The 96,491-nt window shown below is 32.2% G+C and carries 84 protein-coding genes; 35 read left to right on the top strand and 49 right to left on the bottom strand.

The window, feature by feature from the left end; translation table 11 throughout:
• From ACFQ0S_RS12175 to ACFQ0S_RS12150, 6 genes are all read left to right on the top strand, one after another.
• A partial coding sequence (locus tag ACFQ0S_RS12175; RefSeq protein ID WP_379819107.1) for a gliding motility-associated C-terminal domain-containing protein occupies positions 1 to 3,434 on the top strand: 3,434 nt, incomplete at its 5' end.
• Positions 3,435 to 3,445: 11 nt separating this feature from the next.
• Positions 3,446 to 4,393 (top strand): PorP/SprF family type IX secretion system membrane protein, encoded by a 948-nt coding sequence (locus ACFQ0S_RS12170; RefSeq protein WP_379758866.1) that lies wholly within the window; start codon positions 3,446 to 3,448, stop codon positions 4,391 to 4,393.
• A gap of 11 nt (positions 4,394 to 4,404) precedes the next feature.
• On the top strand, positions 4,405 to 6,288 hold the full coding sequence (locus tag ACFQ0S_RS12165; protein ID WP_379758863.1) for an OmpA family protein: 1,884 nt from the start codon (positions 4,405 to 4,407) through the stop codon (positions 6,286 to 6,288).
• A 139-nt stretch (positions 6,289 to 6,427) separates the two neighbouring features.
• Entirely contained in the window at positions 6,428 to 8,038 is a 1,611-nt protein-coding gene (gene pafA, locus ACFQ0S_RS12160) for an alkaline phosphatase PafA (RefSeq protein WP_379758860.1), read from the top strand.
• Positions 8,039 to 8,058: 20 nt separating this feature from the next.
• A complete protein-coding gene (locus ACFQ0S_RS12155; protein WP_379758857.1) occupies positions 8,059 to 9,297 on the top strand; it encodes a T9SS type A sorting domain-containing protein in 1,239 nt (412 codons plus the stop codon).
• 12 nt (positions 9,298 to 9,309) lie between these two features.
• Complete coding sequence (locus ACFQ0S_RS12150) at positions 9,310 to 9,915, top strand: porin family protein (RefSeq protein ID WP_379758854.1); 606 nt, start codon at positions 9,310 to 9,312, stop codon at positions 9,913 to 9,915.
• Positions 9,916 to 10,101: 186 nt separating this feature from the next.
• On the opposite strand, the gene lysA is transcribed toward ACFQ0S_RS12150, so the two are convergent.
• Positions 10,102 to 11,322: a diaminopimelate decarboxylase gene (gene lysA / locus ACFQ0S_RS12145; RefSeq protein WP_379758851.1), complete on the bottom strand. Its 1,221-nt coding sequence runs from the start codon at positions 11,320 to 11,322 to the stop codon at positions 10,102 to 10,104.
• Between the two features lie 563 nt (positions 11,323 to 11,885).
• Between lysA and ACFQ0S_RS12140 the strand changes: the two genes are divergently transcribed.
• Both ACFQ0S_RS12140 and ACFQ0S_RS12135 read left to right on the top strand, forming a co-directional pair.
• Positions 11,886 to 15,425, top strand: coding sequence for a PAS domain-containing hybrid sensor histidine kinase/response regulator (locus tag ACFQ0S_RS12140; protein WP_379758848.1), 3,540 nt, complete (start codon positions 11,886 to 11,888; stop codon positions 15,423 to 15,425).
• 279 nt (positions 15,426 to 15,704) lie between these two features.
• Positions 15,705 to 15,833, top strand: coding sequence for a hypothetical protein (locus ACFQ0S_RS12135; RefSeq protein WP_379758845.1), 129 nt, complete (start codon positions 15,705 to 15,707; stop codon positions 15,831 to 15,833).
• 74 nt (positions 15,834 to 15,907) lie between these two features.
• Here the strand turns inward: ACFQ0S_RS12135 and ACFQ0S_RS12130 are convergent, their stop codons facing one another.
• Both ACFQ0S_RS12130 and gltB read right to left on the bottom strand, forming a co-directional pair.
• Positions 15,908 to 17,362, bottom strand: coding sequence for a glutamate synthase subunit beta (locus ACFQ0S_RS12130; RefSeq protein ID WP_379758842.1), 1,455 nt, complete (start codon positions 17,360 to 17,362; stop codon positions 15,908 to 15,910).
• Between the two features lie 2 nt (positions 17,363 to 17,364).
• Positions 17,365 to 21,882 (bottom strand): glutamate synthase large subunit, encoded by a 4,518-nt coding sequence (gene gltB, locus ACFQ0S_RS12125; protein ID WP_379758839.1) that lies wholly within the window; start codon positions 21,880 to 21,882, stop codon positions 17,365 to 17,367.
• 366 nt (positions 21,883 to 22,248) lie between these two features.
• Between gltB and sucC the strand changes: the two genes are divergently transcribed.
• From sucC to ACFQ0S_RS12110, 3 genes are all read left to right on the top strand, one after another.
• Positions 22,249 to 23,445, top strand: coding sequence for an ADP-forming succinate--CoA ligase subunit beta (gene sucC, locus ACFQ0S_RS12120; RefSeq protein WP_379758837.1), 1,197 nt, complete (start codon positions 22,249 to 22,251; stop codon positions 23,443 to 23,445).
• Between the two features lie 131 nt (positions 23,446 to 23,576).
• Positions 23,577 to 24,932, top strand: a complete 1,356-nt coding sequence (locus tag ACFQ0S_RS12115) for a hypothetical protein (protein ID WP_379758834.1) — start codon at positions 23,577 to 23,579, stop codon at positions 24,930 to 24,932.
• 182 nt (positions 24,933 to 25,114) lie between these two features.
• Positions 25,115 to 25,849 (top strand): class I SAM-dependent methyltransferase, encoded by a 735-nt coding sequence (locus ACFQ0S_RS12110; RefSeq protein WP_379758831.1) that lies wholly within the window; start codon positions 25,115 to 25,117, stop codon positions 25,847 to 25,849.
• 12 nt (positions 25,850 to 25,861) lie between these two features.
• Here ACFQ0S_RS12110 and ACFQ0S_RS12105 read toward each other — a convergent pair whose 3' ends face one another.
• From ACFQ0S_RS12105 to ACFQ0S_RS12095, 3 genes are read right to left on the bottom strand one after another with little or no spacing between them, the layout of a single operon-like run.
• On the bottom strand, positions 25,862 to 26,527 hold the full coding sequence (locus tag ACFQ0S_RS12105; protein WP_379758828.1) for an NAD(P)H-binding protein: 666 nt from the start codon (positions 26,525 to 26,527) through the stop codon (positions 25,862 to 25,864).
• Positions 26,528 to 26,529: 2 nt separating this feature from the next.
• On the bottom strand, positions 26,530 to 26,976 hold the full coding sequence (locus ACFQ0S_RS12100) for a DUF1456 family protein (protein WP_379758825.1): 447 nt from the start codon (positions 26,974 to 26,976) through the stop codon (positions 26,530 to 26,532).
• A 54-nt stretch (positions 26,977 to 27,030) separates the two neighbouring features.
• A complete protein-coding gene (locus ACFQ0S_RS12095; RefSeq protein WP_379758823.1) occupies positions 27,031 to 27,849 on the bottom strand; it encodes an alpha/beta hydrolase in 819 nt (272 codons plus the stop codon).
• 56 nt (positions 27,850 to 27,905) lie between these two features.
• On the opposite strand from ACFQ0S_RS12095, the gene ACFQ0S_RS12090 reads away from it, so the two are divergent.
• Complete coding sequence (locus ACFQ0S_RS12090; RefSeq protein ID WP_379758820.1) at positions 27,906 to 28,307, top strand: excinuclease ABC subunit B; 402 nt, start codon at positions 27,906 to 27,908, stop codon at positions 28,305 to 28,307.
• On the opposite strand, the gene uvrB is transcribed toward ACFQ0S_RS12090, so the two are convergent.
• From uvrB to nudK, 3 genes are all read right to left on the bottom strand, one after another.
• Positions 28,304 to 30,298, bottom strand: a complete 1,995-nt coding sequence (uvrB, locus tag ACFQ0S_RS12085; RefSeq protein WP_379758817.1) for an excinuclease ABC subunit UvrB — start codon at positions 30,296 to 30,298, stop codon at positions 28,304 to 28,306. The genes ACFQ0S_RS12090 and uvrB overlap by 4 nt on opposite strands.
• Positions 30,299 to 30,437: 139 nt before the next feature.
• The gene (gene rlmF, locus ACFQ0S_RS12080; RefSeq protein ID WP_379758814.1) at positions 30,438 to 31,394 is read right to left on the bottom strand and encodes a 23S rRNA (adenine(1618)-N(6))-methyltransferase RlmF; all 957 of its coding nucleotides are present in this window, start codon (positions 31,392 to 31,394) and stop codon (positions 30,438 to 30,440) included.
• A 33-nt stretch (positions 31,395 to 31,427) separates the two neighbouring features.
• A complete protein-coding gene (gene nudK / locus ACFQ0S_RS12075; RefSeq protein WP_379758811.1) occupies positions 31,428 to 32,012 on the bottom strand; it encodes a GDP-mannose pyrophosphatase NudK in 585 nt (194 codons plus the stop codon).
• Positions 32,013 to 32,162: 150 nt separating this feature from the next.
• On the opposite strand from nudK, the gene ACFQ0S_RS12070 reads away from it, so the two are divergent.
• Positions 32,163 to 32,834 carry a hypothetical protein gene (locus ACFQ0S_RS12070; protein ID WP_379758808.1) on the top strand — a complete coding sequence of 224 codons (672 nt, stop codon included), beginning with the start codon at positions 32,163 to 32,165 and terminating at the stop codon, positions 32,832 to 32,834.
• Positions 32,835 to 32,928: 94 nt separating this feature from the next.
• Here ACFQ0S_RS12070 and ACFQ0S_RS12065 read toward each other — a convergent pair whose 3' ends face one another.
• From ACFQ0S_RS12065 to trmD, 6 genes are all read right to left on the bottom strand, one after another.
• Entirely contained in the window at positions 32,929 to 33,591 is a 663-nt protein-coding gene (locus ACFQ0S_RS12065) for a thiamine diphosphokinase (protein WP_379758805.1), read from the bottom strand.
• 71 nt (positions 33,592 to 33,662) lie between these two features.
• Entirely contained in the window at positions 33,663 to 34,484 is an 822-nt protein-coding gene (locus ACFQ0S_RS12060; protein ID WP_379758802.1) for a DUF4249 domain-containing protein, read from the bottom strand.
• A gap of 5 nt (positions 34,485 to 34,489) precedes the next feature.
• Positions 34,490 to 36,847 carry a TonB-dependent receptor gene (locus tag ACFQ0S_RS12055; RefSeq protein ID WP_379758872.1) on the bottom strand — a complete coding sequence of 786 codons (2,358 nt, stop codon included), beginning with the start codon at positions 36,845 to 36,847 and terminating at the stop codon, positions 34,490 to 34,492.
• 197 nt (positions 36,848 to 37,044) lie between these two features.
• Complete coding sequence (locus ACFQ0S_RS12050; protein WP_379758799.1) at positions 37,045 to 39,267, bottom strand: NADP-dependent isocitrate dehydrogenase; 2,223 nt, start codon at positions 39,265 to 39,267, stop codon at positions 37,045 to 37,047.
• A gap of 250 nt (positions 39,268 to 39,517) precedes the next feature.
• A complete protein-coding gene (gene rplS / locus ACFQ0S_RS12045) occupies positions 39,518 to 39,868 on the bottom strand; it encodes a 50S ribosomal protein L19 (protein ID WP_379758796.1) in 351 nt (116 codons plus the stop codon).
• Between the two features lie 159 nt (positions 39,869 to 40,027).
• Positions 40,028 to 40,708, bottom strand: a complete 681-nt coding sequence (trmD, locus tag ACFQ0S_RS12040; protein WP_379758793.1) for a tRNA (guanosine(37)-N1)-methyltransferase TrmD — start codon at positions 40,706 to 40,708, stop codon at positions 40,028 to 40,030.
• A 126-nt stretch (positions 40,709 to 40,834) separates the two neighbouring features.
• Here trmD and ACFQ0S_RS12035 point away from each other — a divergent pair, with 126 nt between their 5' ends.
• Together ACFQ0S_RS12035 and ACFQ0S_RS12030 are read left to right on the top strand one after the other, a co-directional pair.
• Positions 40,835 to 41,767 carry a peptidylprolyl isomerase gene (locus ACFQ0S_RS12035; protein WP_379758790.1) on the top strand — a complete coding sequence of 311 codons (933 nt, stop codon included), beginning with the start codon at positions 40,835 to 40,837 and terminating at the stop codon, positions 41,765 to 41,767.
• Positions 41,768 to 41,860: 93 nt separating this feature from the next.
• Complete coding sequence (locus ACFQ0S_RS12030; protein WP_379758787.1) at positions 41,861 to 42,157, top strand: cytochrome c; 297 nt, start codon at positions 41,861 to 41,863, stop codon at positions 42,155 to 42,157.
• A gap of 72 nt (positions 42,158 to 42,229) precedes the next feature.
• Here ACFQ0S_RS12030 and ACFQ0S_RS12025 read toward each other — a convergent pair whose 3' ends face one another.
• Complete coding sequence (locus ACFQ0S_RS12025) at positions 42,230 to 43,501, bottom strand: glucose-1-phosphate adenylyltransferase (protein ID WP_379758783.1); 1,272 nt, start codon at positions 43,499 to 43,501, stop codon at positions 42,230 to 42,232.
• A gap of 3 nt (positions 43,502 to 43,504) precedes the next feature.
• Positions 43,505 to 44,920 (bottom strand): glycogen synthase, encoded by a 1,416-nt coding sequence (locus ACFQ0S_RS12020; RefSeq protein ID WP_379758780.1) that lies wholly within the window; start codon positions 44,918 to 44,920, stop codon positions 43,505 to 43,507.
• A gap of 250 nt (positions 44,921 to 45,170) precedes the next feature.
• On the opposite strand from ACFQ0S_RS12020, the gene ACFQ0S_RS12015 reads away from it, so the two are divergent.
• From ACFQ0S_RS12015 to ACFQ0S_RS12005, 3 genes are read left to right on the top strand one after another with little or no spacing between them, the layout of a single operon-like run.
• Complete coding sequence (locus ACFQ0S_RS12015; RefSeq protein WP_379758777.1) at positions 45,171 to 45,425, top strand: hypothetical protein; 255 nt, start codon at positions 45,171 to 45,173, stop codon at positions 45,423 to 45,425.
• A gap of 10 nt (positions 45,426 to 45,435) precedes the next feature.
• The gene (locus ACFQ0S_RS12010; RefSeq protein ID WP_379758774.1) at positions 45,436 to 46,083 is read left to right on the top strand and encodes an IS110 family transposase; all 648 of its coding nucleotides are present in this window, start codon (positions 45,436 to 45,438) and stop codon (positions 46,081 to 46,083) included.
• Positions 46,080 to 46,280 carry a hypothetical protein gene (locus ACFQ0S_RS12005; RefSeq protein ID WP_379758771.1) on the top strand — a complete coding sequence of 67 codons (201 nt, stop codon included), beginning with the start codon at positions 46,080 to 46,082 and terminating at the stop codon, positions 46,278 to 46,280. Before ACFQ0S_RS12010 ends, ACFQ0S_RS12005 begins: the two co-directional genes overlap by 4 nt.
• Before the next feature lie 165 nt (positions 46,281 to 46,445).
• Here the strand turns inward: ACFQ0S_RS12005 and ACFQ0S_RS12000 are convergent, their stop codons facing one another.
• From ACFQ0S_RS12000 to ACFQ0S_RS11970, 7 genes are all read right to left on the bottom strand, one after another.
• On the bottom strand, positions 46,446 to 46,751 hold the full coding sequence (locus ACFQ0S_RS12000; protein WP_379758768.1) for a helix-turn-helix domain-containing protein: 306 nt from the start codon (positions 46,749 to 46,751) through the stop codon (positions 46,446 to 46,448).
• Positions 46,732 to 47,082 (bottom strand): type II toxin-antitoxin system RelE/ParE family toxin, encoded by a 351-nt coding sequence (locus ACFQ0S_RS11995; protein WP_379758765.1) that lies wholly within the window; start codon positions 47,080 to 47,082, stop codon positions 46,732 to 46,734. Before ACFQ0S_RS11995 ends, ACFQ0S_RS12000 begins: the two co-directional genes overlap by 20 nt.
• Positions 47,083 to 47,258: 176 nt before the next feature.
• Positions 47,259 to 48,794 carry an IS1182 family transposase gene (locus tag ACFQ0S_RS11990; RefSeq protein ID WP_379758762.1) on the bottom strand — a complete coding sequence of 512 codons (1,536 nt, stop codon included), beginning with the start codon at positions 48,792 to 48,794 and terminating at the stop codon, positions 47,259 to 47,261.
• Positions 48,795 to 49,056: 262 nt separating this feature from the next.
• Positions 49,057 to 50,145 carry a type I restriction enzyme HsdR N-terminal domain-containing protein gene (locus ACFQ0S_RS11985; protein WP_379758759.1) on the bottom strand — a complete coding sequence of 363 codons (1,089 nt, stop codon included), beginning with the start codon at positions 50,143 to 50,145 and terminating at the stop codon, positions 49,057 to 49,059.
• 173 nt (positions 50,146 to 50,318) lie between these two features.
• Positions 50,319 to 50,900: a hypothetical protein gene (locus ACFQ0S_RS11980; protein WP_379758756.1), complete on the bottom strand. Its 582-nt coding sequence runs from the start codon at positions 50,898 to 50,900 to the stop codon at positions 50,319 to 50,321.
• A gap of 178 nt (positions 50,901 to 51,078) precedes the next feature.
• Entirely contained in the window at positions 51,079 to 51,561 is a 483-nt protein-coding gene (locus ACFQ0S_RS11975) for a hypothetical protein (protein WP_379758753.1), read from the bottom strand.
• Between the two features lie 335 nt (positions 51,562 to 51,896).
• Positions 51,897 to 52,388 (bottom strand): thermonuclease family protein, encoded by a 492-nt coding sequence (locus tag ACFQ0S_RS11970; RefSeq protein WP_379758750.1) that lies wholly within the window; start codon positions 52,386 to 52,388, stop codon positions 51,897 to 51,899.
• Positions 52,389 to 52,485: 97 nt separating this feature from the next.
• Between ACFQ0S_RS11970 and ACFQ0S_RS11965 the strand changes: the two genes are divergently transcribed.
• The 5 genes from ACFQ0S_RS11965 (at position 52,486) to ACFQ0S_RS11945 (ending at position 54,519) form a co-directional block, all read left to right on the top strand.
• Positions 52,486 to 53,289, top strand: coding sequence for a hypothetical protein (locus tag ACFQ0S_RS11965; RefSeq protein WP_379758747.1), 804 nt, complete (start codon positions 52,486 to 52,488; stop codon positions 53,287 to 53,289).
• Between the two features lie 68 nt (positions 53,290 to 53,357).
• Entirely contained in the window at positions 53,358 to 53,810 is a 453-nt protein-coding gene (locus ACFQ0S_RS11960; RefSeq protein ID WP_379758744.1) for a DUF5675 family protein, read from the top strand.
• Between the two features lie 12 nt (positions 53,811 to 53,822).
• Positions 53,823 to 54,086, top strand: a complete 264-nt coding sequence (locus ACFQ0S_RS11955; protein WP_151108207.1) for a hypothetical protein — start codon at positions 53,823 to 53,825, stop codon at positions 54,084 to 54,086.
• A gap of 4 nt (positions 54,087 to 54,090) precedes the next feature.
• A complete protein-coding gene (locus tag ACFQ0S_RS11950) occupies positions 54,091 to 54,318 on the top strand; it encodes a hypothetical protein (protein ID WP_379819106.1) in 228 nt (75 codons plus the stop codon).
• Between the two features lie 78 nt (positions 54,319 to 54,396).
• Positions 54,397 to 54,519, top strand: a complete 123-nt coding sequence (locus ACFQ0S_RS11945; protein ID WP_379758739.1) for a hypothetical protein — start codon at positions 54,397 to 54,399, stop codon at positions 54,517 to 54,519.
• On the opposite strand, the gene ACFQ0S_RS11940 is transcribed toward ACFQ0S_RS11945, so the two are convergent.
• The 3 genes from ACFQ0S_RS11940 to ACFQ0S_RS11930 all read right to left on the bottom strand — a co-directional run bounded on the left by ACFQ0S_RS11940 (position 54,504) and on the right by ACFQ0S_RS11930 (position 58,542).
• On the bottom strand, positions 54,504 to 54,926 hold the full coding sequence (locus ACFQ0S_RS11940) for a DUF6943 family protein (RefSeq protein ID WP_379758736.1): 423 nt from the start codon (positions 54,924 to 54,926) through the stop codon (positions 54,504 to 54,506). The genes ACFQ0S_RS11945 and ACFQ0S_RS11940 overlap by 16 nt on opposite strands.
• Positions 54,927 to 56,179: 1,253 nt before the next feature.
• The gene (locus ACFQ0S_RS11935; RefSeq protein WP_379758733.1) at positions 56,180 to 57,385 is read right to left on the bottom strand and encodes a phage integrase SAM-like domain-containing protein; all 1,206 of its coding nucleotides are present in this window, start codon (positions 57,383 to 57,385) and stop codon (positions 56,180 to 56,182) included.
• Positions 57,386 to 57,471: 86 nt separating this feature from the next.
• A complete protein-coding gene (locus tag ACFQ0S_RS11930) occupies positions 57,472 to 58,542 on the bottom strand; it encodes a hypothetical protein (RefSeq protein ID WP_379758730.1) in 1,071 nt (356 codons plus the stop codon).
• 278 nt (positions 58,543 to 58,820) lie between these two features.
• On the opposite strand from ACFQ0S_RS11930, the gene ACFQ0S_RS11925 reads away from it, so the two are divergent.
• Genes ACFQ0S_RS11925 through ACFQ0S_RS11900 form a run of 6 tightly spaced genes read left to right on the top strand, consistent with a single transcriptional unit; the run spans position 58,821 to position 65,154 of the window.
• A complete protein-coding gene (locus ACFQ0S_RS11925) occupies positions 58,821 to 59,060 on the top strand; it encodes a helix-turn-helix domain-containing protein (RefSeq protein ID WP_379758727.1) in 240 nt (79 codons plus the stop codon).
• A gap of 11 nt (positions 59,061 to 59,071) precedes the next feature.
• Positions 59,072 to 61,306 (top strand): DEAD/DEAH box helicase family protein, encoded by a 2,235-nt coding sequence (locus ACFQ0S_RS11920; RefSeq protein ID WP_379758724.1) that lies wholly within the window; start codon positions 59,072 to 59,074, stop codon positions 61,304 to 61,306.
• Position 61,307: 1 nt separating this feature from the next.
• On the top strand, positions 61,308 to 61,517 hold the full coding sequence (locus ACFQ0S_RS11915; protein WP_379758721.1) for a hypothetical protein: 210 nt from the start codon (positions 61,308 to 61,310) through the stop codon (positions 61,515 to 61,517).
• A gap of 2 nt (positions 61,518 to 61,519) precedes the next feature.
• Complete coding sequence (locus ACFQ0S_RS11910) at positions 61,520 to 63,703, top strand: AAA family ATPase (protein WP_379758717.1); 2,184 nt, start codon at positions 61,520 to 61,522, stop codon at positions 63,701 to 63,703.
• Positions 63,703 to 64,191, top strand: a complete 489-nt coding sequence (locus ACFQ0S_RS11905; RefSeq protein WP_379758715.1) for a hypothetical protein — start codon at positions 63,703 to 63,705, stop codon at positions 64,189 to 64,191. The genes ACFQ0S_RS11910 and ACFQ0S_RS11905 overlap by 1 nt, the downstream gene beginning before the upstream one ends.
• 6 nt (positions 64,192 to 64,197) lie before the next feature.
• Entirely contained in the window at positions 64,198 to 65,154 is a 957-nt protein-coding gene (locus tag ACFQ0S_RS11900) for a hypothetical protein (protein ID WP_379758713.1), read from the top strand.
• A gap of 5 nt (positions 65,155 to 65,159) precedes the next feature.
• On the opposite strand, the gene ACFQ0S_RS11895 is transcribed toward ACFQ0S_RS11900, so the two are convergent.
• The 16 genes from ACFQ0S_RS11895 to ACFQ0S_RS11820 all read right to left on the bottom strand — a co-directional run bounded on the left by ACFQ0S_RS11895 (position 65,160) and on the right by ACFQ0S_RS11820 (position 83,029).
• The gene (locus ACFQ0S_RS11895) at positions 65,160 to 66,494 is read right to left on the bottom strand and encodes a DGQHR domain-containing protein (protein WP_379758710.1); all 1,335 of its coding nucleotides are present in this window, start codon (positions 66,492 to 66,494) and stop codon (positions 65,160 to 65,162) included.
• Positions 66,494 to 67,063, bottom strand: a complete 570-nt coding sequence (locus ACFQ0S_RS11890; RefSeq protein ID WP_379758706.1) for a hypothetical protein — start codon at positions 67,061 to 67,063, stop codon at positions 66,494 to 66,496. The genes ACFQ0S_RS11895 and ACFQ0S_RS11890 overlap by 1 nt, the downstream gene beginning before the upstream one ends.
• Before the next feature lie 44 nt (positions 67,064 to 67,107).
• Positions 67,108 to 67,497 carry a DndE family protein gene (locus ACFQ0S_RS11885; protein ID WP_379758703.1) on the bottom strand — a complete coding sequence of 130 codons (390 nt, stop codon included), beginning with the start codon at positions 67,495 to 67,497 and terminating at the stop codon, positions 67,108 to 67,110.
• Entirely contained in the window at positions 67,481 to 69,580 is a 2,100-nt protein-coding gene (locus tag ACFQ0S_RS11880; RefSeq protein WP_379758700.1) for a hypothetical protein, read from the bottom strand. The genes ACFQ0S_RS11885 and ACFQ0S_RS11880 overlap by 17 nt, the downstream gene beginning before the upstream one ends.
• Positions 69,577 to 70,941: a DNA phosphorothioation system sulfurtransferase DndC gene (gene dndC / locus ACFQ0S_RS11875; protein WP_379758697.1), complete on the bottom strand. Its 1,365-nt coding sequence runs from the start codon at positions 70,939 to 70,941 to the stop codon at positions 69,577 to 69,579. The genes ACFQ0S_RS11880 and dndC overlap by 4 nt, the downstream gene beginning before the upstream one ends.
• A 105-nt stretch (positions 70,942 to 71,046) precedes the next feature.
• Positions 71,047 to 72,063 carry a PDDEXK nuclease domain-containing protein gene (locus ACFQ0S_RS11870; protein WP_379758694.1) on the bottom strand — a complete coding sequence of 339 codons (1,017 nt, stop codon included), beginning with the start codon at positions 72,061 to 72,063 and terminating at the stop codon, positions 71,047 to 71,049.
• Positions 72,035 to 72,181 (bottom strand): hypothetical protein, encoded by a 147-nt coding sequence (locus ACFQ0S_RS11865; protein WP_379758691.1) that lies wholly within the window; start codon positions 72,179 to 72,181, stop codon positions 72,035 to 72,037. Before ACFQ0S_RS11865 ends, ACFQ0S_RS11870 begins: the two co-directional genes overlap by 29 nt.
• A 231-nt stretch (positions 72,182 to 72,412) precedes the next feature.
• A complete protein-coding gene (locus tag ACFQ0S_RS11860; protein ID WP_379758688.1) occupies positions 72,413 to 74,509 on the bottom strand; it encodes a VapE domain-containing protein in 2,097 nt (698 codons plus the stop codon).
• A 141-nt stretch (positions 74,510 to 74,650) separates the two neighbouring features.
• On the bottom strand, positions 74,651 to 74,932 hold the full coding sequence (locus tag ACFQ0S_RS11855) for a helix-turn-helix domain-containing protein (protein ID WP_379758685.1): 282 nt from the start codon (positions 74,930 to 74,932) through the stop codon (positions 74,651 to 74,653).
• A gap of 89 nt (positions 74,933 to 75,021) precedes the next feature.
• Entirely contained in the window at positions 75,022 to 75,930 is a 909-nt protein-coding gene (locus tag ACFQ0S_RS11850) for a hypothetical protein (RefSeq protein WP_379758682.1), read from the bottom strand.
• Positions 75,931 to 76,245: 315 nt separating this feature from the next.
• Positions 76,246 to 77,463 carry a tyrosine-type recombinase/integrase gene (locus tag ACFQ0S_RS11845; protein WP_379758679.1) on the bottom strand — a complete coding sequence of 406 codons (1,218 nt, stop codon included), beginning with the start codon at positions 77,461 to 77,463 and terminating at the stop codon, positions 76,246 to 76,248.
• 288 nt (positions 77,464 to 77,751) lie between these two features.
• Positions 77,752 to 77,907: a hypothetical protein gene (locus ACFQ0S_RS11840; RefSeq protein ID WP_379758676.1), complete on the bottom strand. Its 156-nt coding sequence runs from the start codon at positions 77,905 to 77,907 to the stop codon at positions 77,752 to 77,754.
• Between the two features lie 59 nt (positions 77,908 to 77,966).
• Positions 77,967 to 80,285, bottom strand: coding sequence for a DEAD/DEAH box helicase (locus ACFQ0S_RS11835; protein ID WP_379758673.1), 2,319 nt, complete (start codon positions 80,283 to 80,285; stop codon positions 77,967 to 77,969).
• 6 nt (positions 80,286 to 80,291) lie between these two features.
• Positions 80,292 to 82,076, bottom strand: coding sequence for a site-specific DNA-methyltransferase (locus ACFQ0S_RS11830; protein WP_379758670.1), 1,785 nt, complete (start codon positions 82,074 to 82,076; stop codon positions 80,292 to 80,294).
• A 182-nt stretch (positions 82,077 to 82,258) separates the two neighbouring features.
• On the bottom strand, positions 82,259 to 82,408 hold the full coding sequence (locus ACFQ0S_RS11825) for a hypothetical protein (protein ID WP_379819105.1): 150 nt from the start codon (positions 82,406 to 82,408) through the stop codon (positions 82,259 to 82,261).
• Positions 82,409 to 82,492: 84 nt separating this feature from the next.
• A complete protein-coding gene (locus ACFQ0S_RS11820; protein WP_379758667.1) occupies positions 82,493 to 83,029 on the bottom strand; it encodes a YfiT family bacillithiol transferase in 537 nt (178 codons plus the stop codon).
• 103 nt (positions 83,030 to 83,132) lie between these two features.
• On the opposite strand from ACFQ0S_RS11820, the gene ACFQ0S_RS11815 reads away from it, so the two are divergent.
• The gene (locus tag ACFQ0S_RS11815; RefSeq protein ID WP_379758664.1) at positions 83,133 to 83,447 is read left to right on the top strand and encodes a hypothetical protein; all 315 of its coding nucleotides are present in this window, start codon (positions 83,133 to 83,135) and stop codon (positions 83,445 to 83,447) included.
• Between the two features lie 103 nt (positions 83,448 to 83,550).
• Here the strand turns inward: ACFQ0S_RS11815 and ACFQ0S_RS11810 are convergent, their stop codons facing one another.
• The 5 genes from ACFQ0S_RS11810 to ACFQ0S_RS11790 form a co-directional block, all read right to left on the bottom strand.
• A complete protein-coding gene (locus ACFQ0S_RS11810) occupies positions 83,551 to 84,594 on the bottom strand; it encodes a tyrosine-type recombinase/integrase (RefSeq protein ID WP_379758661.1) in 1,044 nt (347 codons plus the stop codon).
• 329 nt (positions 84,595 to 84,923) lie between these two features.
• Positions 84,924 to 85,748, bottom strand: a complete 825-nt coding sequence (locus ACFQ0S_RS11805; RefSeq protein WP_379758658.1) for a thymidylate synthase — start codon at positions 85,746 to 85,748, stop codon at positions 84,924 to 84,926.
• Between the two features lie 103 nt (positions 85,749 to 85,851).
• Complete coding sequence (locus tag ACFQ0S_RS11800) at positions 85,852 to 86,481, bottom strand: bifunctional nuclease domain-containing protein (RefSeq protein ID WP_379758655.1); 630 nt, start codon at positions 86,479 to 86,481, stop codon at positions 85,852 to 85,854.
• A gap of 119 nt (positions 86,482 to 86,600) precedes the next feature.
• Positions 86,601 to 87,569 (bottom strand): electron transfer flavoprotein subunit alpha/FixB family protein, encoded by a 969-nt coding sequence (locus tag ACFQ0S_RS11795; protein WP_379758652.1) that lies wholly within the window; start codon positions 87,567 to 87,569, stop codon positions 86,601 to 86,603.
• Positions 87,570 to 87,650: 81 nt separating this feature from the next.
• Positions 87,651 to 88,397: an electron transfer flavoprotein subunit beta/FixA family protein gene (locus ACFQ0S_RS11790; protein WP_379758649.1), complete on the bottom strand. Its 747-nt coding sequence runs from the start codon at positions 88,395 to 88,397 to the stop codon at positions 87,651 to 87,653.
• Positions 88,398 to 88,691: 294 nt separating this feature from the next.
• On the opposite strand from ACFQ0S_RS11790, the gene ACFQ0S_RS11785 reads away from it, so the two are divergent.
• Positions 88,692 to 90,788 carry a M1 family metallopeptidase gene (locus ACFQ0S_RS11785; protein ID WP_379758646.1) on the top strand — a complete coding sequence of 699 codons (2,097 nt, stop codon included), beginning with the start codon at positions 88,692 to 88,694 and terminating at the stop codon, positions 90,786 to 90,788.
• A gap of 2 nt (positions 90,789 to 90,790) precedes the next feature.
• On the top strand, positions 90,791 to 91,696 hold the full coding sequence (locus tag ACFQ0S_RS11780) for a patatin-like phospholipase family protein (protein ID WP_379758644.1): 906 nt from the start codon (positions 90,791 to 90,793) through the stop codon (positions 91,694 to 91,696).
• Here the strand turns inward: ACFQ0S_RS11780 and ACFQ0S_RS11775 are convergent.
• Positions 91,691 to 92,212, bottom strand: a complete 522-nt coding sequence (locus ACFQ0S_RS11775; protein ID WP_379758642.1) for a DUF7935 family protein — start codon at positions 92,210 to 92,212, stop codon at positions 91,691 to 91,693. The genes ACFQ0S_RS11780 and ACFQ0S_RS11775 overlap by 6 nt on opposite strands.
• Before the next feature lie 103 nt (positions 92,213 to 92,315).
• Here ACFQ0S_RS11775 and ACFQ0S_RS11770 point away from each other — a divergent pair, with 103 nt between their 5' ends.
• From ACFQ0S_RS11770 to ACFQ0S_RS11760, 3 genes are all read left to right on the top strand, one after another.
• Complete coding sequence (locus tag ACFQ0S_RS11770; RefSeq protein WP_379758639.1) at positions 92,316 to 93,089, top strand: sulfite exporter TauE/SafE family protein; 774 nt, start codon at positions 92,316 to 92,318, stop codon at positions 93,087 to 93,089.
• 225 nt (positions 93,090 to 93,314) lie between these two features.
• Positions 93,315 to 95,648: an ATP-dependent helicase gene (locus tag ACFQ0S_RS11765; RefSeq protein WP_379758636.1), complete on the top strand. Its 2,334-nt coding sequence runs from the start codon at positions 93,315 to 93,317 to the stop codon at positions 95,646 to 95,648.
• Between the two features lie 35 nt (positions 95,649 to 95,683).
• Positions 95,684 to 96,304, top strand: a complete 621-nt coding sequence (locus ACFQ0S_RS11760; RefSeq protein ID WP_379758633.1) for an L-threonylcarbamoyladenylate synthase — start codon at positions 95,684 to 95,686, stop codon at positions 96,302 to 96,304.
• The last annotated feature ends 187 nt before the right edge of the window (positions 96,305 to 96,491 follow it).

Here is a 96,491-nt window from a genome sequence, read left to right as displayed (position 1 = left end):
CTGCAACAATCTCTACCAAAACACCAACAGTTTGTTCTGGGAATTCGGCACGTATTGATTTTGAAGGAACCCCATTAGCATTAATATCCTATACACTTGACGGTGTAACGAATACGATTCCATTAGACTCTGATGGCGAAGCTTCATTACTTGCCAATCAAAATAGTACTTATACATTAGTAAGTGTTGCTTCTAGTGAAGCTGGTAGTTGTACAAAACTTTTAACTGATTCAGTAACAATATCTATTAATCCAACGCCAACAGTAATTATTTCTTCAAGCGGAACGGCTTGTTCGGGTAATGCAATTAATGTAACATTCACAGGAACTCCAAATACAATTGTTACTTTCAGAATAAACGGTGGTGCTATCCAAAATATAAATATTGGATCTACTGGTATAGCATTATTAAATATCATTTTATCAGCTACTTCTACATTTAAATTAGAAAGCATTACTTTAACAAATCCTCCAAATTGTTCACAATCATTATCAGAGGAAACCATAATAAATGTAAATCAGCCACCGGTTGCAGGAAGTAATGCTAATTTATCAATATGTAGTGATGCAATTCCTCAAGATTTATTTTTGTTTTTGGGTCCAAATGCGCAATCTGGAGGCACTTGGTCTCCAGCTCTCACAAGTGGAACTGGATTTTTTGATCCTAAAGTTGATTTAGAGGGATCTTATATTTATACTGTTGCAGGAACACCTCCATGTGTGAATGATACTGCTCTAGTAACAGTTACTATTATTCCTGCTGCAAATGCAGGAAGTAACGGAGTTGCTAATATATGTTCAAATTCTGATACGGTAGATTTAAAAGCTTTCCTTGTTGGTTCGCCACAAACAGGTGGGACTTGGTCACCTCCGTTAACGAGTGGTAATGGAATTTTTGATCCTTCAACAGATTTAGCAGGAGTTTATACTTATACTGTTCTAGGGGCAACATCGTGTACAAATGCCCAGGCAACTGTGACTATTTCAATAACACCTGGTCCAAATGCAGGAGTTTCAGGAAATACCACTTTTTGTGAAGGAAGTCCATCAAAAGATTTGTTTTTAAGTTTAGGTGGAACTCCTCAAATAGGAGGCACTTGGTCGCCAACTCTTGCAAGTGGTAGTGGGATTTTTAATCCGGCACTAGATAAAGCAGGAGTTTATACTTATTCATTTTCAGGTAGTCAACCTTGTGATAATGATACAGCTACGGTAAACGTTACTTTAAATCCATCACCAGATGCAGGAGAAGATAGTACAGCATCTATTTGCTCAAATGTAGACGGAAAAGATTTATTTACTTTTCTTAAAGGAACTCCACAGTTAGGAGGAACTTGGACACCAACTTTAGCAAGCGGAACAGGTTTCTTTGATCCTGCGGTTGATGTAGCTGGAGAGTATACCTATACAGTAGGAAATCCTTTTTGTACTCCAGATGAATCGAAAATTTTAGTCACAATTATTCCTGGTCCAGATGCAGGATTGCCAGGAAGTGTAACTTTTTGCGCTTCTAGTTTACCACAAAATTTATTTTCAAGTCTAAAAGGTACTCCACAAGTAGGCGGAACATGGACTTCTCCAAATTCAACTACTAGTACAGGTATTTTTGACCCTAAAGTTGATTTGCCAGGAGTTTATACCTATACATTTGAAGGGAATCAGCCTTGCGATGATGATACGGCTACAGTAACTGTAACAGTTGATCCAATTGTAAATGCAGGAACTTTTGTTGGCATACAAAATGTTTGTACATCAGTTGGTACATTTGATTTATCCTCACTGTTAAAAGATAATTTAACAGGTGGAACATGGTCTGATAGTAACAATCAAAATGTTACTAGTCCAATTGATGTTTCAAAACTTACTCCTAATACCTATAGTTATACATACAAGGTAACCAATTCATGTGGAACAGATAATGAAGTAGTTCAATTTGTTATACTACCTAATCCGGTTTTAGCGTCCAAAAACATAGCAATTTCTTCCCCAAATTGTAAAGGGAATAATGTAGCAGTTACCTTATCAAATATGGAAAATGGTGTTTATATAATAAATTACAATTTATCTATAAGTAATGTATTAACAAATCAAAATGCAAATGTAACTATAGTTAATGGTACAGGAACTTTTAATATCAATGCTGCTAACATACCAAATTTAGGAACCACAAGAGTTACTTTTTTAACCATAACAAATGCTTCAACGAATTGTACTACTACTATTAATCCAAATGTAAGTGCCGATTTTATTTTGCGTCCGAGTTCAAATATTGAGGATGTAAATCTAGCCATTGCAGATGTTTGTGAAGGTAGTAATGTTATCGTAACTATTTCTGGAGCTTCAACAGGATTAGCTGATGGGAATTATCAATTTATTTATACTATTCCTGATGCAGTTCCAAGTTCAGGAACAAGCGGAACTATAGCTATCACAAGTGGAACAGGTCAATTCAGTATACCTGCTTCTTATTTTGTAAAAGCGGCAAGTTATTCCCTAACTATCTCATCTATTACGAATCTTTCCTCAGGATGTAATAATTCAACAGAAGATGCGAAAACTTCTTTTCAAGTATTTCCATTGCCTGACGCTAGTGGTGCAATACTCAGTTCAGCTTCAGCGTGCTTAAATTCCTCTAATGAAGTTTCCCTCTCAGGAGCTAATGCTATAAGTGACGGATTATACGATATCATTTATGAAATATCTGGGGTTAGCACCAATTCTACATCAGTAAATGTAGAGTTTGAAGGAGGTAAAACAAATTTTGTTATACCTGCTTCAGTATTAAATACTGTCGGGAATGTCACTGTCACAATAGATAAAATTATTTCAGGTGTAAGTCAATGTGATACATCTGGAAGTGTAATTTTACCAATATCTTTTAATGTTATTGAGCTAGATACTCCAATGCTAACTGATAAAGGAAACGAATTTTGTGAGAACGACAATCCAACTATAGCTAATTTATCAGTTAATGTTACTGGATCAGAACCATTAGTTTGGTATGATGCTGCGACTGGTGGAAACGTTTTAAATAGCACCGATTTACTAGAAGACGGCAGCTCTTATTTCGCTACATTAAAATCTGCATCAGGTTGCGAAAGTACTGTACGATTAGAAGTAATTGTCGATTTAACAAAATGCAAAGACATCTTAATTCCTGACGGATTTTCTCCAAATGGCGACACAGTAAATGACGAATTTGTGATTAAAAATATAGAAAGTGCTTTTCCAAATTTCACATTAGAAATTTATAATAGATATGGAAATATTCTATACAAAGGAAATAGAAATACTCCAAATTGGGATGGTACAGCCACTCAAGGCGGAATTAAAATTGGAGAAACTACACTTCCAGTAGGAGTTTATTTTTATATTTTAGAGTATAATGATGGAATTAATAAACCAAAACAAGGCAGACTCTATTTAAGTAGATAAAAGAAAAAAAGATGAAAAAAAGAAGTATTATATTTTTAGTTCTTATAAGCACTTTTCTAGTTTCTACTCTAGCAAATGCGCAACAAGATCCACAGTTTACTCATTATATGTATAACATGAATGTGATAAACCCTGCATACGCAACAGCTAATGAAGGCGTAGTAAATTTAGGAGGATTGTATAGAACACAATGGGTAGGCGCAGTTGGGGCACCTAAAACAGCAACCTTGTTTGCACGTGCACCAATTGCTAAAAAAGTAGAAATGGGAATATCATTTATTAATGATGCTATTGGCGATGTCGTTAATCAAAATAATATTTATGTCGATTTTGCTTACGTAGTACCAGTTTCTGATAAAAGTAAATTATCATTTGGTTTAAAAGGTGGAATGACACTTTTTGACACTAATTTTAATGGATTTAAATTTACAGATGTAAATCCCGATAAGGCTTTTCAGGATAATATCAGTAGGATTTTTCCCAATGTTGGAGTTGGAACTTTCTATTTTACAGACACATACTATTTAGGATTATCAGTACCTAATTTGTTAACTACACAACACATAGAAAACAAAGATGGAATTAGGTATTCTGGAGTAGAAGACATTCATTATTTTCTTACTGGTGGTTATGTGTTTAATTTGAATCCCAATTTAAAATTCAAACCAGCCTTTATGGCTAAAGGGGTTTCAGGGGCACCTTTATCTTTAGATATGACTGCTAATTTTTTGATGAATAATAAAATAGAATTAGGAGCAGGGTATCGTTTTGATGATTCAGTTAGTGGATTAGTTAATTTTAAAATTACGCCACAATTGCGAATAGGATACTCTTACGATTATACATTGTCTAATCTGGGTCAGTTTAATTCAGGAAGTCACGAAATATTTTTATTGTTTGATTTAGATACATCAAGTCTATCTTCAAAAGGATATGAAAAGTCACCAAGATTCTTCTAATAACGAAAAAAATGAAAAAATACTTTTATATACTTTTTATATTTTGTTTTAGCCTCACTCTTTTGGGTCAAAAAGGAAGCGAAAAGAAGGCAAATACATTATTTGAGAAAAAATCTTTTGTCAAAGCTGCTGAAATGTATGAGCAGGTAAAGGAGAATCAAAACGTATTGCAAAACTTAGGGGATTGTTACTACAACAATTCTCAAGTAAATGATGCGGCTCGAGTGTATGGAAAACTTTTTTTAACATATAAAGAGAACATTCAGCCTGAATATTATTTTAAATATGCTCAATCTTTGCTTGGAATTGCCGATTATGAAAAGGCAGATAAGATTATGAGCGAATATTTAAAATTTGAAGTAAGTACTCCTAAGTTTATAACTAATTTACTAACCAATGTACCTTTTAATTATGTTATTCAGCCCATGTCAAAGAATGGCACAAATGGCGATTTTGGGATATCCTTTTATGGCGATAAAGTAGCATTTGCCTCAGCAAGAAATACAGCAGCTAAATCTTTTGGTTGGAACGAAAAAGCCTATCTTGATTTGTTTAGCGCTGATGTAAATGATAAAGGTTTACTCTTAAATGTAGAACCATTCCCGAAAGAAATAAATACCGATACTCACGAAAGTTCAGCTACTTTTAGTAAAGATGGGCGCATTATGTATTTCAATAGAACCAATGGTAATAAAGTAAAAGTTGGAGATGAAAAAGTAGCGGTTATTAAAATTTTTAAAGCTGAATTTATTGATGGCAAATGGACTAATATAAAAGAGTTGCCATTTACAAGTGATACTTATTCTACCGAGCATCCTATTTTAAGTAAAGACGGAAAAAAATTATATTTCTCAAGTGACATGCCAGGCACTATAGGATCATTTGATATTTTTGTGGTAGATGTCAATGAAGACGGAACTTTTGGTACTCCGCAAAATTTAGGCAAAGCAATAAATACTATTCACAGAGAACAGTTTCCGTCAATATCTGATAATGGAACTATTTTATATTTTTCTTCAGATGGACACCAAGGAATGGGTGGTTTAGATATATTTATGAGTACTAGTTTTCAAGGCGTTTTTGCAAAACCTTTAAATTTAGGTCAAACAATAAATAGTAATCTGGATGATTTTGGATATGTAGTCGATGAGAAAAAAAATGCAGGTTATTTATCTTCAAATCGAAAGGGAGGTGACGATAATCTATATAGTTTTACAAGAATTGAAAATCAAGAACGCTATGTTGTTGAGGGAGAAGTAAAAGATAAAAATACTCAAAGTCCATTACCAGGAACTTTAGTTTCCTTATACGATGAAAATGATATACTAATTGGGCAAATGGTGGTAGGGGCAGAGGCTGATTATGTTTTTAATACAGAACCCAACAAGAAATATAGAATTGAAGCCGTAAGAGATTTTTATATTCCGCATAGTGAAGAATTTACAACAAATGCCGATGGAAAATTACGATATACCATAGAATTATTTGTTGAATGTTACGATGATGCCGAGGAAATTATTACCAAACGTCAAGACGGAAAAGTGCAAATTGTTCTCGAAAATATCTATTTCGATTTAAATAAATGGGATATCAAATCAGAGGCTGCTCGAATCTTAAATGTACTGGTAGATTTATTAAATAAATACCCTGAAATGGAAATCGAGATTGATGCCCACACCGATTCTAGAGCTTCAGTTATGTATAATCTAATATTATCTAACCGAAGAGCCGCTTCTAGTTTAGAATATTTAGTGCAATCCGGAATTAAAAGAAAACGCCTTCGTTCTAGAGGTTTTGGAGAATCTGTTCCATTAATTCAGTGTGATACAACAAGAGTCTGCACTGAACAAGAACATTCTATTAACAGACGATGCGAGTTCATCATCTTAAAATAAAGAGAAAGCCACTTTTTGAGTGGCTTTTTTAATGATTGCTTTTCGCTAAAACATTCAATTTCCCTTAATTATAATTCTGAGGGATACGCATGAATTACTTCATATTAAAATCCTATTTTTGTATAAATTATATTGTATTATGAAAAAAATCATTTTATTTTTTGCATGCGTGTTTTTTGTAAATGTTGAAGCGCAGCAACGACCTAAATTAGTAGTTGGTATTGTAGTCGATCAAATGAAAATGGAATACCTCTATCGGTTTTCAGATGATTTTTCAGACAATGGGTTCAAACGACTCATGAACAATGGTTATACTTATCATAACATGCAATACAATTATATGCCAACCTATACGGGGCCTGGTCATGCTTCTATTTATACAGGAACTACACCAAGTATGCACGGAATTGTAGGCAATGAATGGTTTAGTAGAACTTTAGGCACCGAAATGTATTGTACAGATGATAGTTCTGTAAAAACAATAGGAGAAGGTGGCGATAAAGAAGGGCAAATGTCACCAAAAAACCTTCAAACAACTACTATAACTGACGAATTACGTTTGGCCACCAACTTCAAAGGAAAAGTAATTGGAATTAGTTTTAAAGACCGTGGCGCTATTTTACCCGCAGGGCATTTTGCTAATTGGGCCTTTTGGTATAGTAAAACAGGAGCTTTCATTTCAAGTACATTTTATGGTGCAGCTTTGCCAGATTGGGTAACTCAATTCAATCAAGAAAAAAGATATATGACATATATTACTAAAGGTTGGGACCTATTAAAACCGTTGTCAACTTATAATGAAAGTCTTCCCGATGCGAATCCGTATGAAGGAAAACTGAATGGCGCTAATCCCATTTTTCCTTATAATTTAAAGGAAATGTATGATAAAAAAGACGCAGGGATTTTAAGAGCTACACCTTTCGGCAATAATTTTCTAGTAGATTTTGCTATGAAGGCTATAGAAAAGGAAGAACTAGGCAAAGACGACATTACTGATTTTTTAGCGCTAAGTTTTTCCTCAACCGATTATATTGGTCATGACATAGGTCCACGTTCTATAGAATTGCAAGATACTTATTTGCGATTGGATCAAACCATTGCAGAGTTTCTACTATATTTAGACAAAACGGTGGGTAAAGACAATTATGTACTTTTTTTAACTGCCGATCATGCAGGAGCTGAAAATGCAAAATTTTTGAATGACAATAAATATGAAGTAACCAATGTTGAACCAAAAGAAATAGGTAAAGCCTTAAAGAAATTTTCGACAGATACTTATGGCGTAGATTTGATATTAAATTATTCCAGTTTTAATGTCTTTTTTAATAAAGAGATAATAAAAAATAAGGAGTTAGATTTAGGGAAAGTAAAACAGAGTTTTGCTGCTTTTTTAATGACCCAGCAACATGTAAAAAGGGTATATACTGAAGAAGAAGTGCTTGCCAATTCAGGAAGTGATTATTTTTTAAATTGTATTGCAAAAGGGTATGATGTAACACAATCAGGAGATTTAGTCATTTTAGACAAGCCTGGATTTATAGAATATAAGCAAACAGGAACTTCTCACGGAACGCCTTACAGTTATGACACCCACGTGCCATTAATTTTTTATGGGTGGAATATCAAAAAAGGAGAATCCCACAAAAGAAAAGAAATTACTGAAATTGCACCAACACTGTCTCAGCTTCTAAAAATTCCTTTTACAAATGGTACAGAAGCCAATGTTTTGTTTGAAATTTTAGATAAATAATTTTTAATTTCTGTAAATAAATGAAAAAAATTAGTCTTCTTATCTGCCTTTTTCAACTTCATGTTGGATACACTCAAACTTGGCCTTCAGAAACTTGGCAAGCAGCTACTAACTTAACAAATGTTATGGATGTTTCTGGAGTTACTGATTTGAGTGGTTTGCATTGGAATCCGACAAACAATAGGTTGTACGGTATACAAAACAAAGGAAAATTCAGGGTTTTAGAGCTCAATACTGCTAACAATACTTTCAATCAAATAGCCAATAAATCTATTTCTGGAGGTCCCGAAGGTATTACTCAAGCAAATCTTTATGCCAATGAGTTTTATACTATTGATGAGGATAATTATGAAATAAGAAGATACACGTATACTTCAAACTTTTCAAGCATTACTTTACACAAGCATTGGAATATTTTACTTTCTCCCTCCACAATGACCGATACCGGAAATACAGGTCCTGAAGGAATTGTTTTCATTCCAGATAATATTTTAACAGCTGCAGGATTCATTAGCCAACAAACAGGTAAAGCCTATATTTCTGTAAAAGGTTTGGGTGGATTGATTTTTGTTGCTCATCAAGATAAAGGTTATTTGTGGGTTTTTGATATAAATCCGAACTCGAATGATGATTTTGCTTTTGTTGGAAAATACAAAACCAGTAGAACCGAAAGTTGCGATTTATCTTTAGATAGAAGCACAGGGCTATTGTATATTTTGCATAATATTTCAGGAAAAAATAAATTAGAAGTAACGGATTTATCAACTGTTTTGATAAATGGCAGTGAAAGAGAATTTGTTGTAAAAAGTGAATATACAATGCCAATTACAGGAGATTCTAATGATAATATCGAAGGATTTGCCATAACTTCTAAATGCCCTGAATCAGGAACAAAAAGTGCTTGGCTTTGTAGAGATGTAAGTACATCCGAAAATGATGCTATTCAACAAGATGCACTTCGTTGGTTTTATCCTTTTACTGCTGATGGAACTTGTAATCAGCTAGCCAATTCTAATTTTGAATCAAATTCTATTACAATTTATCCTAATCCTTCTAAGAATAGAATTACAGTTTCTTCTACAGATAAGAGCATACAATCTATTCAAATTAGCAACTCTTTAGGACAGATTGTTCAGAAAATAAGAAAGATTAATAACACGTCAACGGTTGTTGATGTTTCTCAATTACAAGCTGGGATTTATTTAGTTGAAATCACTCAAGCAGGTAAAATATTAAGAAGAAAATTAATTAAAGATTAATATCTAATAATAATGAGAAATATTTTAACTTTTGTAATTGTCTTAATCACATCTTTATCATTTTCACAAAATAAATTTGGAGTTTTTACAGGGGCAAATTACTCTTATTTTACTGATGGATTTGCTGGGCAAGTATTAGGTAAAGATTCAATTGGATTACAAATTGGAGCGCTTTATGAAATTAGTTTAAATGATAAAATTTCATTTAGACCAAAAATTATTTTTTCACAACAAGGTGATAGAACGAAAACAGAGTATAAATACGGCAGTATTGATTTAAGTAATATTGATTACAAGCTCAATTATTTAAATTTCCCAATGGATTTTAAATTTTGGAACAAAATTTATTTTATTGCTGGGCCACAAATCGGATTTTTAATAACTGAAAAGTATGAAGAAGTATTTATAGGAAAAGTGGAGTCTAATATTGAATTAGGTTTAAATTTAGGAACAGGATTTAAAATAAATAAAGTTTTTTTTGAATTTGGAATTTATCAAGGTGTATCAACTGTTTTAAATTATAAATATCAATCAACTGCAAAAATTGTTGATGTAAGAAATGGATTGACAAAATTTACTGTGGGATATAATTTTATACCAATAACATTTGTAAAATAGTCCAATAGTTTATGGTGTAATGCCGATATAGTATGAAAATAGTCCATCTTTTATGGACTATATTGAATACATAATCGGTATTAAATAGAAAAATTGACTTTAAAACTAAACTGAAAGTATTACATTAAAATAAAAATCCCGAAGCTTTTGTACTTCGAGATTTTTTTGTTTGTGTTGTTTTTGGGTTTATGCAGTAGCTACTTCAAAAGGTAGCATAATCTGATTCTTTAATAAATCTTCAAAGGTTTCACGCTCTCTAATTAAGATGCCTTCACCGTCTTTCCATAAAACCTCGGCTGGTTTGTATCTTGAGTTGTAGTTTGATGACATCGAGAAGCAATAGGCTCCTGCATTTCTAAAACACAAAAGATCACCCTCATTAATTTCGGCAATTCGGCGGTTATTGGCAAACGTATCGGTTTCGCAAATGTAGCCTACTACGGTATAAAAACGCTCTTTCCCTTTTGGATTTGAAATGTTATCGATGTGATGTTGCGAACCGTATAACATTGGTCGAATTAAATGATTAAAACCACTGTCAATTCCAGCAAAAACTGTAGAAGTAGTTTGTTTTACCACATTTACTTTGGCTAAAAAATAACCCGCCTCACTCACTAAAAATTTACCAGGTTCGAAAGCCAACGTCAATTCACGACCGTATTCTTTTTCGAAAGCAATGAATCGTTTAGACAATTTTTTCCCTAATTCTTCAATATCAGTTTCGATATCTCCTTTTTTGTAAGGCACTTTAAAACCGCTTCCAAAATCAAGGAAATCTAGCGTTTTGAAATTTCTGGCTGCATCAAAAAGAATTTCGGCAGCATACAGGAAAACCTCGATATCTAAAATATCAGAACCCGTGTGCATGTGAATTCCGTTGATGTGCATTTTAGTATTCTCAACGATGCGAAGAATATGCGGCATTTGGTGAATAGAAATTCCAAATTTACTATCAATATGACCCACAGAAATATTCGAATTTCCTCCCGCCATAACATGCGGATTAATACGAATACACACCGGAACCGTTGGATGTTTCGTTCCAAAATGCTCCAATACTGAAAGGTTATCTATATTGATTTGAACGCCCAATTGCGCTACTTCTTCTATTTCTTCAAAAGAAACACCGTTAGGGGTATAAATGATTTGTTGTGGCTCAAAACCAGCGTGCAAACCCAATTGCACTTCTTGTAGCGAAACGGTATCTAAATTTGAACCTACTTGTTTAAGCAATTGCAAAACCGCCAAATTGGATAAAGCTTTTACGGCATAATTAATGCGCAAACGCTCTACTTTAGCAAATGCAGAAGTTAATCGATGGTATTGCGATTGAATTTTCTCTGCATCATATACATATAAAGGGCTTCCGAATTGTTCTGCTAATTGTACTAGGTCTTTTGCTTGCATGGCATTATTTTTTCACAAATTTATTACTCTAAAGCCATACATCAAAGTAAAAATTGAAAATTAACAAATTATAACATTGTGTTATAAATATAACAATTGTATTTAAATTTAGTGCTGATAAATAACAGAAAGAATTAGGTGTTTGATGTTTAATAATAAATAATAGTATAAATGAGCCATATAGTACTATTTTATTTACACTTGAAATTACAAAGTTTTACAAAAGAATTGAAACGGTTGTAAGTAAATTATACATGAAAGACTCCTAATATCTGGGTTGGGTTCATTATTTTACTCGTCTTGAAAATAATGCATTTAACACGTGAAAACCTGAAAGATTTTTTCCAATTAAGAAAATAATAATATTACAAAAAAACATATTAAAATAATTAGCACTGATAAAATTACCTAGTCTTGACTCACTAAAAATAGACTAATAAAAACAAAAAATTGTAGTTATTATTAATATTATTATGATAAAATAATGATAATGATTTTTAAATTAACAATTTAATAATTAAATTCGTATTTTCGATGTATAGATAATTAAATCCCTCCTATACATGAAAGATAACTATTACCTTAAGAAAGAGCTCTACGAGTTAGTTAAAACAGATAATACTATTTTTGATTTTATCCAAGAGTCATCATTAGATGGGATTTGGTATTGGGATTTGGACAACCCTGAAGAGGAATGGATGAGTCCTAAATTTTGGTCTACTTTAGGGTATGATTACAAGGTTATGCCGCACAAACCTTCTGCATGGCAGGGTATTATAAATCCTGATGATTTCAAACAAGCTAATGAACTCTTTATTAAACATTGTGAAAACCCTGAAATACCTTACGATCAAACCTTACGATATACACATAAAAACGGATCTATTGTTTGGATAAGATGTCGAGGTTTGGCTATCAGAGACAATGAAGGCAGGCCAATTAGAATGTTAGGTTCCCATCAGGATGTAACCGAATACGTAAAAAACGAGCAAAAATTAAATAGAAATGTCGCTTTATTAAACTACACCCAAAAAATTGCTGGCATAGCAAGTTGGGAACTTGATTTAAAAACCAATGAGGTTCTCTGGACAGAGGAGCTATACAACATGTATGGTTTTGATTCTAAACTGCCGCCACCACCTTACACTGAACACATGAAGCTTTTTACTCCAGAAAGTTGGGAGCAATTATCTTCTGCATTAAATCTTACAAGAGAAAAAGGAATCCCATATGAACTGGAACTAAGAACACTTCGTAAAGATGGTAGCAAAGGATACATGTGGGTTCGTGGAGAAGCTGAATTTGATTTAAAAGGAGAAATAACCCATATCAAGGGGATAGCACAAGATATTACAGAAAGAAAAATTGCTAATGAGAAATTAAGGATTAATGAAGAAAGATGGCAATTTGTTATTGAAGGTAGTGGTGATGGAATTTGGGAATGGATACCAAAAGAGAAAAAGACTTTTTATTCAAATCGCTGGTTAGAAATGTTAGGTTATAAACCAGAAGAGTTTACTGACAATGATTATGAATGGAGTTCAAGAATACATCCAGATGATATTGCATTTACATTTGCTGAAATTTCTAAAAATTTATCAGGACAAACTGATTCTTTTAACTTTGAATATAGATTTAGAAATAAGGAAGGGGACTATTTATGGATTTTAAATAGAGGCAAAGTAGTTGAGAGAAATGCAAATGGTGAAGCAATAAGGGTTGTCGGCTCTCACTCCAACATTACTAAATTAAAGCAAACAGAACAATTAATAAAAATAAACGAAGCGCGACTTACTCTTGCTGTTAAAGCGGGTGGAATAGGAATTTGGGATTGGGATATTGTATTAGATAAACTCACTTGGGATGACCAAATGTTCGTTTTATATGGAGTTAACAAAAATGATTTTACCAACGCATATGAGGCTTGGGTTAACGGGGTGCATGAAGCCGATAAAGAAAGGGGTAATGAAGAGATTCAAATGGCAATTAAAGGTGTAAAGGACTTTAATTCTGAATTCAGGGTTCAATATGCAGATGGTCAGATTAGATATATAAAAGCCCTCGCAACTGTCTTAAGAGATGATGAAGGCAATGCAGTTAGGATGATAGGAACTAATTGGGATATAACAAAAGAAAAAGAAGCTGCAGCGCAAATTGTGGCAAGAGAAGCTGCAGAAAAAGCAAATCAAGCAAAATCTGAATTCCTCGCAAATATGAGTCATGAAATTCGCACTCCCCTAAATAGTGTAATTGGATTTACCGACTTACTTAAAAAAACTCCGCTTTCTATTGTTCAGCAGCAATATGTAAACAGTGCCAATGTTTCTGGTCACGCTTTACTTGGTATCATTAATGATATTCTTGATTTTTCTAAAATTGAAGCAGGAATGTTAGATTTGGATATAATAAAATCTGACATGGTGCAATTATTCGAGGAAAGTATCGACATCGTTAAATTCGTTTCAGCAGAAAAAGATATCGAGATATTGCTTGACATTGACCTCTCCATGCCTAGATTCGCTAATGTCGATGCTATTCGCTTCAAACAGATTTTAGCCAATCTTTTAAGCAATGCAATAAAGTTTACGTTAAAGGGAGAAGTCGAGCTAAAAGTAAGATATAAGGCATTAGATGGCAATCAAGGGAAGCTTTCAGTATCAGTGAGAGATACAGGAATTGGTATCAATGAAGAGCAACGTTCGAAACTCTTTAAATCATTTTCGCAGGCCGATAGTTCAACTACTCGTAAGTTTGGTGGCACAGGCTTAGGACTTGTTATTTCTCAATTGATTGCAGAAAAAATGGGGGCTATTATAAAAGTCAAAAGTACTATAGGTGTTGGGACTGTTTTTTATTTTGATGTTACAACTCATTTTGAGGCAGGAAAAAAGTTAGATGCCACAAAGATTAAAGGAGTGAAGCGATGTTTGATTATTGACGACAACGCTAATAATCAAACTATTATGAAACAAATGCTCAATCATTGGCAGATTGAATCCGAATGTTGTGAAAGTGGTTTCGAGGCTCTCAAAATAATTGAACAACCCGAACCTTTTGACCTTATAATTTGTGACTACAATATGCCATACATTAATGGTATAGAAACAATAAGAATGCTTCAAAATAAATTGAAATTTAGTATTGAAAAACAGCCTGTTATACTTCTGCATTCATCTTTAGATAATCTCCAACTTCATAAAGAATGCTTAGAATTGGGCATTCGCTTTCGTTTAAGCAAGCCTGTAAAAAGTAACGATCTATTCAATTATCTTACAAATCTCTACCAAGATAACACTACTAGCTTTGGCAGAAAAATTACCCAAGCATCCAAAGTAGATAATTTATATGAAGGAGTAAAAATATTAATTGCAGAAGATGTATTTTTAAATATGCTTTTAATCAAAGCAATGCTTTATGATCTTGGATTTACTAATGAAATCATTGAAGCTACTACCGGTATTGAGGCTATTGAAAAATACCAAAAACTGAGTCCTGATTTGATTTTAATGGATGTGCACATGCCAGAACTTGATGGAATAAGTGCAACCAAAAAAATTAGAGAAATTGAATCGTTAGTGGGAAATAATATCCCAATAATAGCTCTTACAGCAGGTGCTCTTAAAGAAGAGCAGGAAAAATGTTTTGCTAATGGAATGAATGACGTTTTAACCAAACCACTTGTACCAGAGAAAATTGTTGCAATGCTGAATAAATATTTGAAAAAAGAAGAGCATTCGAATGAATTACTTCAAAATGATGAATATGAAATTGAATCACACATGGCTTATCATGAATTGGAAAAATTATTTAAAAATAAATCAATTTTAAAGGAGATAATGAGTACAGCTCTTAGTGGTATAACAGCTCTAATACTAGAGCTAGAGGAAGCTTGTAATGAAAAGCATCTTGGAAGGGTAAGTGAAACAGCACACAAAATAAAGGGTTCAACAAGTTCTATCCGACTTAATATAATGTCCAAAATTGCAGAGAAAATAGAAAGCGAAATACATGATAATTGGAGCGTTAACTTAGAATTACACTTATCAGAACTCAAGGCTGAATGGGAAATAGTCAAGAAAATAATCCAACAAAAAATAAATTGAGGTAATGAATTTGTACTATAATTTGCAATTCAATAATTATCTTTAAACAAGAGGTTATTGTATGGCAAAGAATGTTTTGCTAATTAGTTTTGGTATAGGGGGGTAATAAAAAAAACGAAATGCATTCAGCTACTTAGCAAGATTGCGAATTTTGCGGTAAATTCACGTTTTCGCTCCGCAAGAAATTTTATCTTTAGTAGAAAATAAGTGGTTACGAAGTTCGCAATTGAGAGTAGTTCGATAACGTAATAAAAATAAAAATCTTGTAAACGAAATAAAATGTCTGAAAAAATCAAAATAATTAAAGTAATTCATCCTGCCATTTGCGCAGGAACAATTTTAGATTATGAATTTGCAGTACAAGTTTCAATTCATAAAATAGTTTTCTACCTAAGCATTCAGAACTAAAATCTTTAGTATTTTAATAATAAAAAAGCCTCTAAAATCACTTTTAGAGGCTTTTAAATGCAATATAATTTTATTTACAAACTCGGTAAATCTCCGTTTCCTTTTGTTGGTAAATTGGTAAAGCCCATTAAAAATAAATCAACTTCTCTTGCCGCTTCACGACCTTCAGAAATGGCCCAAACAATTAAGGATTGCCCTCTACGCATATCACCAGCGGTAAAAATATTAGGAATATTTGTTTTGTAATTGTTCGCTTTATAGTTGTTGCGCATGTCAATTTCAAGACCTAATTGTGAACTTAATGTTTTTTCAGGACCTGTAAACCCTAGTGCTAACAAGGCTAATTCGCATGGCCATATTTTTTCAGAACCCTCTTTTTCAATTAATTCTGGTCGTTGCCCAGGAGTCATTTTCCATTGTACTTCTACGGTTTTCAAACCTGTAAGTTCTCCTTTTTCGTTGGCAATGAATTCTTTGGTATTTATTAACCAATTTCTATCACAACCTTCCTCGTGCGAAGAAGAGGTTTTTAATTGCAATGGCCAAAAAGGCCAAGGCGTTGTTTCACTTCTACCAACAGATGGTTTAGGCATGATTTCAAAGTTAGTCACTGATGCGGCACCGTGTCTATTAGAAGTACCTACGCAGTCCGAACCGGTATCACCACCACCAATAACAATTACGTTTTTGCCAGTTGCTTTTACTTGATTTTCTATTTTTTCACCATACAAAACTTTGGTCTGTTGGGTCAAGAAATCCATTGCTTGCACCACTCCTTTACTATCTATTCCTTTGGTAGGCAAACTTCTTCTTTCTGTTGCACCGCCACACAATACAATAGAGTCAAAAGCTTTTAATTCCTCAACACTATAATTTACACCAACATTTACATTGGTTTTGAATGTAATTCCTTCGGCTTCTAAAATAGCAACACGTCTGTCTATGATTGCTTTTTCTAATTTAAAATTCGGAATACCGTAACGCAACAATCCACCAATAGCATTGTCTCTTTCAAAAACAGTTACCGTATGACCCGCGCGATTCAATTGTTGAGCGGCAGCCAATCCCGCAGGACCAGAACCTACTACAGCAACCGTTTTTCCTGTTCTAGTTTCAGGTGGTTGCGGTTTAATCCAACCTTCAGCAAAACCTCTTTCAATGATGCTTTTTTCGATATTTTCAATAGCTACAGGTTCTGCTATAATACCAAGAACGCATGATTTTTCGCATGGAGCTGGACATAAACGACCTGTAAATTCTGGAAAGTTGTTGGTTGACTGCAAAATTTCTAAAGCACCTTGCCATTCTTCTTGATGTACCATGTCATTAAAATCAGGAATTAAATTTCCTAACGGACAAGAACTGTGACAAAAAGGAATGCCACAATCCATACATCGTGACCCTTGTTCTTTTATTTTATCTTTTGCTAACGGAATCGTAAATTCGTTGTAATTGGATACTCTTTCTTGAACTGCTAAGTTACTTTCATCGGTTCTAGCATATTCTTTAAATCCACCTATTTTACCCATGACTATTGTGCTATTAGTTCTTCTATTTGCTTTTCTTCTGCTAATCGTTTCAATGCTTTTTTGTAATCAGTCGGCATAACTTTAATAAAGTGTTTGCTTTGGTTTTCCCAATCACTTAAAATTCTTTTTGCTAAAGGACTATTGGTGTACATAGAGTGGTTTCTTATCAAACGTCTTAGTTTAACAAAATCATCTTCTTCCATAGGGTCAAAAGCAACCATTTCCATGTTACATAAAGTAGCATCAAATTTTTTATCTGCATCAAATACATAAGCAATTCCACCGCTCATACCTGCTGCAAAGTTTCTTCCAGTTTTGCCAAGTACCACTACTGTACCACCAGTCATGTATTCGCAACCGTGATCTCCAATGCCCTCTACAACTGCAGTGGCTCCTGAATTTCTTACACAAAAACGTTCTCCTGCCATACCATTTATGTAGGCTTCACCTGTAATGGCTCCGTATAATGCTACGTTGCCTATAATGATGTTTTCTTCTGGTTTAAAAGTTGCAGTAGGAGGAACCTTGATAATTAATTTTCCTCCAGAAAGTCCTTTTCCTAAGTAATCGTTACAGTTTCCGTGAATTTTGAATGACAATCCATTTGTGGCAAAAGCTCCGAAACTTTGTCCAGCCGAACCTGTAAAGTCTACCAGTATAGTATCTTCTGGCAAACCTTGGGCACCGTATATTTTTGAAATTTCATTACTCAATATCGCACCTACAGAACGGTCTGTATTTTTAATATCAAAAGTAACTCTAGTTCTTTCTTTTCTGTATATGGAAGGAATAGCCGCTTTGATAATATCAAAATCAAGTACATGTTCTAATGCATGATCTTGAGTTGTGGTATTATGATTAGGAACTGTCTTTGCTTTCTCAGGTTTGTATAAAATTGTAGACAAATCTAACCCACTAGCTTTATAATGTTTGATGGCTTTGTTTACATTCAATTTTTGAGATTGTCCCACCATTTCTTTTAGGGTTCTGAATCCTAGTTGTGCCATAATTCCTCTTAACTCCTCAGCAATAAAATACATAAAGTTAATAACATGCTCAGGTGTTCCTTTAAAATTCTTTCTTAATTCAGGATCCTGAGTTGCAATACCAACTGGACACGTATTTAGGTGACATGCTCTCATCATGATGCAACCAGAGGCAACCAAAGGAGCTGTTGCAAAACCAAATTCCTCAGCTCCTAATAAAGCTGCTATAGCCACATCTCTTCCTGTTTTTAATTGTCCGTCACATTCTAGAACGATTCGGCTTCTTAAATCATTTAAGAGTAAGGTTTGTTGTGCTTCTGCTAAGCCAAGTTCCCACGGAATTCCTGTATGTTGTAGTGAGGTCAATGGTGCAGCACCTGTTCCTCCATCATAACCCGAAATTAAGATTACATCGGCCTTTGCTTTGGCAACACCTGCAGCAATAGTTCCAACTCCTACTTCGGCAACCAACTTAACGTTTATACGTGCTTCACGATTTGCATTTTTTAAATCGAAAATCAATTGAGATAAATCTTCGATAGAATAAATATCGTGATGCGGTGGTGGCGAAATTAAACCTACATAGGGAGTCGAATTTCTAGTTTCAGCAATCCAAGGCACCACTTTTTCACCAGGTAATTGACCACCTTCTCCTGGTTTTGCACCTTGAGCCATTTTAATTTGTATCTCTTTAGCATTTGTCAAATAATTGATTGACACGCCAAATCGACCAGAAGCTACTTGTTTGATGGCACTATTTCTAGAATCACCATTTAATTCTTTTTGGAAACGCTTAGAATCTTCTCCGCCTTCTCCTGAATTACTTTTTCCTCCAATTCGATTCATCGCTATGGCTAAATTCTCATGAGCCTCTTGACTAATAGAACCATATGACATAGCCCCTGTTTTGAATTTTTTCACAATTTCGGTCCAAGGCTCTACTTCGTCAATAGGAATTGGGTCTAAATTATTAAATTCAAATAATCCACGAATAGTCATTAGATTTTTACTCTGGTTGTTCACCATATCTGAGTACTCTTTGTAACTTTCTGGGCTATTTAATCGAACTGCCTGTTGCAATTTAGAAATAGTAGTTGGATTGAACATGTGTTTCTCGCCAGTTCTTCTCCATCTGTAAATTCCTCCAATTTCTAAAGGTAATAGATTTGCAATTTCCGATTTTGGAAAAGCATTTTGATATCTTTTCTTAACTTCATTCTCAATTTCCTTCAAACCGATTCCTTCAATTCGAGAAGGGGTATAAGGGAAATATTTAGAAGTGAACGTTTTGTTTAATCCTAAAATTTCAAAAATTTGTGCTGCTTTATAGGAATGTAGGGTAGAGATACCTATTTTATTCATGATTTTCAATATTCCTTTTGCAATGGCTTTATTGAAATTTCCAATGGCATAATCTGCTTTTATTCCAGTGATGTGACCCTGATTTACTTGATCTTGAATGATTTCGTTGACCATGTAAGGATTAATGGCACTTGCTCCGTACCCAAACAACAATGCAAAATGATGTGGCTCACGCGGTTCAGCAGATTCGATAATGATACCAAATTTCGAACGAACTTTAAGTATGTTTAAAGAATGATGAATATAGGATGTAGCCAATAACATAGGAATTGGAGCCAATTTTTCGCTAACACCTCTGTCTGATAAAATTACAATATTACATCCTTCTGAAACGGCTTTGAAAGTCGCTTGAACACATTTTTCTAAGGCGCGTTCTAATCCGTTTACACCTCTTTCAATTTTATATAAAGTAGAAATAGTTACCGATTTGAAATCGTCATGTGTAATGTTTCTTATTTTATCTAAATCTTCATTTGAAATAACTGGATTTTGGATTTTTATTTTTTTGCAATGTTCAGGAACAATATCAAAAATGTTAAAATCCCCCCCAATTGCCAAACTGGTATCGGTAATTATTTCTTCACGAATTCCGTCCAAAGGAGGATTGGTAACTTGTGCAAATAATTGCTTGAAATAGTTGTATAAAAGTTGTGGTTGATCTGATAAAACAGCTAATGGAGTATCGTTACCCATAGAACTCAAAGCTTCATTTCCTTGAGCCCCCATTGGATTTATAATAGTTTTTAAATCTTCAATGGTATAACCAAATAGGCGTTGTCTGGTTTCAAAGTCAACACTTTCTGTCGGAATAGCATTATTAGTGTATGGGATTTTTGCTAATTGTAATAAATTATCATTTAGCCATTTTCTGTAGGGTCTTTTGGTAACTACATTATTTTTAACCTCTTCATCTTCAATAATACGACCTTCATTCATATCAACCAAGAACATTTTTCCAGGTTCTAATCGTCCGTGTTGTACTACATCTTCCGGTTTAATATCTAAAACACCAATTTCTGATGACATGATTACGAAACCACTTTTAGTTAAAGTATAACGAGAAGGACGTAAACCATTTCTATCCAATAATGCACCAATTACGTTACCGTCAGTAAACGGAATAGAAGCAGGTCCATCCCAAGGTTCCATTATACAAGCATTGTATTCGTAAAATGCTTTTTTATCGTCTGACATGGTTTGGTGTTTCTCCCAAGCTTCAGGCACCACCATCATCATTGCTTCAGGTAACGAACGACCAGTCATCAATAATAATTCGACAACCATATCCATAGAAGCAGAATCTGATTTTCCTTCTAAAATAATTGGAAATAATTTTTTTATATCTTCACCAAAAACGTCGCTTTTCATCAGTTCTTCTCTAGCGCGCATTCGGCTAATGTTTCCACGAAGAGTATTGATTTCTCCATTGTGGCACATGTATCGGAAAGGCTGAGCCAACTCCCAAGAAGGAAAAGTGTTAGTAGAGAATCGTTGGTGTACTAATGCCAATCGAGTTACTAAATCATTATCTAATAAATCGGTATAATAGCGGCTAATATCTTCGGGCATTAATAACCCTTTGTAAATTATTGTTGTAGTAGAAAAACTAGAAAAATAAAATCTATGGCTTTCAGAAATTCTTGAATTGATAACGGTATGTTCCGCCATTTTTCTGGCAGCAAACATTTTGGCATTAAATTGCTGTTCCGTAATATCTAAGCCATTTTTACCTACAAAAACTTGTTTTATAGTTGGCTCTTTTTCTGCAGCGATTTGTCCTAAATTTGAAATATCAACAGGAACATCTCTCCATCCTAAAAGCGCTAAATTTTGATCTTTTATTGCTGCTTCAAAAGTTTCTTTACAAAAGGTGGTTTGATTTTTGCTTTTTGGTAAAAACACCATTCCTACGGCATACTCTCTTGGTTCAGGGATTTCAAAATCACAAACTTTTTTAAAAAAATCGTGAGGAATGTCAAATAAAATTCCCGCTCCATCTCCGGTTCTTCCGTCAGAGCTAACGGCACCTCTATGTTCAAGTTTTATTAATATGTCAAGTGCTTTATGAATAATATCATTTGACTTGATTCCATTCAAATTACAAATAAATCCTGCACCACAATTGTCATGTTCAAATTCAGGTGAATAAAGGCCTTGTTCTTGTATTTTCATGCTAAATAATTTTTTACAAAATTAAAGATTTCATAACAAATAATGAATTGAAAAGCATTAAAGAGGGTATTTTTACAATAATAACAATAAATTGACATATTAATAACGATAATGATAAATTAACACTCTTGAAATGCATAATCGATAATATTAGAAGGCTAAAAGGGGTCTGAAAAGGATATTTATTGAAGAAATGATTTGCTTTATAATTTTGTCGAGATTTTATAACAAATTTGACTTTATATTTTAAATTTAAATTTTAAATTGTGACTTATTAATTATTTTACAGATTAAATAGAAAAATAAAATAGTTAAGTTTAATTTTTATTATTTTTGTGGCACTTTTAAAAAGTTAAAACTGCAATCATGGATATACACGAATACCAAGGAAAAGAAATATTAGCCAGTTATGGCGTGAAAGTACAGCGAGGTTATATTGCAAATAACCCAATAGAAGCTATTGCAGCTGCTAAACAATTGACTGCTGAAACAGGAACGGGATGGCATGTAATAAAGGCTCAAGTTCATGCTGGTGGACGTGGTAAAGGGGGAGGAGTAAAGCTCGCAAAAAATTTGCAACAGGTTGAAGAACTTGCTGAGCAAATCATAGGAATGCAATTGATTACTCCACAAACATCAGCGGAGGGAAAAAAAGTTCACAAAGTTTTGGTTGCTGAGGATGTATATTATCCTGGTGAAAGTGAAACTTCTGAATTTTACATGTCAGTTGTTTTGAATAGAGGAACAGGTCGCAACATGATTGTATATTCTACAGAAGGCGGAATGGATATTGAGGAAGTAGCTGAACATACTCCAGATTTGATTTTTTCAGAAGAAATTGATCCAACAACTGGCTTATTAGGTTTTCAAGCACGAAGAATTGCTTTTAATTTAGGTCTGTCTGGAAATGCATTTAAAGAAATGACACAGTTTGTGACTTCTTTATACAATGCATATATAGGTTCTGATGCATCGATGTTTGAGATTAATCCAGTATTAAAAACTTCGGATAACAAAATTATTGCTGTAGATGCTAAAGTAAATTTAGATGATAATGCTTTGTACAGACATCCAAAATTAGCAGAAATGAGGGATGTTCGCGAAGAAAACCCAATTGAAGTAGAAGCAAAAGAAGCGGGCTTAAATTATGTTGACCTTGACGGAACCGTAGGGTGTATGGTTAATGGCGCTGGTCTTGCTATGGCAACCATGGATTTGATAAAATATGCTGGTTTTGAACCTGCAAACTTCTTAGATGTTGGTGGAACTGCCGATGCAAAACGTGTTGAATTGGCTTTCAGAATTATCTTAAAAGATCCAAATGTAAAAGCTATTTTGATAAATATTTTTGGTGGAATCGTTCGTTGTGATCGTGTTGCACAAGGCGTTGTAGATGCCTACAAAAATATGGGTGATGCTATTAAAGTGCCAATTATTGTTCGCTTGCAAGGAACAAATGCAGAAATTGCAAAAGAATTAATAGACAATTCAGGAATGCCAATTTTATCAGCTGTAGAGTTTCAAGAAGCTGCAGATCAAGTAAAAGTTGCACTGAATAAATAATATAAGACTTTGTTCTTACTAAAATCCTGAGCGAGAGTTCAGGATTTTTTTTTCGTATAAGTCGATCAGAAACTAGATTACAGACTTTGTTTTTTACTATTTTAGCCAATATTAAAATTTTGATTCATAAAATGGATTTTTCGACTAAAAGAATTACTACAGCAATCGTGCTCATTTCATTTTTAATGATGCTCATTGTTTCTAATCTTCCATTTAAGGCAAAACCTTTTGGCGACATTACTTTTCATGAAGAGTCAAAAAATATGGCTTTATTTATTAAGGGAAAAATTCCTTTTGAAAAAGTTGTAATTACTAAAGCACCAGGGCCTATACTTTTTTACACCCCAGCCTATTTATTAGCACCGTCTGATGCTACTGATGATGAACTTTGGGTTTACGGCGTAGTATTTACTTCTATAATTATAACGATTAGTTTACTTCTTATTTTTAGAATTGCTACTTCTTTTTTTTCTAAAGAGGTTGGACTTTTAAGTATTTTACTTTTTTTTATTTTTCCAATACATTGTTATTATTCTTTAGGAATAATAGGCGAAGCACCTGCCTTTTTTTCTTTAGCGTTAGCCATTTATGGCTGGGCTGTAGCCTTTCATGAACCAAATAGAAAATTAGGTTGGGTATTGTTGACACTAGGTTTGTGGTTTTTGATTTTAAATAGACCAAATGCAATGTTGATTTTAGGGATAGGCTTTTTGGTTATTTTTTATTCCTTTTTTAAAAACAAATTATTTTTTCATAAGTACGGTAAGAATTTAGCAATTACTTTTTTTAGCATTGCTGTTATGAGTATTGGAGTTTTACAATTAGCAAAGTATATAACTGGGAACAAATCGGGAATGAATCAAAGTTCCTATTTCTATTATGTGGCGCATCAAGGAAGATTTGAGTTCAGAGAGGAACCAACAGATTTTCGTTTTTGGGATAATGATTTTAGGGCAGATAGTAAAGATTATCAAAATTGGTCAAAAAGTAGTGAGTATTTATCTAAAGTGATGGAGAAAACAAATCGATCCTATGAAGAGGTTTATAAAGAGTTCTTGATTAATGATGCCATTGAGCATCCTTTTTGGTTCACGAGACAGTTTTTTGTAAAATGCATATACGGACATCTGTATTTTATAAACAGTATTTCCTCAGAAAAATTTGTAATGGGTCCATTTAAAGGGTCAATAGGATATTGGATTTTTATTTTGATAATCAATTCTATTAATTTAATAATTATTACGGGTGCATTTCTATTCCTAATTAAACAAAGAAATTTAATTGATTATTGGATTTTTTGGAGCATCATTATAGCTTTGCTTATTTTTCACGGGTTAATTTACATGGAGCCACGATATTTATTTCCTTCAAGAGTTGCATTGTATATTATGAGTGCCGCTGGATTGTATCGTTTGAGATGGGTTAAAAATATAATAAATAGAATGGCTGTTTATCTATTTCCTTTGTCTAAAAATGATAAATTTTAAACTATTGTATTTGTATCAAACATAATTGTAAGTTGTATTAAAATTATAGGTCCAAAATAATTATGACTCTTACAACTTAGCAATGGGAATTAATTAATTTGAGTTATGTTTGTATCTTAAGTTCTCTAATTCCTGAACTATTTAGAAACTTTATTTTCTTAAAAAAATATAAAATACAATTAATGAATATTGATTACGAAAAAAAATACCATCAAGTAGAGACTGAAAATTGGTGGTTCGTTTCGCGCCGAAAGTACTTACTCGACTTATTAAAAAACGCTCCTAAAGATTCTAAAATTCTAGATATTGGATGTTCCTCTGGAATTTTTTTAAAAGATTTGGAAAAATTAGGTCACAAAACCGAGCATCTTTTTGGAGTTGATATTAGTGAAAAAGCAATTGAAAATTGTAAAAAAAACGGTATTCAAAATGCCTTTGTCATGGATGGTCAAAATATTACAATACCTGAAAAATTTGATATTATAGTTGCTTCTGATTGTTTGGAACATTTGCAAGATGACCGTATTGCTATTAAGAATTGGAAAAATTTATTAAAAACTGATGGTAAGATGTATGTTTTTGTTCCTGCCTTTCAATCGCTATGGAGCTATCACGATGTGGTAAATATGCATTTTAGAAGATATACCAAACAAGAATTGAAAGACAAGTTAACTGCTGAAAAATTAGAGGTGTTGAAATCGAGCTATTGGAATTTCTCTTTATTCCTACCCGTTTATATTTATAGAAAAGCGACTGTTTTTTTTAATAAAAACCAACCTCAAGAAGGTCAAATAGTAGAAAATAAATTAGCGAATTTCTTTTTATTTCGATTAATTTTAATTGAAAATAAATTACTAAAATACATCAATTTTCCTTTTGGAATAAGTACTTTTTGTATTGTTAAAAAAACAGATTAGATTTTAAAATGCTCAGGATTTATTATTTGCTATTTCTTGTATGATGTCCGACTCTATAACATGAAATCCTTTTTTGTTTTGTTGAGCTATTTTAAATAGTGCCTTGGCGACTGTTTTACTTTCTATTGGTTTGTATTTTTCTAAATTGCCAATGAGTAAAAATGAAATAAGTTTCATAAAAAAGGTGCCTATTTTTTCCCCTAATCTAAATTCTGTTCGATTTCCTAAAAGAAGCGAAGGTTGAAATATAGAAACACTTTCTAAATTGCAATCTTTTAGGAAATTTTGAATTTCTCCTTTAGTCTCCAAATAAAAATTTGATGAAGTTGCATTGGCACCAAGAGAGGAAACAATAATAAATTGGTTGACTTTATTTTGCGAAGCTATAGTTGCAAACTGTTTTGGGTACTCAAAATCTACTTTTCTAAACGCCTCTTGGCTTCCAGCTTTTTTTATGGTTGTCCCTATGGTACAAAAGAAATCGTCGCCAATGACTAGGCTTTGATAGGTTTCTGGTTTGTCAAAATCAATAATGTGTTGCTTTAATTTGCGATTTTGAATGCCAGAATCTCTTTTGACAAAAGTTATTACTTTTTCATATTCCTTACTTTCCAAAAGAAGTTCCAAAAGTTGGGAACCTATTAACCCCGAGCTACCAATCATCAAAGCGGTTTTCACAATTACGATTTTTTATTCTTTCCGTTATTGAATTTTACTTTCTCTACCACTTGAATTTTTGGAGTTTGTTTCTTCTCTCTTGATTTAGGAGTAGTAGACGGCTTTTTTTTAAAATCTATTTTAGGTTTAAACTCAGTTTTAGGTTTTTCTGATTGAGCTGTTTTTTTGAATTCTTTTGGCTTCGCTTCACTCTTGTGAATGGCAATCACACCGTTTGGATTTTTAGGATTTTCCTTAGTTCCTCTTAAATGTATCACCAAACCGTTCAAAAAATTACGCAAGACTTGGTCTCCGCACTCCATAAAATTGGGGTGATCTTCGTTGCGAAAAAAGTTGCCTATTTCCCCTTTTGACATTCTAAAATCAACTAATTCCAGAATTTCTATTATTTGGTCGTCACGCAGCATTAAAGCTACACGTAGTTTTTTGAAAATATCGTTGTTGTTCATTTTAAAAAAGGTTAAAAAGGTTATTTGTATAGAAAGTTTAGTTTCTAAACTGTTTTACAAAAGCCAAAGGTACGCTTTTACAAAACCATCTCGCCATAATTTTTCGTTATGTTGACCTCCTTTTACAACTCTTTTTTTATTGAGTTGCATGCAGTCACACCTTTTTGAATTTACCAAATATTCTATTTTGTTGAGGTCGGGAATCATATCAGTATCGCCTTCGTTGTCGCCACATAGAAAATAAATTTTGGATTTTAGTTTTTTTGTTTGCTCCGTTAACTCTAAAATTTCTTTTCTGTTAAACCAAAACGCGGGCGAAAAAACTCCAGCTTTTCCAAAAACTTCTGGATATTTTAAAATAGCATAAAAGGAGGTTAATCCGCCAAGAGAACTGCCTATAATAATCGTATTCTTCGCATTCGGTTTTGTTCGGTATTTTTTGTCTATTTCTGGTTTCAAGTTTTTTACAATAAAGTCAAGATAGTTGTCTGCTTTACCGCCACCATATTTTTCGTTTTTATAGGGAGTTAATTCTTCTAATCGTTTTTCGTTTCCATGTTCGATGCCAACAACAATAACCTGAGCGTTTAAGCTATCTAATTTTTCATCAATATTCCATTCACCAACATAAGAAGTTTTAGCATCAAATAAATTTTGTGCATCATGCATATATATAACAGGATATTTTTTTGTTGAACCTAAATAATCTTTTGGTAAATACAACCAAATCTTCTTTGTAGTTTGCAATTGAGGTGCTTCAATCGTGAAAGTTGTTACTTGTGTTGAAGCAGTACTTTGTTGCTCTAATTTGCTTTGCGCATTTGAAGTTGTAAAAAACAATATAAAAACGAATAGCGTAAATCGTTGAATCATTTTTATTTTTTTATTTTAATTTTAAAAACAATATTTTAGCTAAAAATAATAAATTGATGAATAGTTTTGAAGAAAAAAGAAGTTTACTTTTAGAGATGATTGCTTTTTCTACTGTTGACGGGCGATTACATTCTAGAGAATACCAATTTTTAAAAATTATTGCTAAAGAATTAAGCATCGAAAATGAAGTGTTTGATGATTTATTTCATCAAGAATTACCTGTAATGAGTATTAAATCTCAATTTCAGCGTATTCAACAATTTTATCGTTTGGCTTTATTGATGCATTGTGATGGTATTTTGCACGAAAAAGAAGAAACGGCTATACGACAAATAGCCATTACTATGGGTTTGAATCCTTATGCAACTAAGCGAATTCTTGAATTGATGAAAGCCTCTACAAATGGTATGATTTCAGGCGAATTATTGTTAGAAGTTTTTCAGGAGCAATACAATTAAGAGAGTTGTCCTTGCAAAGACTTTATCTCATCCCTTAATTTTGCTGCTTGCATAAAGTCTAACTCTTTGGCGGCTTTTTCCATTGCTTTTCGTTTTTCACGAATGCGTTTTTCAATTTCAGGTTTGCTTAAATATTCCGTTTCAGGTTCGGCCGCTAAATTCCCAGAAGTGTACCCCAATTCAAAATCAACTAATTTATTTTTGGTAAAAGCACTTTCAATTTTTTTATTCAATGCCATTGGAATGACATTATTTGCAGTATTAAAATTAATTTGTTTGGTTCGTCGATAATTGGTTTCATCAATCGTTTTTTGCATACTCGCCGTAATTTTATCGGCATACATAATGGCTTTTCCGTTCAGGTTTCTCGCAGCACGACCAATAGTTTGGGTTAGCGAACGATGACTTCGTAAAAAACCTTCCTTATCCGCATCTAAAATAGCAACAAGTGAGACTTCAGGCAAATCTAATCCTTCACGTAGTAAATTAACACCAATCAAAACATCAAACAATCCTTTTCGTAAATCCTGCATGATTTCAATTCGTTCTAAGGTATCCACTTCTGAGTGAATGTAGCGACAACGAATACCAACCTTTGCTAAATATTTCGTCAGTTCTTCCGCCATTCTTTTGGTTAATGTGGTCACTAAAACACGTTCATCTATTTCAGCACGAACTTGAATTTCTTCAATTAAATCATCAATTTGATTCAAACTTGGACGAATTTCAATTATAGGATCTAATAATCCTGTTGGACGAATGACCTGCTCAATAACGACACCATCTGTTTTTTGCAATTCATAATCGGCTGGAGTTGCTGAAACGTAAATCACTTGATTTTGCATGGCTTCGAATTCCTCAAATTTTAAAGGACGATTGTCCATGGCAGCGGGTAATCGGAAACCATATTCTACTAAATTCTCTTTTCTACTTCTATCACCACCATACATGGCATGCACTTGAGAAAGGGTTACGTGACTTTCATCAACCACCATTAAATAATCTTTCGGAAAATAATCAATCAAACAAAAAGGGCGAGTTCCAGCCAATCGGCCATCTAGATAACGAGAGTAATTTTCTATTCCAGAGCAATAACCCAATTCACGAATCATTTCTAAATCGAAATTCGTACGTTCTTCTAGTCGTTTGGCTTCAAGATGCTTTCCTATTTCTTTAAAATAATCGACTTGTTTTACCAAATCTTGTTGAATTTCCCAAATAGCATTTTGCAAAACATCGGGCGATGTCACAAACATATTGGCGGGATAAATCGTTAGCTTTTCAAAGGTTTCAATAACAGTAGCATTTTTAACTTCAAAACGCTCTATTTCTTCAATTTCATCTCCAAAAAAATGAATGCGATAGGCATCATCAGCATAACTCGGATACACATCAACGGTATCGCCTTTTATTCTAAAACTTCCCGGAGTAAAATCGGCTTCGGTTCTAGAATACAAACTTTGCACCAATTGATGCAATAATTTGGTTCGAGAAATGATTTGTCCTTTCTCGATTGGAATTACATTTTTCTGAAATTCAATAGGATTTCCTATTCCGTATAAACAAGAAACAGAAGAGATTACAATAATATCGCGTCGTCCCGAAAGTAAGGAGGATACGGTAGACATTCGCATTTTTTCTAATTCCTCATTGATAGATAAATCCTTTTCGATGAAAACACCAGTTACGGGCATAAATGCTTCGGGTTGGTAATAATCGTAGTAGGAAACGAAATATTCTACCGCATTATTCGGAAAAAATTGTTTGAATTCTGAATACAATTGGGCTGCTAACGTTTTGTTGTGCGCTAAAACCAATGTTGGTCGTTGCACTTCCTCAATGACATTGGCTACTGTAAATGTTTTTCCAGAACCCGTTACGCCCAATAAAGTTTGGAATTTTTCATCGTCAAGAATTCCTTTAGCTAATTTTTCAATAGCCTGAGGTTGATCGCCTTTTGGTTTGTAATCGGATACAACTTGGAAATTCATTGATTAGGGACAAAGATTCAGAAGCACAAAGGTACAAAGGAATTCAATAAAATGAAGTTGTGGTTATTTTATTAAATCGAAATTTTTGGTATAGGCGTTAAGACCTTTTTAGTATTAAAAGTCCAGATTAATAAAAATGTTACTCAAATTTCCACGCTTTCTGTTGGGCCTCGCTTAAAAAAGTCCAAGCCACAACTCGGCTTTTCTTTTGACCTTGAGCCATGTCAAAGGTTTTTATGGCAACTACATCTACTTTATTTAAGGTTTTGTAAATGCTTTTTAGATTGTCTTTTTTAGAAACTAATGTGGTAAACCAAAGCACTTGCAAGGGGTATTTGGCACTTTCGTAAATCATTTGGGTAATGAAACCAATTTCTCCACCTTCGCACCATAATTCGGCATTTTGTCCGCCAAAATTCAAAGCAGGTTTATCGATTCTAGTGTTTTGAAGATTACTTATTTTCCTGATGTTGCTTATTGTAGCTTCTTCTTTAGAGGAGTGAAAAGGAGGATTGCACATTGTAAAGGCAAACCGATCTTCTGGTAAAATGATATTTTTAAAAATATGGCGTGAGTTTATTTGCAATTGCAAACTTATCGCATCTATTAATTTCGAATTGCCCTCAATTATTTTTTTACAGTTTTGAATGGCTTTTTCATCGCTATCCGTCCCAACAAATGACCATTCATATACAGCATTTCCAATTATTGGATAAACGCAATTGGCTCCAATTCCAATATCTAACCCTTGAACGGTTTCACCAACTGGAATAATTCCATTATTGCTAGAGGCTAATAAATCGCCAATATTATAAATATAATCGGCTCTTCCAGGAATAGGAGGGCATAAATAATTCTCAGGAATTTCCCAAAATCCAATGTCATAATGAGCAATTAACAAAGACTTGTTAAGCAGCTTAATTGCTTTTGGGTTGCTAAAATCAAAGACTTGAGTATGATACTCATTGATAGAAAAAAAGTCTTTTAGTTCAGGTGAAATTTTTATTAACTGTTCAAAGTTATATCCAAAACGGTTTGGGTTTTTGGGATGTAATTTGATTTTTTCGACAACAATTTCTGGCTTTTCGTTTTGCATAGTGTGACAAATATAAGAAAACGTTCAGAAAATTTATAGTAATAAATTGTTGATTTTTGCATATTGCAAAAGCATGATGGTTTTGGCATCTTTTATTTCGCCAGTGGTAATCATTTGCATTGCTTTATGGAATGGCATTTCTAAAACTTCTATGTTTTCTTGTTCTTCGTCTAGTCCGCCGCCATCATTCACTTTCATTTCTTTTGAATATTCTCCAACAAAAAAATGAAGAATTTCTGTAATTGCACCCGGTGACATATAGGCTTCAAAAATTTTTCGAACTTCTTTTACTTGGTAACCTGTTTCTTCTTCGGTTTCTCTTTTTATACAATCTTCAGGATTTTCTTCTTCGAGCATTCCAGCACAAGTTTCTATCATCATTCCTGTATCGTTTCCGTTTAAATAAGTTGGAATTCGCAATTGTCTGGTCAAAACTACTGTTTTGATTTCCTTATTGTAAAGTAAAATACTTGCGCCATTTCCTCTGTCATATACTTCTCTTATTTGGGTTTGCCAATCTCCATCTTCTTTTTGATATTCATAAGTGACTTTTTTTAGTGTAAACCAATTATCAGAAAGGATTTCGTTTTTTGTAATTTTTATTTTTGGATTTGTCATTAAAGAGTAATTAATTTTGGTGCTAATATAGCGAATAGTAATTGTGAATAGTACTTCCTTTTTTATAATCTCAGATTATAAAAAAATGATAAAATAGGTTGGTTAATGTTTAAAAGCATTAATTTTATAAAATATATTATAAATATTTTTATGAAGCAAATTGCTGTCATTGCATTTATATTTTTATTTTCGTTGCATTGTTTGTCTCAATCTGAGTTTCAAAACAAGTCCAACTCTTTTAAACCAATTGGACCAAATACTGTTAAACCGTCTCCAACTCCAGTAGCCCCGTCTGTTTTTAAATTACATACTAAGCCAGAACCTTATACTTCTAAATTTATAGAAGAAAAAAATAAAATTCAGTTTACAAATACCAATGATTTTAAAAATCCAGGGGACATTTATAAAGAAAAACTCAATAAGAAATTGAATGTCGAGGGTTATGGAAGCGCGGTTGAAAATAAAGATTTCTTTTTTGGAGAGTTTGTGGTTACTACTGAAAGATTACTTATCGCTTGTAGGGATAAGGGTGAAATTGACGGGGATAATGTTTGCATTTGGGTTAATGGAGAAAAGGTAGCTCCATTAATATATCTTGAAGGAAGTTTTAAAAAATATTATGTTGAATTAAAAATGAATAGAAATACCATTGAAATTGAGGCTTTAGGTACTGGTTTGATATATCCTAATACGGGACAATTTACTTTTTTTGACGGTAACGAAAAATTAGTCACCAATCAGGATTGGAATTTGAATTCAGGCTACAAGGCTATCATAAGAATACGGAGAATCAATGGGCTTGAATTAGAAATTAAGAAATAAAAATATACAAAATATCTTATCTTTCTTAACTCATGGAATTTGTCTAAATGTTTTAAAGCAACTATTATCGTAGTGAAGGAATAATTTTTTTAAGCTAATCCATACACTCCATTAATAATAAATCGCCCTCTTCATGCAAAATAGTTACTATACCATCTTTAGTGACATGATTACTACTTCCAGTTTTATAACCAATAGTGAGGCTGTCATTTTTTAAAGGATAGAATAAATTTTCAGAATGAATTCCAGAAACTCTTCCTACAGGAATTAAAGAAATAGGAGTATTTGCAGTATACCATTTCTCGAATTTTTTGGGTAATAAAAACACTTTTGAGTGGTCATCGAGTATAACTATTTTTAATGAGTCTCTATATTGAATAATAGTTGTTAAATTGGTAATAGTATGGTCGGCTCTTTTTCCGGTTGCCCAAACTACATTTACTGCTGGTATTTTTCTTTCTATCAAATAGTCAAAGGCCTTTTCTAAATCGGTTTTGTTTTGGTCTGGAGTATGAATAATTTCAATAGGATATTGCGATTGCAGTAACTCATGCGGATTAAAACCTCTGTCAAAATCTCCTAAAACAACATCTACCTTAATATTTAAATCGATTACTCTTTCTATAGCAGCATCTAAAACTATTACAAGAGGTGACCATTCTAACAATTGCCCTAATAATTCTTCGTTGCAGGATGCTCCGTTAGCAATTATTAATGCTGGCTCTTGATCGTCACGAACAATATGGTGAGAAGACATTATAAATTAGGAATTATAGATTGATGTTTACTGCAAATGTAGTAATTCAAAATTTTGTTATGAGATGATTCTTATTTAATAGTATATCTTTTAGTAACAACTTCTGATAATGAAAAATAGCCAAGAGGAAAATTATTCTTATCTGTAGAATTAATAATATTTCCTCTTACAGTAGCAGGTGGAGATTGAAATGGACCTCCGCCACTATTTCCTGAAATATTCAATAAAATACTCAAATAATTATAGTATCTTTTTGAAATACCAAAATGTTTAACCTCAATAACGTCACCAACTTTAAGTTCTTCATTTTGTGAAAGGCTAAAAAAGGTATTGCCCTGAAAAAAATTATCTTCATCAACATAATAATCAGATTTAATTTGATTAGAATAGTTGTATTTGTACAGATAATAATTATCAGAATCTTTAGGGTCTGTATAAAATGATTTAATTTCGATTTGGTTTCCTAAGATTCCGCCTTCGTTGTTTTGTACAATTTCATCAATAGGAGCAATTGCCAATAGGGTTTCTTTTGCAGTATAAGTTTGTCCTTTAGCAATTACAGTAAGAGTATATTCTTCATTTAATATGGGAATAAAATTGGTGCAAAAGTATTCACCGGTATTAGCATTTTCAATAAAATCATAATTGCTATTTTTACTGTCTTTTACAAAAATTGTAGCTCCTGAAACAGTTGGGATTTCCGAACTAAAATAATCTGACGTAGTCGTTAATTTTATTTTTTGAAGATTACCAGATGTTCCTTTTTCCCAATTTATCGACGCATCAATTACGAGTTTAGGTGGTGCGGCGTTTAAATCAACGTTTACTACATCTTCGCAACTATTAAAAAATGAGGCAAAAATTATGAGGCATGATAGATATATATATTTCATGATATTTAAAATTTAAAATTATAACTCACAGCCGGTACAATACCAAATATAGATGTTCGAACCGCTTCATTTGCACCAGAATCAGCATTTTGCCTAAAGTTTATAGATGCTGCATTTCTGCGATTATATAGATTATAAATACTAAAAACCCATTCTGTTTTCCAATTTCTATTATTGTTTTTATGAGGAGTTAGTGTGGCTGAAATATCTAAATGATGAAAAGCTGACAATCGATTTTCGTTTCTAAGTCCATAACTGGGAACATTTATATCTAAATATTGATATTGACCGGTTGGATAAGTTACAGGTTGACCAGTTTGAAAAATAAAGTTAGCGCCAAAGCTCCATTTCTTATTTAAGTTATAGGCACTAGTTACCGCAACATTGTGCAATTTATCAAAAACAGAATTATACCAATTACCATTGTTTATACCCAATTCATCAGGCGTTCTTCCGGGTGTTTGCTGTTCAGATTTTGATAAAGTATAGGAAATCCAACCGTTTAATTTTCCTTCATTTTTTCGCAACATTAGTTCTAAACCATACGATCGCAATTGACCGTTTAATACTATTTGTTCTATAGCTTCATTGGCGATCAAATTCGCACCATCAATATAGTCAAGTCTGTTTTTTACTTTTTTATAATAGGTTTCAATTTCTAAAGAATACATATTGTCTTTAAAATTTTTGAAAAACCCTACTGCTACTTGATCTGCTATTTGAGGTTTTATAAAATTATCGCTTGGTGTCCAAATGTCTAATGGAGTAGGAGATGAAGTATTAGAAATGAGTTGTAAATACTGAACCATTCTGTTGTAACTCATTTTTACTGATTGGTTGTCATTTATTTGATAAGCTATTGCAGCTCTTGGCTCAAGATAATTATAACTGGCAATCACTTCGTTTGAATCATAAAATTTTGTTCCTATAGGTTTAGCTTTCTCGTAAATTTGTAAATCTTGATTAAAAAGTACGGGATTGTTATTTTCGTAAATATCTACATTCGATTGTCCCAACCTATAAAAAAGACTGTATCTTAAACCGTAAGTTAAATCAATTTTACTTGAAAGCTCTTGTTCAGCATCAATATATATTGCTGGCTCAAAAGCTTTTTTCTTTTCTAATTGCCTAAAATTGAATCCAGAATCATCAGTAGCAGGTTTTATTGTGCCTGGATTAAAGTCATAGTAAATGGCGTTTAATCCAAAATTGAGTTTGAAATTATCTGTAATATAGTTTTTGAAATCGTATTTAATGTTGTAGTTTTTAATGCCAGAATCCCATTTGAATCCAATGAAATTCAAATCTAAACCATAATAATAATCACTATATATTAATGATAAATTTGAAAACAATTTATCTGAAAATAAATGATTCCATCTTAAATTTAAAGTAGCATTTCCGTATGTGTTTGTAAAGCTTTTTGCCAAACTAAAAACGTCTCGACCAAAATAACTTGATAAATACAAGTTGTTATTAGGATTAAGTTTGTAACTAAATTTTGCATTTAAATCATAAAAATAAGCAGAATTGTTTTTTTGTTCTTCTGAAAGTTTTAAGAAAAGATGAGCATAGGAGCCTCTCCCGCCTATAAGAAACGAGCCTTTGTCCTTTACAATAGGGCCTTCAACAAGCAATCTACTAGTAATTAAACCTATTCCTCCATTTGCATGAAAACCATTACTACTTCCGTCTTTTTGATAAATATCTAAGACAGATGACGCTCTACCTCCATAACGAGCAGGAATTCCGCCTTTATAAAGTTTTAAATCTTTAATGGCATCAGGGTTAAAAACCGAGAAAAATCCAAAAACATGCGAAGAATTGAAAATAGTAGCTTCGTCTAATAAAATTAAATTTTGATCTGCTCCACCTCCACGAACATTAAATCCCGATGCTCCTTCACCTGCATTGGTAACTCCTGGTAATAATAAAAGTGATTTTATGACATCTACTTCTCCTAGAACTACAGGCATTTTTTTAATTGTTGATATAGATAGTTTATTCACACTCATTTCTGCCTTTCGAATATTGGTAGCTTTTCTGCTATCAGTAACTACTACTTCTTGCAGTTGTTGTTCCTCTAAATTCGAAAGTTTAAAATTGAGTTTTGAGTTTTTTTCTAAAGTGATGGTTTGTTCTAACGTTTGAAAGCCAACATAACTAATTTGTATTTCGTAACTTCCGTTAGGAATTGTTATCGAATAAAACCCGTATTCATTTGTAGCTACTCCAGTTTTTAACAACGGAATGTACACATTTACACCAATAAGGGTTTCATTATTTTTTACATCAGTAATAATTCCGCTTAAAGTAAATTTTTGTTTAGTATTATCTGAGGTGCTTTTTTCTTGAGCACTCATGCTATTAAATAGTAGTAGTAATAGTACAGAAGTAAGGAATTTAATTGAAAACTGCATAATTTATTTTTAGTAGTACAAAGTAGACGAATTTTGGATTATGTTGTTACAAATCAAATGTTAATTAATCTTAATTTTTTTATGAATAAAAAAGACAACCGGTTAAAGTTGTCTTTATTATAAAGTAAAATTATATTTAATTAAGCAATTTGAGCTAATATAGAATTAAATGTTGTACTAGGTCGCATGGCTTTTTCTGTCAAAGCAGGATTTGGTTGGTAATGACCTCCAATAGTTTGAGGTTTTCCTTGAGCTCCTATTAATTCTGAGTTTATTTTCGCAACGTTTTGAGAAAACTCTGAAGAAACGGGAGTAAAGATAGCTTTCAAAGTAGCATCTTTGGTTTGTGCTGCTAGAGCTTCTGCCCAATACATAGCCAAATAAAAGTGAGAACCACGGTTGTCTATTTCTCCAATTTTACGTGCCGGAGATTTATCATTAGCTAAGAATTTCTCAGTAGCTACATCGAGAGTTTCGGCTAAAATAAGTGCTTTTGAATTCTTTAATGTTTGCCCTAAGTGTTCTAATGAAGCACCCAAAGCTAAAAATTCACCTAAAGAATCCCAACGTAAATATCCTTCTGCAGAAAATTGTTCGACGTGTTTTGGAGCAGATCCACCAGCACCAGTTTCAAACAAACCACCACCATTCATCAACGGAACGATAGATAACATTTTAGCAGATGTTCCAACTTCTAAAATTGGGAATAAATCAGTTAAATAATCGCGTAAAACGTTTCCTGTTACCGATATAGTGTCTAATCCATTAATAATTCTCTCTAACGTAAAGTTAGTTGCCTCGATAGGTGAAAGAATTTGAATATCTATAGCTGAGGTATCGTAATCTTTTAAATAAGTAGACACTTTTTTAATTAATTCTCTATCATGCGCTCTGTTTTCATCCAACCAAAATACAGCTGGAGTATTAGATAAACGGGCTCTGTTTACGGCTAATTTTACCCAATCTTGAATAGGAGCATCTTTAGCTTGACACATTCTGAAAATATCATTTTTTTCTACTAATTGTTCCATTAAGATTGTTCCATTGGTATCAATAACTCGAACTGTTCCATTGGCTTTCATTTGGAAAGTCTTATCATGCGAACCGTATTCTTCTGCTTTTTGAGCCATCAGTCCAACGTTAGGAACGCTTCCCATAGTTTTTGGGTCAAAAGCCCCATGTTTTTTACAAAAGTCTATAGTAGCTGTATAAACACCTGCATAACATCTGTCAGGTATAATTGCAAAAGTATCCTGTAATTTACCACGTTTATTATACATCTGTCCTGAAGTACGAATCATTGCAGGCATAGATGCATCTACAATTACATCCGACGGAACTTGAAGGTTTGTAATTCCTTTCTCAGAATTTACCATTGCTAATGCTGGTCCGTTTTCTATAGCCTCGTCTATCGCTTCTTCTATTTCAGTTTGCAATGGATTACCTGCAATTTTAGCATAAACATCACCCAAGCCGTTTCGGGTATCGATATTTAATTCACTAAATAGAGTAGCATATTTTTCGAATACTGCTGCAAAATATACTTCAACAATGGCTCCAAAAATAATTGGATCTGAAACTTTCATCATTGTTGCTTTCAAATGAACAGAAAGCAATACATTTTTTTCTCTAGCTTCAATGATTGTTTTTGCAATAAAACTTTTCAAAGAGGTAATATTCATTACCGAGCTATCAATGATTTCACCTGATTTTAAAGGAGTACTGGCTTTTAAAACTGTAGACGATCCATCTTCTCCAAAAAATTCAATTTTTACATCGGTTGCCTCAGTAATGGTTAATGATTTTTCACTTCCGTAAAAGTCTCCACTTTTCATGGAAGCTACTTTTGTTTTTGAGTCTGATGCCCAAGCCCCCATGGAGTGCGGATTGGCTTTTGCGTAATTTTTTACAGCTTTTGGCGCTCTACGATCAGAATTTCCTTCACGTAAAACAGGATTTACCGCTGAACCTAATATTTTTGAATATTGCGCTTTTATAGATTTTTCTTCATCATTTGATGGTTCTTCAGGAAAATTTGGAACTGCATATCCGTGAGATTGTAATTCCGCAATTGCTGCTTTTAATTGTGGTACTGATGCAGAAACATTAGGTAGTTTAATGATGTTTGCTTCTGGAGTAGTTGCCAATTTCCCTAGTTCTAATAATGCATCTCCCACTTTTTGTTTTTCTTTTAAATAAGAAGGAAAATTAGCTAGAATTCTTCCAGCAAGGGAAATGTCTCTAGTTTCAATTTCAATATCAGAAGTTGCCGTAAAAGCTTGAACAATTGGTAAAAAAGAATAAGTGGCCAATAATGGCGCTTCATCGGTAAGCGTGTAAAAAATTTTTGATTTTTGTGTCATTTTTTTAATTGTAAAATCTAAATCAGTGTTAAAATTTATCTAAGTATTTTTACTTAAAATAAAGGAGCGCAAATATATGAAAATCAGTTTAAAAACGATGCTAGTATTAGAATAAAAACATTAATATTAATTTTAATAACTAGAAATTTGCAATTTGCTATTTTAATTGGTTTTTGGATGCATAATTTTATTGATTTGTTTCAAAAAAAAATCCCGATAGTATCGGGATTTAATATGCTGAAAAGAAAAATTATCTTCTTTTATCTCTAATTTTTGCTTTTTTACCAGTAAGTTCTCTAAAGTAGAAAATTCTAGCTCTACGAACATGACCTTTCTTGTTAATTTCTATTTTCTGTAAAGCGGGTAAGTTTACAGGGAAGATACGCTCTACACCAACTGCACCTGACATTTTACGAATAGTAAAAGTTTCTGTATTTCCAGAACCTCTTCTTTGAATAACCACTCCTTTAAAAAACTGAGTTCTTGTTTTTTCACCCTCTTTAATTTCATAGAACACAGTGATAGTATCACCAGCTCCGAATACAGGGAAATCTTTTCTTGTTACGAATTCGTCTTGAACGAATTTCATTAAATCTGCCATGATATTTTTTTAATTATGGTTTTAAATTAGAGCAACATTCGCGGTTTTCGCCAGAGGTTGGTCAAATGTGGGTGCAAATGTAAAAAAAAGTTATGAGTTATGAGTTATGAGTTATGATTTTTTTTTTAATAAAACGCTCAACTTTTTTTCTTATAACATTTAACTTTCTTCTAGTAAATCAGGTCTTCTGTTTTTAGTGTGTTCATAAGCCATATCTTCATTCCATTTATCGATTTTTGCAAAATTTCCGCTCGTTAAAACGTCAGGAACTTTCCATCCTTTGTAATCTGCCGGACGTGTATAAATAGGTCCTGATAATAAATTATCTTGAAAACTATCTGTAAGAGCTGAAGTTTCATCACTTAAAACACCGGGAATTAAACGGATTATAGCATCTGACAAAACTAAAGCACCTAATTCTCCGCCACTCAAAACATAATCACCAATAGAAATTTCTCTAGTGATAAAATGATCGCGAACTCGTTGATCGACTCCTTTATAATGACCACAAAGAATAATGATATTATCATACATCGATATGGTATTTGCCATTTTCTGATTCAATGTTTCTCCGTCGGGAGTCATATAGATGATCTCGTCATAGGTTCTTTCGCTTTTTAAATGTGTGATGCATGCATCAATGGGTTGAACGGTCATTACCATCCCAGCGCCACCTCCAAAAGGATAATCGTCAACACTTTTTTGTTTGTTGGTCGTATAATCACGTAAATTATGAAAATAAACTTGAACTAAACCTTTATCTATAGAACGTTTCATTATTGAAGCTTCAAAAGGGCTTTTTAATAGGTCAGGTAATATGGTGATGATGTCTATTCGCATGTTTTTGTTTTGAAAGCAGCAAAGGTACAAAGTTTAAAAGTTTTCAAATAATATAATCAGTGTTTAAGCAAATATTCATTTTGAAATTAATTTTGTAAATTTGCACTTCAATAAAAAACATTAAAAATGGAAAACGGAATATATGCTAAATTCAACACCGAAAAAGGTTCGATTTTAGTAAAACTAACGCACGATTTAACACCAGGAACTGTTGGTAACTTTGTAGCATTGGCAGAAGGTAACTTAGAAAATAAAGTCAAACCTCAAGGAACTAAATTTTACGACGGATTAAAATTTCATAGAGTTATTCCTGATTTTATGATTCAAGGTGGTTGCCCACAAGGAACAGGAACAGGTGATCCAGGTTATAAATTTGATGACGAATTTCATCCAAGTCTAAAGCATGATAAACCGGGCGTTTTGGCTATGGCCAACTCCGGACCAGGAAGTAATGGTTCGCAGTTTTATATTACCCACGTTCCAACATCTTGGTTAGATGGCAAGCATACTGTTTTTGGACATGTAGTTGAAGGACAGGATGTTGTAGATGCTGTTGCGCAAGGCGATGTTTTAGAATCTTTAGAAATTATTAGAGTAGGTGAGGAAGCTCAAAAATGGAATGCTGTTGAAGCTTTCAGAACTTTTGAAGGCTCTCGTGCTAAACGTGAAGCTGCCGAAAGAGAAGCCGCTGAAGCAAAAATGGAAAAACTGGCTGCTGGTTTCGAAAAAACAGAAAGCGGTTTGCGTTACCAATTTATTCAAAGAGGAAATGGTAAAAAAGCAGAAAACGGAAAAACAGTTTCAGTTCATTATTCAGGGCAACTAGAAGACGGAAAAGTCTTTGATAGTTCGTATCCAAGAAAAAAACCAATCGAATTTCCTTTAGGAAGAGGAAATGTTATTGAAGGATGGGATGAAGGAATTGCCTTATTGCAAGTTGGTGATAAAGCTCGTTTTGTTATTCCATCACATTTAGGATATGGTTCTCGTGGTGCAGGTGGAGTAATTCCACCAAACGCAACATTAATTTTTGATGTAGAATTAATGGATGTGAAATAGTTTCTTTTTAAACAGAAAAAAAGCATACATTAGTCTATTATTTAGATTATATAAATTCCCAAATATGATCGCTAACAAATAACATTTACAGATATGAAATTAAAAATTATTGTTATCGCATTTTTAGGGTTTATGATTTATTCCTGTGCTTCAAAATCAACCTTGCCAGTTCCAGTAGTTGCTGAAGCCAAAAAAGAAGTAGTAACAAGTAGTATTGAGGAAGGTAAAAATTTGTATGAAAATAATTGTGCTAACTGTCACAAACTTTATGGTGCAAAAGAATTTTCTGCTGAGGAATGGAAACCCATTTTGTACAGTATGCAAAAGAAAGCTCATTTAAATGATGCTGAAATGGCTTCTATTTCAAATTACATTAATTCGCAGTTGTAATAATTCAGGTTAAAAAAAAACACATCTTTTGAGATAAAAGATGTGTTTTTTTTTTATGTTTATGAATTTCTATTAAATGGTAAATCCGTCAGGAATAGTAACCCCTTTTTTAACAACTATAATTCCATCTTTAATAGTGTAAAGATTTGTATTTGTGTTTTCTAAGTGTTTCCCACCATTTAATGTTACATCATTTCCAATTCTACAGTTTTTATCGACAATTGTGTTATTTATCGAACAACGTTCACCAATTCCGATGTTTATTATTCCTTTCTCATTATTAGTTCTAATTTCATCTATATTTTGATAGAAATCATTTCCCATTAAATATGAATTTGATATTGAAGAACCAAAACCAATTCTACTTCTGATTCCTATAACTGAATGCTTAATTGTAGTACCATTTATAATACATCCCTCAGTAACAATTGATTTGTCAAGAGTTGATGCTCCAGTTATTTTTGATGGTGGTAAAACCCTTGCTCTGGTATATATTTTACTAGAATTGTCAAATAAGTTAAATTTAGGAATGTCATCAGTTAGCCCTAAATTTGCTTCAAAGAAAGAATCAATGTTTCCAATATCGGTCCAATAGCCTTCATATTGGTAGCTCAATATTTTGTGTTTTCCAATGGCTTGTGGAATAATTTCTTTTCCAAAATCTTTGGTATCAGGATTTGACATTAACTCTAGCAATAATTCACGGTTAAAAATATAAATACCCATAGAAGCCAAATAAATCTTTCCTTCTTGCTTCATTTCGTCACTTACTTCAGATGTCCAATCAGGCAAAAGTTCTGCGGCTGGTTTTTCTATAAATGAGGATATAAAATTTTCATCATCGGTTTTTAGGATACCAAACTCTGAAGCTTCCTTAGCATTTACTGGTAATGTTGCAATAGAAATGGCGGCACCGCTTTTTTCGTGAGCATTTATCATTTCATTAAAATTCATTTGATACAACTGATCTCCTGATAAAATAAGAGCATAGTCGAAATCATGATTCATAAAATGTTGCATACATTGTCTTACGGCATCAGCCGTTCCTTGAAACCATGTTGGGTTATCAGGAGTTTGTTCGGCCGCTAAAATATCAACAAAAGCAGTGCTAAAGTGACTAAAATGGTAGGTGTTTTTGATATGCTGATTCAATGAAGCCGAATTAAATTGTGTTAAAACAAACATTCTTTTAATATCAGAGTTGATACAATTTGAAATTGGAATATCTACCAGTCTGTATTTCCCCGCTACAGGTACAGCTGGTTTTGACCGACTTTCTGTTAGTGGTGCCAATCTAGATCCTTGGCCGCCTCCTAAAATAATGGCGAGCGTGCTTTTTTTCATGATTTATGTAGTTAAAGATTCGTATGTTTTTATATATTTTTTTGCAACGTTTTCCCATGAATGGTCTTTTTCCATTGCTGTTTTTCTAATTGCATTTAATTCTGAGGTATCATTATATAAAGTAATAGCCCTTGTTATTGAATGATTTACATCAAAAATACTCGTTTGGTCGTGACATATGCCAAAACCTCCATCTCCCATATCTAATACAGTATCTTTTAAGCCTCCAGTTCTTCTCACAATAGGAATTGTTCCGTAATGTAAGGCAATCATTTGGTTTGTTCCACAGGGTTCAACCCTTGAAGGCATCAATAAGAAATCGGCTGAGGCAAATACAAGATGTTCAAGTTTTTCATTATAATTCATATTGGAATTATAGTTTCCGTAATAGAAATTTTTTAAACCTTGCAAACTTTTTTCTAGAACTGGATTTCCTTTACCTAGAATTAAAATGTTTATTTCTTTTGGATGATTGTTTAATACAACACTGCAAATCTCGGGTAATATATCGGCACCTTTTTCAGGTGTTAAGTTTCCAATAAATACAAATAAAGGTTTAGAAACGTCTAAATTAAATTGTTCGCAAATGTATTCTTTGTTCATTTGTTTGCCTTTTTGAAAATTCTCTATTGAATAGTTCTCAATAAGTAAAGAATCAGTTTTTGGGTTCCAAACACGAGTATCTATTCCGTTTAGAATTCCAATGGCTTTTTGCTTTTCATAGTGCAATAAATTTTCTAAACCGCTTATATTACTACAAATATCATCCAAATAACTAGGTGAGATTGTGGTAATTTTCCATACACATCGTATGGCTGAAGCTAAAGGATTTATCATTCCATTCCATTCTAAAAGACCAATTTTAGACTGGTCGAAAGTAGGCAGATAATTTAGTTTATCAGAACTAAATGCTCCTTGGTGTTTTTCATTATAAATGGTTAACACAGTGGGTGTATCTTTTAAATCAAAAAAGCTAAAACAATGTTTCACCATAAAAGGAATTAAACCTGTATGGTGTTCATGGCAATGAATAATATCAGATTTTTGATTGGTTTTTGAAATCCAATCTAGAAAAGCAATCTGAAAAGCCACAAAACGTTCGGTATCATCTTCATAGAAATAAATATTTGGTCTGTCAAACAATTCTGGAATAGCTATATGAAATAAGTCAAATCCTAATTTGTTTGTTTTCTCCTTTAAAACAGTAAACGAAAAACGAAACCATCCTAAATGAAGCTCGCCTGAATATATTTCTTCAAAAACGTTTTGTTTCGCAAATATATTATCATAAAAAGGGACAACTACTTTTGGTTGATGTCCTAAAAGTTTTTGATTTTTACAAAGTGAGCTAATGCCATCTGCTAAATCGCCTTCTTTAGCAACGGGATTACATTCGGCACTAATGTGAAAAATTTCCATAAACAACTATTTCGAACCTAATACTCTTTTTAATATTCATCTTTTTAGAATGGTAAGGTACTCATTTTGTATTAAATTATAATTTAAAAGTAGTTAAATATGTTTTCGAAGTGATTTATTAATTAAATATCATTAAAATTGTTTATTTATTGATATAAATTTAAAAATATGTTTACATATATGTTATTTATAATAAATTTTCTATAATTAATTAAGGGTTAGATAAGACTCTTAACGTTTCGTCTTTAGTTTGCATAAAGAAATAAATACTTATTTTTCCGAAGAAGAAACGGGTGAACTAAAACGTTTCGTCTTTAGTTTGCATAAAGAAATAAATACTTATTTTTCCGAAGAAGAAACGGGTGAACTAAAACGTTTCGTAGGGTATAGGCCTATAAGCTGCATAAGACCCGTTTCTACTTTCGGACTTGCCAGTACTACTTGGAATGATGGGTTTTTAGACCCGCTAAAGGCGATAGCACAGCAAGGTATTTATTTATCCTAAAAACAAATGTATGAAAAAAGTAACAGAAACTATTGGAATTGATGTTTCCAAATTAACACTAGATGTTTATGTAAGAACTACCAAAGTTCACAAACAATTTAGCAATGATTTAAAAGGCTTTAAACAAATTATTAGTTGGACAATCAAGCAAAAAATCAATTTAGAAGAAACCTTGTTTTGCTTTGAGCATACCGGTTGGTATTGCATACTATTAAGTTATTTTTTGTTTGAGAACAAGTATCGATATTGTTGTATCAATGCCATAGAGATTAAGCGTTCTATGGGATTAAAGCGAGGTAAAAGTGATAAGGCAGATGCATGGGAAATAGCCAACTACGCTTGGTTAAGAAGGGAGGAATTGATACCATCAGTACCTCCAGCAAAGAAGCTAATTGAATTACAACGGATGATGAGTTTACGAGAACAATTGGTTAAACAACTCACAGCGAGCAAGAATCTTTACAAAGGGATGCAAGAAATAGTTATTGATGAATTAAATGATGTTTCCTTGGGAATATTGAAAGAAAATATGAGCAAATTAGAAAAGCAAATTCTCACAACAGAAAAAAGCATTAATGAGCTTATAAAAACCGATGAGACTATGATAAACAACTATAAACTCTCCAAAACAGTCAAAGGAGTAGTGATCGAAAGATGAAGAGTTTGCTCTCCATGTCAGCCATAAGTGCCATTCAGCATGACAAAGAATTAAAATTGTATTATCAAAAAAGAGTGGAAGAAGGAAAACCGAAAATGGAGGTATTAAACATTATTAGAAACAAAATCGTATCAAGAGTATTTGCAACCGTAAACAGAGGAACGCCTTATGTAGAAATGAGTAAATTTTGTGCTTAAATATTTGGATTTGATCTTGGACGTTTTGCTGCTTCTGGCAGTGGCGTAATTTCGACACTAACCATCAAAAATAAAACTAAAATTTAGTTTCAAAAATTAAGTTTTATAAATAAATCCCATGCCTAGCCATTGCAAGAAACAGCTGTTGGTGGATAGTGCCTTTATTTATAACTTTATTGCAAGTTCTAATTTTCCACCCAAACCTAATTCTACAATTTTTTGTAAAGTTGAAAATCGTACTTCTTTTACATTATTCTCAATTCTTGAAATATAAGATTTTGTTGTTCCGCTTTTATGAGCAAGTTCTTCTTGTGTTAAACCTTTTTCAATTCTCGCTTCGTGAATTAATGCGCCAAGTTTAAACTGTTCGTAACCTTTTTCTAATTTATCACGTTTTTCTGTTCCTTTTTTGCCATAAAATTCATCTTTGAATTCGGCAAGAGTTTTTAAATTATTTGTTTTCGCTTTCATATTCTTTTTTTATTTTTAATGCTTTTTCGATTTCTTTTTTTGGTATTTTCTGTTCTTTCTTTTGGAAACCATTTGCAAGAACGATTAATTTTCCTTTGTCAAAAAAACAGAATATTCTAAAAATATCACTTCCTTGTTTTACTCTTATTTCATATAATCCATCCGTATTTTCAAGATGTTTTAAATAAGTTTCTGGAATTTTTTCTAAATGTTCAATCAATTCCAAAGTCCAAGTTATTTTATCTTGAACCTTTTCACGTTGTTTTAAAAAAAATTCTATAAAGTAATCTTTATAGAATGTTACCGTTCTTATTTTCTTTTCTTTTTCCACATGACAAAATTAATAAAGTTGCGCTAAAGTACAACAATATAATTAAATTATTTTAAAAATAAATTTAGAAGTTTATATTTCCGGAGATTTTTTTTGGCATTTCCACCAACGTCAGTTCGTCTAAAAACCTAAGTTTCTTTATAAACCAACTTACGTAAGTCCAAATATACTTCTTTTCAGCAATGATTTAGGGATAAATTAAAAAATGTAGTTTTCGATTTAGAGAAAAATAATTGCTTTAAAATAGCTTTAAAACCTTTGTAATAACTCAAAAAAGTAAGCCAAAGCAGCTGCATATACTTTTTCATTTGATTTGGGTCAATTAGGTTTATAATCCTTCTCAGGTTAAAGGCTGTAAAAATTAATCCAACATCAGCCGAAGCATGTTTGATTGATTTTTTAGTCATGATATAATAAAAATCCCATTGGCGTTTGATGATGCCATACGGATGCTCTACGATGGCTTGTCGCTTTCGGTAGAGTTCTTTGTTTTGTTCTACTCTGACTTTGTTTTCATAGATTAAATCGGCATGTTGTGAGCGTTCTATGAGCCTTCCTTTTTTATTTTTGGTGCATTGTTGCATCAAGGCACAGCTCAAGCAAGCCGTGGTTTTGTAATGCTTCATTTTGGTAACAGACTTGCCGTTGGTTTTATTGTACCAATTGCCATTTGTGGTTAGTACTTGCTTGGCAGGACAAGTAAAACAATCCTTTTCTTTATCATACACAAAATGTTCTACATCAAAATCAGGATTGGGTGCATGCGCCGCCACCTCCGGAACGGCAACTAGGACTTCTATTCCCAGTCTATCTGCATAATCAAATTCGCTTCCTGTGTAATATCCTTTATCATACAAGGCTTTAAAATCAGTATGACCTAAAATGGTTTTGGTTCGGCGCAACATGCCACCCATAGCTTTAGAATCGTTTTGATTGGTTACTTTAAAATCAATAGGAATTTTGTGCTTTTCATCCACCACGGTTTGTACATTATAGGCTACTTCGGTTATGTTGTTTCGGGTAATCATTTGACGGCTGTCGGGGTCAGAAGTAGAGATTTGGGTTGTGTTTGTTTCTTCTATTTGTTTTTGATAGTCTTGGTATTTTTGTTTTTGATTTTTATGTTTGATTACTTTTTCTTGTATTTCATTTTGCGCTACAATGTCACCATCGGCTTGTGCTAATTGGTTTTGATATTCTTGCAGTTTGTTATCAATATAGGCAATATGACGTTCAATTTTAGCAGGATTAAAGTTGTTTTTCTTAGAGTTTTGGGCTCTGAGTTTGGTGCTATCGCCTGCCACTAGTGTACCTCCAATTAGGTTAAAATGATTTGCCATGCTCACTGTAGAGCGAAACACTTTCTCAATAGCTTTAGGATTATTTTTTCTAAAATTAGCAATGGTGTTGTGGTCAGGAACTAATCCTTTAAGCAACCAAATAACTTCTAAATTTCGAATACATTCTTTTTCCAATTGCCGTGAGGAACGAGTTCTATTAAGATATCCATATAAATACAGTTTTAATAAATCAGCAGGATGATAAGCAGGACGACCGTTTTCAATAAATTCGGTTTTAAATCCCATATCTTTCAAAGAAAGGCTATCTACAAAAAGATCAATTATCCGTACACTATTGGATTGATCTATGACTTGTTCTAAACAAAAAAACTCGGTTTGATTGCGGTCTTTTCCTATAATGAATTTGCTCATAGTAGCTTGTTTTACAGCTTAAATATAAGAAAAAACCATCAAAACATCAAATAAATGGGACGTTTTGTTTCAAAAAAAGACAATTAATTTAAGGGAGGTTTTTAGACAGTTTGACGTTCCCGCGCTACAAGCAGTTTGGGACTAAATTAAGCCCATTCTTCGGATTTGCCAAATCTTCCAAATACAAGACCATTTTCAAATTAAGCCTAATACCCAAATTGCTTGTAGCGTGTGTTGGTAGCTGGCTTTTTGTAGGTTTAGTTTAAACTTCTTCAATTTTAAAGCCTTCTTTTCTAGCCAAATCAACAATATTGTCAATATTTCCTTTACCCCATTCTGTAGAAACTACAAATTTTACATTATCATTGCTTATCAATATGTTTTCATTTCCAGTAAAATGTCTTTTATTAGATTTATTGGCATATTTTGTTTCTACTAATTCAAGTTCATTAATAACTCCTGTTGAACCTTGATATTCGTCACGAAAAATATTTTTAAGACTGCTGAAGTTTAAAGGTTTTTCTTTTAAATAAGCTCGAACTAATTCTAAAACAAATTTGTTTTTCGCAAGTTTTGTTCCTGTTCCGTTAATAATGTATTTAGTTTTGTCTCTCGAACTTTTAATTGCAGACAGTTCGGAAATATCAGTTTGAATTTTTGACATTCCAATTTCAGTTGGATTTTTTGTTGTAATGTTTATTGATAATCCTTGCAGGACATTGTCGATTATTTCTCCGTCATATTTATTTAGTAAATCAAGTTTAATTAATTCTAAAATTTTCGGTTCGTAATCTGGTGATAAGATTATCTGTGACAATATTTTTTGCTCATTTTTTCTGTTTATCTTATTCAGTGAATTTTGTGTAAATGTATTTAATGAGTTATAACTGAAATTCTCTTTGTTAAATAATTCCACAAATTTCTGTCCTTTTTGACTATCTTTTTCAAAATCAATAGTTTCAAGTAGAACTGGTTCGTCATGTTCTGTTAAATCTCCATCATAAAATATTTGAATAACTTGGCCAATTAAAACACCATATTGAAGTTTTAATTGGCGCATGTAAGAAAATAACTGTTGTTGAAATTTAGTATTCAGCGGTATACTCGGTTGTTTGATTTCAATTACAAATAAGTTTTTCTTTTCTGCTGAATTTATAACAATATCAGGAACAATTCTGTTTGAAGCACCAATAGGAAATGATGGACGAATTTGTAAATCTCCAGAATATTCTTTCCAATCTAAAACTCGCAAGGATTGAATTACATTTTGCTCAAAATCACTTTCGCTAATTTCTGTCCGAATATTTTCGGATAGCAAAAAGCATATTTCTTTCCATTTTTCGTTATTCATCTACGATTTTTTTAAGCTTGCTACCAACGTTCTCGCGCCAGAAGCAGTCGCGGCTTGGCGAGCGAGTTTTCTCCACTAGGAGAAAACGAAGTTAGGAAAAAGAAACGAACAATGAACCGAAAACTAGCGATTGCTTTTGACGCGTGTTGGGTGATCGGTTTTCTTATTTATCATTACCAATCAGGTTTCCAATTTTCTAAATATGTTTTAGGAATATCTCGTTTTACATAAATGGTTCCTGAATATCCTGATTGAAGAGCTGTTAATGATTGAAGAGCTGTGATTGAGTCTTTGTTTATGGTTCCTTTTTCTCTCAATATTTGATGACTACATTGAAAAACTATTGAAAATTTCATTTTCACTTTATTTCCTTCTATTAGATAATAACCCATTGATGCTTTGCTTGGGTCAAAATGTTCTCTCGTTAATTTCAAAGTGTCAGATTTTGCAATGTTAAATATTCCAACTTTATTATTTGAATAAAACTTTAAGTAACTTACATACGGATAACTATTATCATCTATTTTTTCAAAGTATACATATTCCTTTGTGATAGAATTTTTTGCAAAATTGATTTGTTCTTTATAAACAGCTAGGGTGTCTATATTATCTATAGTTGAATTTTTATATTTATAGTCATTTATTTTTCTCCTACATACACCGTTCTTAGAATATAATCCTTTATAACAACAACTAACCATTAATAAAAATAAAATAAATAGTAGGAAAGTATTTTTATAGAAGTTGTATTTCATTGTTCGATATTTTTTTGGTTTATCGGGCTCACAAACTGTCACCCAACGTTTTGCTGCTTTGAGATGGCTGGAAGTTCGTAACCGCTCAGTTTTCGGCTTAACGAAAACTTGATGCGAAACGATAATTCCACTAAATTCCAGCTAGCTCAAAACAGCTGTTGGCAGATCGGTTGCTTTTTTATTTATTTTCAGTTTGTTGTTTTTCAGTTTTATTTTTAGCACTAAAATATCCACCCCAAAGTGCTAATAAAGGTGCGACAGCTCCAATTAGTGAAATTGGGAATCCATTGCCTTTATTTATTAAAATAATTATAAAAACTAAAACTATTCCAGTTATAATAATAAGAAATGGATATATCCAAGTTTTTTCAAAAAAAGTCTTTTTTCGTATTGTTTCTAATTGATGAAGGCTTAGGTATTTTTCAATTTTACTTTCTAATTCTTGACAATACTTATCAAAATATTCTGTATTACAAAACGTTGGACTTGAAGACAAACTCATTCTTTTTCCGCTTTTTAAATTTATAAGCAAACTAATACTTCCATTATAAACTTGTACTTGGTAATTTTTAATTTCATCAAAATTTATTCTCTCCAGTTTGTCATTTTTATTTATTTCAGTATAATTTTCTTCTAAAATTGCAAAACCAACTTTCTTCATTTTGTGTTTATTCAGCCAAAAAATTAAAATTGGAATTCCAAATGAAAGAATCATTGTAAAATAAATATTGAAGTATTTTTTAAATTCAACCAATGTGAATATCAACGCAAAAAAAGTTGCAAATGATATTAAAAAAAGTGTTAATGAATATTTTTGGTTTACATATTCAAATTCATATTTTGCCATTAAATACTTCTGTTTTTTAATTATCGTTTCTTTTGGTTCTCAACAACTGTCTGCCAACTTGAATATATACTCTTTACGCCTGTAAGGATTAGTATTTATTGATGTTCTTTACTTTTTAAATTCTCTTAGTACAACATAAGTACAACAAATCAGAATACTTTTACTTGACTATAAATCCCAATATTATTAAGCTGTGCTTGGCGGTTCATCGCTTGATACTCTGCTAGCTTGCCACAATAATAGTGTTGGGTTGCTTTAGCATACCCATTTTGTAAAAGTAATTCATTTAAGCATAATCCACTAGGCAAAATTACATACCCTAATTGCCTGTTCCAGTAGTCGTAATAGTTCTCCTTTTCTGTGATGATAGTCACAACCGTTTTAGGCGGTGCAACCAACAAAACGAAGTGCAAGGATTGCAAACCAAATTGGAGTAATAATTGAGCAGGTAAACTGCTTTTCTCTTCATCCTCTTTCATCTTTCTGTTAATCTTTACTTCTGGTGCATCCAAACCATAAAGACGGATTTCTTTTTTCAATTTAGTGAAACGATGGCTAATGATGATGCTATCGCCGTCAAGTACTTCTTCAATTTGCCAATGGGTTTCCACTATGTACGGTGCTTTTGCGTTGTATTGCATTGATTTATAGTTATTTAAGTTATTGATAATCAAAGATAATCATTGAAATTTGTCTTATGAATTTAATCTAATTATTAACTTTTTAAATCTTAAAAAAATGGCAAGACAAAAAGGTGTTATTAAGTATGTTGGAACTCTTGGAGATATCCGACACTTCAAAATTAAAGGACAGGAAGGCTACTTCGCTGGAATGGTTGGTGGACCAACTGGCGACCAAGTATTATCTGCTCCTGAATTTGAGAGAACCCGTGAGAATATGAACGAATTTGGCGCTTGTGCCAAAGCCGGAAAATCTGTTCGAACTGGTTTATCTCAATTAATGAAACAAATGGCGGACAGCCAAGTAACTGGAAGATTGACTTCAATTATGAAGAAAATCAACTTGGAAGACCAAACGGAAGCCAGAGGTTACCGTAAAATTGAAATCTCCACTCAAAGAAATCACTTAAAAGGTTTTGAGTTTGACAAAAACACTTCTTTCAATGGAATTTTTAATGCTCCTTATGCAGTAACGCATACTTATAACAGAGACAGTGGTGATTTTAGTATTGGCGATTTTAATCCAGCGAATATGGTTAATGCACCCGCTGGTGCAACACATTTCCGTTTGATTACTTCGCTTTCCGTAGTGAGTGATTTTGAATACAACGCTACTACTAACAGCTATGATCCTATGGATCCTGATATCAATGAGGTAAACTATATTCGATACAGTGACTTTTTGGATTTGAACGCTCCAGTTTCTGCTACTACAATTACTGTCACTTTCCCAGTTGGAATTATACCAACGGTAAATACCACAGTTTTGCAGTGCATAGGAATTGAGTTTTACCAACAAGTTGGGGCTAATTACTACTTGTTTTCCAGTGGGAACTGCTTGAAAATTGAGGATGCTTTTTAAAAAAAGTCATTACAAATCCCTCACCAAAAGTGAGGGATTTTTTGTTTAATCTCAAAACTATAAAGACTATGGAAAGTAAAATAATAAGAGTAGCACAGGGCAAAGAAAGCACATTGAGCCAATTGTACATTAACGGCATCTTTCAATGTTATTTGTTAGAGGATAAAATCAGAGAAGTGAAAATCCCTTCACAAACTGCCATTCCAAAAGGTGTTTTTAGTTTGAAGTTGAACACTTGGGGAGCTAAAAATGTGGATTACAAAAAAGCATTTGGAAAGCTGCATCAGGGAATGATTGAGATTTCTGGTTTACCGAACTTCAGTTTTGTATATATCCATACCGGAAACACTATCAAAGAGACTGCCGGTTGTCCGCTTTGTGGTTTTGGGTTCCAGTTTGTTGATGGCAATTTTCAAGTTACTCAAAGTGTTGCAGCTTACAAAATGGTTTATCCAAAATTGGCAGCACTGGCAAAAGTTGAAAACAACAAAATAATTATTGAAAATAATTTTCAATTCTAAAAAGCCCAAAAAATGGAAAATATCAACATCATCGCTACACTTTTTGGAACACTTATCACCTTATTACTCTCTGTTGTGGCTTACTTTATCAAGCAATTACACACCGATTTCAAGAGTATGGAAAAAGACTTAATTGAAGTAAAAACAATGGCTTTAATCATCAAAACAGAGTTCAAAAGTGGTAATGATTTACTCAACCAGAAAGTAGAATACATCGAAAAAAGAGTACACAATTTAGAACTATCAATTTATAAAAATCAAGATTATGAAAAATAAAAATATGAATGTCGTGGAAAGAGCCTTGGCACCAACTCCAAAATGGTTTAAAATTTTGAGAACAGTTGGAATTGCTTTGGCAACTATTGGCGGAACAATCATCGCTTCTCCTGTTGCCTTGCCTCTTGGATTAGTAAGTGCAGCGGGTTACTTGGTTCTGGGCGGTAGTATTATTTCGGTGGTTTCTCAAACCGCTGTAAAATCGGAAGAAGAGCCGGAACCAGTTAAATAAATACTTTTCAAAATAGCAACATAAGCTCCGTAATACGGGGCTTTTTTGATTTTTAGCAGTTAATAAAAGGCAATTGCTTTGCTTTACTTCGATTTATTTAAGTGGGGCAATCATATTGCTTTTATGCGTTGGTTTGCTTGGGAATTAGGCGCAAACAATCCTAGTCCAGTTGGACCAGGATTGTTTCATTTTCTGCAATAGCGGTATAAAATGGCTCTGCGGAGGTCATTTATGAGTAGCATATCCTCTTTGTATTGTTTTTCTTTTTTCTCTAGAAGTTTGAGAGCTGCAACATTTTTTAGATGTTGCTCGTGCTCCAGCATCATCAAACTGGCTTGTGGATCGAATTCTTTTTTGAAATCTGGAAGGCGCAAAAACGGAATAACCGAACCTACTAAAAACGGATGCCAGAATTTTGTTTGCCATAAACTATAAGCAACAAAAAATAAGCTTTCGCAATCTTCTTCTTTCTCAAAAATGACTACAAAACTGTTTGTGAACTGCTCTTTTTGGGGCTTTCCGCTATTCATCCCCTTGTTAAGTATAAACAAATGGGGTTTTGTGTAAATTGTTCCAACTCGGTGGGTCTTGATGATGAAATTCGGCATAACATTCGGCTTTAAAAATGGGTTAGATTTTCAATTTTCCGCAGGATTTCTGATGAATTTTAGAAGTGCTTCGCGAAGCTCGACCTATAAAAATTTTCAAAAGAAAAAAAAGAAAAAAAGAAAGCCGTTCTTTCAAGTGGAAGGTTTCTAAAAAGCAGGTTTTTTTGATAAAATACTACCCGAAAGGGTGGAGATTTTATCAAAAACCCGTAGGGCTTGAACTTGCTTTTTTGTAAACCTGGAACTTACCTTTACTCTCTTTTTTTTATTTTTTGTTTTGAATATCCAATCAAAATATTCTTGTTTAATCGGATTAAGTTTGAAGGATTGGGAGTTGATATGGAAGATAATCGTCTTTGGAAGTGTATCAATTTTTTGTAGATGGATGATTAATTTTGATGAAAAAGAAGGTGTGCTTTATCCATCTGAAAAATTGATACTCTTCCTTCTACCAATTGATTTTTGAGGAGGCTTGCAATCAATTATGAATTGGGAATTATGAATTATGAATTAAAGTTGTTTTGAAAATAAAAAGCCTCTTCAAAAAACAATGAAAAAACTATCGTAGTGCGGTGGCAGTAGCTCAGAGCAAGTGTATGTTTTTTTATAAAAAAAACAATACTCTTGCTAGTTTTTTTTGATTTTGTGGGTGCCAGAATGTAATTATGAATGGAGAATTTTGAATTATGAAAAGGGTTGTTTTGGAAATGCAGCACGCACAAAAGCAATGTCCTTCGGCAGGCTCAGGGTAAACACCACTTATCGATTTATACACTAAGTTGCTAAAAATAGTGACTGTAAATGTTCTTGAAAGTAAGTATTACCGTAAAGTTTCTTTTGAAATGGCGTACGTTTTTGAAGACAGTGGCGAAGGACGGTTTTTTTTATTGCCGGCAGGAGCGAGGAAGCAATGAAAAAAGTTGTCCTAGAGCCACTGGCGCGAGCGTGGGGTGTGGCGGCTGTTTTACATAAATGATATTATAGCTTCATTGCAAAAACCAACGAAAACAATATTAACGCTTTGTGATGAACTATAATACTCAATTATGTAAAACAGCTTGGGGAAAAAAATTACTGGCGCAAGTTGCGAAGCGTACGTGTTTTTGTTTCAAAAACTGTGACAGTAATTTTTTTTGGAGCGTTGGCAGAGCGTTGGCCGGGTATGCGCAAAAAGGGCAGCGATAGCGTTCCTATCTTTTTTTAATTGGAAGGTGTGTTATGTATTTTTGGATTTCTTTATTGATTTAGCAGCATTATTTTAATATTGCGGCTAGTTTTTTGATTGCTTCACTAACATTTTTCTGAACAATTTTACCATAGCTTTCTTGAGTTATGCTCATCTTTGAATGGCCTAATAATTCGGAAACGATTTCCATTGGAACATCATTATAGAGTAAAACTGTGGATGCAAATGTTTTTCTAGCCGTATGGTGCGATATGTTTTTATCAATTTTTGCAATAATTGCAATTTCTTTTAGATATGCATTGAATTTTTGGTTGCTAATTGGAGGAAAAGTACGATTAGTATCAGATGCATATTTGTTGATTTTTTCTTGTGCTTTAGGAAGAATTGGAATGGATATTTCACGATGCGTTTTTTCTCTTTTCATTTGGATCCAGTTGCTACCATCAAATCCGGGGTGAATATTATCCTTTTCCAGATGCGCCATTTCATTGTATGCCAAACCAGTGTAGCAGCAAAAAATAAAAAGGTCTTGAATTAAAATTAATCTTTTTTCTTGTAGTACCAATTCTTCAAGATTCTTGAGTTCCTCTGTAAAAAGAAATACTATCTCTTTCCGGACTGTTTTGGACTTATGCAGGATAAATGGATCCCTATCTAAATATCCTTCGGATATAGCCCAATTTATTGGCCTTCTGAGTATCTGGATGCTTTTATTTATGGTAATTTGTTTTTGCTTCTTTTCAGTTTTTAAATAATATTCAAAATCTTTAAGGAATTGTAAAGTCAAATCTTTTAAAGGATAATCCTGTTTTTTATAATTCCATCTTATAAATATTTCTAAGTGATTGCAGACATAAACTAATTTATCATAAGTGTTTTGCTTCAATTCAATTCCGACCAATTTTTTTATTCTCGACAAATATTTTTTGTAATATGACAGAAAATTTTCTTCTTTTTTAAGAGGTAATCCTTTATATTCATTCAAGATATTATCAATACTGCATTCAATCCCTTGAAGTTGGAAAACTAAAATGATATTATACAATTTGACTTGTATTCGTTCTATTTGAGCATTAATATATTTGTGATTGAAATCTTGAGTATTAACTTTTTGATGTTTGCTTTCCCAGTAGTGAGGATTTACGAATAGTCCTGTTGAGAATTGTTGTTTTTTTTTGTGGATTGTAATTCTACATAACAGTGGGCATAAATCTCTTTGATTTACTCTATTTCCCTTTATTAAAAACAGTATTGATACTTTTTCCTGGTGCATAATTTCATTGATTTAGAGTTGAATAATTTGTTCATTATTCAAATTTAAATTTATGAAAAACAATAAATAGTTGTTCAATACGTAATTTACGAATCTAAAATATCATTTGGTTTATTGATTAAAGGGTCAACCCAATCTGCTTTATCATTAGCCCAATTGATCCATTCTTGTTTTTCTGGGGTTAGATTATTTGCGTTTATTGCTTTTTGCTGTACAGCTTCAATGTATTGTCTAATAATGAGAGTTTTGTCGTATTGCTCGGAAAGTTTAACTAATCTATTGAATTTTTCGACTTCTTCATTTCTACGTTTTTTAATTTCTTCCTCTATTTTTTTCTCTAAGTCATATTGTAACCTCCATAAACGTGACGCTTCTTCTTGTTTCTTCTGTTCTTGTGCATAGATTTCAATTTTAGCAACAATTTTTGCCAAGATTTCTTCTAATTTAACTACGCCATCTCTCCATTCTTTTTCTCCGGAATATCTTCCGATTTTAAAAATAAATTCGCCTGTAGCTTCTAGTTCTGTACCGCTATAAGGAGGTTTTGCGGGAACTCTTTTAGAAGCTTCCCTTAAATCCAATTCGACAAAAATACCATCTACAAGTACACCAGTTTCAATATTCTCTTTAGAAAATGTATGCCCTCTATATCTAATTAACTTTGTAAAAGTATCCATAAACCGTAAAGCTCTTTCTCTATTATTTATGTCAAATCTAATTGGATAGGTAATTTTTTTATCGTCCTTATAAAATCTATTGTTTTTTGCGGCTTTCCAAAATTCTTGGGTTTGAATTGTAAGTATATCCGGTTTTGTGATTTTGTCGGGAACTGTAAGAGGTGCCTTTGGATCATTTTCAATTTCTTTGGTTCTAATGGTTAATGGTGTTTGGTCTACATTAATTAGATTACCTTCTTCTCTTATCGTTAAAATGATTTTATCAACACCACCAAAGATTGGATTTAGCTTTTCTTTTTTAAACTTTTTATTGAATTTAAGTTTTGACCAATAACTGCCATCAGGCATAGGAATTTCAAATTGTTTGCAAATTTTTTTAATACCGTCATTCGTATATGCATACTGCTGTGTCAACTTTGAAAGTGTTGTTGACCATACTAATTCGTATAATTCTTTTCTAGTTAATTGGATAGTTTCCATAAAAAACACCTCTTTATAAATCAGAATTAAAGGTACAAAATGTTCTTTAAAAATGAAATTAACGAAATGAAGCAAACAAAGATGTGAGTTTAGGAATACTTGGACTAAACGAGGATTTTGTGCAGCTGAATGAGGTAATGACTATTGTTTTTTAAAGTCAAAATAGATGATTTAATTTTAAAGAATAACTTGAAATAAAATATTAGTTTTGAAATTATTGAAATGAATTATAAATCTTATTAAATACAAATTCAAGTAGACTATCGTCTATTGTACAATTGTCTACTAAACACGAATTTGGTGCAATGGAAGATATTAGAATGAAATTTGGTGCAAAGGTTAAAGATTTGAGAATATCTAAAGGATATTCTCAAGAGAAATTAGCTGAACTTTCCGATTTAGACCGCACCTATATCCCTGGTATTGAAAGTGGTAAAAGAAACGTTTCTCTGGTTGTGATTGAAAAAATAGCCAAAGCATTTAAAATACGCATATCGGAATTATTAAATGACTTGTAATATTTTATCAATTGAATACTAATTTTAAAACAACTAAATTTCCTGTAACGTTAAAAGTATCATCAACGAGTGATATGATCCCTTTTGAGTTTTTTGGAGAAGTTATTCCAATATCAAAGAAAATACAATTCAAATTAGGTTATTTTAGTTCCACTTCAATAAGTACTTTATCTTATGGCTTTGCGCAATTTATATACAATGGAGGTACGATAGATTTTTTAATAAATCATTTTGTTTCTGAAAATGATTATAAATTGATTAATGACGAATTTGTTTTAGAACCTGATTTTTATAATTCGATTCAGCAAAATATACTTAATGACATAGAACGACTTAATGATGTTCTCACAAAGAAACAGGTTAACCATTTTTATAATTGTTTAAGGTTTTTGATTGACAATAAGAGGATAAGCATTATTCCAGTAACCACAAAAAACGGAGAGATTTCACACTACAAAGAAGCTTTGTTTTGGGACAACGAAGACAATGTAATTAATATCGTTGGCAGTTGCAATTTTACCTATAAAGGTATTGTTTGCAATGGCGAAAGCTTTGTTATCAATCGTTCTTGGGGCGAAGCATCCGAAAGAGCCAATATTAAAAATGAGATTAAGGATTATGAAAAAATCTTTAAAAAAGAATCGAAGGATTTTATTTATTTGAATCCAGAGAAACTCATTAATATAATAAAGCAAAAATCTATTTCGCTTGATGAGAAGCAGCTTTTAGATGAAGAGTTAAATCTTGTTGAACTAAATAGTGAAGTATTTACAGAAGAAGAACACAAAATTAAAAAAGTTACTACTGCTCTAAAAGAGAAATTTAACAAAACCGTTTTTCAAATTGTTAATGAACCAAGATTTCCACCACCCTACAAACCTAGAGAATATCAAGTTAATGCCTATAATAATTGGGTTGGTAATGATTTTACTGGTGTTTTTGGGATGGCAACTGGAACTGGAAAAACAAAGACTTCACTGAATTGTGTGCTTAATGAGTATAAAAAAACTAACAGTTATTTTGTTGTTATTTTAGTTCCATCTATAGCTTTGCTTAATCAGTGGGAAGAAGAAGTTTTGTCTTTTAACTTTCTCAATATTATTAAAATTGGTGGTGGTAATAATTGGGAAAAAGAATTTTCAAATTACGTCAGTAATTTCAATGCTGGATTAAGAAAAAACATTGTAATAATTTCGACTTATGCTAGTTTTACTACCATTAAGTTTCAAAAATATTTTAAAAAAGTAGAGCAAGAATTTATTTTGATTGCTGATGAAGCTCACAACATGGGCGCCAAAAATATCAAAGCAGCAATGAATAAATCTTTAATTAAAAAACGAATTGGTTTATCGGCGACTCCAAAAAGAATCTACGATCCAGAAGGAACGGAAAGTATAGATAAATTTTTTAATGATAAAGAACCTTATACTTATAGCTTTACAATGAAAGAAGCTATGGATAATGATTTTCTTTGCAACTATAAATATTACCCGGTAATTGTTGAGTTAAACGAAGATGAATTGGAAAAGTATATTGAAATTTCAAAACAATTATTGAGGTATTTTGACTTTGAAAAAGGCGTTTTTAAGAATGACCCTATAGTTGAGATTTTACTTTTAAAACGTAAAAATATCATTCATAAAGCAAATAATAAAATTGACTGTTTTAGAAATATTTTACTTGAATTAAAACAAATTAACAAACTGAAGTATATTTTTACTTATATCCCTGAAGGATATGTTTATGAGGAAGACGGAAGCTCAGAACGAATGTTAAATAAGTTTTTAGTTGCCGGTAATGAGACTCTACCAAATTTAAAAATGAATACATATATAGGTGGTGATCAAAATTTGAATGATTTGTTAAGAGGCTTTTCTGAAGGAAAAATAGATATGCTTTTTGCAATGAAAATGTTAGATGAAGGTGTAGATGTTCCAAGAGCAGAAGTTGGTATTTTTGCTAGTAGCACAGGAAATCCAAGACAATTTATTCAGCGAAGAGGTAGATTGTTAAGAAAACATGATGATAAACCTTTTGCAACAATATACGATATGGTAGTGATACCAAGATTAAATGATAACAATGTTGAACTTTATAAAATGGAACGTAATCTTGTTCATAATGAATTAAGAAGAGTTGGTTATTTTGCGAGTTTAGCATTAAATTTTTATGACTCAAAACAAGCTTTAGAAAACGTTTGTTTTAAATATGATTTAGATTTAGATACAATAATAAACGAACTATAAAATGGATAGAAATAAAGTATTAAAAGAGATTTTGGCTGATGAAGAGCTCTGCAAAAAGTATAAAATAAAAGAAGTTGAAAAACTAACGACAAATGCACCTTATTACAATAAATTAGTTGAAATATTATCCGTTGTTATCAACGAGAATGACAATAATTTGAGTGATTCTCAGATTTATAAAAAAATTAAAAACATTCATAACATAGGCTAATTATGGCATCAATTATTAATAGTATATCATTCAAAAACTTTTTCAATTATTATGGAGATTATTTTGAAACTAGATATGATTTTGAAGAAGGGGTTAACATTATTGTAGCTGATAATGGAGCTGGGAAATCTAAATTTTTCAATGCTTTTTTATGGTTGTTCTATGACCAAATATTAGATTCTGACGACAAAATAAAGAAAGGCATAAAGGATATAGCAGTAAAAATAATATCTGATAAAGCCAAAAATGAAACGCCTATTGGTGGCAGTATTGAAACAGGAATCCAAATAGAATATTCTAATGGAAGATTTAAGTACCAAATAACAAAGTCATTTACGGCAACACGTATTAGTGAAAGCATAACATCTTTTGATAGTTGGCAAATTACTATTAATGATATTGAAGTAAATCGAACAGATCATATTTTGCCTAAATATACTCCAGTTTATGATGCTGACGAAAAATTAAACATTATTAAACAATTAATTCGACCAGATTTAAGGCAGTATTCCTTTTTTCAAGGGGAGGAAGTTGATAGTATAATTGATTTTGGTAAAAAATCAAGTATTGAAGAGGCTGTTAGAACCTTAACTGACATAAGCAATTATGAGGAATTAGTATCTTTAACTAAATACTTCAAAGACAAGGCTGAAATAGATTTAAATAAACAAACTAAATCCAATACAGACCATAATGATCGATTGGAAAAAGCTATAAAATTAAAAAAAGATGAAGGTGATAAATTAGATATTGAAATAATAAAACTCGGTGAATTTGAAAAATTATATGATGCTGCTGAACAAGAAAAAAACGAACTTGAACAGAATTTTTCAAATGCAGAAAAAAGAAATGAACTAGATAATAAAATAAAAGAGAAAACTAGAAAAACTACGGATGTTGGTAATGAATACAATACTTTTTTAGACAGTATCAATAATAGATTTTTTGATGGTAATTTTTCTTGGATTTCACTAGGTTTTGATACTGTTATTGATGATTTCCAAAGTAAAATACAAAAATTTAGAGACATTCATTATGAGAAAAAAGCATTGTTGAATATCAATAATGATCCTAATAAACATTTTCATTTTTTACCTGTAAATTCTCCAGATAGCGTTTCTTTAAAAAGTATGCTTGATCATCAGCATTGTTATGTATGCAATCGACCAGCACTTGAAGGTTCTGAAGAATATGATTTTATTGTTAGACTTAAAAATAGACCTGTTGAGATTAAAAATGAAACTGAATACGTAAAAAATAATTTGGACAGTTTTTTTAGTGATTTACAAATAAATGCTCAACCTTTTTATAATAAAATTTCTAATATAACTGATAGCATTCTTCAAACTAGAGAAAAAGAAACTGCTTTAAGTGATAGGCTTACTAAACTTAAAAAAGAATTGAAATCATTAAAAGACCAACGAAAAGATATTCTTATTTCAGGTAGTAATGGGGAAGATTCTTTAACAATAATTAATAGATATAAAGGTGCTATTAGACGAATAAGTGAATCCTCTATCCAGATTGAACGACTTAAAGAGAATATTAAAAAATATAAAAATAATATTCATAACACCGAAAAAGAAATACAGTCATTGCGACCAAGCAATATCCCAGAAGGGTATTTATTGAATTATGATATTTGTTCTGATTTAGCTGATTCTACTGAAAAAGCAAAAAATAGAGTTTTTGACAATATGGTTAGCTTGCTTGAACAATATGCAAATGAGCATTTTCAAAGCTTAATTAAATACAATGATTTAGCAGGTGGAATATTGAAGTTTGAGAAATCGCCTTCCGGTTCAATTTTGTTTAATTATATGGATAGCAAAGGAAATGTTGTACACGGTAGCTCGGAAGGATTCCAACGTATGAAGAAATTTTCTGTTGTTATGGCTGTTATTTCAGCTAATACTGCAAAATATAATTATCCTTTGTTAGCTGATGCACCGATTTCCGCATTTGGAGAAGGATTTACAGAAGGATTCTTTGAGGCTACAGGAAATGTATTTCCACAAAGTATCGTCTTGGTTAAAGATTTATACAAAGGAAATGATAAAATGAAAATTAATGATTTGGGTAAAAAATTATTAAAAGATCCTTTGGTAAAAACTATGTATGTAAATCAAGTAACAGAAGGAGTTGAACAAGTGGATTTAATTACAACTAAAATAAAATTGAAATAATGACAAGTCAAGAATTTAAATCGAACCTTTTAATAAAAAGACCTCGTTATGCTAATAGTAGAATTCCAATTATTGAAATTTTAGCAAATAAAGGAAGTAGAACATCTGAATATAGTCAATTTGGACCTATCTATGAATTGTATATTTATGCTTTTATGTTAGGGCTAAAAAATAATTTAAGGTTGCCGTTACCACCAAGAGATTTGACAACAGACTTTTTAGAACTGGGAAAGTGGAAACGTGATTCTGCTTTAGTAGATTTTTTAATGATGATTATTTTCACTCGAAGTGAAGAGATTGGCTTTGATTGGAACGAAATGGAAGATATGCAAGATGCAGATTTGAATATTGTAATTTCAAAAGTCATTACTTTTATTGAGGAGTATGCTAATGGTGGATTAGAACATTTACACGATTTATTAGATAAAGGTCAATTGGAAAATTCGCATTATATGTTTATTGATTTGTATAAAAACGTAAATACTTAAATTATAATGACAATAAAAGAAGCAATTTTAAAAAGTCTTGATGAATTAAAAGGATTAGCAAAAGCATCAGAAGTTTACAACTATATAATTAGTAAAAAATATTATGATTTTGGAGCAAAAAATCCAATAGCAATTGTTTCTGGATTGTTAGGAGAATTTATAAAAAATGGTGATGTAAGAATTAAAAGAAGTAAAATATCTGGTGAAACTTATAAATATTATTTAACGAAATACGAACAAATATTAATAATTGATCAACTTGGCGCGGATGAGGCTGATAATTATAAAGAAAGAGTTAAAAAAAATGATTATTTAGAAAGAGATTTACATAAACTTTTAAGTAGTTTTCTTAAAAACACGAACACTTTTTCAAAAACAATTTTCCACGAACAATCTTCTAATAGTAAAGATAATCATCAAAAATGGATTCATCCAGATGTAGTTGGAATACAATTTCTTAATTTACAATCCAAGGCAAGTCAAATTTTTTTAAAGGCGATAAATCGATTAGACACATTTAAAATTTCATCTTTTGAAATAAAAAAAGAGATTAATTCTGATTATGAATTAAAAAAGTCTTTTTTTCAAGCTGTCTCCAATTCTAGTTGGGCAAATTATGGTTATTTAGTTGCTTTTGAAATTAGCGATAGTTTGAATGAGGAAATGGAACGATTAAATCAATCTTTTGGAATCGGAATAATTGAACTTAAGGCGAATCCATACGAAAGTAAAATACTTTATCCTGCAAAATATAAAGCATTAGATTTTAAAACAATTGATAAGCTTTGTCGAATAAACAAAGATTTTGAAAAATTTATTGAACAAGTTGAAAAGTTATTGACCGCAAATGAAAAATATTTAAAATCTACAGAAAAGGAATTGGAAGAATTTTCTGATTCTTATTTCTTAAATGATACTGAAGTAGAAAAATATTGCAAAGATAAGCTTATACCACTAAAGTAAAGTACTTAGCCCTCATTTTCAAGTTTTTTAAGTTCAACAAGCCTTATATCATTATTGTCTTTTGCTTTCCAAATTGCCAAACTCATATCTAAATACAAATATTTTTTCCCTCTATTGTTAAAAGAATATCTATTTATATCAGATATATTTAAGCCTTTAGCTCTTATTAAATAGTTGTCAAAAATTTCGGTGGATTCAATATCGTCAATTTTTACTTCTTTCAAAATATCGATTAAAACCTTCAACAAACTTTCATAACCCACAGTTGTTTGTAAAATATTATCGGTGTTTTTTTCATCTTGAAAATCCCAGTATGAAAAATCATTTTTATTTTTAAAAATTGATTTAATTGAATTGAAAAAATAATAGAAAATATCCGAAATAATATAATCTTGATTATTTGCATAATATTTCCTAAAAGGTAGTGGTCTTTGTGAACCACTACTCCTTGAAAGTAACTCTTTTCGATCTTTATATCTATCATTTTCAGCTTCTCTAATACTCTCAGATATAAGATTAACAATAGATGACACCATTGTAGCTTGAGATAACGGAGGGCTATTCTCTTTTGAATAACTACCTCCATACAATTTTATTCTTTTATAAAAAGGAGATGATATATGTCCATTTAAGCTTAAAACAACTTGTAGAGCTGTTTTTTGAGGAGTGTCACTTGTTGTTAATCCAAATAAACTCGAAACTAAGTCCGAAGATACTTTTTTCTGTGTTCTATTGATAGTGGAAAAAATCATTGCTTGATATTCTAAAGTTTTATCAATAAAGAATGTTACCACCAATTCAATTTTCAACAAATCATTTAATCTTTCTTTTTTAAATTTTAATTCTTTTTGAATTTCTGGCAAATCATTTGTTCTTGATGTCTTTGACAAAAATGATATTTCATTTTTCAAAATATCAATAGCATATTCTATCCCTTTTATTCTATGTTGCCCGTCAATAATTGTTATGTAAACGTCACCGTTATCTTTATTTAACTCGGTAAAAACTTTATCATTTAGGGTAATTTCAATTAAATCTCCACATTCTTTTTGGTTTTCAATAATTGCTTTAGGGATATGCAAAACAAGATTAGTAGGAAATGTTGCATCAGGATCTTTCGTTAAAAAATCTGAAATTTTTACAACTCTTGAATTTTCAACAAATCTTTGAATTTGCTCATTATAAACAGGTAATTGATTTTCATCATACCCAACAATTAATCTATTTGTAAATTTTGTAAATTTAAATATCTGCTCAATAGTAAATACACTAACAACAAAATCTTGTTTATTCTGAACTACTGGAATACCCTTTATAATATTATTTGTCAAATTATTCATTATTTCCATTTTTTTCCGTGAATATCCTCTGTTTCTGCTCTTAAACTTTTATCATAAGTTTCTTCTAAATTATATGTCTTCTGATAAAAATCATCTCTAATCATAAACATTTTCGAGGAGATATTTATTGATAGACCCATTATGACTATTGTGAAAATAAATGTTGCAATTCTGAAAATAACTGAATTTGACGGATATAATGTTGGTAAAACATATAAAATCGTACCAAGAACAATTAATACTCCTTTCCAATCACTTAACTTACTTGACAAGTTTAAAACATCGCTTTTTAACTCATCTTTTTCAAAATTTTTAGCTCTGAATAAATAACTTGACATTGCAAAAAGTACGTTAATTCCAATTAGAGAAAGTGAACCATTTAAAGCATATTCAATAACTTTTTCAAAATCTTTCTTTACTAAACCTACTAATAATACAGAGATTAGAATAACTAATAAAGGATAAAGTAAATTATTAAAAAACCATTTCTCATATTCTTCTTTATTGGTGTCAATACAATCTTTAATTATGGTTTTCTGAGTAGAATTATATTTTAAATGTCCAAACATATGTGTACTTTTTTAATTTGTTAACTTATAAACTTACAGCTATTTTAATTAATTAAATTATAGGAAATTTTCTCTACTAAAAAATCAAAACCATCAATATTATTCCGGTTGTTCACTTCTTCATTCAAAAGTGCTAAACCATCATCAATATGCATTTTAATATATTTAGGAATGTCTTTATCTGTTTTATATAAACCATAATGCACACAAACTAAACCTATGTACATATCGTAATAATCCCCAAAAAGGACAGCTTTAGAATAGTTTTTACCGCCAGCATCCTTAATTTTATTTAAGTCTAATTTTCTATCTTGGGATAAAGAATAGGTGTAAGCAATTCTTGCCACAATGTTTTCTGTGCCTAAATTTAATTTTCTTGTTAAAAGCGATACAACCTCTTTATTTTCTTTGCTTGTATTAATTTGTGTAAACATCGTTTTCTTGCTTTAAATGATGAAATAATTGGTCAACTGCGAATGATTTAAAACTTGAACCATCCTTGTTATTTTCAATAACAAAAACTTTATTGACTGATGGTTTTAAAAACTCATATTCCAATTCGGACAATTCTTTTTCTAATAAAGGAAATAAAACTACTTGTTCAGAAATGGCAGGATAAAACTCTTTGATTATATTTTTAGAATGGTATTTGTCAAATTTCTGTAATGGACTGTCAATAAACACAGGAAACTTAATTCCGGATTCATCTACTAATGCTTTTAATAGCGCAGTTGCATATAGTTGTTGTTCCCCTTTGGATAAAGAATCTTTGTCTATTATTTCGTCATTTTTATCTAATAAATCAATATCCATAACATCATCCACTACATTTACTCGAACATTATAAATGAAGTCGCTTTTGTGCATTATCTTTTTCAACCCCAGCATTATTGACTTTTGCAACGAATACTTTTTATCATCCTTAATCTTATGGATAATTGTATTTATTTTTATCAAAAGATTTTCTGTAACATCATATTTTTTCTGGTCCGTTTTTATAAGTTTGAAATTCTTTTCATATTCTGACAAAACTTTACCATTAGAAGCCAATCGTGTTTTTAAGCTGCCTAATTCTTCAATTAGAATGTTTTTATTGTTTGTTAAAACAACGATTTTTGCATCGATAGCTATTTTTTCTTCTCTTAATTTTTGTGCAAGATGATTATCTTTTCTTGCTTCCGCTTGTTTGATTTTTTGAAATACTCTTGATAATAAGATACGATTATTTTTTTCTTCTTGAACAACTGCATTAAATTGACTTGAAAATGCTCCTTTTATATTATTGAAAACTGCTTCAAAATTACGGAACTGTTCATCATTAAAATCAAGTAATACTTTTTCTGTTTTTGATTTTACGGTGCCTTTCTGTTTTTCGGATAATGTCAATTTTAATGCTTCCTCAACTTTAGCTTTTGCAATTGTATCAAGATTCAAATTGTTTAAATTCTTCAATATTGATTTAGAGAAAGCACTTAATTCTTCAATTAAACTATCTTGATTTAAAGTATTAGAATGAAACTTATGTTCATAAACTAACTGATTATTTAAAGTAACTAATTTTTTTCCAGCCAGGACCAAAGGTACAATGTCCAAAAGTTTTTTTAGTTTATTCTTAATCTCAATTGATTCCAGTTTAAAAGCATCTCGTTCCTTCTTCATCACTTGAAGTTCCGCAACCGTAATGCCATTTCCTTCTCTGATTAGCTTTTCTTGAAGATTGTCGCTATTCAATTTATGATTTAGTATTTCTTTGTCAATATTTGATTGCTTGTCTTGATTCATTTCGATTAGACCTAACAATTCTTTTTCATTATCAACAAGAGAGAATAATTTTGTTTGCTGCAACGGCGATGCACCACTTCTTTTCAATTTTGTTAATAGTGTTTCTAAATTCTTTTTTAAGTCCTCATACTTTTTAATTCCAAGAACTTCAGAATATGCTTTACTTAAATTTTTTAATTCTGCTTTAGATTTTGCTTCTGCTAATGAAACTATCTTTTCAGCATCAAAAAAGAAAAATTTAGCAATCTCTCTAGGCAAAATAAAATCATTAATAAAAACTTCATAACCCACTTCTTTGGTTAATTCGTTTTCAAGACCATCAATAAATATTTTTAAATCTTCTGTTTCTGTTCTTAAATCATAAGATCTTTTCAGTACAACCGATTTACAAGGAATAGAAGGAATTAATAAATCTTTAAGTTCAATTTCTACGGATAATATTGGTGAACTATTGGCATTGTTTTCAAACTCTGATTTTACATCACGATTTAATAATGTTTTTAAGAATTTTTCATATCCTCCTGCATTTTTAATGTCCTTACGGTATTTATCTTCGACTTCGCTCATCATCTTACCATAGAACACCCAAATTAAAGATGTTAAAAAAGTAGTCTTTCCAAAACCGTTTTTACCAGCAATGATGCTAATGTTTTTGGAAGCATTCGGAGAGAAAATAATTTCGTTATTTCCCTTATAAATTCTAAAGTTTTGAAACAGTATTTTATTTATTTTCATAACTCATTTTCATTTACAAAATTTTCAATTCTTTTTTCAACGTCGTTATGAAGTCCGTATTTTGAAATCATCAAAGTTTTGGTTTCCTGTAATGCTATCAAATTATCAATCAAATGATAATAATCCGGCTCTTCTTTGCAAACGTCTCTTAATATTCTTCGTTCTGTATCATCTAGCGCTTTGATATTGTTGGTACTAATGTCTTTATTGAAGATTTCCTTGTATAATTCGCCAACACTTAAATCAAAAATTCCATCTCTATTCCAGGTTACTTGTATCGCAATTAACTCCTGATTGTTAATTAAAGTTATGTGTGGTCTTTCTTTTTGAACTTCTTTTTGAACTAGTAATAAATCTTTTAGAATTTGGTATCTGTAATGAGCATTGTAATTTCCATTGAAAGAACCGTCTTCTCTTACTGCTTCTTGACCGTTTCTTCTAGTTTCGGAACGATTTTCAGTAAGGTTTCTATTTTCAACTAATCGATTTCTAAAGTCTAATAATGGTTGCATCCAATTTTGACCATTGTCGACCAAAGCTGTCATTGATTTATCGCTTTTTACTACTGTACAAGTCCAACAACCAAATCTACTCTGTCCGCAAGAGCTGTGTTCTTTATTTACTACAACTGTTGGACATTCGTAATCATCCGCACTGGCATCAGAATATATTTTAAAAAGAATAGAATTATCGAAACCCCAAGGAGATTGTACGGTATTAATAATGTACCATACTTCCTCTAAAAACATATCTTTTATTGGTGCATAAACATAGGTGTTTGCTGTGCTATTGTGTTTTGATAATCTACTCCCAGTTACCTCGTGTTTTCTCATAGAACGCTCTCTAGTAACGCTTTCTTCGTATCGAGTACCAAGTAAAACTATTGCTTCACCTTTCTCGTCTATTTGGTCTAAAAGAAAATTTGATGTTGGTCTTATTTTAAGTTTATCCGTACACCATCTAAAAGCATTGTTTGGCACAGGATACCCTTTTCCTATTACATTTACCCAAAAGGTTTCTTCTAATTTTGGAATTGTTTTTTTTACAAAAATGGGTAAATCTTGATTTCTAGCTTCCTCACTTATTTTTGATAATACATCTTCTACATAATTTGAAATGATAGGGTTTTCAACCATTGTATCGTTGCAAACTATATAAACTGGTCTTCTTAATTGATATGGAAATGGCAAATCTTTTCTAATTCTTTGAAGTGCAATCCAAACTAATGTTAATAAAACGGTAGAATCTTTCCCTCCGCTGAAACCAATTATCCAAGGTCTATCTGATGTATCAGCATAGGCGTATTGGTCAATGATTTCTTCTATTATACCTTCAACTTTTTTATTTCGTATTGGTGTCATTGTTTATTTTTATTTAGCTTGAAAATATATTTTCATTTATCATTTTATCCGAACTCAATGTATATATTTTCAAAACTTACTAAGTTTACTGTTTAATTTCTCTTTTTATTCTTGATTGTCATTTTCCTCTTCAAAACTTTCCAACTCCTTTTTTACTTCTTCCAGTAATTGTTTTTCAGTTGGTAGGTAAAGATGATATTGACTTGCTATGATGTTTTTATTATCCTCTGGTAATGAGAATTTAACCACACCATCGTTTTTCTTGGCACAAAGCAAAATACCAATAGTTGGGTTTTCGTTTTGGGTTTTTTCTACCCTGTCGTAATAGTTCACATACATTTGCAATTGCCCTATGTCTTGGTGGGTTAGCTTTTCGGTTTTGATTTCGATAATTACAAAACATTGTAGTAATCGATTGTAAAAAACTAAATCTACAAAGAAATCATCGCCATCAATATGAATTCGTTTTTGTCTTGCCACAAATGCAAAACCATTTCCTAACTCTAACAGAAAATCTTGTAAGTGTGTAATAATGGCGCTTTCTAGATCTCTTTCGTAATAAGAAGTTTCCCGTTTTAAATCCAAGAATTCTAAAAACATTGGGTCTTTAATAATCTCCCTTGCATCAGATGGTAATTTTTCGTTTCTAGCCACTGCCAAAACATCTTTCCTGTCGCTACTCATTAAAAGTCGCTCGTACAAACTACTATTTATTTGGCGTTCTAATTGTCGTGATGACCAATTGTTTTTTACCGTTTCTGCAATATAAAACTCTTTTTTGTCTGGATTATCAAGTACCAAAAGAGATTTGTAATGTGTCCAACTCAATTGCGTCCGCAGTGCGGACGCAATTGGGAAAGTACGGTAAAACTGGCGGTAACGCTCTAATTGTCTGACAGAATAACCACTTCCGTATTCGGGTAATAATTGCTCTGAAAGAAACTTTATTAAGTACGTTCCATAATCTGCTCGATCTTTTCCTTGTTGCTCTTCTTCAAAAATACGTTGTCCAATATTCCAATACATTATGGTTCGCTCATTGTCAACTGCCTTGACCGCTTTGTCTTTGGCAGTAGCAATAATTGCCTTTATATCAGGGATTATGGATTGGTTTTGAAGCATTTTTAAATGGTGCTATTGAATTAATGGTATAATCTACAAACATACTAAAAAGCAATGGAATGTAAATGAATGAAAATGAAAAAGGATAGGCAGGATAACCAAAAAATGAGATAAACATTTTTTATTTTATTTTGTTTATAAAAAACGGATTTAAGTGGCTGTTTGAGTGCAAACTAATCTAACATATACACTATTTTTCTTTAATTCTGTTGGAAGTTTTCCGAAAGTTTAAATTTAAAAAAAACTAAATATGTTTTAGGTGAAATTTGGTTATCCTGCCTATCCACTCAAAAGGATAAAAAAGAGTGTATTTAGCACCCTTTTTTATGTACTTGCTTTTTGATGCTAATTACTCGTCTTCAATTTCCTTATTTTTAACATCTACTTCTTCGTAGGATAGTTCTTTGACCGCATACACATAGCCGGTTTTCTTGCTGATTTTGATAAAGTTGTGCTTTTTTAATGCTTTGCCTAGTTTATTTATTGTTGCATCGTTCAAATTTAATTTTGTTCTATCTGCTAGTTTTGCTGCAATTTGTGATGCGTTTAAAAATAGCGTTGCTTCTTCTTTTGGACAAGGCTCAAACCAAGTTAATAAAAGTTCTTCTTCTGGACTATGCAATTGGTATTGTTCGTTATTCTCGGTAATGGATTTGATTTCTTCCTGGTCAAACCAAAATCTAAATCCACTTTTGAAAAGAAACAACGCTTGTGAAAAAGCCATATTTATATCTACATTGTGTTGGTATTTTATGCCTTCTAATTCAAAACAAAGAAACCTTCTACTTCCTGTACTGTCGTTTAAGAACTGGGCTGTGTTGACACTTCCCGCAAACGATGCCCTTCTGGGCATTGTTTCGTTATTGTGTCCGTAGGCTTTTCTCATTCTGATTTGTGTTTTTGTAATGATTTCTTTGAGTGATCCAATTTCAGAACGGTTTAGATTTTCTAATTCGTCCAAATTAATTAACATACATTCCGCCAGTTGTACCAAAGTGTCTTTATTGTTTGGGTTTATGGTTCCTGAAAATAAATACTCTTTCAATTGTTTTGGAACCAACTTTTCAACCCACGTTGTTTTACCTAACCCTTGTTTGCCACTGAAGACAATAACTGTGTGATTGATTACTTTTTCATCGAGTACACAACCCACCATAGCGACTAACCATTTTTTGAAACATTGCTGCCAAAGGTCTTGTTTTGTTGTTGTGATTGTGTTTGCTAATTCTGTAATGTAATCGGTCTTTTCATCATAAGAAGGTAAATTGAAAAAGTAATCTTCAAACGGATTGAATAGCTCACAAAAATCAGAATACAATAAGTTTCTCAATGATGATAGGTTGGTTTTAATTCGACCTTTTAAACATTCCCGAAGCATTGAATTTTCAATGAAATCGTTCATTACATTCCACTTCTTTTTGCCGAAATATTGAAACTCTAATTTGCCAGAAACCATATTATGACGAAATACATATCTCGTTGATAGAAACATCTCTAAACGGTCAATTTGAGTTGGTTTTGGTTTGTCTTCATCCTCGTCTTCGACTTCGGAGGTTTTGGGTTTTGGGTTCTGGGTTTTGGGATTATTTTGTTTGGGATTAAATTCATTCGTTCCGAATTCGTGCAAGTTTCCGTAGGCACTGTTGACGGCTTGTGTTACTTCTTTTTCATCATAGCCAAAATCGGTTAGAATATACCCCAAAGCATCGTTTAATGTAACTCCTTTTCGATTTAGGTTACACGCCAGTTGATGTACGAATACGTTGCGACTGCCATTCACGAATTGCACTTTTTTTTCAGTGAATTTAATGCAGTGGTTGTATAGAGTTTCGCTGTTTAAAGTTTCAGGTTTAAAGTTTAAAGTTGTTGGAGCTTCGACAAGCTCAGCTTGACAAGATTTCTTCGTTTCACTCGCAAAGACGGTAGCGTTTTCATTTAGATACAAATTTTCATCCCAGGAATAAAAGCATAATCTTGTTATATCTTTGCCTGATTTGTCAATTTCCAGTTTTAAAATATTTTCATAATATTCTTGAACCAAGAGAAACGCTTCTTTGTGATAGGCTTTGTCTGAATTGATTTTTACTAGAATTTTTAATCCGTTTCCTGATGGACTTATGAAACTTGCAAAAGTGAATTCTGATTGATTGGCCAAATGCTTTGCATTTTGCAAATCGGCTGCACTTAATTTGTCAATGTCCAAAATGATACAACTTGAATAATCCGCTAGGAATTCCAATTTTCGACCTCCCACAAATTTCCCTGAAGGGGTGAATGCTGGAAGTGATTTTTTGGCTTTGTTGTAAGCTTCAGTTTTGTTTTCGGCAAGTGATTTACGCAAGTAAATTATGCCCGGTCGGTACTTTCCTGTTTTGATTTCCTGAAGGATTTCGGGTATTTTTTTATGTTCGATTACTTCGTTGAAGTTTTTGAAGATTGTGACCATTTGAGTTGTTTAAAGATGAGAAATGATTTGAATAAAAATAAATAGAACACACCCCTAACCCCTCTCAAGAGGGGAATTCGTACTATTGACATTTTCGGGGTGCAGTCACAACTTTCGCAAGTTCCGTTGCAGCTGCTCATACTATCGTCCTTTAAAAGATTTGTTGTAATGCTCTTGCATCAATTTCTCTACATCTGATAATTTGTAGTAGATTTTGTTTCCCACTTGGCTAAAGGAAATTTTGCCTTCGTCTCTCCAAGTTTGCGCTGTACGCTTTGAGATTTTTAGGAGTAAAAGGAATTCTTGATTGTCCAAAAAGGTTTCTTTCTTTGGGTCCGCCTTGATTGAGATTTGGCTTTGAATAGTGTCTAATTTTGACATTAGATCTGTGAACTGGTCTTTTGTGAAGATAATTGCATCCATTTTTAAAAGTTTTAAATTGTTATGGTGCAAATGTGAGAAGTTGTAAAAAGTCTTTTAGTCCCCACTTGGTCTCCAGGGGACCATTTTGTTTAAAGCAATTTGTCGATGTCCAGTCTTTTATGGGTGTTCGGACGTTTTTCCTCTTTGGAAGGTTTGAGGATTGTTTTGACCGTTAGGGGACTTATTTCTTTTCCCTCTTTATCTAAAAAGGAATTTACAATCCAAGCCGCTAGATCATTTGTGTTTTCGTCAATATAAGGTTTGCCTTCAATAAAAAGTTCCCGCTGTAACTGGTAAAATACATCAACTAATTGATTGAGATTTCCATTAAATTTTAGTTTTTTGAATAGCATTGTATTTAGATTGCTATTTTCTTTTTCTTTTTCAAAGTCTGCACGCATCTTGCGGATGGTTTGAAGTTGTTCAATTAATTGACCACATTGTTCATCAAATGACTGCAAAGTTGTATTAATTGAAAATTTGTCCGCTTGTTTGTAAGCAAAAATTTCCTCTGTTAAATAGATTATTTTTTCGGAAAAATTAGGTAGTGTTTCAATATGGTTTTTAATTTCATAAAATGAAAAATGTCTATCATCAGAATTTGCATTAATTAACCTTTTTGGTGTTCTCTTTGTAATATTTTTTACGCTCGAAGTTTGCAATTCTGTTCGTTTTTTTTCAATTAATGAGTAGAGTTTATGGTATCTACTCATTGCTGTTTTGGAGCTAAAAAATGCTTCATTATTGGCCAATAACTTCTCTAATTTGTTTATCCATATTTCCGGGTTCTTCACCTGGTTGAATTGATAATCTATAAATGCAGGAAATTGTGACTGACGCAGCTCTAAAATTTTTGCAATTAAAGCATTGCAATAGTTTTGAATAGTGATTTTGTTTTCAACAATTATATCAAATAAAGGATTTTTGGCTAGAGCCGAAGGCACTGCCAATAATTCTACAAACGGAGCTGTTTGCATATTTTGATCCTTTGAATTCAAATTTTAGTATGTTTTTTTTGGTATTCATTTAGTATTGAAAGGTAATTAAAAGCGGTTTTAAATTGGTCGCTTTTTGGAAGTCCTAGTGTTTTCAACTAGGGCTCATTTATCACTCGTCTAGAATGCTCTAAAAATTACTTGATTTCTCTTTTGTAAAATTATAAATTAAAAAAAATCCTTGTTAAAGTATTTCAAATGAGTTATTAACAACTTTGATATTTCCCTATTTTACTGGTGTTTTTGAATACGAGAGTAAAAAACAATAAAATTTACCTTCGAAAAAAAAACGAGGGTAATTTCTTCCCTCGTTGTGTTTTAAAAAATATAATTATCAACCGCTTTATCCAATTCTTCACTGATAATTTTAGCATATACTTGAGTTGTACTGATGTCTCGGTGGTCCATTAATTTAGAAACGTGCTCAATTCTCATTCCATTATTTAAAGCATTTGTTGCAAAGCTGTGTCTTGATAAATGAAAAGAAAGGTCGAAAGGTAATTTTATTTTTAGCCCCATTTTTTTAAGATGCCAATTTGCCAATTTATTGAAAGCTGCTGTTTGAAAATAACGTTTTGCCTCGCTGTTTAAATAGCCTTCTTTATCCATAATAATAGGAAAGATAAAATCATCGTGATTGGCATTTACTTTTTTGTATTTTTCTAAAATATCGATAGCCACTTTCCCAATTTTGAACTGGTGTACTCTTCCAGTTTTACGAATGTGTTTTTGAATTTTATGTTCAGCTTCATTGTAATTAGAATATTGCATTTCGATAACATCACTAAAACGCAAACCTCCGGCATAAATAGAGAAAAGGAATAAATCCCTCCACATCATCGCTTTTTTTCCTTCTATTAGCTTTAATTGGGTTAAATTATCAATCTGTACTTTATTAAGAAATAATCTTTTAGAAGAGCTGATTTTGAGGGTTATTTTGCTAAAAGGAAACATCGTTTCGGGAATTACTTCTTCACGAATTGCATCCCTGAATATGGTTCCGAGCACAATTATGGAAAGGCGTTGCGTTGTATCTCCGTTGCCTAAAGTATCTCCTAAATGAAATTTATAGTCGTTTAATAGTGCTACGGTAATTTCATCAAAATATACATCCTTTGTTCCCATATATTTTTCAAATTTATCAACTTGAGAGGTGTATGCTCTGTAAGTGGAATAAGAAACAGTACTTTTGATTTTCTCTAGTCTCTTTCTGGCATATTCAAAAAAGTTTGGCACTTCTTTTCCCTTTATGGCTTCTTTTAGTTTTTTAACCGATACGGTTTTGATTTTGCGTTCCATATCGGCTACTTGACCTTCAGCATCTGCAATTTTTTGAGATAATGCAGCATTCATTCTGGCACTATTGGAATGGTTCTTTTTTACTTTCTGCTTTGCTTCATCCCACTCGTTCTCTTTAAGCTTCACTCCAGCAGTGATAAATTTCGTTTTTCTATCTTTTATAATTCGGATATACAAAGGGCTGTGTCCGGTTTGGTCTACCTGATGTGTTCTTAAAATTAGTTTTACTGATGCCATAATGATAGGAATTTAGAAATGTTATACTACTTTTGTAAAGTAATGCAAACGAGTGAAAGTGTTGTAAATAAAGGGTTTTCAATTGGGTGCATCGTGATACGAAGGTACAACATTGGGTACAACAAAACAAGTATTTCGTTGCTTTTTGTTGCTTAAAATTGCATTGTTCATTTTTATAAAGTCAATTAATACAACACTTTAAATGAAAATGGGAGGGTTGAATGAAAAGTTGTAGATAACGTTTCGGGGCTTTGCGAAGTTGGGGAATTAGAAGTACAAATGTTCAATTTAGCACAAATGTTGATTAGAATTCCAATGTTCAAATTTAGTACAAAAGCCCCAATTTCGCAAAACCCCTGTTAGCTGTAGTCCCTTTTTCTGTCTGTTCATTTCGTCAATTTTGTTTTCGTGTCGTGGTGCGTTGGCTTGGTAGCTCTTTTGCATTTTTTAGCGTTGGTTTTGTGCGGTGGAAAAAAATGCAAATGTGCTACCAAAAGCGTTGGCTAAATTATATCTTCTAAAAACTTCCAATTTGTTAAGTCGTTTTTGTCGTACAAATATGTTTCGTTTAAATTGATTTTCCAATGCTCAGCTTGTTGTACTAAAATTCCACCAATCAATTTTTTCCCTTTTGCATTTTCAGTTTCAATATATTTATAAAGTGCTTCAGCTCTTGATTTTGCTTCAACTGCTGTATTTCCTGCTTTTGTGTCAGCAATTAGAGTTTTCCCGCTTTTGAGTTGAACAATATAGTCAGGATAGAAGGTTTTAGGAAATTCATTTTCCTCATAACGAATACCGAAAAAATCTTGTTTGCTTACTCCATTTTTAAACCACCATTCTATTTTTTCGGCTTTTGTTTCTAAATATTTTTCAAAATCTTTTTCAGGATTAGAACGAATTTTTGATAAGTAACATTTGTCGTAAATGTTTAAATTACAATTAAATAATTCGTCAGAATGTTCATTATAAAACTCTTCAAATTTAACTTCCCAAATGTAATCTTTCTCTTCAATTTTGTCTTTTACTTCTTGCTTTTTTGCAGGTTTATATACTTCGGTGGCTTCGTTTAATAATCTGCTATAAACTGCAATATTGTTTGGGTGCAAAAATAAATTTTGAATGTTTATCATTCCATTTGGTGCGTTGTAATCTATTCCTAAATATTTTCTAAACCATTGATAAATACAACTACGAACAGTTGGTGTAGAACGCTTTGGTGCAAAACCGTTTAGGTTTTGACGAATTATAATATTAAATACATCATACAAATCATTATTTGCTAAACGAAGTTTAGTTCTTTTTACAAAAGTTTCAAAGTCTTTGTCTTCTAATTCGTCAAATTTTGTATTATCAATAATCTCGTCAATAATTATTTTCTCGTCATAAGGTTCTGGTGTAATTACCATAAACTTATCAATTACTTTTTGACAATTTTCGGCAGTATTTATCAAGGTCGGGTTTATTTCCATTCCGAAATATTTACAAAAAACCGTTTCAAGTGTGGTTACAAAACTTGAAGTAATATCGCCAAAATCTACACGACTTTTATAATACGATTGCAATTTTAAAGGTTTGTAAGTCGGTTTTCTTATTGCCTTTAAATGCTTAATAATATTTGGGTTATAATCTTCTTTTGCAATAGTTATACTTTGCAAATTGGTATAAATATATCCTCTGTTTAATATATCGTTAGCGTAGTGCATTTGTTCAGGCATTCTTAAAATTCTACCAACTGTTTGCACTTCAAATGTATAACTACCTGTTTCTCTTAATTTTACTAATATATGAGCTCTTGGGCAATCCCAACCTGTATCAATAGCTTGTTTAAAAATTAAAAATTCTACTTCACTATGAAAATCTGAAATTACATCTAACCCATCTGATTTTTCTTCACTTAACCAAACTGCTAACTTTCCATTATTTTCGGTAATTCCTTTGTTGTTTAAAAATTGTGCAACAATTTCTTTTTTGGTTTCTCCTGCTTCGCTGTTTGGCAATTGTATTAGACAAAGTGGGTTAATATTTACTCCTGTTTCTGCAAATGCTTGTTTTAATTCTAATCGCTTATTGTAAGCACTTTCAATAATAATATCTTGGCTTGTTTTTTCATCATCTACCAATTTGTCTAATGCTTCATTAATGATAATTTCTTTTTTTATCATTCCTTCGTCAATTACATCTTTAGGCTCAACAAAAACGAAATAGGCTGTTTTTCTTGCTATGTCTATTTGAGAAAGTTGCAATTTTGGTGTTGCACTCATTTCAAGTGTAACATCTGCATTTACAATTTGTCTTAACTCATTCGTTCTTTGCGTATCACTTGCATAATGGCTTTCGTCAATAATTAAAATTATTTTTCTTCGCTTTTTTGTGTTTTCTAATACTTCAATGAAATTGGTCATTTCTCCATCTTTCATAAGTTTATTAGTCCATTCTCCTGTGGTTCTATCTTTGGCTCGTAATTTTTCCCAATTCGCTACAACTACTTCATTTCTTGATATATAAGTTCTGCTACCAAAAAATTCGTTTTCCAAAAGTGAAACTTTTGGATCTTCTCCAAATATCCTTTTAAGTGATTTTTGACTTTGTTTATGTAATTCTCCTTTACCAATACTAATCCATAAAAAACAAAAATCCTCTTCGGTTAAATCATAAATAAGGGTTTCAATAAATTTTGCAACCATTACAGTTTTTCCACTTCCTGTTGGACTTTGAAAAACACATAATTTATTATCCGCTTCCAATGGGAGCAAGTCGGTGAAAATCTTTACAAGTTCATCTACCTTTTTATCTTGATATTCTTTTAAATCTATTGTCATTGTAAATTAGTCTTTATTAAAGATACTTTTGTAAACATCTAATATTTTTTGAGGTATTGCCTCAAATCTTGTGTTTTTCCAACCTTTAAAATTTCTTGTATTTATTTCTCTTTCAATTGTGAAACAATACAAAATCTTTTCTCCTTTCAGTTTGTTCATTTCGTCTTTCATCTCTTCCAATGTCAAACCTGCAAAATCATAATAAACACCTAAATATTTACTGTTTTGTTCAAATATTTTCCAATCTGTTGTTTCTTTTTTGAGATTATAAATTCCTTCTTTTACGCATAGCATTTCTGTACATCTTCTCGTAACATCTATTCTTACTTGGTCTCGGTTATAACTGTTTTCGACAAATGAGGTTTTAAAATACTTTAAACTACCAACATTTGGAAATTTTGGACTTAAACTTGAAATAGTATTTTTAATTCTTGGATAACAAAATTCATCAGCAATTTTTATCCCTGTTGAATTTTCTTCATTATAAGTACAAAGTATAAATTGCCTATTGCCTTTATCTTCTGCATTTAATTTTAATACAGCTTCTGCTGTTGTTCCTGAACCTGCAAAGAAATCTAGAACTATTGCATTTTTATTTTTTTGGGATTTGATAATTCTTCTAATTAATTCAAGTGGTTTTTTTCCGTTTTTAAATTTTATTCCACCTTCTGCATCAAGTCCTGTTGTTTTAATATCAGTCCAAAAATCGCCTGGGTGAACTGCAAGATTATCAGAAGCAAAAATTAATTGTACTCTTGGCTTTTCATTTTCAATCTCATAATCTCCCTTAACTAAATAAACTATTTTATCTCGTTTAGATAAAACTGAAAATACATTTTGGTTTACAATGTTTCTTTTTTCATCAGCTAATCTTTTTACAGAAGAAGAAGCTGTTGAACGACAAATTCTCCAAGAGTTCTCGTATTTCCATTTTAAAATTTCTTTCTTATCTGTTATTCCTAATTCTGTGATTTTAGAATTAACACCTCTAATCTGAACTTTATTTAAAGTTTCTGTATCAAGAGTATTTAGTTCTTCAATTGTTAAGTTTTCTTTTAAACTTATTTCTTCAATAATACTTTTATCATCTTCTGTAAAATTTTCAAGGTATAAATTGTATTCATTATCCCAATCTTCTTTTTTAATTGGGTCAAAGTACAGGTTATTAATTCCATTTGGTTTTGCATAAACAACGTATTCTTTATATTTTGGAATTCCTCCTGTTCTTTTTACAGCACCCATTTTTAAACCTGACGCTTCACTCATTTTTACAGCAATAATTTTAGTGTTATGGTTGAAATACTTATCTAATAAAATCTTCAAATGTGCAATTTCATTATCGTCAATTGAAACAACCATAAATCCATCTTCTGAAAGCAAATTAGAAGCTAAATTCAGTCGCTTATCCATAAAATTAAGCCATTTAGAATGACTGTAAGTATCTAAAGCATCAACATATTTGTCGTTATAAATAAAATCTTTATTGCCTGTGTTGTATGGTGGGTCAATATATATTAAGTCAATTTTTCCTTGGTGTGTATAATTTAAAACCGATAATGTATGAAAATTGTCGCCCTCAATTAACAAATGAGTTAAATCAGAAGGATTTATAATTATTTCTTTGTCTTTTACTTCTGTCAAAACTGGTAAATGCGTTTGGCAATCGGTTACAACCTTTTCAGGCACTCGTTCTTCGTCCCAAACTATGCCATATTTTTTCTTTTCGTCATACTTTAAAAGCAACGAAACCAAGTCTTCTCTTGATAATAAACTATAATCTTTTGTCGCCATATTTTACGCAATCATACTAATATTAAAATTGTTTGCAAAGATAACTTTTTAAAAGTCATTTTCATTTGTTTTAAAGTTGAAATTGCAGTTTGGGGTGGTGGGTGGGCTTGGGTGCGTTAGGGTAAAATTAAATGTGGTGTAAAAGCGTTGGCTTTGTGTGTTGGCTTGCACCTCTTTTAATTTTACGAAGCGTTGGCTTTTCTGTCTTTTTTTTGGAATGTCAATGTTCGTAGGGTGTCTCGTGGGATTACAGCTAACGGTTTGGCGCTTGGCGAAGAAGCGGATTTCGGAGCACAAAACTGTCTGCCAGCACTAAACTTGATACGTAGCACAAAGCTTTATCTAAGCACTTAAACCGCTTTTTGCCAAACGGCTGTTAGCGGTTCGGGCTTTTTTCTGTCTGTTATTATTAATGCTTAGTTCCAATTATTTCTTTTTTTTGTTTCAGTTATGTGAGCAAGATGATGATTACAATGCCAAGCATAAACTCCTATATTTTCCTCAACCCTGTAAGTTTTTCCGTGTTCAGGATGAATAAAAATTCTTCCATATTGTTCGTCTGTCAAATTATTTAATAAAACCGTCCATCTTTCGTGAATCCCTTCTATCATTTTCAAGGAAGGTTGGATAGGCATACTTTTGGTGTCAATAAGTTCAGCCCAACGTTCTTCAAAATATGGTTTTATTGTTGGTTGGTCTTCTGTCAATGCTAGTTTTAAGCGAGTTAAACTGTTCATATGACTGTCGGCACAATGATGAATTACTTGTCTAATTGTCCAACCATCAGGTCTGTAAGGAGTGTCAAGTTGCTCGTCTGTCAAATTTATGACTTCGTTTAATAGTCTTTTTGGAAATGTTGAAATGTCAGAAATCCATCTGTTTAAAATGTCTTTCGTTAATGCTGTTGGTTTTTCAAACTTACCAATCGGAAACTTTAATTTTTCAATGTCCATTGTCTCAGTATACTTTTGTGATGTCTGTTTTTTAGCCTGACCGCTAACGTTTCGTGGCTTTGTCTTGTTGCCGACTAAACACAAGACTTTAAAATTAAAACTAATGTTAGAAAGTACAAAACCAACATCAAATGAAGCCGAAAACGGCAATAAGTCAAAACCACTGTTAGCGGAAGCCGATTTCTCGGAGCAGAAAGATGGTTATTTCACAACTGAAAAACAACCATTAATTAGATTTAAAATTGTAAAAGATATTGACCCGATTTTTGGTGGTGAATATTGGGATTATAGATTTGAAATTTTCCAACGCCCTTATTTTTGGAATTTATTAGGTTCTAAAAAATGGGATATGTCAGTACAAACAAATGGATTTACAGAAGGATTATCTTTTAGCCACTATCTTCTCGGTTTCCGCTAACTAGTATATATGCGAAACAAACCTTCGTATATACACCCTAATTTAGGTAGATAGGCGAAGGTTTGTTTCGCTTTTCCTTAAAACCAAATATATTAAATTTTCATTACAAATCATCAAAAGGGCTTTTTATTTGTTGCAAACTTTTGGTGCTTACATGTGTGTAAATTTCGGTGGTTTTGCTGCTGTTGTGTCCCAATAATTCCTGAATGTAACGTAAATCAGTGCCGCTTTCCAATAAATGGGTAGCATAACTGTGTCTAAGCCAGTGCAAAGTGGCTGGTTTTGTAATTCCCGTTTTTTGTAATGCTTGTTTTAAGATGAGCTGCAAACTTCGAGCATCATAGGGTAACCCTGCAGTTTGTCCTTCAAATAAATAGGTTTTGGGCTTACATACTTTATAATAATCTCGAAGCATTTCTAATAATTTTGGGCTTAATGGCACAATTCTATCTTTTTTCCCTTTGGCATTTTTCAGTAAAACGATGTTTCTAACCGAATCAATATGTACCGGTTGAAGCGCCAATAATTCGCCACAGCGCAAACCACAACTATAAATCATCGATAACATGACTTTGTGTTTAATATTTACGTGAGCTTCTAAAATTGCCTTTACTTCTTGCTTGCTCAAAACATTTGGCAATACTTTAGCGCGTTTGGGCCGGTGAATCTTCTCTATTGCTATTTGGGTATCCTGTGTAGTTTTAAAAAATAATTTAAGAGCATTCACAATCTGGTTCTGATAGGAAGCCGAAAAATTATTCTTCAGTATAAAGTCATTATTGTAAATTATAATATCTTCATTCGTTATAGCACCAATCGACTTCTCTCTGTAAAAAATCAAAAATGATTTCAAAGCTTCGCTATAAGTAGTAATAGTACTTTCGCTATACCGCTTTGAGCGCATCCATTGTTTAAAACGAGTCATTTGAGCAATTCCATCAGTATTAGGGATAGAGTCAACCAATCGTTTGAGTTGAAAACGAATGCGGTTTTCATCCGTATCAGGCAAATGCCAAGCTCGCATTTGCATACTCCATCTCGAACCTTCAATAGCTTTTATTCGGCTAATTAATTCATCATCTTTTTCAAAAAAAACCGCAATACGGCTTTCTCCTTTGTGTTTCACGGTTTTAGCATTCCATTTCATGTGGCGAATAATTTAAAGTACCAAGTTAGAAAAAAAAGGTTACATTTTATAATTATATTTGTATAACTATAGTAGGATTTATTTATTAACCTGTATAGTTATTTTAGGACGGGTCAGGACGGGTCAATAAGCATATTAAAGGCATAGCAAAGGCATAGATAGTGTATATGGAGTGTATGTAAAATGTTTTTAAAAAAGAGAAGCGTACAATATTAAAAAACACCTAAATAAGACCTAAAAATGCTCCGCATTCCTACGAGAAATATAGCATTTAGGTTGCAATTGCAAGAATACCCCAAAAAAACAATGAATAAAGCCTATAAAAACAATTATACGGCAACTGCTCCTTTAATATGTGGGTAAGGCTCGTAACCTTCTAAAGTAAAATCTTCAAAAGTAAAATCGAAAATGTTTTTAATTTCAGGATTCAAAATCATTTTAGGTAGCGGTTTAGGTTCGCGTGACAATTGCAGTTCCAATTGTTCAAAATGATTGTTGTAAATATGTGCATCTCCAAAAGTGTGAATGAATTCTCCCGCTTCTAAATTACAAACTTGTGCAATCATCATAGTGAGTAGGGCATAAGAAGCAATGTTAAAAGGCACACCAAGAAAAATATCGGCACTGCGCTGGTACAACTGACAAGAAAGTTTACCCTCTGCAACATAAAACTGAAAAAAAGCATGACAAGGTGGTAACGCTACTTTGCCATTAGCCACATTTTCAGCAAATGACTTCGTAGTATCGGGTAGAACCGAAGGGTTCCAAGCCGAAATAAGCATCCTTCTGCTATTGGGATTCTCCTTTAATGTAGCAATCAATTCCGTAATTTGATCAATTTCCTCACTATTCCAATTGCGCCATTGGTGCCCGTAAACAGGTCCTAATTCGCCATTTTCATTGGCCCAGTCATCCCAAATCTTTACTCCGTTTTCTTTTAAATAAGCAATATTAGTTTCGCCTTTTAAAAACCAAAGCAACTCATAAACAATAGATTTTAGATGCAATTTTTTCGTAGTAACCATAGGAAAACCCTCGCTCAAATCAAATCGCATTTGATATCCAAAAACGCTTTTTGTTCCCGTTCCTGTTCTATCTCCTTTTTGGGTTCCGTTTTCTAAAACGTGTCGTACTAAATCGTGGTATTGTTTCATGGTATGGCGAGGAACGAAGCAATATCTTCGTCTTTATAGGATAAGTTTATAACAAGTTGTTTACAAAATAATTAATTACCGAGCATAATAACAGCACATTGAACTAAGCTTCCCTTTTCGAAATTTCATCCCTAATCTTAGCGGCCTTTTCATAGTCTTCCTCTTGAACGGCTCCTTCTAAAAGGGTCATTAATTCCGATAGGCTATGCTTTACATAAGTATCTCCTGCTTGATTGCTTTCCTCGTTACCAAATGTTTCTGGAGCCGAAAGAATGCCATCGGCATTTTGATCGTCCTTATTTGTAACATCCAAAGGATTTGATTTTAAATAAATACCCGCTTTTTCAAGAATGTTTTTATAGGTAAATATGGGCGCATTAAACCGTAATGCCAAGGCTATAGCATCAGAAGTCCTGGCGTCTATGATTTCTTCAATTTTGTCTCTTTCACAAATAATACTCGAATAAAAAACACCGTCAACTAGTTTATGAATAATGACTTGTTTGACAACAATATCAAAACGATCAGCAAAATTCTTAAACAAATCGTGAGTTAAAGGTCTAGGGGGTTTGATTTCTTTTTCTAAAGCAATAGCAATAGATTGTGCTTCGAAGGCGCCTATAACGATTGGTAATTTTCTTTCTCCATCCACTTCATTCAAAATCAATGCATAAGCACCATTTTGGGTTTGACTGTATGAAATTCCTTTAATAGTTAATTTTACTAAGCTCATAGTTGCAAAAGTACAATGTAATGTATAAAATTACAAAATATTTTCTAACTTAAATGCAAATAAGAAAGGCTTTCTAAATTTTGTGATTCAGAAAGCCTTTACCTTTAGTCTTTATTTGTTTATGAATTTTGAGCTTTAAAAGCTTTAAATTTTTCAATTAATTTCGGAACAATCTCAAAAGCATCTCCAACTACACCATAATCGGCTACTTTAAAGAAAGGAGCTTCTGCGTCAGTATTGATGACCACTTTTACCTTCGAAGCGTTAATTCCTGCTATATGTTGAATGGCTCCAGAAATGCCTATAGCAATATATAAATTAGTAGAAACTGGTTTTCCTGTTTGTCCTACGTGTTCTCCGTGAGGTCTCCAACCTAAATCAGATACAGGTTTAGAACAAGCAGTGGCAGCACCAAGTGTAGAAGCCAAATCTTCAATCATTCCCCAATTTTCAGGACCTTTTAGTCCACGACCTGCCGAAACGACAATATCAGCATCGGCAATAGTAACTTTTCCCGATGATTTTTCTAAAGATTCAATTTTTATTCCAAAATCAGCATCGCTTATAGCCGGACTAAAAGCTTCCTCAGTTGAGGCAGTTGCACTTTCAAAAATACCATAAGAGTTTTTAGCCAAACTCAATACTTTTACAGCTGTTGAAATTTCAGTTGTGTTGAAAGCTTTGTTTGAAAAGGCAGTTCTTTTTACCTGAAACGGAGAGAGACTTACCGGAAGCCCAACAACGTTTGATGCAAATCCTGCATCAAGTGATACCGCTACTAATGGAGCAAGATACAAACTATCAGTAGTCGAGGATAATAAAACAAGCTTTGCACTTTCTTTCTGAACAGCTTGTTTAATAACATCCGCATAAGCCTTTGCAGTAAAACCAGCTAATTTAGCATCGGTAACTTTTAGTATTTTATCAACACCGTATTTTGATAATTCAGAAACGTCTTCAATATTAATGGTAACAGCTGTAACTGTTGTTCCTAATGAAGCAGCTACTTTTTTTGCATAAGAGGCCAATTCGAAAGCTACTTTCTTAAATTTTCCTTCTGCTGATTCTGCATATAGTATAATAGACATAATTATTTTAGATTGTAGATTTTAGATTTCAGAATCTGGAAGCTAAAAACTGGATTGAACATTTGTAGTATAAATTCTAAATTAAATAACCTTAGCTTCGTTGTGCAATAAATTTATTAATTCGTCTAGATTATCAGCACTAATTAATTTCACTGCCGATTTTGGAGCAGGTTTTTCAAACTTTACAGCTTTAGTTTCAGACGGCGCATCAATTGGTTCTAGAATCGTCAAAGTTTTAGTTCTTGCAGTCATGATTCCTCTCATATTCGGAATTCGCAAATCTTTTTCTTCCACTAATCCTTTTTGTCCACCTATAATTAAAGGAAATGAAGTAGATACAGTTTCTTTTCCACCATCAATTTCTCTAGCTGCTTTAACCGAAGTTCCCTCTACAGTAATGGCAACACACGAGTTCAAGAAGTTATATCCTAAAATACCAGCAATCATTCCGGGAACCATTCCTCCATTATAATCTAAGGATTCTTTTCCTGCAATAATTAAATCATATCCTCCAGATTTTATGACTTCAGATAATTGTTTGGCAACAAAAAAGCCATCAGTAGGATTTGCATTTATTCTAATGGCTTCATTGGCACCAATAGCTAAAGCTTTTCTTAAAGTAGGCTCGGTTTCTGGTCCTCCAACATTTAATACTGTAACAGTAGCGCCTTGTTGTTCTTGAAACCATATTGCTCTTGTAAGACCAAATTCGTCGTTAGGATTAATGACAAACTGTACACCATTTGTATCAAATTGTGAATCGTCATTAATAAAATTTATTTTTGAAGTAGTGTCTGGCACATGACTAATGCAAACTAATATTTTCATGTTTACGTTTATTTAAAGTATAAATACAACACAAAATTAGTATAATAATTCAAATAATATACTATGCATGCATAATATTTTCATAAAAAGTTAATTTATTAAACTTAATTTTTTTAGTTTAATTTCGTTTTATAATTTTATTCATGTTTTTTCATTTAAAGTTATATTTTAAATTAAAATGAATTGAAAAACTCATAATTATTATTTCTGTAAAGATTTTATAATTAATGAAAATGTAATAGGCATTTTAGTATTAAACATTTTATTTATTGGTTTAAAAAACAACATTAATTTATGAAATACCTATTCGTATTTTTTATTTCCACTTTTACCTTTGCACAGCATACAGAAGTAGTTGATTTTAAAACTATTAATGCTACTTTAGAGATAAATCCAATCAAACGGAATGTAGTTGGTAAATGCGAGTATACTTTTGAAGTAATTCAAAAAACCGACACCATTAGGATTGATGCTCAGAAAATGGAGTTTTCGAATGTAAAAATTAATGGGTATGATGTAAAATTTAAAGCCAATAAAAAGCAATTCTTACTCTTTGAAGGTTTTAAAAACGGGACAAATACTTTAACGTTCAACTATGAAGCTTTTCCTACTCAAGCCATGTATTTCGTAAATTGGGATTTTTCAAAGGAAATGGATACACCTGAAAAAGTACAAGGACAAATTTGGACACAGGGACAAGGCAGATATACCAGCAATTGGTTGCCTAGTTTTGATGATGTAAATGAGAAAGTGATTTTTGGTTTGACTATTGCTTTTCATAAAAGTTTTGAAGTTATTTCTAACGGAGTTTTAGTAAATAAAACTGAAAATGGCGATAGTATTTCATGGCACTATCAAATGCAAAAGCCTATGAGTAGTTACTTGTTGATGCTTGCTATTGGTCATTTTCAAAAACAAACACAAATAGCAAATTCACAAATTCCTCTAGAGTTTTACTATGAAAATGGCGATAGTAACAAAATAGAACCAACCTACAGATACAGTAAACAAGTGTTCGATTTTTTTGAAAAAGAAATAGGCATTCCCTATCCTTGGGAAGTTTATCGGCAAATACCGGTTAGAGATTTTCTTTATGCAGGTATGGAAAACACTACAACAACCCTTTTTTCTAGAGATTTTGTTGTTGACAGCATTGGTTATAATGACAGGAATTATCTCAATATCAATGCACACGAACTAGCGCATCAATGGTTTGGAAATATAGTAACCGCTAAGTCGGGAAAAGAACATTGGCTTCAAGAAGGTTTTGCAACCTATTATGCGTTATTGGCAGAACGAGAAGTTTTTGGAGAACAGTATTTTTACAACGAATTATACAAATCATCCAGGCAAATTGCTCAGGCTTCAAAAACAGATACCATTCCGGTTTTAAACGAAAAAGCGAGTTCATTAACTTTTTATCAAAAAGGAGCTTGGGCATTGCATGTCTTGCGAGAAGCTTTAGGTAAAGACAAATTCAATTTGGCTGTAAAAAAGTACCTAGAAAAATGTGCTTTTCAAAACGTGACAACTGATGATTTTTTGACGGAAATTGATTTAATTTCTAATTATGATACAAAGTCATTTCGAAAAAGGTGGTTAGAAGGTAGTGTTTTTCCCAATGAGGAAGTTGATGCTTTACTTCAAAAAAATGATTTTATGAAAGAATACCTACAATTATTAGCGACACCTCTAGATATAGTTAAAGATAAAGAGTCAATTGTAAAACTAATGAAGAGCGATGTTTATTTTCCTATAAAAGAGTTGTTGGTATATCAATCGGCTTCAAAGGCATTTGAACAAAAGCACTATTTATTAATAGAAGCTTTAAAAACAAACGAATTGCATGTTCGCCAAGCTGTAGCTTCCAGTATGGCAGCTATTCCAGAAAGCTTTCGCGAGCAGTATGAAACGTTGTTGAAGGATAGATCCTATGAAACACAAGAAATAGCCCTATTCAATTTGTGGAAACAATTTCCTAAATTTAGAGAAAAATATATTGAACTTTCAAAGAACTGGATTGGTTTTGAAGATAAAAATTTAAAATTACAGTATCTTTCATTAGCCTATTTAACAGATAAAAAGGATGCTAAAAAATTCAAAATCTATCAGGAATTGTTAAGTTATACAGGAACTAATTATGATTCAGGTATTCAACAAAATGCTTTGCAAAAATTATTAAATTTAAAAATTAATACGAAAGAAATTTTTAGAAGTTTGGCTTATGCTACTGGAAATCATCGTTGGCAATTTGTAAAATTCTCTCGGGATACTATTCGTAAATTAATAAAAGAAGAAAAAAATAGGGCTATTTTTAATGAGATTCTCCCTGAATTGCCCATTAGAGAAAAAACCCAATTGCAACGATTACTAGATGAAAAACGTATTTAATTATGAGAGCATTAGTCATTTCTGGAGGCGGAAGTAAAGGAGCATTTGCTGGCGGGGTTGCGCAATATTTATTAGAAGAAAAAAATCATAATTATGATTTGCTTTTGGGTACCTCGACAGGAAGTTTATTAATTCCGCATTTGGCTTTAGGAAAAGTCGATAAAATTCGAAATATTTATACCAATGTAAGTATGGATAAAATTTTTGATATTAATCCTTTTCTAGTCAAGCATAAAGACCATATTAATACTGTTTCTATCAATCATTTTAATGTGTTTCTTCAGTTTATAAAAGGGCGAAGAACTTTTGGCGAAAGTCATCGCCTTAGAAATTATATTGCCGCAAATTTTACGAAAGAAGAATTCAATACACTCAAAGCATCACCAACAAATGTTATTGTTACCGTTACCAATCTTTCTAGAAATGAAGTGGAGTATAAAAGCATAAAAGATTTTAATTATAATGAGTTTTGTGATTGGATATGGATTTCATGCAATTACATTCCGTTTATGAGTCTAGTTAATAAAAACGGATTTGAGTATGGTGATGGTGGGTTCTCTAGTTTAGTACCTATTCGAGAAGCCATTCAAAGAGGCGCAAAAGAAATAGATGTCGTAATATTAGAAACTGAAGTACAAACTCAAGCTAGGGTTATAGGAAAGAACCCTTTTTCGCTGATGGTCGATTTGTTTCAAACCCTTTTAAATCAGGTCGAAAAACACGAAATAACTATCGGGAAGTTGTCTGCAAAAAATAAAGATGTCAAACTAAACCTGTATTATACACCAATAAAATTAACTGATAATGCATTAATTTTCAATAAAGTAAGCATGAAAGATTGGTGGCATCAAGGACATGAATATGCTAAAAACAAAAGCGAAATCATGAGTGAAATTAAAGAATTATAAAAACTCGTTTACCTCATTTTTCAAAAAGCTTAAAGCCGCATTACTAGGAGTTTGTTTATCCATTAAATCACTTAAAATAACTTCGCGCAACTTATCAGCGCTGTCTACTCGTTCGCTCATATTGGCTTTGCGAATCATTTGTATGGTTGCATTTTTTGCAGTTACAATAATAGTCCAACAGTCGTTAGACATGTAGATTTGTTGTGATAAATTATGTTCAAATTCTTGTTCTATTTGCGAAATTATATAATTTTCATAATCGTTTTTGTTAGAAGAAATTGGAGTAATGCGAATTAATAATTTAGTAGGATTAATGCGCTCTAAATATAAAGTCATGCGCTCAAAAGCCTGAAGTCGGAGCGGTAAAGCGTCTTTTTGAGCTTCTTTGTTCAATAAATAGCGTCGTCTTCCTTCTTCGTTTTTGGTGTGCAATTCAAAGAAATAATAAGCCACAACTCCGGTAATTAAAGCGGGTAGGGTATAAGCAAGCAATTCTATTATTTTAGTAGCGTCCATTTTATATTTATTTTATGGCAACAAAAATAGAATATAACTAGTAGAACCAAAACGGAAAAGGATTTTTTTTCGAATTTAATCTTACTTTTGATAAAATTTATCGATGACTGAATCTGCAATTTTATTGTTTTTGTGCTTAGCTGCATTTGCTGCTGGCTTTGTCGATGCTGTTGTAGGTGGCGGTGGTTTAATTCAAACTCCTATGGGTTTAATTCTTTTGCCCAATTTGCCAGTCGCAACAGTTATAGGAACCTTAAAAATTCCTTCCTTTAGCGGAACCTTTTTTGCTGCTTTTCAATACCTCAAAAAAGTAAAAATGAATTGGAAATTGCTACTCATTATGATGGTTTTAGCAGTGCCATCCGCTTTTTTAGGGTCTACGGTTTTGACTTATGTAAGTAATGATTTCATGAAACCTCTGTTGCTTGTTGTACTTTCGTTACTGGTAGTGTATACCTATGTAAAGAAAAATTTCGGATTACATGCTGAGAAATTTCATTCCTCAAAACAACAAATTTTATATGCCATATTAATTAGTTTTTTTATTGGCTTCTATGACGGATTTATAGGTCCAGGAACAGGAAGTTTTTTAGTTTTGGCTTTTGTAATTCTCTTGGGTTACGATTTTCTTCAAGCTTCTGCTAACGCAAAAATGGTCAACTTGGCTACTAATTTCGGCTCAATCTGCTTGTTTGTGATCAAAGGAAAAATCATTTGGATGATTGCTGTTCCAATGGCGATTTGCAATGCTATTGGTGGATTTATAGGAGCAAAATTGGCTATAAAGCAAGGCAATACATTCATTCGAATTTTCTTTTTGATTGTTGTGGTTGGCACATTAATCCGATTTGCGTATGATGTGTTTCTGAAAAAATAGTTCAAAAAAACTATAACACGAATTTCACAAATTTACACGAATCAATTTGTGATAATTTGTGAAATTCGTGTTTAAATTTTTCTTTTTATTTGAAAGTATTTTTATATTTCTAAATGATTTTATTTAGTAAAATCACTTCTAAAACAAATCATTTATAGTTTATTTTTCATGATAAATTCTTCATTCTAAATCCCTATTTTTGCATACAACAATTCCATATTAGAAATGCAGCAATACATTAGCCAACTCAACGAAGCACAACAAGAGCCCGTTCTCCAAAAAGACGGGCCAATGATAATTATTGCTGGCGCTGGTTCTGGAAAAACACGGGTACTCACCATTAGAATTGCTTATTTAATGAGCCTTGGTGTAGATGCATTCAGTATTTTAGCATTGACTTTTACGAATAAGGCTGCCCGCGAAATGAAAAATCGTATCTCTCAAATTGTAGGTGCCAGCGAAGCTAAAAACCTATGGATGGGAACGTTTCACTCGGTTTTTGCTCGAATTCTTCGTTCAGAGGCTGACAAGTTGGGTTATCCTTCTAATTTCACGATTTATGATACTCAGGACTCTGTTCGATTGATTTCGGCAGTTATAAAGGAAATGCAATTAGACAAAGATATTTATAAACCCAAACAAATTTTAGGACGAATATCTTCTTATAAAAACTCCTTAATTACAGTAAAAGCCTATTTCAATAACCCCGAATTGCAAGAGCAAGACGCCATGTCTAAAAAGCCTCGATTAGGTGAAATTTATCAAAATTATGTCGAGCGTTGCTTCAAAGCAGGTGCTATGGATTTTGATGATTTGTTATTAAAAACCAATGAGTTGCTGAATCGTTTTCCGGATGTTTTAGCCAAATACCAAGACCGTTTCAGATACATTTTAGTCGATGAGTACCAAGATACCAACCATTCTCAATATTTAATTGTTCGTGCTTTATCCGATAGATTTCAGAATATTTGTGTCGTTGGTGACGATGCCCAAAGTATTTATGCTTTTCGTGGTGCGAATATCAATAACATCTTGAATTTTCAGAAAGATTATGAAGGCGTAAAAACCTATCGATTGGAACAAAATTACCGTTCTACCAAAAATATTGTAGAAGCGGCTAATTCGATTATCGATAAAAATAAAACCAAATTAGACAAAGTAGTTTGGACAGCAAACGATTTTGGAAACAAAATAAAAGTACATCGTAGCATAACCGATAGCGAAGAAGGTCGATTTGTAGCCAGCACCATTTGGGAACAGAAAATGCAAAACCAAATGATGAACGGTCATTTTGCCATTTTGTACCGTACTAATGCGCAATCACGTGCTATGGAAGATGCGCTCAGAAAACGAGATATTCCGTATCGAATATATGGAGGTTTGTCGTTTTATCAACGCAAGGAAATTAAAGATGTTTTGTGCTATTTACGATTGGTCATTAATCCAAAAGATGAAGAAGCTTTGATTCGTGTGATTAATTATCCGGCTCGTGGAATTGGCGACACCACTATCGAAAAACTTACCATTGCCGCTAATCATTACAGACGGTCTATTTTTGAAGTGATGCAAAACATTGATAAAATAGATTTGAAACTCAACTCTGGAACCAAGCAAAAGTTACATGATTTTGTGATAATGATTAAAAGTTTTCAGGTGATTAATGAGAACCAAGATGCTTTTTATTTAGCCGATCATGTTTCTAAAAAAACAGGATTAGTTCAGGAATTAAAGAAAGATGCCACACCCGAAGGAATTGCCAGAATTCAGAATATAGAAGAGCTCTTAAACGGTATTAAAGATTTTACCGAAGGTCAAAAAGAAATTGATGGTGCTCGTGGTGCTTTGTCTGAATTTATGGAAGATGTAGCCTTGGCAACCGATTTAGATAAAGACACTTCTGATGAAGATCGAGTGGCTTTAATGACCATACATTTGGCAAAAGGATTAGAATTTCCGTATGTTTTTGTGGTAGGAATGGAAGAGGATCTGTTTCCAAGTGCCATGAGTATGAGTACCAGAAGCGAATTGGAGGAAGAACGCCGATTGTTTTATGTAGCTTTAACTCGTGCCGAAAAGCAAGCGTATTTGACCTATGCACAATCGCGTTACCGTTGGGGGAAATTGACCGATAGTGAACCTTCGCGTTTCATAGAAGAAATTAATAGTGAATATCTAGAATACCTTACAGCAGAGGAAACAAATTACCGATACAAACCCATGATTGATAGTGATATTTTTGGAGATATCGATAAGTCGAAACTGCGATTGGCTAAACCAATAGGAGGAACGCCACCAAAATACATTACGGACAACGAACCAAAATCGGACATCAATATTCGGAAATTGAAACCAGTTTCCAGCAACGCACCATCAGGAAGTGCCAATTTATTTGATAATAAGCTTACCGTTGGCAATGTAGTCATGCACGAACGTTTCGGTAAAGGAGAAGTCATCAATCTTGAAGGCGTTGGAGCTGATAAAAAAGCTGAAATTAAGTTTGAAGTGGGTGGAATTAAAAAGTTATTATTGCGTTTTGCAAAATTGGATGTGATTGGGTAATTCCTAAATCACAATTCCTAAATCCTAAATTAATCATGTCACAGTTCATAAAAATATACGAAGACAAACCCAATGAAGCTGCCATTAAAAAAGTAGTTGATGTTTTGAAAAACGGCGGTCTGGTAATTTACCCTACAGATACCGTTTATGGTTTGGGTTGCGACATTACGAATACCAAAGCCTTAGAACGTATTGCGAAAATTAAAGGAGTCAAGTTAGAAAAAGCCAATTTTTCGTTCATCTGTCATGATTTAAGTAATTTATCTGATTATGTAAAGCAAATTGACACGGCTACTTTTAAGCTGTTGAAAAGGGCTTTGCCTGGGCCATATACTTTTATTTTACCTGGAAATAACAACTTACCAAAGGAATTTAAAAAGAAAACAACAGTCGGAATTCGTATTCCAAATAACGCAATTGCCTTAGAGATTGTTAAAATGTTGGGCAACCCAATAGTTTCAACTTCAATTCGCGATGATGACGACGTGATTGAATATACTACAGATCCAGAACTTATTTTTGAGAAATGGCAAAACCGTGTCGATATGGTCATTGATGGAGGTTATGGAGACAATATGGGGTCGACCATTATTGATGTGTCAGGTCATGAGCCCATTGTTGTCAGAGAAGGCAAAGGAAGTTTGGATATTCTTTAATCTCTTTAAGTTTAATTACTCGAAGCTCTGCTTCAATTTTTTGACACAGATTTCACAAATTAACACATATTTTTCTGTGCAAATTTGTGAAATCTGTGTTTTTCTGGTAGTGTAATAAAAAGTGTGTAAAATTGTTTGTTAATATTATCAATTCAATCAAATAAAGAAGAAGTTTAGTGAAGCGTAG

It is taken from the genome of Flavobacterium myungsuense, from assembly GCF_042677265.1.
Lineage (GTDB): Bacteria > Bacteroidota > Bacteroidia > Flavobacteriales > Flavobacteriaceae > Flavobacterium > Flavobacterium myungsuense.
The sequence above is the reverse complement of the archived record's forward strand: the minus strand, read 5'-3'. Positions and strand labels throughout refer to the sequence as shown.

Coding starts and splice junctions, on each gene's coding strand:
- ACFQ0S_RS12170 (WP_379758866.1), top strand. CDS start 3,446: ATGAAAAAAAGAAGTATTATATTTTTAGTTCTTATAAGCACTTTTCTA.
- ACFQ0S_RS12000 (WP_379758768.1), bottom strand. CDS start 46,751: ATGAAAGCGAAAACAAATAATTTAAAAACTCTTGCCGAATTCAAAGAT.
- ACFQ0S_RS11865 (WP_379758691.1), bottom strand. CDS start 72,181: ATGTTTATCTCATTTTTTGGTTATCCTGCCTATCCTTTTTCATTTTCA.
- ACFQ0S_RS11855 (WP_379758685.1), bottom strand. CDS start 74,932: ATGGATGCAATTATCTTCACAAAAGACCAGTTCACAGATCTAATGTCA.
- ACFQ0S_RS12110 (WP_379758831.1), top strand. CDS start 25,115: ATGAATATTGATTACGAAAAAAAATACCATCAAGTAGAGACTGAAAAT.
- ACFQ0S_RS12060 (WP_379758802.1), bottom strand. CDS start 34,484: ATGAAATATATATATCTATCATGCCTCATAATTTTTGCCTCATTTTTT.
- ACFQ0S_RS11905 (WP_379758715.1), top strand. CDS start 63,703: ATGACAAGTCAAGAATTTAAATCGAACCTTTTAATAAAAAGACCTCGT.
- lysA (WP_379758851.1), bottom strand. CDS start 11,322: ATGCAAGCAAAAGACCTAGTACAATTAGCAGAACAATTCGGAAGCCCT.
- ACFQ0S_RS11790 (WP_379758649.1), bottom strand. CDS start 88,397: ATGAAAATATTAGTTTGCATTAGTCATGTGCCAGACACTACTTCAAAA.
- ACFQ0S_RS12055 (WP_379758872.1), bottom strand. CDS start 36,847: ATGAGTGCTCAAGAAAAAAGCACCTCAGATAATACTAAACAAAAATTT.
- ACFQ0S_RS11810 (WP_379758661.1), bottom strand. CDS start 84,594: ATGAAATGGAATGCTAAAACCGTGAAACACAAAGGAGAAAGCCGTATT.
- rlmF (WP_379758814.1), bottom strand. CDS start 31,394: ATGCAAAACGAAAAGCCAGAAATTGTTGTCGAAAAAATCAAATTACAT.
- ACFQ0S_RS11780 (WP_379758644.1), top strand. CDS start 90,791: ATGAGAGCATTAGTCATTTCTGGAGGCGGAAGTAAAGGAGCATTTGCT.
- uvrB (WP_379758817.1), bottom strand. CDS start 30,298: ATGAATTTCCAAGTTGTATCCGATTACAAACCAAAAGGCGATCAACCT.
- dndC (WP_379758697.1), bottom strand. CDS start 70,941: ATGACACCAATACGAAATAAAAAAGTTGAAGGTATAATAGAAGAAATC.
- ACFQ0S_RS12135 (WP_379758845.1), top strand. CDS start 15,705: ATGTCTGAAAAAATCAAAATAATTAAAGTAATTCATCCTGCCATTTGC.
- ACFQ0S_RS12035 (WP_379758790.1), top strand. CDS start 40,835: ATGGAAAACGGAATATATGCTAAATTCAACACCGAAAAAGGTTCGATT.
- ACFQ0S_RS11770 (WP_379758639.1), top strand. CDS start 92,316: ATGACTGAATCTGCAATTTTATTGTTTTTGTGCTTAGCTGCATTTGCT.
- ACFQ0S_RS11965 (WP_379758747.1), top strand. CDS start 52,486: ATGGCAAGACAAAAAGGTGTTATTAAGTATGTTGGAACTCTTGGAGAT.
- ACFQ0S_RS11870 (WP_379758694.1), bottom strand. CDS start 72,063: ATGCTTCAAAACCAATCCATAATCCCTGATATAAAGGCAATTATTGCT.
- ACFQ0S_RS11840 (WP_379758676.1), bottom strand. CDS start 77,907: ATGCAAAAGAGCTACCAAGCCAACGCACCACGACACGAAAACAAAATT.
- ACFQ0S_RS12050 (WP_379758799.1), bottom strand. CDS start 39,267: ATGACACAAAAATCAAAAATTTTTTACACGCTTACCGATGAAGCGCCA.
- ACFQ0S_RS11795 (WP_379758652.1), bottom strand. CDS start 87,569: ATGTCTATTATACTATATGCAGAATCAGCAGAAGGAAAATTTAAGAAA.
- ACFQ0S_RS11910 (WP_379758717.1), top strand. CDS start 61,520: ATGGCATCAATTATTAATAGTATATCATTCAAAAACTTTTTCAATTAT.
- ACFQ0S_RS12090 (WP_379758820.1), top strand. CDS start 27,906: ATGAATAGTTTTGAAGAAAAAAGAAGTTTACTTTTAGAGATGATTGCT.
- ACFQ0S_RS11830 (WP_379758670.1), bottom strand. CDS start 82,076: ATGGCGACAAAAGATTATAGTTTATTATCAAGAGAAGACTTGGTTTCG.
- ACFQ0S_RS11895 (WP_379758710.1), bottom strand. CDS start 66,494: ATGAATAATTTGACAAATAATATTATAAAGGGTATTCCAGTAGTTCAG.
- ACFQ0S_RS11835 (WP_379758673.1), bottom strand. CDS start 80,285: ATGACAATAGATTTAAAAGAATATCAAGATAAAAAGGTAGATGAACTT.
- ACFQ0S_RS12140 (WP_379758848.1), top strand. CDS start 11,886: ATGAAAGATAACTATTACCTTAAGAAAGAGCTCTACGAGTTAGTTAAA.
- ACFQ0S_RS11940 (WP_379758736.1), bottom strand. CDS start 54,926: ATGCCGAATTTCATCATCAAGACCCACCGAGTTGGAACAATTTACACA.
- ACFQ0S_RS12165 (WP_379758863.1), top strand. CDS start 4,405: ATGAAAAAATACTTTTATATACTTTTTATATTTTGTTTTAGCCTCACT.
- ACFQ0S_RS11775 (WP_379758642.1), bottom strand. CDS start 92,212: ATGGACGCTACTAAAATAATAGAATTGCTTGCTTATACCCTACCCGCT.
- ACFQ0S_RS11935 (WP_379758733.1), bottom strand. CDS start 57,385: ATGCACCAGGAAAAAGTATCAATACTGTTTTTAATAAAGGGAAATAGA.
- ACFQ0S_RS11805 (WP_379758658.1), bottom strand. CDS start 85,748: ATGAAACAATACCACGATTTAGTACGACACGTTTTAGAAAACGGAACC.
- rplS (WP_379758796.1), bottom strand. CDS start 39,868: ATGGCAGATTTAATGAAATTCGTTCAAGACGAATTCGTAACAAGAAAA.
- ACFQ0S_RS12115 (WP_379758834.1), top strand. CDS start 23,577: ATGGATTTTTCGACTAAAAGAATTACTACAGCAATCGTGCTCATTTCA.
- ACFQ0S_RS11800 (WP_379758655.1), bottom strand. CDS start 86,481: ATGAGCTTAGTAAAATTAACTATTAAAGGAATTTCATACAGTCAAACC.
- ACFQ0S_RS11815 (WP_379758664.1), top strand. CDS start 83,133: ATGTTAGAAAGTACAAAACCAACATCAAATGAAGCCGAAAACGGCAAT.
- ACFQ0S_RS11765 (WP_379758636.1), top strand. CDS start 93,315: ATGCAGCAATACATTAGCCAACTCAACGAAGCACAACAAGAGCCCGTT.
- ACFQ0S_RS12010 (WP_379758774.1), top strand. CDS start 45,436: ATGAAAAAAGTAACAGAAACTATTGGAATTGATGTTTCCAAATTAACA.
- ACFQ0S_RS11985 (WP_379758759.1), bottom strand. CDS start 50,145: ATGAATAACGAAAAATGGAAAGAAATATGCTTTTTGCTATCCGAAAAT.
- ACFQ0S_RS11885 (WP_379758703.1), bottom strand. CDS start 67,497: ATGTTTACACAAATTAATACAAGCAAAGAAAATAAAGAGGTTGTATCG.
- ACFQ0S_RS11820 (WP_379758667.1), bottom strand. CDS start 83,029: ATGGACATTGAAAAATTAAAGTTTCCGATTGGTAAGTTTGAAAAACCA.
- ACFQ0S_RS11950 (WP_379819106.1), top strand. CDS start 54,091: ATGAATGTCGTGGAAAGAGCCTTGGCACCAACTCCAAAATGGTTTAAA.
- nudK (WP_379758811.1), bottom strand. CDS start 32,012: ATGACAAATCCAAAAATAAAAATTACAAAAAACGAAATCCTTTCTGAT.
- ACFQ0S_RS12070 (WP_379758808.1), top strand. CDS start 32,163: ATGAAGCAAATTGCTGTCATTGCATTTATATTTTTATTTTCGTTGCAT.
- ACFQ0S_RS11900 (WP_379758713.1), top strand. CDS start 64,198: ATGACAATAAAAGAAGCAATTTTAAAAAGTCTTGATGAATTAAAAGGA.
- ACFQ0S_RS11930 (WP_379758730.1), bottom strand. CDS start 58,542: ATGGAAACTATCCAATTAACTAGAAAAGAATTATACGAATTAGTATGG.
- ACFQ0S_RS11990 (WP_379758762.1), bottom strand. CDS start 48,794: ATGAGCAAATTCATTATAGGAAAAGACCGCAATCAAACCGAGTTTTTT.
- ACFQ0S_RS12030 (WP_379758787.1), top strand. CDS start 41,861: ATGAAATTAAAAATTATTGTTATCGCATTTTTAGGGTTTATGATTTAT.
- ACFQ0S_RS11980 (WP_379758756.1), bottom strand. CDS start 50,900: ATGAAATACAACTTCTATAAAAATACTTTCCTACTATTTATTTTATTT.
- ACFQ0S_RS12155 (WP_379758857.1), top strand. CDS start 8,059: ATGAAAAAAATTAGTCTTCTTATCTGCCTTTTTCAACTTCATGTTGGA.
- pafA (WP_379758860.1), top strand. CDS start 6,428: ATGAAAAAAATCATTTTATTTTTTGCATGCGTGTTTTTTGTAAATGTT.
- ACFQ0S_RS11915 (WP_379758721.1), top strand. CDS start 61,308: ATGGATAGAAATAAAGTATTAAAAGAGATTTTGGCTGATGAAGAGCTC.
- ACFQ0S_RS11760 (WP_379758633.1), top strand. CDS start 95,684: ATGTCACAGTTCATAAAAATATACGAAGACAAACCCAATGAAGCTGCC.
- ACFQ0S_RS11890 (WP_379758706.1), bottom strand. CDS start 67,063: ATGTTTGGACATTTAAAATATAATTCTACTCAGAAAACCATAATTAAA.
- ACFQ0S_RS11785 (WP_379758646.1), top strand. CDS start 88,692: ATGAAATACCTATTCGTATTTTTTATTTCCACTTTTACCTTTGCACAG.
- gltB (WP_379758839.1), bottom strand. CDS start 21,882: ATGAAAATACAAGAACAAGGCCTTTATTCACCTGAATTTGAACATGAC.
- ACFQ0S_RS11970 (WP_379758750.1), bottom strand. CDS start 52,388: ATGCAATACAACGCAAAAGCACCGTACATAGTGGAAACCCATTGGCAA.
- ACFQ0S_RS12005 (WP_379758771.1), top strand. CDS start 46,080: ATGAAGAGTTTGCTCTCCATGTCAGCCATAAGTGCCATTCAGCATGAC.
- ACFQ0S_RS11860 (WP_379758688.1), bottom strand. CDS start 74,509: ATGGTCACAATCTTCAAAAACTTCAACGAAGTAATCGAACATAAAAAA.
- ACFQ0S_RS11845 (WP_379758679.1), bottom strand. CDS start 77,463: ATGGCATCAGTAAAACTAATTTTAAGAACACATCAGGTAGACCAAACC.
- ACFQ0S_RS11960 (WP_379758744.1), top strand. CDS start 53,358: ATGGAAAGTAAAATAATAAGAGTAGCACAGGGCAAAGAAAGCACATTG.
- ACFQ0S_RS12100 (WP_379758825.1), bottom strand. CDS start 26,976: ATGAACAACAACGATATTTTCAAAAAACTACGTGTAGCTTTAATGCTG.
- ACFQ0S_RS12095 (WP_379758823.1), bottom strand. CDS start 27,849: ATGATTCAACGATTTACGCTATTCGTTTTTATATTGTTTTTTACAACT.
- ACFQ0S_RS12025 (WP_379758783.1), bottom strand. CDS start 43,501: ATGAAAAAAAGCACGCTCGCCATTATTTTAGGAGGCGGCCAAGGATCT.
- ACFQ0S_RS11975 (WP_379758753.1), bottom strand. CDS start 51,561: ATGAAGAAAGTTGGTTTTGCAATTTTAGAAGAAAATTATACTGAAATA.
- ACFQ0S_RS11880 (WP_379758700.1), bottom strand. CDS start 69,580: ATGAAAATAAATAAAATACTGTTTCAAAACTTTAGAATTTATAAGGGA.
- ACFQ0S_RS12130 (WP_379758842.1), bottom strand. CDS start 17,362: ATGGGTAAAATAGGTGGATTTAAAGAATATGCTAGAACCGATGAAAGT.
- ACFQ0S_RS12150 (WP_379758854.1), top strand. CDS start 9,310: ATGAGAAATATTTTAACTTTTGTAATTGTCTTAATCACATCTTTATCA.
- trmD (WP_379758793.1), bottom strand. CDS start 40,708: ATGCGAATAGACATCATCACCATATTACCTGACCTATTAAAAAGCCCT.
- ACFQ0S_RS11955 (WP_151108207.1), top strand. CDS start 53,823: ATGGAAAATATCAACATCATCGCTACACTTTTTGGAACACTTATCACC.
- sucC (WP_379758837.1), top strand. CDS start 22,249: ATGGATATACACGAATACCAAGGAAAAGAAATATTAGCCAGTTATGGC.
- ACFQ0S_RS12020 (WP_379758780.1), bottom strand. CDS start 44,920: ATGGAAATTTTTCACATTAGTGCCGAATGTAATCCCGTTGCTAAAGAA.
- ACFQ0S_RS12065 (WP_379758805.1), bottom strand. CDS start 33,591: ATGTCTTCTCACCATATTGTTCGTGACGATCAAGAGCCAGCATTAATA.